General features: G+C 63.1%; 75 protein-coding genes and 6 pseudogenes. 45 read left to right on the top strand and 36 right to left on the bottom strand.

Annotated features, from left to right (window positions below; all coding sequences use genetic code 11):
- Positions 1-290 precede the first annotated feature (290 nt).
- The 5 genes from AB4136_RS29930 to AB4136_RS29910 all read left to right on the top strand — a co-directional run bounded on the left by AB4136_RS29930 (position 291) and on the right by AB4136_RS29910 (position 5,230).
- Complete coding sequence (locus tag AB4136_RS29930; RefSeq protein WP_137902121.1) at positions 291-1,235, top strand: DUF1403 family protein; 945 nt, start codon at positions 291-293, stop codon at positions 1,233-1,235.
- A 5-nt stretch (positions 1,236-1,240) separates the two neighbouring features.
- Positions 1,241-1,957 (top strand): SMC-Scp complex subunit ScpB, encoded by a 717-nt coding sequence (gene scpB / locus AB4136_RS29925; RefSeq protein WP_137902122.1) that lies wholly within the window; start codon positions 1,241-1,243, stop codon positions 1,955-1,957.
- Positions 1,958-2,515: 558 nt separating this feature from the next.
- A complete protein-coding gene (locus AB4136_RS29920; RefSeq protein ID WP_441932040.1) occupies positions 2,516-3,178 on the top strand; it encodes a class I SAM-dependent methyltransferase in 663 nt (220 codons plus the stop codon).
- A gap of 68 nt (positions 3,179-3,246) precedes the next feature.
- Positions 3,247-3,981, top strand: a complete 735-nt coding sequence (locus AB4136_RS29915; protein ID WP_137902124.1) for a cytochrome c biogenesis protein CcdA — start codon at positions 3,247-3,249, stop codon at positions 3,979-3,981.
- Between the two features lie 274 nt (positions 3,982-4,255).
- A complete protein-coding gene (locus tag AB4136_RS29910) occupies positions 4,256-5,230 on the top strand; it encodes a L,D-transpeptidase family protein (RefSeq protein WP_137902140.1) in 975 nt (324 codons plus the stop codon).
- 31 nt (positions 5,231-5,261) lie between these two features.
- Here the strand turns inward: AB4136_RS29910 and AB4136_RS29905 are convergent, their stop codons facing one another.
- Together AB4136_RS29905 and AB4136_RS29900 are read right to left on the bottom strand one after the other, a co-directional pair.
- Positions 5,262-5,408, bottom strand: coding sequence for a hypothetical protein (locus AB4136_RS29905; RefSeq protein ID WP_171021056.1), 147 nt, complete (start codon positions 5,406-5,408; stop codon positions 5,262-5,264).
- Positions 5,409-5,507: 99 nt separating this feature from the next.
- Positions 5,508-5,930, bottom strand: a complete 423-nt coding sequence (locus tag AB4136_RS29900) for a MerR family transcriptional regulator (RefSeq protein WP_137902141.1) — start codon at positions 5,928-5,930, stop codon at positions 5,508-5,510.
- A gap of 75 nt (positions 5,931-6,005) precedes the next feature.
- Between AB4136_RS29900 and AB4136_RS29895 the strand changes: the two genes are divergently transcribed.
- The 10 genes from AB4136_RS29895 to AB4136_RS29850 all read left to right on the top strand — a co-directional run bounded on the left by AB4136_RS29895 (position 6,006) and on the right by AB4136_RS29850 (position 18,550).
- On the top strand, positions 6,006-7,367 hold the full coding sequence (locus tag AB4136_RS29895) for a phenylacetate--CoA ligase family protein (protein ID WP_137902125.1): 1,362 nt from the start codon (positions 6,006-6,008) through the stop codon (positions 7,365-7,367).
- A 30-nt stretch (positions 7,368-7,397) separates the two neighbouring features.
- Entirely contained in the window at positions 7,398-7,655 is a 258-nt protein-coding gene (locus tag AB4136_RS29890) for a hypothetical protein (protein WP_137902126.1), read from the top strand.
- Between the two features lie 137 nt (positions 7,656-7,792).
- Positions 7,793-8,998 (top strand): FAD-dependent monooxygenase, encoded by a 1,206-nt coding sequence (locus AB4136_RS29885; protein WP_137902127.1) that lies wholly within the window; start codon positions 7,793-7,795, stop codon positions 8,996-8,998.
- Between the two features lie 20 nt (positions 8,999-9,018).
- Positions 9,019-9,336, top strand: coding sequence for a hypothetical protein (locus AB4136_RS29880; protein ID WP_137902128.1), 318 nt, complete (start codon positions 9,019-9,021; stop codon positions 9,334-9,336).
- Positions 9,337-9,403: 67 nt separating this feature from the next.
- Complete coding sequence (locus AB4136_RS29875; protein ID WP_441932036.1) at positions 9,404-9,940, top strand: MAPEG family protein; 537 nt, start codon at positions 9,404-9,406, stop codon at positions 9,938-9,940.
- A 395-nt stretch (positions 9,941-10,335) separates the two neighbouring features.
- Positions 10,336-11,583 carry a cytochrome P450 gene (locus AB4136_RS29870; protein WP_137902130.1) on the top strand — a complete coding sequence of 416 codons (1,248 nt, stop codon included), beginning with the start codon at positions 10,336-10,338 and terminating at the stop codon, positions 11,581-11,583.
- Positions 11,584-11,806: 223 nt separating this feature from the next.
- A complete protein-coding gene (locus AB4136_RS29865) occupies positions 11,807-14,860 on the top strand; it encodes a heavy metal translocating P-type ATPase (protein ID WP_137902131.1) in 3,054 nt (1,017 codons plus the stop codon).
- Positions 14,861-14,967: 107 nt separating this feature from the next.
- Positions 14,968-15,444 carry a signal peptidase II gene (gene lspA, locus AB4136_RS29860; protein ID WP_441932033.1) on the top strand — a complete coding sequence of 159 codons (477 nt, stop codon included), beginning with the start codon at positions 14,968-14,970 and terminating at the stop codon, positions 15,442-15,444.
- Positions 15,445-15,654: 210 nt separating this feature from the next.
- Complete coding sequence (locus AB4136_RS29855; RefSeq protein ID WP_137902133.1) at positions 15,655-16,290, top strand: cation diffusion facilitator family transporter; 636 nt, start codon at positions 15,655-15,657, stop codon at positions 16,288-16,290.
- A 169-nt stretch (positions 16,291-16,459) separates the two neighbouring features.
- Entirely contained in the window at positions 16,460-18,550 is a 2,091-nt protein-coding gene (locus tag AB4136_RS29850; protein WP_137902134.1) for an NAD(+) synthase, read from the top strand.
- A 228-nt stretch (positions 18,551-18,778) separates the two neighbouring features.
- Here AB4136_RS29850 and AB4136_RS29845 read toward each other — a convergent pair whose 3' ends face one another.
- The 8 genes from AB4136_RS29845 to AB4136_RS29810 form a co-directional block, all read right to left on the bottom strand.
- A complete protein-coding gene (locus tag AB4136_RS29845) occupies positions 18,779-18,946 on the bottom strand; it encodes a hypothetical protein (protein ID WP_441932030.1) in 168 nt (55 codons plus the stop codon).
- Between the two features lie 91 nt (positions 18,947-19,037).
- A complete protein-coding gene (locus AB4136_RS29840; RefSeq protein ID WP_137902135.1) occupies positions 19,038-19,682 on the bottom strand; it encodes an SCO family protein in 645 nt (214 codons plus the stop codon).
- Positions 19,679-20,209 carry a TlpA family protein disulfide reductase gene (locus AB4136_RS29835; protein WP_441932028.1) on the bottom strand — a complete coding sequence of 177 codons (531 nt, stop codon included), beginning with the start codon at positions 20,207-20,209 and terminating at the stop codon, positions 19,679-19,681. The genes AB4136_RS29840 and AB4136_RS29835 overlap by 4 nt, the downstream gene beginning before the upstream one ends.
- A gap of 11 nt (positions 20,210-20,220) precedes the next feature.
- Positions 20,221-20,679 carry a c-type cytochrome gene (locus AB4136_RS29830; protein ID WP_137902137.1) on the bottom strand — a complete coding sequence of 153 codons (459 nt, stop codon included), beginning with the start codon at positions 20,677-20,679 and terminating at the stop codon, positions 20,221-20,223.
- The gene (locus AB4136_RS29825; protein ID WP_171021055.1) at positions 20,676-20,813 is read right to left on the bottom strand and encodes a hypothetical protein; all 138 of its coding nucleotides are present in this window, start codon (positions 20,811-20,813) and stop codon (positions 20,676-20,678) included. Before AB4136_RS29825 ends, AB4136_RS29830 begins: the two co-directional genes overlap by 4 nt.
- A gap of 34 nt (positions 20,814-20,847) precedes the next feature.
- Positions 20,848-21,288, bottom strand: coding sequence for a DUF411 domain-containing protein (locus AB4136_RS29820; RefSeq protein ID WP_137902138.1), 441 nt, complete (start codon positions 21,286-21,288; stop codon positions 20,848-20,850).
- A gap of 27 nt (positions 21,289-21,315) precedes the next feature.
- Positions 21,316-22,794: a multicopper oxidase family protein gene (locus AB4136_RS29815; protein WP_137902139.1), complete on the bottom strand. Its 1,479-nt coding sequence runs from the start codon at positions 22,792-22,794 to the stop codon at positions 21,316-21,318.
- A 91-nt stretch (positions 22,795-22,885) separates the two neighbouring features.
- Positions 22,886-23,224, bottom strand: coding sequence for a hypothetical protein (locus tag AB4136_RS29810; RefSeq protein WP_441932026.1), 339 nt, complete (start codon positions 23,222-23,224; stop codon positions 22,886-22,888).
- A gap of 328 nt (positions 23,225-23,552) precedes the next feature.
- On the opposite strand from AB4136_RS29810, the gene AB4136_RS29805 reads away from it, so the two are divergent.
- The 6 genes from AB4136_RS29805 to AB4136_RS29780 all read left to right on the top strand — a co-directional run bounded on the left by AB4136_RS29805 (position 23,553) and on the right by AB4136_RS29780 (position 28,551).
- Positions 23,553-23,762: a hypothetical protein gene (locus tag AB4136_RS29805; protein WP_441932024.1), complete on the top strand. Its 210-nt coding sequence runs from the start codon at positions 23,553-23,555 to the stop codon at positions 23,760-23,762.
- A 345-nt stretch (positions 23,763-24,107) separates the two neighbouring features.
- Complete coding sequence (phnC, locus tag AB4136_RS29800; protein ID WP_006023687.1) at positions 24,108-24,959, top strand: phosphonate ABC transporter ATP-binding protein; 852 nt, start codon at positions 24,108-24,110, stop codon at positions 24,957-24,959.
- Complete coding sequence (gene phnD, locus AB4136_RS29795) at positions 24,956-25,816, top strand: phosphate/phosphite/phosphonate ABC transporter substrate-binding protein (RefSeq protein ID WP_006023686.1); 861 nt, start codon at positions 24,956-24,958, stop codon at positions 25,814-25,816. The genes phnC and phnD overlap by 4 nt, the downstream gene beginning before the upstream one ends.
- A 7-nt stretch (positions 25,817-25,823) precedes the next feature.
- A complete protein-coding gene (gene phnE, locus AB4136_RS29790; RefSeq protein WP_006023685.1) occupies positions 25,824-26,642 on the top strand; it encodes a phosphonate ABC transporter, permease protein PhnE in 819 nt (272 codons plus the stop codon).
- 12 nt (positions 26,643-26,654) lie between these two features.
- A complete protein-coding gene (locus AB4136_RS29785; protein WP_006023684.1) occupies positions 26,655-27,656 on the top strand; it encodes a phosphonate dehydrogenase in 1,002 nt (333 codons plus the stop codon).
- Positions 27,657-27,663: 7 nt separating this feature from the next.
- Positions 27,664-28,551, top strand: coding sequence for a LysR family transcriptional regulator (locus tag AB4136_RS29780; protein WP_006023683.1), 888 nt, complete (start codon positions 27,664-27,666; stop codon positions 28,549-28,551).
- A 444-nt stretch (positions 28,552-28,995) separates the two neighbouring features.
- On the opposite strand, the gene AB4136_RS29775 is transcribed toward AB4136_RS29780, so the two are convergent.
- The gene (locus AB4136_RS29775) at positions 28,996-29,622 is read right to left on the bottom strand and encodes a recombinase family protein (protein ID WP_024342673.1); all 627 of its coding nucleotides are present in this window, start codon (positions 29,620-29,622) and stop codon (positions 28,996-28,998) included.
- Between the two features lie 135 nt (positions 29,623-29,757).
- Here AB4136_RS29775 and AB4136_RS29770 point away from each other — a divergent pair, with 135 nt between their 5' ends.
- The 9 genes from AB4136_RS29770 (at position 29,758) to AB4136_RS29730 (ending at position 38,997) form a co-directional block, all read left to right on the top strand.
- Entirely contained in the window at positions 29,758-32,730 is a 2,973-nt protein-coding gene (locus tag AB4136_RS29770; protein WP_006023681.1) for a Tn3 family transposase, read from the top strand.
- Positions 32,731-32,826: 96 nt separating this feature from the next.
- The gene (locus AB4136_RS29765) at positions 32,827-33,198 is read left to right on the top strand and encodes a metalloregulator ArsR/SmtB family transcription factor (protein WP_137902099.1); all 372 of its coding nucleotides are present in this window, start codon (positions 32,827-32,829) and stop codon (positions 33,196-33,198) included.
- Positions 33,191-33,718, top strand: coding sequence for an arsenate reductase ArsC (locus AB4136_RS29760; RefSeq protein WP_137902098.1), 528 nt, complete (start codon positions 33,191-33,193; stop codon positions 33,716-33,718). The genes AB4136_RS29765 and AB4136_RS29760 overlap by 8 nt, the downstream gene beginning before the upstream one ends.
- Before the next feature lie 8 nt (positions 33,719-33,726).
- Positions 33,727-34,152, top strand: coding sequence for an arsenate reductase (glutaredoxin) (arsC, locus tag AB4136_RS29755; RefSeq protein WP_137902097.1), 426 nt, complete (start codon positions 33,727-33,729; stop codon positions 34,150-34,152).
- Between the two features lie 9 nt (positions 34,153-34,161).
- The gene (gene arsB, locus AB4136_RS29750) at positions 34,162-35,217 is read left to right on the top strand and encodes an ACR3 family arsenite efflux transporter (RefSeq protein ID WP_137902096.1); all 1,056 of its coding nucleotides are present in this window, start codon (positions 34,162-34,164) and stop codon (positions 35,215-35,217) included.
- Positions 35,217-35,927, top strand: a complete 711-nt coding sequence (gene arsH / locus AB4136_RS29745; RefSeq protein ID WP_137902095.1) for an arsenical resistance protein ArsH — start codon at positions 35,217-35,219, stop codon at positions 35,925-35,927. Before arsB ends, arsH begins: the two co-directional genes overlap by 1 nt.
- A 70-nt stretch (positions 35,928-35,997) precedes the next feature.
- The gene (locus AB4136_RS29740) at positions 35,998-36,318 is read left to right on the top strand and encodes a metalloregulator ArsR/SmtB family transcription factor (protein ID WP_137902094.1); all 321 of its coding nucleotides are present in this window, start codon (positions 35,998-36,000) and stop codon (positions 36,316-36,318) included.
- Positions 36,319-36,361: 43 nt separating this feature from the next.
- On the top strand, positions 36,362-37,756 hold the full coding sequence (locus AB4136_RS29735; RefSeq protein WP_137902093.1) for an NAD(P)-binding protein: 1,395 nt from the start codon (positions 36,362-36,364) through the stop codon (positions 37,754-37,756).
- Positions 37,753-38,997, top strand: coding sequence for an MFS transporter (locus AB4136_RS29730; protein ID WP_441932020.1), 1,245 nt, complete (start codon positions 37,753-37,755; stop codon positions 38,995-38,997). The genes AB4136_RS29735 and AB4136_RS29730 overlap by 4 nt, the downstream gene beginning before the upstream one ends.
- Here AB4136_RS29730 and AB4136_RS29725 read toward each other — a convergent pair.
- The 3 genes and pseudogenes from AB4136_RS29725 to AB4136_RS29715 all read right to left on the bottom strand — a co-directional run bounded on the left by AB4136_RS29725 (position 38,930) and on the right by AB4136_RS29715 (position 42,503).
- Positions 38,930-39,982: a TniQ family protein gene (locus tag AB4136_RS29725; protein ID WP_137902091.1), complete on the bottom strand. Its 1,053-nt coding sequence runs from the start codon at positions 39,980-39,982 to the stop codon at positions 38,930-38,932. The two genes, AB4136_RS29730 and AB4136_RS29725, sit on opposite strands and share 68 nt — an antisense overlap.
- Complete coding sequence (locus AB4136_RS29720) at positions 39,979-40,857, bottom strand: TniB family NTP-binding protein (protein ID WP_137902090.1); 879 nt, start codon at positions 40,855-40,857, stop codon at positions 39,979-39,981. The genes AB4136_RS29725 and AB4136_RS29720 overlap by 4 nt, the downstream gene beginning before the upstream one ends.
- 1 nt (position 40,858) lies before the next feature.
- A pseudogene (locus AB4136_RS29715) lies at positions 40,859-42,503 on the bottom strand (transposase).
- Between the two features lie 95 nt (positions 42,504-42,598).
- On the opposite strand from AB4136_RS29715, the pseudogene AB4136_RS29710 reads away from it, so the two are divergent.
- From AB4136_RS29710 to AB4136_RS29685, 6 genes and pseudogenes are all read left to right on the top strand, one after another.
- Positions 42,599-43,709, top strand: a pseudogene (locus tag AB4136_RS29710) (RHE_PE00001 family protein).
- A 110-nt stretch (positions 43,710-43,819) separates the two neighbouring features.
- Complete coding sequence (locus AB4136_RS29705; protein ID WP_137902089.1) at positions 43,820-44,809, top strand: AAA family ATPase; 990 nt, start codon at positions 43,820-43,822, stop codon at positions 44,807-44,809.
- Between the two features lie 7 nt (positions 44,810-44,816).
- Positions 44,817-47,159 (top strand): S8 family peptidase, encoded by a 2,343-nt coding sequence (locus AB4136_RS29700; RefSeq protein WP_393986291.1) that lies wholly within the window; start codon positions 44,817-44,819, stop codon positions 47,157-47,159.
- Positions 47,160-47,335: 176 nt separating this feature from the next.
- Positions 47,336-47,539: pseudogene (locus AB4136_RS29695) on the top strand (CorA family divalent cation transporter); the annotation flags it as partial.
- A 45-nt stretch (positions 47,540-47,584) separates the two neighbouring features.
- Complete coding sequence (locus AB4136_RS29690; RefSeq protein WP_137902088.1) at positions 47,585-47,806, top strand: helix-turn-helix domain-containing protein; 222 nt, start codon at positions 47,585-47,587, stop codon at positions 47,804-47,806.
- Position 47,807: 1 nt separating this feature from the next.
- Entirely contained in the window at positions 47,808-49,052 is a 1,245-nt protein-coding gene (locus AB4136_RS29685; RefSeq protein WP_298267601.1) for an abortive infection family protein, read from the top strand.
- A 181-nt stretch (positions 49,053-49,233) separates the two neighbouring features.
- Here the strand turns inward: AB4136_RS29685 and AB4136_RS29680 are convergent, their stop codons facing one another.
- Positions 49,234-50,226 (bottom strand): LysR family transcriptional regulator, encoded by a 993-nt coding sequence (locus AB4136_RS29680; RefSeq protein WP_137902087.1) that lies wholly within the window; start codon positions 50,224-50,226, stop codon positions 49,234-49,236.
- An 88-nt stretch (positions 50,227-50,314) separates the two neighbouring features.
- Between AB4136_RS29680 and AB4136_RS29675 the strand changes: the two genes are divergently transcribed.
- The 5 genes and pseudogenes from AB4136_RS29675 to AB4136_RS29655 all read left to right on the top strand — a co-directional run bounded on the left by AB4136_RS29675 (position 50,315) and on the right by AB4136_RS29655 (position 54,083).
- Complete coding sequence (locus tag AB4136_RS29675; protein ID WP_137902102.1) at positions 50,315-51,334, top strand: NADP-dependent oxidoreductase; 1,020 nt, start codon at positions 50,315-50,317, stop codon at positions 51,332-51,334.
- 352 nt (positions 51,335-51,686) lie between these two features.
- Positions 51,687-52,175 carry an Hsp20 family protein gene (locus tag AB4136_RS29670; protein WP_137902086.1) on the top strand — a complete coding sequence of 163 codons (489 nt, stop codon included), beginning with the start codon at positions 51,687-51,689 and terminating at the stop codon, positions 52,173-52,175.
- Between the two features lie 75 nt (positions 52,176-52,250).
- A complete protein-coding gene (locus tag AB4136_RS29665) occupies positions 52,251-52,721 on the top strand; it encodes a hypothetical protein (RefSeq protein ID WP_137902085.1) in 471 nt (156 codons plus the stop codon).
- Positions 52,722-53,278: 557 nt separating this feature from the next.
- A pseudogene (locus AB4136_RS29660) lies at positions 53,279-53,735 on the top strand (thermonuclease family protein).
- Positions 53,736-53,819: 84 nt separating this feature from the next.
- On the top strand, positions 53,820-54,083 hold the full coding sequence (locus tag AB4136_RS29655) for a WGR domain-containing protein (protein ID WP_137902101.1): 264 nt from the start codon (positions 53,820-53,822) through the stop codon (positions 54,081-54,083).
- A 62-nt stretch (positions 54,084-54,145) separates the two neighbouring features.
- Here AB4136_RS29655 and AB4136_RS29650 read toward each other — a convergent pair whose 3' ends face one another.
- The 5 genes from AB4136_RS29650 to AB4136_RS29630 all read right to left on the bottom strand — a co-directional run bounded on the left by AB4136_RS29650 (position 54,146) and on the right by AB4136_RS29630 (position 57,800).
- On the bottom strand, positions 54,146-54,460 hold the full coding sequence (locus AB4136_RS29650) for a DUF736 domain-containing protein (protein ID WP_137902083.1): 315 nt from the start codon (positions 54,458-54,460) through the stop codon (positions 54,146-54,148).
- A gap of 680 nt (positions 54,461-55,140) precedes the next feature.
- Positions 55,141-55,299, bottom strand: coding sequence for a hypothetical protein (locus AB4136_RS29645; RefSeq protein WP_171021051.1), 159 nt, complete (start codon positions 55,297-55,299; stop codon positions 55,141-55,143).
- A gap of 319 nt (positions 55,300-55,618) precedes the next feature.
- A complete protein-coding gene (locus AB4136_RS29640; RefSeq protein WP_137902082.1) occupies positions 55,619-55,804 on the bottom strand; it encodes a hypothetical protein in 186 nt (61 codons plus the stop codon).
- Between the two features lie 391 nt (positions 55,805-56,195).
- Positions 56,196-57,281 (bottom strand): DNA polymerase IV, encoded by a 1,086-nt coding sequence (dinB, locus tag AB4136_RS29635; RefSeq protein ID WP_137902081.1) that lies wholly within the window; start codon positions 57,279-57,281, stop codon positions 56,196-56,198.
- Between the two features lie 12 nt (positions 57,282-57,293).
- Complete coding sequence (locus tag AB4136_RS29630; protein ID WP_137902080.1) at positions 57,294-57,800, bottom strand: SOS response-associated peptidase family protein; 507 nt, start codon at positions 57,798-57,800, stop codon at positions 57,294-57,296.
- Between the two features lie 58 nt (positions 57,801-57,858).
- Between AB4136_RS29630 and AB4136_RS29625 the strand changes: the two genes are divergently transcribed.
- Positions 57,859-58,449 carry an SOS response-associated peptidase family protein gene (locus tag AB4136_RS29625; protein ID WP_137902079.1) on the top strand — a complete coding sequence of 197 codons (591 nt, stop codon included), beginning with the start codon at positions 57,859-57,861 and terminating at the stop codon, positions 58,447-58,449.
- Between the two features lie 7 nt (positions 58,450-58,456).
- Here the strand turns inward: AB4136_RS29625 and xth are convergent.
- From xth to AB4136_RS29545, 16 genes and pseudogenes are all read right to left on the bottom strand, one after another.
- Positions 58,457-59,285, bottom strand: a pseudogene (xth, locus tag AB4136_RS29620) (exodeoxyribonuclease III).
- 3 nt (positions 59,286-59,288) lie between these two features.
- Positions 59,289-61,103, bottom strand: a complete 1,815-nt coding sequence (gene ligD, locus AB4136_RS29615) for a DNA ligase D (RefSeq protein WP_441932014.1) — start codon at positions 61,101-61,103, stop codon at positions 59,289-59,291.
- A gap of 139 nt (positions 61,104-61,242) precedes the next feature.
- Positions 61,243-61,428 carry a DUF3606 domain-containing protein gene (locus tag AB4136_RS29610; protein WP_006023679.1) on the bottom strand — a complete coding sequence of 62 codons (186 nt, stop codon included), beginning with the start codon at positions 61,426-61,428 and terminating at the stop codon, positions 61,243-61,245.
- 127 nt (positions 61,429-61,555) lie between these two features.
- Positions 61,556-64,828 carry an error-prone DNA polymerase gene (locus AB4136_RS29605; RefSeq protein WP_137902077.1) on the bottom strand — a complete coding sequence of 1,091 codons (3,273 nt, stop codon included), beginning with the start codon at positions 64,826-64,828 and terminating at the stop codon, positions 61,556-61,558.
- The gene (locus tag AB4136_RS29600; protein WP_137902076.1) at positions 64,825-66,348 is read right to left on the bottom strand and encodes a Y-family DNA polymerase; all 1,524 of its coding nucleotides are present in this window, start codon (positions 66,346-66,348) and stop codon (positions 64,825-64,827) included. The genes AB4136_RS29605 and AB4136_RS29600 overlap by 4 nt, the downstream gene beginning before the upstream one ends.
- Entirely contained in the window at positions 66,263-67,015 is a 753-nt protein-coding gene (locus AB4136_RS29595) for an ImuA family protein (protein ID WP_137902075.1), read from the bottom strand. Before AB4136_RS29595 ends, AB4136_RS29600 begins: the two co-directional genes overlap by 86 nt.
- A 261-nt stretch (positions 67,016-67,276) precedes the next feature.
- A complete protein-coding gene (locus AB4136_RS29590) occupies positions 67,277-67,570 on the bottom strand; it encodes a type II toxin-antitoxin system RelE/ParE family toxin (protein ID WP_006023691.1) in 294 nt (97 codons plus the stop codon).
- The gene (locus AB4136_RS29585) at positions 67,567-67,872 is read right to left on the bottom strand and encodes a type II toxin-antitoxin system RelB/DinJ family antitoxin (RefSeq protein WP_137902074.1); all 306 of its coding nucleotides are present in this window, start codon (positions 67,870-67,872) and stop codon (positions 67,567-67,569) included. The genes AB4136_RS29590 and AB4136_RS29585 overlap by 4 nt, the downstream gene beginning before the upstream one ends.
- Positions 67,873-67,950: 78 nt before the next feature.
- The gene (locus tag AB4136_RS29580) at positions 67,951-68,877 is read right to left on the bottom strand and encodes an ArdC family protein (RefSeq protein ID WP_137902100.1); all 927 of its coding nucleotides are present in this window, start codon (positions 68,875-68,877) and stop codon (positions 67,951-67,953) included.
- A 338-nt stretch (positions 68,878-69,215) separates the two neighbouring features.
- Complete coding sequence (locus AB4136_RS29575; protein ID WP_137902073.1) at positions 69,216-69,803, bottom strand: hypothetical protein; 588 nt, start codon at positions 69,801-69,803, stop codon at positions 69,216-69,218.
- A gap of 386 nt (positions 69,804-70,189) precedes the next feature.
- The gene (locus AB4136_RS29570) at positions 70,190-70,600 is read right to left on the bottom strand and encodes a hypothetical protein (protein WP_137902072.1); all 411 of its coding nucleotides are present in this window, start codon (positions 70,598-70,600) and stop codon (positions 70,190-70,192) included.
- Positions 70,597-71,487 carry a DUF7007 domain-containing protein gene (locus AB4136_RS29565; RefSeq protein WP_137902071.1) on the bottom strand — a complete coding sequence of 297 codons (891 nt, stop codon included), beginning with the start codon at positions 71,485-71,487 and terminating at the stop codon, positions 70,597-70,599. The genes AB4136_RS29570 and AB4136_RS29565 overlap by 4 nt, the downstream gene beginning before the upstream one ends.
- Complete coding sequence (locus AB4136_RS29560) at positions 71,484-71,960, bottom strand: hypothetical protein (protein WP_137902070.1); 477 nt, start codon at positions 71,958-71,960, stop codon at positions 71,484-71,486. Before AB4136_RS29560 ends, AB4136_RS29565 begins: the two co-directional genes overlap by 4 nt.
- A gap of 87 nt (positions 71,961-72,047) precedes the next feature.
- A complete protein-coding gene (locus AB4136_RS29555) occupies positions 72,048-73,721 on the bottom strand; it encodes a ParB/RepB/Spo0J family partition protein (protein WP_137902069.1) in 1,674 nt (557 codons plus the stop codon).
- Between the two features lie 248 nt (positions 73,722-73,969).
- Positions 73,970-79,066, bottom strand: coding sequence for a DEAD/DEAH box helicase family protein (locus AB4136_RS29550; RefSeq protein WP_137902068.1), 5,097 nt, complete (start codon positions 79,064-79,066; stop codon positions 73,970-73,972).
- Positions 79,067-79,236: 170 nt separating this feature from the next.
- Positions 79,237-79,683: pseudogene (locus AB4136_RS29545) on the bottom strand (DUF1419 domain-containing protein); the annotation flags it as partial.
- 137 nt (positions 79,684-79,820) lie between these two features.
- Between AB4136_RS29545 and AB4136_RS29540 the strand changes: the two are divergent.
- From AB4136_RS29540 to AB4136_RS29530, 3 genes are read left to right on the top strand one after another with little or no spacing between them, the layout of a single operon-like run.
- Positions 79,821-81,071, top strand: a complete 1,251-nt coding sequence (locus AB4136_RS29540) for a tyrosine-type recombinase/integrase (protein WP_137902232.1) — start codon at positions 79,821-79,823, stop codon at positions 81,069-81,071.
- On the top strand, positions 81,068-82,018 hold the full coding sequence (locus tag AB4136_RS29535; protein WP_137902233.1) for a tyrosine-type recombinase/integrase: 951 nt from the start codon (positions 81,068-81,070) through the stop codon (positions 82,016-82,018). Before AB4136_RS29540 ends, AB4136_RS29535 begins: the two co-directional genes overlap by 4 nt.
- Positions 82,011-83,006, top strand: a complete 996-nt coding sequence (locus AB4136_RS29530) for a tyrosine-type recombinase/integrase (RefSeq protein ID WP_137902234.1) — start codon at positions 82,011-82,013, stop codon at positions 83,004-83,006. Before AB4136_RS29535 ends, AB4136_RS29530 begins: the two co-directional genes overlap by 8 nt.
- Positions 83,007-83,103 lie beyond the last annotated feature (97 nt).

The following is an 83,103-nucleotide window of genomic DNA, read 5'->3' as shown; positions in this document are numbered from 1 at the left end:
GTGACAAACTCGGGCGACGCGCGGCCATCGCCAATAACGATGCTGAATCAATCGCTTAATGCCAGGCCGGTTCAGCGCCGTGCACGTAGTCTCACGAAATCCGATTCAAAAAGGCGGCGAATCTCACGAATTCCGGTCAGCTGACATTTCCGGGGAATTTTGCATGATTTGGGAGCCTATCATTATACGTCCGATAATGGAAGCTTACCGGACATAAACGCCTGTCGACAGGCGCGGCGCTTGTTGCCGGTCCTGATAGCAATATCCGCCGCGTCGTGCTAGGCAGACTCATGGCCAAAACCGCTCGACACCCGCTGCCGCCACCGCCGTCGTTCTCGGCCCTGCCGGCCGTGCTGCGCCCGAAGACCGAGCCCGAAGGCCCGGCCGATGCCGGTTTTCTGGCCGGTTCGGCGCTCGCCTGGCTGCACCCAATCGCCTGCGACGAGCATCCGATCGGCAGCCTCTGGCGGCAGCGCCTGGCGCTCGCCAATGCCGCGGCACTGATGCCGCTCATGGGACGGAGCGAGGACGAGGCGGCGCTGCGCGACGCCGTGGTCCTGACGCGGCCGGGAGACGATCCGGGGCCGGCCGGGCAGGTGTTGCTGGCATGGCGCAGGTTGGCCGAGCGGCAGACCCAGCTCGTCGACGATTGGTGGCTGTCGGCCTCGGCTATGCTGAGGCTCTCGGTCGACGAGCCGATGCGCAACGTCTACCGGGTCGCCGAGCGCCTGGCGCGCGGCGAGGCCAATCCGGTCGCTGCGGCGGCCGAGATCGTCGCGGTCGCGATGAAATTCCGCCCGGACGCCGAACTGCTGGCGCTGTGGCTCGCCGACGCCATGCTCGCCTTCCGGCTGAAATGGCCGCGCCCGGTGCCTTTGCTGGCCCGCGAAGTCCGGCGCAAGGACTTGCGCGCCGCACCCGCGCACCTCGACGGCAACGGCCGCTGGCTGGCGACCTGCGCGCTGGCCTATGCGCGTGCCGCAGCGCGCGCATCGGACCTGCATGTCGATCTTTGCCGCCGCGCACAGCGGCTGGTGGCCGTTGCCCCAAAAATGCGCGCCAGGCACGCCGACGAGGTCATGTTGATCCTGATGCTGGAGGATGTGCAGACCGCGCGGTCGGCGACGGACGCAATGAGCGAGCGCGCCGCGCGGCGGCTGTTCGACCGCCTCGAGATGCTCGGCGCCGTACGCGAACTCACCGGGCGGCCGACGTTTCGCCTTTACGGGCTTTGAAACAGATGGTGGAAGCAACACGCAGACGAGGGAAGGGGCGGCCAGATGACGGTCGATCAGGCGACCGGCGTTCAAATGACCATTTGTTCGATCGCGAGCTGGATCATCTACCGCCGGAAGCGCGCTGGCGCGAATGGATGAACCGCGTCGAGGCGGCGATTTTTGCCGCCAGCGAGCCCGTCGGCCGCGAGACGCTGGCGCGCATTGTCGGCAAGAGCTGCAGCGTCGAGCTTCTGATCGACGACATCCGTGAGGAACTGCGCGGTCGGCCCTACGACCTGGTCGCTGTCGCCGGTGGCTGGAAGCACCTGACGCGCCCGGCCTACGCCGACGCCATCCGTGCGGCGATCGGCGCCAGCGAGCGGGCGGTCGACCTCACCCAGTCCGAGCTGCTGGTGCTGATGTGCGTGGCCTATTTCCAGCCGATCACCCGCGCCGAGCTGTCGTCGTTTTTCGGCAAGGAGATCAGCCGCGACCTGATCGGCAACCTCCGTTCCTTCGGGTTGATTGCATCCGGACCGCGCGCGCCGCAGCCGGGCGCGCCGTATACCTACGTCACCACGCCGACGTTTCTGCTGGAGTTCGGGCTTGAAACCCTTCGTGATCTTCCCGACTTCGAGGCCCTCGAGGACGCTGGGTTGCTGTCGAAAGAGAAACTGCTCGCTGGCAACATCATGCCAGGGTTTGCCGATGTTGGCGCCGGCGCAATCATGGACGAATAGAACAGCTGTGCCACGATCGCTGAGCGGCGAGAGCCCGGTGAGGACCGCCGCGCAGCAGCTCGAGGGATAGGCCGTGCCGTCACCTCGAGCGCGAGGCGCTTACCCGGCCGCCTACACCAAGACCCGCCCGCTACCGGCGCTCGCAGGATTTGCGCATATGGATCGCTTGCTCGCCGGCGTCCTCCTCGGTGCAGCGATGGTCCGCGCAGCGCCGATCAAACGCCGGCATCTACCATGCTGCGGGTGGCCAACTCAGAAGGCTGGCGCGGCGTGGTCGAGTCCTCGCGCGTGCGCGGCATGCAGAGGCGATCGGCCAATGCGTCGAGGCCGCGCGTACGGCCGGCAAGAATCTGCAAGGCACGGTTACGGTGAGGGACGCTATCGGGCGTGGAGTGTTATCTGATTGTGGCGGGAACAGCATCCGGCGCGGACGCAGGATTGCACTCGTGGCCCTCCGGATGTGGCGGCCCTCGTACCACCCGCCTCCGCGATAATCCACGGGGTTGACTCTGTAGCGGCTACAGGATGTACGAGTGCCCGGCAGCAAAGGGAATCTCTGTGCCGTATGACATGACTTACACGCCTGCCGCTGGCCATCACTGGCTCACCCCGCTTTACGACCTTGGGGTCGCCGCGCTCACACGCGAGCACCGATGGAGGAGCGAGCTTGTTTTGCAGCTCAATCCTGTTCCCGGTGATGTGATCGTCGATGTTGGCTGCGGCACCGGATCGCTACTCGAGCGGCTGGGGAAGGCTGCGCCGTCCGCCGAGCTAATAGGGATTGATCCTGACCCCGCGGTGTTGGCGCGTGCGCGAAAGAAAATCGCGATCACAGGCCTCTCGGTCGAGCTGCACATTGGTTTCGCGCGGCAAGCCGCTGAGTTGCTGGAGGGGCGGCGCCCGACAAAGATAGTGTCGAGCCTCGTTTTCCACCAGGTGCCGATGGAAGAGAAGGTGACTGCGCTCGCCGCGATGTATGCCGCGCTCAGGGCTGGCGGCGAAATTCACATTGCGGACTATGGTCTACAGCGCACGCGGCTAATGCGAACCCTCTTCAGAGGGGTCATTCAGAACCTCGACGGACTCTCAAATACTGAGCCAAACGCTCGCGGGGTCCTGCCTGATCTCATGCATGCAGCCGGCTTTCGGAACGTGGAGGAGACGCTGGCAATTCCAACAGTCAGCGGCTCAATCTCGCTCTATCGAGGGATCCGCCGATAGCGGTGCCGTGGCTCTGCTCCAGCGCGGGGTTGACCTTGTAGTGGCTTCAGGGTGAAGGGGTGGACTGAATGGAGCTCGAAATTTCGAATATCGGCATCGTGACGGCGGTCGCGGCGGGAGCGGTTTCGTTCCTGTCCCCCTGCGTGCTGCCGCTCGTGCCCGGCTACGTTTCCTTCGTCGCGGGCAATTCGAACCGTGCAGGGAGTGCATCCGTCGACAAGCTCGGCGTGGTCCTGCTCAGCCTCTGCTTTATCCTCGGCTTCTCGACGGTTTTCGTGGCGCTCGGGGCGAGCGCAACCGTGCTGAGCCGAGTGCTTCGCGCCTACAGCTATGAGGCGGGCATTGTCGGTGGCGCCATCGTCATCTTGTTCGGTGTGTTCATGACCGGGTTCATAAGGCTTACATGGCTGGAGCGCGACGTCCGCTACCACGGCAGCCTGTCGAGTAGCGGACCGATGGGCGCTTATCTCCTCGGTCTTGCCTTCGCCTTCGGCTGGACGCCCTGCATCGGGCCGATCCTTGGGGCGATCCTGACGGTAAGCGCCGTGTCGGCAACTGCGACCGACGGCATCGTGCTGCTCTCGCTCTATTCGCTCGGCCTCGGCATCCCGTTTGTCCTAGCGGCGATCTTCACACAGACGCTGATGGGAAGCCTGCCACGCATGCGCCGTACCGGCCGCATTCTGCAAATTGCAGCGGGAGGCATCATGGTCCTGATGGGACTTGCGATGATCACCGGACAGATGACTTGGTTCGCCTTTTGGTTGCTCGAACGGTTTCCGGCCTTCGGGCGCATCGGATGATCGAAGCGCCTTCCAACAGCAGGTCATTTGATGTTCCTGCTTTTCGCCTTCGCGGATGGCGCTTGTGCTAGCTTAACTTCGTGTCCGAAAAACCGGCAGCAGCCCAATGCAATGGATCAACCCAGTGCATTCGATTGCCGCGCGGGGCCTAACCGAAACGCCACCTTAACCATGATGACGGAACTTCAGGCCAATGATATATGGGCGCACCATTGGCTCGGTTCGTCAGTCTCGTTATCCAGAGGATTGGTATTTTTTGATTGCCTCGTTCAGGATCATCCTTCTACTCGCTCTCGGGACGCTTGCCGCCGGGTGCGTGTCGAGCACCCTTGATATAGGCACCAAGGCCGTGCAGCCAATCCCCGCGAAGCTGATTGGTGAAATGAGCGCGAGGTCAATGAGGCCGCGCGATCCCATCCTCATTCGCATCTTCAAGCAGGAGAGCGAGCTCGAGATCTGGAAACGCGATCGATCAGGACGCTACGCTCTACTCAAAGCTTATCCGATGTGCCGCTGGTCCGGGAAGCTCGGACCGAAGAGGCGCAATGGAGACCGGCAGGCGCCGGAGGGCATCTATCACGTCTCAGCAAACATGCTGAATCCGACCTCGCAGTACCATCTATCATTCAACCTTGGCTATCCAAACCGGCTTGAGGCAGCACTCGGCTACACAGGTGAAGCGCTGATGGTGCATGGCGCCTGCTCATCGTCAGGCTGTTTTGCCATGACGGACGAGGGCGTGGCGGAAATCTACGCCGTGGCGCGGGAAGCGCTCAGGGGCGGCCAGACTTCGTTTCAGGTCCATGCCTTTCCGTTCCGCATGACGCCGGAAAACATGGCGAAGAACCGAAACGACCCGAACTATGCCTTCTGGCAGAATTTGAAACGGGGATATGACGCCTTTGAAGTCACGAAGCGTCCTCCTAGCGTTTCCTATTGTGGCAAGGCGTATGCCTTCAACACGGAACTACTTGCCTCGTCTGACCCGCTCGCCGCCTGTCCGCCTGCGCCCGTCGATCAGCTCGTGGCCGCAAAGCAGCAGGCGGACGAGGCGGCCATCGCATCTCTGCTCGCCAGCGGAACGATTCTCTCCACCCACGCTTATTCGGACGGCGGTATGCACCCGACGTTCAGAAGGCTGCTAGAGCGAAATGGGGCGAAGAAGCTTTCCGAACGCACGTCGCTGACCTCCGTTCCGATCAGTCGACCGGAAGCCGCTCTCGCCGATCCTCATTCGAACGACGAATAGCTGTAGCGCGAGACAGTCAGGGAAAACTCGGTCATCGAAGCAGATGCTCATGGACCGAGTCAATCTGCCGCGGCTGTTGCTGTATGTTGCCGAGGCCGCTTTTCATTTCAAAATCGAGACGCCGCTTGACGCCGTTAATACCGAAGCGGGCGTTTCTCATCACAACGGTGAGCCGCATACGGCTGATCGATGCCTGCCACGGCAAGACAAGATTACGATTCTGTTCCCAAGACCGTCAAGAAATTGCATCAATAGTGTGACGCTACACATCCTGGTCTCAGTGGTCCTTTTGGTCGTTCTGTGAGACGGGAGATTCAGCAAGAACTTCGATGATCCGGCAGTTTGCAACCTCCCCGTTGTCGCATTCTCTGATCATCCGGGTCAGTTCTGTCCTCAGTCCTAGCAGGCGTTGGATCCGGCTCTCGACCGCCGCAAGCTGATCGCCGGCAATGCGGCTGACTTGCTCGCAGGAAGCTTGGGGCATCTCCTGCAGAGCGAACATCGCCTTGATGGCCGCGATATTGAAACCGAGATCTCTGGCGTGTCTGATGAACGTCAGCCGCCGAACATCCTCCGCTCCGTAGAGGCGTCGTCCGCTGTCGGTCCGGGGCGGCGGGGGTATGAGATCGATCCGCTCATAGTAGCGGATTGTTTCGATATTCACATCCGTGCGTTTGGACAAAGTTCCAATGGTGATCATCAAGGGGTTGATCCTGTAGTGGCTACAGGAGGTAGGTATAACGATTGTCCGGAGGTGTGTGAACCGGAGAACGATATGGCCGAGCATGTCATAAGGTTGATCTGGGACGCGTGGCGCACGCGAAAGAAAGGCGCAGGCGCAATCGCGCAACGCCAGCGTAGCCGTCTCGCTGACATGGTCGCCGATGCCCGGGCGAACTCGCCGCTCTATCGCGAGCTATACCGTGACCTACCCGATCGGGTTGAAAGCGCGGAGCAGCTCCCAGTTACCGACAAGAAGATGCTCATGGAGCGCTTCGATGATTGGGGCACCGACCGCGCCGTCACGCTCGAAGCTGCGGAGGCGTTTGTCGAGGATCCTAAACGGATCGGAGAGTTGTTCCTCGATAAATATACGCTGATGACGACGTCCGGGACGACCGGCCGCCGTGGAATCTTTGTGGTCGACAGTCACACGATGGCGGTCGTGACTGCCATGATGCTCCGCTGGATGGGCGACTGGCTCAGCCCGAGCGACTTCCTCAAGATCATCGCCCGCCGTGGGCGGATGGCGATGGTGATGGCGACCGGCGGCCACTTCGCGTCAGCGGTTGCCGCCGCGCGCCTGAAGAAGCGGCGCGGAAAGCAGGTCGAGATACTTTCGGCGCACATGCCAATGACGGAGCTCGTAGCTCGCCTGAACCATTTCCAGCCTGCGCTGCTTGCGCCGTATGCCAGCATGGCCGCGATGCTCGCCGACGAGCAGGAGGCCGGCCGGCTCGACATCCATCCCGTGCTGCTGGCCCTTTCGGCTGAAGGTCTGCCACAGGAGGAGTACGGCCGAATTGCGCGGATGTTCAACGCCAAGGTCGGCAACAGCTACGCCGCCTCGGAATGTATGTTTATGAGCGCCATGTGTGACCAAGGATGGCTGCACGTTAACGCCGACTGGGTGGCGTTCGAGCCGGTCGACGCCGACTATCTCCCGGTCGCTCCAGGCGAGCAGTCGCACACGGTCTTGATCAGCAATCTCGCCAATCGCGTGCAGCCGATCCTGCGATACGATCTCGGCGACAGCGTTCTGCAGCGTCCCGATCCATGCCCCTGCGGCAATCCTTTGCCCGCGATCCGCGTGCAGGGTCGGTCCGCGGACGTTCTCACGTTCCGGACTGCGGGCGGCAATGTCCGGCTGCCTCCGCTGACGCTCAGCCAACCGATCGAGGCTGTCTGCGGAGTCACGCTCTTCCAACTCGCCCACACCGAGCCGGAGAAACTTCAATTGCGTCTGCAAATCTCGTCCGCGGCGAATGCCGACGCCGTCTGGCGCGAGGCCGAAGCAGGTCTGCGGGGCGTGCTTGCCGAGCACGGGCTTGAGCACGTCGTGGTCGAGCGCGGCGGCGAACCGCCGGAACAGGGTCGCGGCGGAAAGTTCCGGGAGGTCATCCCGCTTTCAGCGTGACGAAGTAGCAGCAACCGAAAGGAAAGTCGTATGCCGAACCAAGACCACGCAGTCGGTAGTCCCGGCCGGGCGCTTGGCAGCTCGCGAAACTGGTCCCTCATCATAGGTCGCGTCCTGCTGGTGTGGGCACTGATTGAGGCGGGGCTATCGGGCCTGGTGGACCTGTCGGGCCGTTCTTCCTTGGGTATCGGCCCAGAGCACTTCGCGTTTGACGGAATCATCGCTGCGCTCGCCGGAATCGGCTTCGTCCTCGACGGCTCGGTGCGTCGCCTGGCGAGAGGTGGCTGAATGGCCGGCGACGGGCGGCGGGCACCGCTCAGGAGCAGGAAGATGAGCCAAGCCTCCCATCAGCGTTTCCCGCGGCGCCCCCTTCAAAGCGGTAGAGGTTCCTCCCGCTTACATGAGAGAGGAGCTCAGTTCGTCTTTTGAAAAACAAGAGCATCATGATCTCCGGAGCCGGCATAGCCGGTCCAACGCTCGCCTATTGGCTTAAGCGCCATGGCTTCGAGCCGACGGTGGTGGAGCAAGCGCCGAAGCCTCGCGAAGGCGGATACCTGGTGGATTTCCGCGGCGCTGGGATCGACGTGGCCGAGCGGATGGGCGTCATGGAGGCTGTCCGAGCGAAGCAATATTTCCCGAAGGAGATGCTGTTTGTGGAAGAGTCGAACGCCGTGGCGGCCCGCGTCGATATCGCCCGGCTGTTCCGCGAAACCTTCGATGACTCGAGCCGGGCCCAGACTCAGATATTGCGGACGGACCTGGCGCGGATTCTGTACGACCGGACGAAGGACGACGTGGAGTACGTCTTTGGCGATTCCATTCGAACGATGACCGAGGACGCGAGCGGCATGGATGTACAGTTCGAGAGCGGACGGGAGAGACGGTTCGACCTGGTCGTGGGAGCGGACGGAATCCACTCCAGGGTGCGTTCGCTGGTGTTCGGCGATGAAACCGAAGTGTCGACCTACATGGGCTATTACGTGACTTCGTACTGGATCGACTATCCGATCGCTGCCGGCACCAACCGAGGATACACCGAACCTGATAGATTCATTTCCTTATTCGGCTTTCCGAATAGTCGGGCAATGGTTTACGCCGTCTTTCGGCGGCCCGACAAAATCACTTACGACCCCCGCGATGCAGAGGCCCAGAAGGGCCTGTTCTGTGAGGAATTCGCCATCCTCCGGTGGAAGGAAATGCCGGGAATACTCGAGCAGGCGAAATCGTCAAACGACTTCTTTTTCGACTCAGCGGATCTGGTGCGGATCCCCGCATGGTCCAAGGGGCGCGCAGCCTTGGTTGGCGATGCCGCTTACCCAACACCCCTGACTGCCTGGGGAGTCAGCTTGGCCCTGATCGGCGCCTACGCGCTGGCGGGAGAGCTGAAGACGGCATCGGGCAATCATGACGCGGCCTTTGCCGCCTACGAACAGGGGCTCCGGCTCTTCGTGGAGGAAAAAACGAAGGAGGCGCGCGGCACGGGCCTGCAGCTGGTTCCATCGAGCCCAATGATGATCTGGGTTCGCAACCAGGTCCTGAAGCTCCTTTCGGTTCCGCTCCTCTCCCGCCTGATTGCCCGCTTAACCTACGGACGCATGTTCCGAGAGTCCTTTGTTCTGAGAGACTATTGAAGAGCCAGGGAGCTCCGTCAATGCCAGTGAGAAACACGAACATCCTCATCTCCGGCGCCGACATAGCCGGGCCAGCGCTCGCATTCTGGCTGAATCGCTGCGGCTTCACGACGACTGTAATTGAAAAGTCGCCCAAACCGCGGACGGGCGGGAACGTGTTCGGGCTGGACGGGAAACGTGGCATCGAGGCACTCGAGCAGTTGGGCCTGTGGCCGCGCGTCCAGCAAGAGCGGTTCGAAGGATACCAGTGCACATTTGTCGGCGAGGAGGACAAGCTCATCGGCACGTTCAACGCCGGCGAGCTCACCGCCGAGATCACCGGCAGCCCAATCGCCTAACCGCGGAGACCTGATCGATTGCTTTGAGGTGAAGACAGCTATGACTGGACCCCCGATACCCGCGGACATGGCCGCCGAGCGGCGTGGCGTGTACCGTCAAGCCACGCTCGCATTCCTCTTGTGGTTGCCCGTTCTCGGAGTGGCCGTCTGGTGGCTGCCCCAGTCAGTCGAGTTTCCGGTTGAAACAGGCGAGCGGCTGGCGTTCGCCGCCCGGGCGATCCTGCTCATCCTCTTGTGCCTCTTTATCGCCGTCGGAATCGTTTCGACCCTCCGGCGCTATGCCGAGCCGCGGGATATCACGGGTTCGGCCTATGGACCGCCGAGCGAGCGGCTCAAGGTTCCGATCGCATTCCTGCAGAACACGCACGAGCAGGTGACTATGGCGGCCTTTGCTTTGCTGGCGCTGGCGACGGTTCCGGGCGAGGCTCCGCTCGCCTTCATCATGGCGTCGGTGCCGTTGTTCGCCATCGGGCGCGTCACCTTCTTTCGCGGCTATCCTCATGGCGCAGCTGCCAGAGCGTTCGGTATGGTGACGACGGGAATACCGATCATAGGCGCGTTCGCGTGGGTGATCTACGACATGGTCGCGAGCCTTTTCAACTGAGGCTGGCGGCTTTCAACCTAAGCCGTGCTTCTGCCCGTTCATAATTGACGCCCGATGGGCGCTGGTGCCGGAGGAGAAGCCCGAGGACCGCGGCATCACCATCAAAATGAATGCCGAGAGACATCTAAGAGGAGAAAATCAATGCTTAGATCGGCACCGAGAACGTTTTAAGACCTAAGTCCGAGATCTCCGGGAGATTGCCATGAGCGCGGGAACAGCCCGGCAGCAATCCAAGTTATTGATCAGGTGAGGCGCGATTCCGCTTGTCTGTTGCGCGTGGAAAACGAACGAGCCGGGATAGTTTATCCATGCGTCGGCTATGTCACGCTTCCGGTGCACGTGCCGTGCAAGCGACCGAAACTGAAAGAGCGGACCGACAAGAGGAGTCAGAGCAGGTGCCCCAGATTCCACGAGACCGGAGCTTCGACAGCACCTTCGCGCTGATCAGAGAGCCTTACAGATTTATCTCAAGACGTTGTCAGAACAATGGGTTCGACCTGTTCGAGACACGGCTGTTGCTCCAGAAGGCCATCTGTATCACGGGGCCGGATGCGGCGCGCCTGTTCTACGACCCCAGCCGCTTCGTGCGCCGCGGCGCGATGCTCAAGTCGATCCAGAAGACGTTGCTCGGCGAAGGCGGCGTGCAGGGTCTCGACGATGCCGCACACCGCCACCGCAAGCAGATGTTCATGTCGCTGATGACGCCAGAGCGGATCGAGGAATTGGTTCGGCACACATCGGGAGAGTGGCAAAGCTCTTTTCAAAAATGGGCCTCGATGCACGAGATCGTGCTTTACGACGAGCTTCACGCGCTTCTTACACGCGCCGCTTGCGCCTGGGCCGGCGTTCCGCTGGCTGAGTCGGAGGTCAGCACGCGAACTCGCGAGATTGCTGCGCTGTTCGACCATGCGGGATCGATCGGGTTCAGACATTTGTGGTCGCGGTGGGCACGGAAACGGACCGACCGTTGGATGGAGAATATCGTTGAGAATATCCGTAGCGGCCATGTCCGTCCGCGCGAAGACTCGGCCGCCCACGTCATAGCGTGGCATCGCGACTTGGAGGGCGAATTGCTCGCTCCGCACGTAGCAGCTGTCGAACTGATCAATGTCGTAAGACCGACCGTCGCTGTATCGGTCTACATCATTTTCGTTGCACATGCTCTCCAGGCACACCCCGATCTACGAGAGAAGCTTGCGACTGAGGACGAGGATTTCGCTGAGGCCTTCGTCCAGGAGGTTCGCAGGTACTATCCCTTTTTCCCGGCCGTCGCTGCGCGGGTGTCGCAGGCATTCGAGTGGAACGGATACCGATTTCCACAAGGCCGGCGTGTGATCCTGGACCTCTTTGGGACCAACCATGATCGGCGGACATGGGAAAGACCGGAGGAATTCGAGCCCCAGCGCTTCGGTCGATGGGACGGAAGCCCGTTCAACTTCATTCCGCAAGGCGGCGGCGATCACCAGGCCGGCCATCGGTGCCCCGGCGAATGGATCGCGCTTGCGCTCATGAAGCAGGCTGCGGATTTCCTTTCCCGGCGCATGCGCTACGACGTTCCCAAACAGGATCTGCGGCTCGACTGGTCGCGGCTGCCCCCAGTGCCGCCAAGCCGGTTTGTGATCAGCAACGTCAGGGGACATTAGCGGCGAGAAAACGAGGTTATGGAGGCACCAGAGCTGGTCACTGGTGCGTCGTAGATAAGCCTCCGGCGGGAAGATCACCGACCATTTTTCGTGAGCGCCCGTCGACTTAGGCCCCGATGTAAGATTTGCTCTTGATTCTGTAGTGACTACAGCATGTATGTCTCCCCGGGAAGGTCGCAATTGCGCCGGGCCAGCCCCCTGCGCCTATGACGAGGAGACTAGAATGAGAGCGGAAGCGGCAACCACGAGTGCCCCCATCTCGATGCGCTTCAAGGTCGACGGTCTTGATTGCCAGAACGAAGTCCGCACGCTTCGTGCGGCAGTCGGTCCGCTTGTGGGCGGTGACGACAAGCTGTCCTTCGACACCAAGACCGGTGTCATGGAGGTGCTATCGGCTAACGCTTTGGTCGTCGATGACATTCGGCGCACGGTCGCGACGACCGGCATGCAAGCCCATCTCCTGGAAAATTCCCCGCAGCAGTCGGCACTGCTGTTCCGAGTCGAAGGTCTCGATTGCAAGAACGAAGTCGCAGCGCTCAAGAGCGAGGTCGGCCCGTTGGTCGGCGGCGAGGACTGGCTGACCTTCGACACCGCGAAGGGGCTGATGACCGTTGCGCCCCAACAGGTGGCAACGGCTGATGACATTATCGACCGCGTTGTTCCGACTGGAATGCGCGCTTCACTGGTCGCGGACGGCACGTCGGAGACATTGCTCTACCGGGTCCACGGTCTCGACTGCAAGAACGAGGTCGCGGCTCTGACGCGGGAATTGAGCACGTTGGTCGGCAAGGACAAGCTCGCCTTCGACACCGCGCGCGGTATGATGACGGTTGCTCCTCAAAACCGGTCAGGAGCCGGCGTGATCGAGGAAGCCGTTGCTCGTACCGGCATGCGCGCCGAGCGGTGGTCGCCCCCGGAAGGAGTATCGAGCGCGGCAGAGCCCACAGCGTCGGACGGAGCCGCGTGCGGCTGCGGCGCGGAGGCGCGGGAGGCCCTCAGCCCATCGATCCCGACCCACATGCCCGGTCAAATCGTGTTTCGCATTCACGGCATGGACTGCGCCGACGAGATTGCGGCATTGAAGCGCGAGGTCGGCCCGCTGGTCGGGGAAGACAAGCTCGCCTTCGATCTTCTCAATGGCCGCATGTCGATCGACGCGATGTCGGATGCTACGCTCGAGGCCCGTATCGAGAAAGCGGTGGCTCGTGCCGGTATGCGAGCGGAGTCGTGGAGCGAAGGCAGCGACAGCGCCGCAGCACAGGACGAAGAGCGCCGCAAACGGGTGCAATCGTGGCTGACAATAGCGAGCGGCGCTTTCGCGGCGCTGGGCTTTGCGGTGCACGCCTGGCTTGCCGGCGGTGTTCTTACAGCCTTCGAGGCAGGTGAACACGGCTTGGGCTCGACGCCTTTGCCGAGTATGATCCTCTACACGCTCGCAGTGCTGTGCGCGGTCCGTTATGTCGCCCCCAAGGCCTGGCTCGCTGCCAAGCGGCTGCGACCCGATATGAACTTGCTGATGACGGTTGCGGTTGCGGGCGCGATAGGCATCGGCGCCTGGTTCGAGGCTGCTACTGTTTCGTTCTTTTTCGCGCTGGCGCTCGCGCTCGAGACATGGAGTCTGGGTCGCGCGCGGCGAGCAGTCGCGGCTCTCATGGAACTCGCGCCGCCGACGGCTCGCGTCAGGTTCAAAGACGGCTCGGAGCGCGATGTTCCGGCAGCTGAGGTGCGGGTCGGCTCGCACATCATCATACGGCCGGGAGACAAGATCCCGCTCGACGGCAAGGTTGCCGCCGGCGAGAGCGAGATCAACCAAGCGCCGATCACGGGTGAAAGCGTCCCGGTGTTCAAGGAGGCGGGCGACGAGGTTTTCGCCGGCACTATCAATGGCGAGGGAGCGCTTGACGTCCTCACCACAAAGGCGGCGAGTGACACCACGCTTGCCCAGATCATCCGCATGGTCGGTTCGGCGCAGAGCCGGCGTGCCCCCAGTGAGCAGTGGGTGGAGAAGTTTGCGCGCATCTACACGCCCGTCGTGATGATCCTTGCCGTTGCGATCTTTTTGGTTCCGCCCTTGCTCTTAGGCGGTGCCTGGGACGTCTGGTTCTACCGGGCGCTTGTGCTCCTCGTTATCGCCTGTCCTTGCGCGCTCGTGATCTCGACGCCGGTAACGATTGTGGCGGCCCTCGCCGGAGCGGCGAAACAGGGTGTGCTGGTGAAGGGTGGCATTCACCTCGAAACACCAGCTCGCCTCAGCGCGATTGCCATGGACAAGACGGGCACGCTCACCGAAGGGCGGCCGCAGGTCGTCGAGGTCGTCGCGCTCGGCGGTCGCAGCGAAGCCGAGATTCTGCGTTCCGCAGCGGCCCTGGAGGCGCGCAGCGAGCATCCGATTGCTCGCGCGATCCTGGCAAAAGCGGCCGAGCTGAAGATCGTCGCAGAACCTGCCGAGGCGGTCCAGGCCATCACCGGCCGCGGTGTCATCGGCCGCTTCGCCGGCCGCGAAATGTGGCTCGGTTCGCGTCGCTACGTCGAGGAGCGTGGCGTCAACCCCGACGGCGTGTTGGAGCGGGCCGATGCGCTTTCGAGCGCGGGTCGCACGATGGTGGCGGTGGGCGACGATCAAGAAGTCTGGGGGCTTGTCGCCGTTGCCGATGCTGTCAGGCCTGAAGCCACGGAGATCGTTGCGGCGCTCCATCGTGCCGGCATCAAACACGTTGTGATGCTCACGGGCGACAATCGGGCGACCGCCGAGGCGATTGCGAAGCAGACCGGTATCGATGAGGTCCGGGCGGAACTATTGCCCGGCGACAAGGTCTCGGCCGTTGAAGATCTGGTGCGGCTCTACGGGTCGGTTGCCATGGTTGGTGACGGGGTCAATGATGCTCCCGCGATGGGGAGGGCCACTCTCGGCATCGCCATGGGTGCAATGGGCACAGACGCCGCCATCGAAACCGCCGACGTGGCGCTTATGTCGGACGATCTGTCGAGGCTTCCGTGGTTGGTCCGCCATTCGCGCGCGACGATGGCGGTGATCAGGCAAAATGTCGCCTTCTCGATTGCCGTAAAACTCCTGTTCACGGCGCTTACGGTTTTGGGCCTGGCGTCTCTCTGGGGCGCCATCGCAGCGGATGTCGGCGCGTCGTTGTTGGTCGTTCTCAACGGGCTTCGCCTGCTCAACCGTGGTCAGAACATCGAACACGGGGGGCCGTCTGGCGGCGTCGGAGTGCGGGCCCGCCGGCATCACGCACCCGTGACAGCCGAGACGGCCCCAGCATAGTCCAATTTTCAACCCGCTGGACCTCATGCAGCGCGGAGGTCATGTCCAGGAGAATTTCGTTGGCGTATTTGGCTTTAACTCGACGAGGCGCGCTCGCTGGAAGCGCTTTGGCCGCTGCACTCGCCACTGATTTCGTCACGAAATGGCTGATTCTCAACATCGTGATGGTGCCGCCGCGCACGATCGAGGTCGCGCCATTCTTCAACCTGACGCTTGGGTTCAATACGGGCGTCAGCTTCGGGATGTTTCAAGAGATATTCCTCGATCGCCCGTTGTTGCTCGCCGGAATTAGTATAGCGATCTCAGCCGGGTTTCTCGTATGGGCCATGAGATCGCCAAGGCCGTCGGACACGATCGGTCTTGGCTTGATTGCCGGCGGCGCCATGGGCAACGTGTTGGACCGGATGCGCCAAGGCGCGGTGACCGATTTCCTCGATTTTCACCTGGGCGGCTGGCATTTCCCGGCCTTCAATATGGCGGACACAGTGATAACGATTGGCGCGCTCCTGCTAATCGCAGGATCCCTTTGGTCGCCGGGCTCGACGGCTCCCGCTGAAAAGCGGCCGAGCCGCGCAGCGCAGTAAGGCTGGCATTCCTCAATGGTGTCTGCGCTCAGGTCTGGTGATGGAAAGTCGCGCCGTTTCCTGTCGTCGGACCAGCACTCTTCGGTCGCTAGCAGCACGGTTGGTGCGCTGCTCACTTGGCCTGAAGCATAGCCTGGGCTTTCGTGGCCCGTTGTCTCGAAGTCGTCGCAGCCATCGCAATGAGTTATTAGTGAATACGGGAAACCGCATATGAACGCGAAATCACACCAGGAAGAAGACGAAATCCAGCTGGATGCAAGTAACGCTGCCGAACGCAAGACCTTGCTTTGGGTGCTTGGTATTAACTTCCTCCAAGTAATTCTCGCGGGACTCGTTGGGGTCATCGCAGATTCTACAGGTCTCCTGGGTGCCGCCCTCGACAACTTGGGAGATAGCTTTGTCTATGCAATCAGCATCTATGCCGTTGGTAAGACGATTGTGGCCAAAGCGCGTGTCGCACGCCTGTCCGGCGTCCTTCTGACCATTTTGGGCCTGGCTCTACTCGTGGAAGTCGTCCGACGCTTTTTCGTGGGCGCCGAGCCGATCGGCTTGGCCATGATTGCTACGGCCATTGCAAACGCGGCAACAAATTTGCTTTGCCTGCGGCTGCTGCGGGCGCATCGGCAGGATGGCGTGCACATGAAGGCGTCCTGGATATTCACGACCAATGATATGCTGGCCAATGCCGGCATCGCTGTATCGGGCGCCGCGGTCATGCTCCTGGAATCTCCGCTTCCCGATCTGATCATCGGGCTGGCGGTCGGCGGAATCGTCCTCAAGGGCGGCTGGGACATACTGAGAGAGGCTCGCGAGGCCACATTGAAGAGTTCAGTCGAAGAGGATTGACGGTAACATCTTTGCAGCTGCCGTGCGTTCTCCAGTCCGGGGCCAAACTGCCGCCGAGCCGCGATCGCTGCCTGCGCACCTGATCTGCTGGAAGCCCTCGATGGTTGTTGCATCCGGCTCAGTCTATTATCCGTGATGCAGATGGCGACCTTCGGAAGGCGAACAGCACATGGCTGAGCAACAAGTCAGCTTCTTCTCCCCATATCGACATGACTTTGTGCGTCTTGCGGCGTGCGTGCCACGCATCGATGTCGCTAATCCCAGCTTCAATCTCGATCGCACACGTGAACTTTTACAAGAAGGACATCGAGAACGCATCTCGCTTATGCTCTTCCCCGAACTCGGTCTCTCGGCTTATGCAATCGATGATCTTCTGCAGCAGGACGCACTGCTTGACTCCGTGGAAGCAGCAATCGCACGCCTCGTCCAGGAGAGCGCTGATCTCTTCCCCGCCTTTGTCATTGGCGCACCGCTCCGAGCAGACGGCCGCCTCTACAACACGGGGGTCGTCATCCACCGCGGGCGAATCCTGGGTGTCGTTCCCAAGGCCTATCTGCCCAACTACCGGGAATTCTACGAGCGTCGGCATTTCAGCCCTGGCGTCAATGTTCGCGGCAGGAACATCTCTCTTGCAGGTGCAGAGGTTCCCTTCGGGGTCGATCTGCTTTTTCGTTCCGCCGGCACGTGCCTCTTCACCTTCCATGTCGAGATTTGCGAAGACATGTGGGTACCTTACCCGCCAAGCACCGCAGCCGCACTTGCGGGTGCCGAAGTGCTGCTCAATCTGTCCGCCAGCAACGTCACGATCGGCAAGGCCGACGATCGCCGCACACTCTGCGGGTCGCAATCGATGCGTTGCATCGCGGCTTACGCCTATTCGGCAGCCGGGCCTGGCGAATCCACGACCGATCTCGCTTGGGACGGACATGCATCAATTTTTGAGAACGGGCTGAAGCTCGCCGAAACCGAACGGTTTTCTTTAGGCTCGACAATGGCGGTGAGCGACGTCGATTTGGGAAGACTTCGGCAGGAGCGCATGCGTCGTGTGACATTCGGCGATTGCGGGCGCGCCTGGGGGATTGAGCCGGCCGATTTCCGCACGGTCTCCTTTACCCTCGACGCGCCGAGAGAGCCTTTGCCCCTGAAGCGCAGGATCGAGCGCTTTCCTTACGTTCCGTCCGATCCTGCAAAACTGACAGAACATTGCTACGAAGCTTACAACATTCAGGTCCAGGGCCTTGCGAAGCGCCTTGAGGCAACGAAGATAAGCAAGGTCGTGATCGGCGTTTCCGGTGGGCTCGATTCTACACAGGCTCTGCTCGTCTGCAGCCAAGTGATGGACCGCCTCGACCTGCCACGTTCGAACGTCCTGGCGTTCACCATGCCTGGATTTGCAACCGGCGAGACCTCCAAGTCGAATGCGTGGGCATTGATGCGCGCGGTTGGCGCCACCGCGAAGGAGATAGACATCCGTCCTGCGGCGCGGCAGCTCCTGGCCGACCTCGGGCATCCCTTCGCGAGCGGGCAGCCGGTGCACGACGTGACATTCGAGAACGTGCAGGCTGGGCTTCGGACGGACTACCTTTTCCGGCTGGCCAATCATAACAATGCCTTGGTCGTCGGCACGGGCGATCTGTCAGAAATCGGCCTCGGCTGGTCAACCTATGGCGTCGGCGATCACATGTCGCACTATAACGTCAACGCCTCCGTTCCGAAGACTCTAATTCAACACCTGATCCGGTTTGTGGCGGCTTCGGACGACACCGACAAGGCGACGGCCGAACTCCTGCTGGCAATTCTCGCCGCGGAGATCTCGCCGGAGTTGGTTCCAGCAAAAGAAGGCGCAGGTGCGCAATCGACCGAGGCAGCTATCGGACCCTACGCCCTGCAGGATTTCAACCTGTACTATGTCACGCGCTACGGACTCCGGCCCTCGAAGATCGCCTATCTTGCACTGCAGGCTTGGGAAACCGTGGAGCGCGGCGCCTGGCCCGCGAATATGCGGGCACGCGACAGGCGAGCCTACGATCTTTCCACGATCAAGCATTGGCTCCGCCTGTTCCTCTTCCGGTTCTTCACCATCAGCCAGTTCAAGCGCTCGGCAATGCCGAACGGCCCCAAGATTTCATCGGGCGGTTCGCTCTCGCCTAGGGGAGATTGGCGCGCGCCATCCGATTCAACCGCGAGCGTGTGGCTAGATGAGTTGGAAAGTGGCGTACCGGACGATGCGGCACCTAACGCGGGCGGCGATACCGAGTAGGTGGTTAGTGGCTGCGGCTTCATCGCACCCCCGCAAGGGACGCAAGCGGTGTGAATTCAGGCACTTCACGATTTCCTTATGAGGAGGGTGTTATGATGGCGGACAAATGCGCCGAACGCCGACCGGTGCCAGACGGAATCTAAGATTGTGGCTCCGAGGACTCGCTTGCAGGATTGGCGCAGAATATGCGGTAGCAGAATATGCGGTACATGACGCCGATGAATCCCGCTATGCGCTTGTCGGCCAGGCGGTGGTAGACCGCCTTCGATTCCTTGCGCCCCTCGATGAAGCCTGCCTCACGCAGATCTGCTGGGAGAGGCCTGGCTGACGGATCTGGAGCGTGTCTTCGAGATCACGCACGGAACGCTCGCCGTCGACAAGGGCGCAGACGATCATCAGGCGATTGGAGTTCCCGGTCTTCTTCTCCCGGAGTGCATCGACATGACGAAAGGTGTTTCGGCGGCAATCCTGGATCAAAAATAAATGGTCATGGCTGATTCACGCTGTTCGTCAGGCCGTTGACATACATGACCAGGTTTAATGGATCGAACCTGAGGCCATGAAACTTGGCCGCGAAGCGCCCGCCACGGTCGATCACATGGGTGACCACGCCGTGCATCTGCTGGCCGCCTTCGAGCGGATCGAAACGGACGTTGTATTCCTCCGACAGCTTGCGCGTAGCGTCCTCCGCCTGTCCCTCGCGGGTGGTCAGGAACGTCCAGTTGCTCGGGTCCAGCCCGTGCGCCTCGCCGTATGCTTTCATCACCTCGGGCGTGTCTGCCGCCGGATCGGTCGTCACCGTCAGGAACTGCACCAGGTCCTTCATGGGCGTTTCACCGACCATGGCCTGGACTCGGGCGATCAGGTCGGAGTGCAGCGGACATACGTCCGTGCAGCTCGCGAAGACGAAGTTGAGCACGACGACCTTATTCGAGAAATCCGAGAGGCGAACTGGGTTGCCTTCGGCGTCGGCCAGTTCGAATCCCGGCGCTGCGGGAGCGTCGATCGCCTGAAAATACTTCTCCTCGCTGCCCATTAGCCTGTCGAGATCGGCGCCCGGGTGATGGGCATGCGCGGGATGCGCGAGGATCGGCGTCGCAGCCAGGGCGGCGAGAAACGCTCTTCTATTCATTTCCGTTCTCCAGTTTGGTCGAGTTCGCGTTCGATGATCCCTTCGAGGAAGGCGACCATCTCGGGAGTATCCCATTCGGCGGGCCCGGCGAGCCGCGCGAGCTCATTTCCCTGCGGACCGATCAGAAGCGTGGCCGGCAGGCCGAAAAGCCCCAGCGAACGGATCGCCGCCCCGTCCTGGTCGATGAAGACGGCGAGCTTGACCCCGATCTCGTCGAAGAACATCCGGACCGCGCTGGCTCCCGCTCGGTCCACCGAAAGGGCTACGACGGCGAACTCCTCGCCGCCGAGTTGCTGCTGCAGGCGGTCGAGCGTCGGCATCTCGGCCCGGCATGGCGCGCACCACGTCGCCCATACGTTTAGCAGCACGACCTTGCCGCGCCAGTCATCAAGGGATCGCGGCTCTCCCGACTCCTCGGCGAAGACGAGATCGGCCAAGGGCTGCGGCTCCTGATGCAACGACATGGCAGTCGGTGCTTGGGCATCCGCGCTGCTCGCGGCCGCGATGACGGCAATTGCAAGCGCCATCAGGATTGCTCTCACTGCGCCTTCTCCTTTTCCCGGCGGCTCATCTGCGCCTGGTACGCGCGCTCCCGCTCCGGCCATGTGCTCTTGATGAAGGCGAGAACGGCGCGGATCTCGCCGTCGCCCAGCACGTTCCCTAATCCCGGCATGTCACTTTCGTAGCCGTTGCCCACCACGGCGGCAGGGCCTTCCTTGGTGATCCGGAACAGCACCCCGTCTGGGTGGTGCCATGTGTGCCCCGAAGCATCGTGCGGCGGGGCGGGCATGCGTCCTGACGGCAGCGGCCTCTTCCAGTCGGGCTGGCCTTCGAGGTTGGCTCCGTGGCAGGAGGCGCAGTTCGCGGCATAGAGTTGCCGCCCCTGTGCGATCGCCGCCGCATCGCTGGGATTGGCCCCGAAATGCCAGAGCAAGGCGATGGCGGCCAACGCCGAGAGCCCCGCCACGATGCCGAGGGCAACAGCCTTCCTGCTCATTTACGGCCGCTGAAGAACAGGTACTTCACCAAGGCCGCGGCTGCGAGGACAAGCACGACGGCGAGCAGGAGCCAGACCAGTGCCATGCCCGCCATCATGCCGCCCATGCCGTCCATCATTCCACCGTCCATCATTGGCGGCTCCTTCCGTTTTTGGGTTCCGGCGGCACTATTCCCGCGCATAGACCCCGCCCACGGTGCCGGACTTGGTGATCTCCAGCATCTCGAATGGCGCTTCCTTGGTGCCGCTCATCCCCGGCGAGCCCATGGGCATGCCGGGCAGCGTCACGCCCTTGATGTCGGGCCGTTCGGTCAGGAGCTTCTCGACCGTGCTCACGGGGACGTGGCCGCTGACGACGTAGCCGTCCACGAACGACAGGTGGCAGCCCTGGAACTCGTCAGAAATGCCAGCCTCGCGGCTCATCTCCGCCAGGTCGTGCGTCGCCTTGACCGTGACGTCGAAGCCGTTCTCCCGCAGGTAGTCGGCATAGCCTTCGCAGCAGCTGCACTGCGGGTTCTTGTATAGGGTAAGGTCCTTCTCGCCTGCGAGCGCCGGGACGGCAGCCCAGACGAACGAAACGAGGGCGACGGTGTTCATAATGGTACGCATTTCGGTTCTCCTTTTGAAGGGGGGTTGTCAGGCGACGCGGAAGACGCCCATCATCCCGGCGGCCTGGTGTTCGAGGATGTGGCAGTGGAGCATCCAGTCGCCGGGGTTGTCGGCGACGAAGGCGATCTCGACCCGCTCGCGCGGAGACATGAGCACCGTGTCCTGCCATTCGCGGAGGCGCGTCGGCTTGCCGTTCCGGGAAATCACCCGGAACGAATGGCCGTGCAGGTGGATCGGATGGTGCCAGGCCGTCGCGTTGGTCATCGCGATGACATGGCTCTTGTCCCGCGCCAGCGTCAGCATCGGGTCCATGATGTGACCCTCGGCAGCAACCCCGTTGATGAACCAGATGCCGCCGGAATGCATCATGTTCATCATGTCGCCCATCATGCCGCCCATCGCGCCGGCGGAATCCTCGCCCGTGTCGCCCATGCTGCCGCCCATCTCCTGCATGACCATGGCTCCCATCATGCCGCCGTTGAAGGTGACCTCGTGGCGGATGGCCGATGCGAGGTCCGGTTCTGGCAGCGGGTTCGGCGGCAGGAGGGCGGGCCAGTCGAGGGCCGTCTGCCTGAGCGGCTGATCGCCATAGGCGAGATCGACCAGGCGGTATTCGAGGTCCTTGTAGAAGCGATCGATCACGGAAACCCGGCTTCCGGCTTCAGCCGTCATGTCGAAAATGATGTCGGCGCGCATGGCGGGTCCGAGCACGACGAGCCCGCCCTCCGGCGCATGCGGCTCGACGGGCTGCCCGTCCAATGCGATCACGGTGGGTTCGTGATCTCCGAAGTCGAGGCCGAAGATGCGGGCGTTGGCGGCGTTGATCAGGCGCAGGCGGACTCGTTCGCCCTTCCTGACAGGGACGACATCCGGCACCCGGCCGTTGATCGTGACCGTGTTGCCGACGCGGCCATTGTGCATCATGTCGTGGCGGTTGCCGAAGTCCTCCCGCATCTCAGCGGTCTTGGTCAGCCGCCAGTCAGACAGCACCCAGGTTACGTCGCGGTCGACCCGGACCGGATTGGCTTCTTCCACGATCAGCGGCCCGTAGAGGCCTCGGCCGACCTGCTCGAAGCTGCGATGGTGGGGGTGGTACCAGAAGGTGCCCGCATCGACCGCCTCGAACTCGTAGGTGAAGGTGTCGCCGGGCGCGATCGGCACCTGCGTGAGATGCGGCACGCCGTCCATGCCGTTCGGCACGCGCACGCCGTGCCAATGCACGGTCGTCTCTTCGTCCAGCGCGTTCTCGACCGCGATCCGCAGGCGTTCTCCCTGGCGGACGCGGATCTCCGGGCCGGGCAGCTTGCCGTCGTAGCACCATATGGCGGTCTCGCCGTGCGGGTCAGGCGCGATCTGAGCGCGGCCCGGTCCAGCGCGGAGCCGGAATTCCCGAATGCCTGCGGCGCGGGCATGCGATTGCGGCGGAAACATCGCACCCGTCGAGACCGCGGCGGCGGATGCGAGGAAGGCTCGACGCGTCAGCGTCGGCACGCGGAAATCGGACATGGATCAACCATCCTGGAACAGCCTCATATGACGCGCGGACGAAGCCAGCGGGTCGACGGGTCGGCCGCGAGCGGATGCCGCTGCGGCCGCGTCAGCTCAGGAAGGTGGTTCGGGGAGGGTAGGGGTCCGGGGGACCCGTGCGGTCGTCCGACGGTTCCGCGGGCGGCGAAGAAACGATGGCCGCGACATGCGGAAGCTCGGTCACGGCAGGTGGGCAGATCGCAGTCAGCGTGGTCACGCAGAATTGGTCGCACGCCGACGCCAGGCCGTCATCGCGGGGACAGTCCTGGCAATCGGCCATGCCGCCATCGTCCATGGCCGCCATCGACATCTTCAGGGACATGTCGGTCGAAGCCGCCGCGTGCGCCGCCGTGCCCGCGGCGAAGGCCGCGAGGAAGACGACTGCGAGGATGCGGACGAGGTTGCTCATTGACCGGACAGTAGTCCTGCCTCTGCAACGTGTCCAGATTCGGATGGTCGCAGATGATGGGAGCGGCCAGGAAACGAGATTAATGATCGACGCACTGGCGGTGCGGCAGTCCGGACTGATAGACGGAACTGCGCGCTTTGCCCGATCTCATTCTAGGGGAATGTCGGCCGGCAGTCAGCCTTCGCGTGAATGGAAGCAGGCTTGGCGATCACGTCTGGTGAGAGCAAGCTAGCCGTGAGAGGGTCTTCCAAAATCCTCCAGACGACTTCGGTGGCGGGGGTGTCGAACATCGGCCATGGCTGAGCAAAATACGGTCGGGCTGCCATGAGTGGATTTTTTGCAGCGCTGCCTTGGCCTTCCGCTGCTGAAGAAGGAGGGGCAGGCGCATGCCGAAAAAGATCTGACCGTGAGGGTGATACATACCGGTCAGTTTTGTGGCCGTGCGCCACGGCTCAACAATCTTGTCCAATTCGAGTTTAATAATCGTGTCGGTGAGGATCAGCGTATCTGTGCCGCGTTATTGGCCCCTGAACATTAAAGGGGCACAGATATACGGTAGAAAGTTCAGATCACGAACAGCGACGGGCTTCCGCGCCACAGTCGAAGGTCGTAGAAGGGTGGAACTTTGCCGTTCGTCTCGCCCATCGGAACGAGACGCCATTCACAACACAAGCACCTAGGTTTGAACGCGGAAATGAGACATTTGCGGATGTAACAACCTTGCCGCAATGCAGCATCGTCCGCCTTGCACGCGGCGAAGGGTCACTTCACTGACGGATAGAGTCACAAAACCTTCGCGACCTTGACATCGAAGTGTCATCCACGAGCCCTACTGTATTGCGAAACGCAATCTCTGCGTCATTCACATTACAGATGGTGATCCATGAAGCCCAGCGATGCCGAGACCGACCGCAAATACGTGTTGCGGCTCAGAAATGTCGGTGTGACCTATTCAGGCGGAGTGGTGGCGCTCAGATCGACCACCCTCGATTTCTTCCAGCGCGAGTTCTCCGTTTTACTCGGCCTGTCGGGTGCGGGGAAATCGACACTTTTGCGCTCCCTGAACCTCCTTGTTAAACCTACCTCCGGCGAGATTGTCTCATCGGATTTCGGTGTCCTTGGCCCGACCGGCGCACTCCGCCAGCACCGGCGCCGAACGGCACTCATTTTCCAGCACCATCAGCTGATCGAGCGACATACGGCCCTCGCCAACGTCCTCACCGGCCGACTCGGCTATCACAATACCTTGCGCAGTTTCTTCCCGCTGCCCCGCGCGGACCTGGAACTGGCTCTCCACTGCCTCGAGCGCGTCGGTCTGGCCGACAAATCCATGACGCGTGTCGATCAGCTCTCTGGCGGCCAGAAGCAGCGTGTCGGGATTGCCCGCGCGCTGGCGCAGCAGCCCAACATCATTCTGGCCGACGAGCCTGTCGCCAGCCTCGATCCCGCCACCTCGGAGAAGATCCTCGAACTGCTTCGCCAGGTGTGCAAAGAAGACGGCATCACCGCCATCGTGTCGCTGCACCAGCTGGAATACGCGCAGCGCTTTGCAGACCGGATCATTGGCCTTGCCGGTGCACATGTTGTGTTTGACGGCGCTCCTGATGAGCTCAATGACGACAATTTCGCCGCGATATACGCCGGGCACCGCCGTGAGCCAATCGCACCCAGCCGGACGAGTAACCCCGCCTACGCCCAGCCACCGTTTACGCCTGAGATGGAGATGTCCCTATGAACCGCCTGCTGAAATTTGCCATTGCTGCCGCCCTTGCCATGGGGCTGGCAGCGCCAGCCCACGCCGCCAATCCGAATCCAGAGACTTTAAAGGTCGCACTGTTACCGGATGAGAATGCGTCCGAGTTGATCAAGCGCAATCAACCGCTCAAGGACTACCTCGAGAAGGAACTGGGCAAGAAGGTCGATCTGGTTGTGACAACAGACTACTCGTCGATGATCGAGGCAATGCGTTTCGGCCGGATCGACATAGCCTATTTCGGTCCGCTCTCGTACGTGCTTGCCAAGGGCAAAGCCGATATCGAGCCGTTTGCGGCAATGGTCAGCGACGGCAAGCCGACTTACCGCTCTGTCGTCATTGCCAACGCGAATGCCAATGTGAATTCGCTCAGCGACATCAAGGGCAAGAAGGTCGCTTTCGGCGATCGCGCTTCCACCTCCAGCCATCTGATTCCGAAGACGTTGATGGCGGAAGCCGGTGTCGTGAATGATCGCGATTACCAGCAGCACTTCGTCGGCAGCCACGATGCGGTTGCGGTGAATGTCGCCAACGGCAATGCGGAAGTCGGGGGCCTTTCCGAGGTGATCTGGAAAACTCTTCTTGAGAGAAAGCTCGTCGACGCAGGCAAGGTCAAGGTCATCGCCTACAGCAAGGAATATCCCCAATACCCGTGGACGATGCGCTCCGACCTGAAGCCGGAGCTGAAGGACAAGATCCGCACCACTTTCGTGAACCTGAAGGACCCCGCAGTTCTGAAGAACTTCAAGGCGGACGGTTTCGCCCCGATCACGGACAATGATTACGACGTGATCCGCGATATGGGAAAGTTGCTTGGAATCGACTTCGGAGCGATGTGAGGACGTGATGACGACGCTCGGCGCAACCACAATCAACACAACAAACCATTATCTCGATCAGTACAGTCGGGCGTGGATCCGGCAGTCTGCCCAGGTTGCTGCGGTACTCGCTATTGTGCTGGTTGCATTCTGGTATGTTGGTCTTCTGGATTTCGGGACCCTGGCAAACGGGGTTCCGGCCATCTTAACGCTGGCCCGCGAGGCGATGCCGCCGGATTTCACCAATGCGCGCGCGTGGCTCAAGCCGCTGGTGGACACCTTGGCAATGAGTATTGCCGGAACGGCAATAGCGGTGCTTCTGTCATTTCCGCTGGCTTTTCTTGCTGCCCGGAACACGTCGCCGCACACGATCGTATTTCATGTCGCCCGTACCCTGCTAAACGCTCTTCGCTCGGTCCCGGAGCTGATTATGGGCATCATTTTCGTTGCTGCCGTAGGCTTTGGTGCTTTACCCGGCGTTCTGGCATTAGGCCTGCATTCGGTCGGTATGGTCGGCAAGTTTTTTGCGGAAGCAATTGAGCATGTCGATGAGGCCCCCATAGAGGCTGCGCGCGCCGCAGGTGCAACTCCGGTTCAAGTGTTGTTCCACGCCGTCCTGCCACAAGTGTCATCGCAGTTCGCAGACGTATCCGTCTATCGCTGGGAATATAACTTCCGCGCATCCACGATAATGGGAATGGTTGGCGCAGGCGGTATTGGGTTTGAGCTGATGGGATCGCTTCGAATCATGTTGTATCAAGAAGTCAGCGCCATTTTACTCGTCATCCTGATAATGGTGACAATCGTCGATGGCCTGAGCGGCTATTTGCGGAAGAAATTCAAGTAAGGACCGGCCATCGTGAAACCGCGCGTCGTCATCACCCACAAAGTGCATCAGGAAACCTTGGATCTCCTCTGTGACCATTGTGAAGTCACTCCCAATCAAACTATGGAAACCCTGCCCCGCGAAGAGATTCGCCGCCGTGTCGGCACGGCGGATGCAATGATGGCCTTCATGCCGGACTGGGTCGACGCCGATTTCCTGGCAGCTTGCCCGCAGATGAAGGTCATCGGCGCGGCCTTGAAGGGCTACGATAACTTCGATGTCGCGGCCTGTACGGCCCGGGGCATCTGGCTGAGCATCGTGCCTGACCTCCTGACCGTGCCGACGGCTGAGTTGGCCATCGGCCTTACCATCGGCCTCACCCGCAAGATGATCCAGGCCGATGCCAGGGTCCGCTGCGGCAAATTCGCCGGTTGGCGGCCGGAGTTTTTCGGCCTGGGCATCGCGGGGTCCGCCATTGGTATTCTCGGAATGGGGGCGATTGGGCAAGCCATCGCCGAACGGCTGAATGGCTGGGGCGCAACGCTGCTATACAACGACCGGGTGCCGATCCCAGCACCCGGCGGCGAAGCTCGACCTAGTGTTGCTCGGCGCAGCCTGGAGGAGGTATTATCCGAATCCGATATCGTCATCCTGGCCCTGGCGCTGGCCCCAGACACCATCCATCTGATCAACGACAGGACGCTCGCCCTGATGAAACCAGGCGCATACCTCGTGAATCCATGCCGCGGCTCTGTCGTGAGCGAAGCTGCTGTTCTAACTGCGCTCACCAGCGGTCAGCTCGGCGGGTATGCCGCCGACGTGTTCGAGCTGGAGGATTGGGCTCGCGAAGACAGACCGCGGGAGATCGCTCCGGGCTTGCTGGGTCACCCAAACACGATGTTCAGCCCGCATATTGGCTCTGCTGTTAAGAAAGTTCGCTTGGCAATCGAACTGCGCGCTGCAGAAAATATCCTGCAGGCCCTTTCGGGTAAGCCGCCAATGGATGCCGTCAACAATCCGAGACAAGTGGCTTAGATCGGCAATGCTGAATCTAGTATGGGTGCGGACATTTCTGGCCCTGGCGAAGCATAAGAGCTTTCAAGCGTCCGCAGAATATCTTCGGATCGCTCAGCCGACGGCCTCATCACATATCCAGAAGCTTGAGGAGCAGCTGGGTGTCCTGCTATTCCATCGCTCCCGAACGGGGTGCGAGCCGACGCGGGAAGCGATGAACTTTCTGCCTTATGCCCAGAGCATCCTTAGGGTTAACGAGCGTGCACTCGCCGCGGTCTCTGGGGAGCGCACGCGGATCGGTGCCAGTTCCAATATCGGAATCTATCTGCTGCAGCCCTATGTCCGGTCATATCTGGAAGGCCGCGATCCAGCGGCTTTTGATATGGTGATTGACCGCAATCCGTCCATCGTCGAGAAACTGGAGAATGTCGAAATAGATGTGGCCGTGTTGGAATGGTGGGACAACCGCGACGGCTGCCAAGTCGAGCGCTGGAGAAGCGAGCCCGTCGTCGTCATCGTTCCGCCCGATCATCCATTGGCGTCTCAAGACCACATTGATCCGGTTCAGTTATCCGCATTTGAGCTTCTCGGCGGCGAACCTGGCACCGGGACCGGGCGGATGCTTGCGAAATATTTCGGCGATCACGCTCAAATGCCGCGGGTTTCCCTACAGTTGGGTAGCACCGAGGCTGTCAAGCAGGCGGTAAAGGCTGGAGTTGGCATCTCTCTAGTTCTGGCGTCAGCCGTATCGGACGAGGTGCGGGCCGGAAGCCTGCGTGCCTTACCCTTCCCTGACCCGCCGCTACGAAAGGACCTGTTTGTCGCTTGGCGCACCGGCATTTCGGGCATGCCTATACCGGCCTTCGCCCAGCATCTATTGAACGCTCACTGCAATGAGACGGTATCCGCTCGCTGACGTCAGCGCCTCTCGAATCGGCTACATGCGCGTTTTGTTGGTCATGAACGCGTATTTCGCACGGTCTAAGCGGTCGCTCAACCGGTTCGATGATTGAGTGAGGAGCTTAAATGCGACGTCAAAGAGCGTGGGTACAGGCGATCTGTTTTCGCATGCGCTCTGCGGTCAGCTGAAGGCGGCCCAGCTCCATCAACCCATGTCATGGGTTCGTGTTTCTTAGTCGATCTGGCTAGCTTCTCCTGTGGCGAATGTCCGCAAAGTGGCAACCAAGCCGCCCTCGGCAACCAATCGAAAGCGCAGAATTCCACTCCACCGCGACGTTCCTGCCCTCTGCCGGAAAAGGCCGCAGTGGCTCATGGCTTGCCGTACAACTTTCTCGAACCAAGGTCCGAAAGGGGTCCGGGAGCGGCCGGAGAAGGCACGAAGCTGTCCCCCTCGCATACTTCAGGTTTCGCGCTTGCGACGACTGAGCAGCTTTTCACCATCGGCTCTCAACTCGCCTTCTGGCCCGACAAACCGGTAGAGCGTCTGCCGGGTAATTCCGAGTTCGGCACAGAGATCGCGCACCTTGGTTGCCGGTTGTCCCATGGATGCGGCGGCAAGCCGCAGCTTGGCTGGCGTCATCTTGAAGGGGCGGCCGCCGTTGCGCCCTCGGGCGCGGGCTGACGCCAGGCCTGCCTTAGTCCGTTCGACGATCAACTCACGTTCGAACTCAGCCAGCCCGGCGAAGATGGCGAATACCAGTCGGCCGTTGGTAGTGGTGGTGTCGATCGATGCGCCTTCGCCAGCCAATATCTTCAGACCAATGGCGCGTTTGGTTAGATCGCCGACCAGGTTGACCAGATGACGTAGATCACGGCCGAGCCGATCCAGTTTCCAAACCACGAGTGTGTCGCCAACACGCAGCGCCTTCAGGCATGCCTCAAGACCGGGTCGGTCGTCGCGGCGGCCCGAGGCTGCATCCTCATAGATATGGTCAGGCAGAACGCCGGCCCTGATCAGGGCGTCGCGCTGCAGGTCGTGGGCTTGACTGCCATCAGCTTTCGAGACCCGTGCGTATCCGATCAACAATGTCATTTATACGTCCGTTTGTGTGACATTCTTCATTTGGTCGCGCCAAAGTCTGTAGATTGTCACATAACCCGTCTTGCAATGTAAGCTCCATGAACGGTTATCTCCGATCTTTTTGTGACGAACGGAGTACCCATGCCCCGCCGGATGATTTTGACGGATGCCGAACGGCAGAATTTCCTTGCTCTTCCCATTGATGACGACACTCTGATCCGGCATTGGTGCCTCGATGACGATGATCGCCATCTTATCGAAACTCGACGCCATGATGACACTCGGTTGGGATTAGCGCTTCAGCTCTCTGCTCTTCGTTATCCCGGCCGCCTGATTCAGCGGGGGGAAGTCATCCCTTCTGTGGCGCTGTCGTTTCTGGCCGAACAACTCGGGATCGAGCCAGAGGCACTTTCCACTTTTGCACGGAGAGCACCAACCCGCTATGAGCAGCTCGCCATCCTGCGCCAGCACTATGGCTTCACTGAACTGTCACACCCGTTGCGCGCCGATCTGCTTGCATTTGCACGCGGCATTGCGATCGCTTCGACGAAAGACAAATTTGTCGTTGCAACACTGGCTGACGAGATGCGGCGGAGGCGCATCATTATTCCCGGCATTACCGTGCTCGAACGGTTGGCGGGGCAGGCTTGCACTGAAGCCGAGGAGGCGCTGTATACCGATGTCGCCGGAAGATTGACGCCGGACCTTGTTCTTCGGATGGAAACATTGCTCGGCGCGGGACGACGCGCAAAACAGAGCGGCATATCCTGGTTGCGAGAACCTCCCGGTAAAGCCGGGGCAACGGCCATGCGGGGATTGATAGATCGACTGGAGGCCGTGCGTCATGTCGGTGTCCCCAATGATGTGCTTCAAGCGATCCCGGCTCACCGTGTTCGTCGGATGGCACAGGAAGGTCGTCGTCTGACTGCCCAGAATTTTGAGCAGATGCGGCCAGGCCGCCGTCACGCGACATTGGCCGCGTTTTTTCTGGAAATGGAAATAGCACTCACCGACGCGGCGATCAGCATGTTCGAGACGTTGATTGGCAAGAGTTTTCGGCAGGCAGAGGCAGCCCGTGACAAGCAACTCCTCGAAACCGCATCGTCGGCGACATCCGCACTCGATTTCTTCGTCAATTTTGGCGAAGCCATAACCGCCCAACGCGAAGCTGGGCTTTCTCTTGATGAGGCGGTGACCACTGTCGCGAGCTGGGAAGAGCTCATTCAGGCAACAGCTTCGGCGAAGGCAGTGAGAAGGCCTCGCAGCGAGGATGATTTGATCACCTACCTGCCGGCTCAATATGCTCGCATCCGGCGGTTCGCGGCTGCATTTCTGGCCTCGTTCACCTTTGAAGGAAACCGCCGAAACGTACATATCATTGAAGCTATTGTGCAGATGGAAACTGCCTGGAGGAAAGGGGCCAGATCAAACGATCGGCCCTGGATCCGCAAGGCGTTGCTGCTGGCGAATGCGCGATGGCGCAAGGAAATCGTCGGCGCTGATGACGTGATCGACCGGAAGATGCTGGAACTCTTTCTCATCGTCGAGCTGAAAAACAGGATTGCCGCCGGCGACATATGGATCAGGGGTTCCCGCGCCTACCGCGCACTCGACGAGTACATGATCTCGCACCAGACGTTTGCCGTCATCAAAGCCGAGGCCCGCATTCCGGTCGCGATTCCGATCGATGTCGAGACCTATCTCGCCCAGAAGGCCGACGCTCTGGATCAAAAGCTGCGTGAGGCGACACGTCGCCTGGAAACTAGTCGAGGCGATACCCGCATCGGCGCAAAAGGATTGCGGGTCCCAGCGGTCAGAAGCACGGAAACCGAAGCCGCAATCGCGTTCGCAAGGCGGGTGGCGACAGCCATGCCGCCAATCCGGTTGACGGACCTTGTGGCCGATATCGACCGGATGACCGGCTTCAGTTCGTTATTCGAGCACCTCCAGACCGGTCGGTCACCTTCCGATCTGCGGGTGTTCTATGCGGCGCTGATCGCCGAAGCCACAAATCTCGGCTTCTCGAAGATGGCGCATGCCTGTCCCGGCATCACGCGCCGCCAGCTACAGCAGATGGCAATCTGGCATTTTCGCGAGGAGACATTCGCTCTGGCGCTCGCCAAACTGGTTGAGGCTCAACACTCTGCCCCGTTCTCAACAGTGTTCGGCTCGCACGCTGTTTCCTCGTCGGACGGACAACATATCCATCTTGGCGACGGCGGCGAAGTCGCAGGCGGCGTCAATGGCAGGTATGGAAACAACCCGATTATCAAGCTCTACACCGCAATCTCTGGTCGCTACGCGCCCTTTCATACCAAAATCATCGCCGCAACGGCAAGTGAAGCCGTTCACGTGCTTGACGCATTGCTGGAAACCGACGCTGGCCTTAATATTGTCCGACACCACGTCGATGGCGGCGGCGTCAGCGATCTTGTATTCGCCCTCTGTCATGCGCTCGGCTTCGCATTCGTGCCGCGCATCCCCGATCTCGACGGGCGATGCCTCTACGCCTTCGGACTGGCCAAACAATACGGAATTCTTCAGAATGTCATGGGTGACCGGATTGACGCCGATCTGATCCGGACGCATTGGGATGATATCTTGCGCCTGATGACCTCGCTACGCACGCGCACCGTCAGCGCCTCGCTCATGCTGAAGCGATTGTCGGCGACAACGAGGCAAAGCGGTCTTGCCCAGGCGTTGCGCCAGATGGGACGGATTGAACGAACCCTCTTCACCCTCGACTGGATCAACGACGAGCAATTGCGAAAGACAACTACCGCTGAATTGAACAAGGGCGAAAGCCGGAACAGCCTTGTTCGGGCAGTCAATCTTCATCGTCTCGGCCGTTTCCGCGATCGCAGTCAGGAAAACCTGTCGATCCGGGCATCCGCTCTCAATCTGGTTGTCACCGCCATCATTCACTGGAACACAATCTATATCGGCCGCGTCATCGATGCCCTGCGCAGTGCAGGACAGGCTATCCCGGATCATCTGCTGTCCAGCCTGTCGCCTCTCACATGGGAGCATGTGAACCTGACCGGCGATTACCTCTGGGAAGAAAAGCCGGCTCTCGACAAAAACGGGTTCCGAGCCATCCCGTTCAACCCATGATCCGCCTGCCGTATATCTGTGCCCCTTTAATGTTCAGGGGCCGTTATTGTTCGGTGGCCACTGGACTCCTTTCCATATGTCGATTAGTCTCGACATATGGAATCAGAACAAGCCATTCTCGCCTTCGCGGCACTCGCCCAGCCGACACGCCTCGACGTGTTCCGGCTATTGATCGAGCATGAGCCTGATGGATTGCCTGCCGGCTCCATCGCCCGCCACATGGCCGTGCCCCACAACACCATGTCGACACACCTGGCGATCCTGTCCCGCGCCGGGCTGATCGAGGCCGAGCGGCAGAGCCGGTCGATCATCTATCGGGCAAAGCTCGATGCGGTGCGGGAGCTTGCCGGCTATCTCGTCAAGGATTGTTGCGGCGGGCGGCCAGAGATCTGCGCACCGTTGATCGCCGATCTCTCACCCTGCTGCACCCCTCAAATTGGAGCCACCAAGGAGCCCGCCCATGGCTGACCGCATCTATAATGTTCTCTTTCTCTGCACCGGTAATTCGGCACGCTCGATCCTTGCCGAAAGCATTCTCAACAAAGATGGGGGTGGCCGCTTCCGCGCCTTCTCAGCCGGCAGTCAGCCGAAGGGGACCGTCAATCCCTTCGCGCTGAGGGTGCTGAAGAGTTACGAATACCCGGCGGACGGATTCCGCTCGAAGAGCTGGGAGGAATTCGCGGTCGCCGATGCGCTGGTGATGGATTTCGTATTCACCGTCTGCGACAACGCCGCCGGTGAAAGCTGCCCGGTGTGGCCCGGCCAGCCGATGACCGCGCATTGGGGCATCGAGGATCCGGCAGCGGTCGAAGGGCCGGATATCCAGAAGGAAGCCGCCTTCGTCGCTGCGTTCCGCTATCTCAAGAACCGAATTTCCGTTTTCACCGCTCTGCCCGTGGCCAGCCTCGACAAATCGTCGCTCCGCGCCAAGCTCGCAGAGATCGGGCAATCGGAAGGTGCATCCTCGCCCCGGAACAGCGCGGCGTGAGCTCAGGCATGGATATTATCATCTATCACAACCCCGATTGCGGCACCTCGCGCAATACGCTGGCGCTGATCCGCAATGCCGGCGCCGAGCCGCACGTCATCGAGTATCTGAAGACACCGCCGTCGCGAGCAATGCTGGTCCAGCTCATCGAGCGCATGGGCATCTCGGCGCGCGACCTGCTGCGGGAGAAGGGCACGCCTTACGCCGAGCTTGGCCTCGGCGATCAGGACCTGACCGATGACCAATTGCTCGACGCGATGATGGCCCATCCGATCCTGATCGATCGCCCGATCATCGTCAGCCCCAAGGGCGTAAAGCTCTGCCGTCCGTCCGAAGAAGTGCTCGACTTGCTGCCCCCGCAACGGGGCGAGTTCGTCAAGGAAGACGGCGAGCGCGTCATCGACGAGCACGGCCGCCGCGTCGCGACGGCGTGAGGAAGAATCATGTCGACATTTGAACGCTATCTCACCCTCTGGGTCGCCTTGTGCATTGTTGCCGGTATTGCGCTCGGGCACGTCATGCCGGGCGCATTTCAGGCGATCGGCGCGGCCGAGATCGCCAAGGTCAACCTGCCGGTTGCCGCACTGATCTGGCTGATGGTCATCCCGATGCTGCTCAAGATCGACTTCGCAGCGCTCGGCGAGGTTGGCCGGCACTGGCGCGGCATCGGCGTGACCCTCTTCATCAACTGGGCGATCAAGCCGTTCTCGATGGCGCTGCTCGGGTGGCTCTTCATCGGCTGGCTGTTCCGGCCGCACCTGCCGGCCGAACAGATCGACAGCTACATCGCCGGCCTGATCATCCTCGCTGCCGCGCCCTGCACGGCAATGGTGTTCGTGTGGTCGAACCTGACCAAGGGCGAGCCGCATTTCACGCTGAGCCAGGTGGCGCTCAACGACGCGATCATGGTCGTGGCGTTCGCGCCGATCGTCGGCCTGCTGCTCGGGCTCTCCGCGATCACCGTGCCTTGGGGCACGCTGGTCCTGTCGGTCGTGCTCTACATCGTCATTCCGGTGATCATCGCGCAGCTCATCCGCCGCCGGCTGCTGGCGACCGGAGGACAGGCGGCGCTCGACCGGCTGCTTTCCAGCCTCGGCCCGGTCTCGCTCGCAGCATTGCTGGCGACTTTGGTGCTGCTGTTCGGCTTCCAGGGCGAGCAGATCATCGCGCAGCCCTTCATCATCGGCCTCCTCGCCGTTCCGATTCTGATCCAGGTATATTTCAATGCCGGCCTCGCCTACGTCCTCAACCGCCTGGCCGGCGAGCAGCATTGCGTCGCCGGGCCATCGGCGCTGATCGGCGCCTCCAACTTCTTCGAGCTGGCGGTCGCCGCCGCGATCAGCCTGTTCGGCTTCCACTCAGGCGCTGCGCTCGCGACCGTCGTCGGCGTGCTGATCGAAGTCCCGGTGATGCTCACCGTTGTCTGGATCGTGAATCGATCGAAGGGCTGGTACGAGCGCGGCGACAAGGTCGTGGCGATTGCCGAGGCCCACCGTTGATGACGGATGATCTGCCCAACGTCGCCGCCGACAGCCTCGATCTGCCAACCATCGACCAACTTAGGGCATCGCCCTCGACGCATCCGCCGCGTATCCTGTTGCTTTACGGATCGCTGCGCGAACGCTCTTACAGCCGGTTCCTGACGCTGGAGGCGGAACGTCTGCTCAAGCACTTCGGCGCGGAAACCCGCATCTTCGATCCTCACGGCCTGCCGCTACCGGACGGCGCCGCCATCGACCATCCGAAGGTGCAGGAACTGCGCGACCTATCCTTGTGGTCCGAGGGCCAGGTCTGGACCAGCCCGGAGCGGCACGGCGCGATGAGTGCGGTGATGAAGGCGCAGATCGACTGGATTCCGCTCTCTGTCGGCGCGGTCCGGCCGACGCAGGGCCGGACACTTGCTGTCATGCAGGTCTCCGGCGGCTCTCAGAGCTTCAATGCCGTCAATCAGCTTCGCGTGCTCGGCCGCTGGATGCGCATGGTGACAATCCCCAACCAATCGTCCGTCGCGAAGGCCTATCAGGAGTTCGACGAGGCGGGGCGGATGAAGCCGTCCTCCTATTACGATCGCGTGGTCGACGTGATGGAGGAACTGGTCAAGTTCACGCTATTGACCCGCGATGTCTCCCATTATCTCATCGACCGCTATAGCGAGCGCAAGGAAGCAGCCGAGAAGCTGTCCAAGCGCGTGAAGGTCTCTGCAATCTGACGCAACGACTATTTCGACGATTGCCGAAATAGCCGTTGACCATTCGCCGCAAAGACGATAGCTTATTTCCATGAACATCGAACAAGCAGCAAAGCAGCTCGAGGCGCTCGGCAGCCCGACGCGGCTTCAGGTCTATCGAATGCTCGTGCGGGCCGGCGATGACGGATTGCCGGTCGGCAGCCTGCAGGAGAAGCTCGGAATCGCGGCCTCGACGCTGTCGCATCATCTGCACCGATTGATCTTGACCGGCCTGGTGACGCAGGAGCGTCAGGCGACCACCTTGATCTGCCGCGCCAACTATCCGGCCATGGACAACCTTGTCGGCTTCCTCGTGGATGAATGCTGTGTCGATGCGCCCTGTGCCGTGAGCGAGGGAGAGGCTGCCGCCTGAGCTCTTTTTGCCTTTTATTTCGATAATCCCGGAAGGATGGAATATGACAAATCAAGCTCTGGAATCCCTCCCGATAGCCGTGATAGGCGGCGGACCCGTTGGTCTGGCCGCTGCAGCGCATCTCGTCACGCGGGGTCTTCCCGTCAAAGTCTATGAAGCCGGGGGTGCCGTCGGCGCCAATATGCGCGACTGGGGCCATGTCAGGGTTTTCACGCCCTGGCGATACTGTGTCGACCCCGCAGCAACAAAATTGCTCGAACGCCAGAATTGGCGCCTGCCGGAACCCGATGTCTTCCCGACCGGCGGCGAGATCGTCGCCAAGTACCTCGAACCGCTGGCCGCGACGCCTGAGCTCGCCGGCCTGATCGAGACCGGCGCTCGCGTCGTTGCGATCTCCCGGCTCGGTCTCGACAAGGTGGTCAGCCGCGGACGCGCGGAAAAGCCTTTCGTCCTGTCAATCAAGACGGCGGCGGGATCTCGCCGCGATCTCGCCCGCGCCGTCATCGACGCATCCGGTACGTGGGCGAATCCCAACCCTCTCGGCGCCAGCGGTTTGCCGGCCGATGGAGAGGCCGGGTTCGGCGACTGGATCGCCTACGGCACTCCAGACGTCCTCGGGCGGCATCGGGACATTTACGCCGGCCGCACCACGCTGGTGGTCGGTGCAGGCCACTCGGCCGCCAACGCTTTGCTCGATCTCACGCGCCTGGCGGAGACGGACTCTGCGACGACAGCCATATGGGCAACCCGCGGCACCAATCTCATCCGCATCTATGGTGGCGGCGACGCCGATCAATTGCCGGCGCGCGGCGAACTTGGCGCAGAAACGAGGGAAATGGTCGAAAGCGGTCGCGTGCCGCTCGTTTCAGGTTTCGCGATCCTTGCTTTGCGGGAAGAAGACGGTCGGATCATCGTCGAAGGCGAAACGGCCGAAGGAGCGAAGACGATTGGGCCTATAGACCGGATCGTGGCGGCCACCGGCCAGCGGCCCGACCTTTCCATGACACGCGAATTGCGACTCGATCTCGATCCGTGGCTCGAAAGCACCAAGGCGCTCGGGCCGCTGATCGATCCGAATGAACATTCCTGCGGCTCGGTGCCACCGCATGGCCATCGCGAACTCGCTCATCTTGAGCCTGGCTTCTATACCGTCGGCATCAAGAGTTATGGCCGCGCGCCAACCTTCCTGCTGCTGACGGGCTATGAACAAGTGCGCTCGATCGCCGCCGCCCTCGCCGGCGATATGGCGGCGGCCGACAATGTTCAGCTCGTCCTTCCGGAGACCGGCGTCTGCACCACGACATTCTCCGTCGAAGGGAGCGAAGCAGCGGGATGCTGCGGCGGCCCGGCACCAGCCAAGGTCGATGCCTGCTGCGCAGCCGACGCCATGGCGAATGACGAAGGCAAGAAGGGATGCGGCTGCGGAGTTGCCGCGTGAGCGTCGCGACCAGCGACGCAACGCCTTCGCACTACGAGCCGCCGCGCCTCCTCTTCGTCATTCCGGTTCTCGGCGTCACGCAGATCCTTGCGTGGGGCTCGTCCTACTATCTGCTGGCCGTTCTCGCGCAGCCGACCGCCACCGATACTGGCTGGCCGCTGGCATGGATCGTCGGCGGCCTCTCCCTTGGTCTGCTGGTCGCCGGCATCGTCTCGCCGCGTGTCGGAGATAGCATTCAGAGGCTCGGCGGGCGTCTCGTGCTTGCGACCAGCGCCGTATTCCTGGCGCTGGGGCTCGCAGGCCTCGCCCTGTCGCCCAACCTGCCGCTCTACGTCATCTCCTGGCTGGTGCTCGGAGTCGGTATGGGAGCCGGCCTCTATGACGCGGCTTTCGCTACGCTCGGGAGGCTCTATGGCCAGCGGGCTCGCACGGCGATTGCGACGCTCACCCTGTTCGGCGGTTTTGCAAGCACCGTTTGCTGGCCGCTCTCGGCGCTGCTTGTGTCAGAGTTCGGCTGGCGCAACGCCTGCCTGATCTACGCGGCCATCCACGTTGCCGTGCTGTTGCCGCTCTATGTCTTCGCGCTGCCAACCGAGCCGAAGCGAGACCTCCGCGCCGCCTTGATCCCCGCAAGCCATGCAGGTGATGCGGCGACGCCAGTGGCAGTGGCCACCTCCAAGCTGATCTTCGGACTGGTCGCGCTGGTCATCACCATCAGCTCGATAATCTCAGCGATGCTGTCCGTACATCTGCTGACGATCCTCCAGGCGCGCGAGATCGCGCTTGCGGCCGCCGTCGCGCTCGGTGCGATCGTGGGACCGTCGCAGGTCGGCGCCAGAGCGATCGAGATGCTGATCAGTCGGTTCCATCATCCGATCTGGACGAAGTTTGCTTCCACGGTGTTCGTGGCGATCGGCGTCGGGCTGCTGTGGATCGGTTTCCCGGTCATCGCCGCCGCGCTGATCTTCTACGGCGCCGGTATCGGCATCGAGTCGATCGCGCGCGGCACTCTGCCGCTGGCCGTCTTCGGTGAAGATCGCTACGCGTCGATCATGGGTCGCATCGCCATGCCGAGCCTGATCATGCAGGCGGCAGCGCCATCCCTCGGCGCGTTGCTGATCGACGTATACGGGGCTCATGCTGCGCTTGCCGCGTTGCTCTCCCTCGCTCTCATCAATGTCCTGCTGGTGTTGGTACTCTACCTGATTCTGCTGAAGGGCGGGCGTCTCCAGCCTGCATGACGCGTAAGTAGGCCTCGAATAGCGCGGATCGATCGGCGCCCGCTGGAGGGGAGTGCTTCGGTCGTGGTTGGCCCTGGTGCCGGTCCAGGAAGTCCGCGAAGCGAGCGATCAACTTATCGTGGCTGCCTGCCGCCAGGATCATAAAGCGCCGATATGCGGCTCCGGCGTCCGTGCCAGAAATCAGCCGATCATGAGGCTCGGATGCGAGCCGCTCGAAGCAGCGAATGCGCGCCGAGGTCGACAGGCTTGTGAGAGACTTCGCCCCTGTATCGCCGGCGGCGACCGGCGCGCGCAACAAGCGCGGGATCAGATCCCTGGTTGCCGGCGAGCCCTTGGCCGATTCCACCCGCCACATATCCGCGATCGCACGCTCCAGCCGCTGGGCCGATGCCTTGACGGAGGCCTTCACGGCATTGCGCAAATCGAAGCCGCATCGCACGCAGAAATGCTGTGGGACAAGTTCGCCAAGGTCGAAGGACGCGATCCCACTGCGGCAGGCGGGGCATCGATCCCGTAAGCCGCAACCATGCACGAAGCAGGAAATACGCGACGCCAGCCGCCATTCTTTTCGAAAATACGGCGCATCGTCATTAGCAAGGCACAGAGGACAATATTGCATCCAGGTCGAACGATTGCGTCGTGCGTTCTCGCGCAGCGGCAACAGCAGCGGCGTACACGCGTCATCGGTCAACGTCATCGCTGAGATCGCTTCATGCGCAATGCCTGTCTGACTGGCGAGCAGGACGGCGACGTCGCGCGGAAGCCTAACATCGAGACGCGGCGTCCACATCCCGTCGCGCGACCCAAGGACGCCGGCGAACGACCGCGGCGCGATCCCGTTTGCAAATGCGAGGCGGTGGACCCAACTCGACAACAACTCGTCCGGAAGCGGATCGACGGAGACCGGCCATTGATCGCGGACGACCTCGCCATATCGCTCGCGGACCTCGACGGCGAAATCCGCATTGGTCCCTTGGCCGTTCACAGCAGGCCGTCGCGCGCCGGTGCCCGGCGACGCTTCGAGACCGGAATGTAGCGCAACTGCTCAAGCTCGGATTTCGTGATCCGCTCCGCACCGGACCTCGCCGCCGCCGTGGCCGCGGCGGAGACGATCGCCACGATCTCGCCGATCAATCCCTCGGAAAGCTGGAAGATCGTTCGGGCCAGAGGTTCGTCTGAAAGATCGGAAGCGCGGGCAAGAGGTAGCGCGCCTTCGAGGCTGTCGAGCAGCGTGAGGAATTCCTCGCCATACTGCCATCGCGGCACCGCGTGGAGGTCGAACCGGCTCGCCATCTCGCTGGTGTCGTTGATGAAGTCGTAGACGGCGACTTCGCCGATCAGAACCGGAGAGATGTCGAACTGGCGGCCAATCCGCCGGAGGAACGCCAGAACGGCCTCGACGTCCCGGGCTCGGCCGCGCAGAGCGTTGTGGAATTCGTCGAAGATCAGGATCCTGGGCTTCAGGCTGTCGAGCAGATGATCGATCTGTTCGGCCTTGCGGCCGACATCCCGGCTTCTGCCAATCGGAGCGCGCAGCGCCTGCAGGATGCTTCCATAGAAATGGGTAAGACCGGCCCCCTCGCGCGTCTGCACCACCCACACGCGCTGCGACACGGCGGTCCTGAGATGCTCGACGGCAAATCGTTCCGCGATCATCGTCTTGCCGTTGGCATAGGGTCCGACCAGCATCAGGCCTCGGGTCCGCAGCGCCGGCGGACGCGCCAGCAGGTCGGCCAGTCGTTCATGCGCTTGCATCGCGATCTGATGCCCGATCCATCGCGGCGCCTGGATGTAGGCGATCCGGGTTTCGGTGCTGCGGTCGAGAAACGGACGAACATGGTCGAGAAGATGCTCCGACATGTCACCAGTCCTCGACCGGCAGCCGGCTTCCGACGCACGGGATGATCGGTTGGCGCCGGCGTTGGCGGGCACATGGCGTCATGGGGTTTGGCTGCCTCTGCCGCGTGTGCTCGACGCACGGCATTGCGCAGCTCGACTTTCGATAGCTTTTGGCTGCCGGCGATTTCCGCGATCCGTCGACGGAGCGTCACCTTCTCGACATCCGTTCGCGCATTCGTGGCGCGTCGTTGCACGCGGTCGGCTTCGTGCTCCCACAATGTGATTGGCGCAAGCAATCCGTCGCGCCGCTCCACAGGTCGAAACTCCCTGGTCTCAGGATCGCGGACATAGATGTGGCTGATGTCGCGCGGGTCGTAGCGCACCTCGAGTTTGTCCAGCCGATCTCTCCGCGGAACAAGCCCGCCCAGCCAGGGCGAGTAGTAATCCAGAGCGAACATGCTGACGCCCTGCGGCGAGATCCGCCTTTCCGTTCCGGGCAGGAATGCCAGTAGGACCCGCATAGGGTCATCGTCGCAGAGCGAAAGTTCGTGCCGGTGCCACTCTGTCGCCGGCACCTTCAGTGTCCTCGCGTTTTCCTGAAGATTGTGGTCGATCACCGCGAACGCGACGCATCGCTCGAGATCGGCGAAGGTGAGGCGCGCTCGCCGCTCTGCGGGATATTCGTCACGATCCCCTACCGATCGCCCCGTCGAGCCGGGCTGCGTCGCCAGAACAGCATTGAGCTTCCCGAGCAACCTTTCGACCACGCCACCCTGATGGACCCGGCCGCGGTCCCGGTAGCGGATGCGAATCCCATAGTCCTCGCACCCACGCTGGAAGGCGTGCCCTTTGAACTCCTTGGCGGAATCGGTGACGAGCAGTCGCGGCCGCCCGTATATCGGCCAGCCATGCTCGATACCGCGCGCGGCCAACCATACCTCCTTTGGACACATGGTTTGCGCAAGGCAGAGCGCGACCGACAGTGCCGACGGCTTTTCAAGGGTTAGGCAGAAGCCGAGAATGCAACGCGTCGCCACATCGGTGACGATCGTGATAAATGCTCGGCCGACAAAGGTTCCGGCGCCCTCGACGACCTCGACGAAGTTGATGTCGGTCGGTGTGTGATCAATCTGGCAGACGTCCAGCGGTCGCGCCGCATGGATGTAACCCGGCCGCGGCTTGAGCCGGTGAAGATGCTTCGGGTTGGCGGATCGCTTCTTCGCGATCTCCTCCGGGTTGAACAGCGCAGGGATGCGACGTGCCACCGTGAGATAGGACGGAGGAGCCAGGCCTGCCTCCTCGCAGCGGGCGCGGATCTCGGCCACAACAGGGGCAAGTGGCGGTGCCTCCAGCACCAGCCACTGCTCCCGCAGTGTCCCCGCGATGATAACCTCGACGGCCTCTTGAAGACGCTTCTTCCTAGTCCGATCCCCATCGGGCAAGAGCGACGTCACCGTCCGATCGGTGCGATAGCGCGCCAGCAGATTGTAGACCTGGCGGGTCGAGAGGCGCAGCTCGGCCGCCGCGCGTTCGATTGCCGCCCGGCGCGGTCCCGGACCGTCGAGAATTCTGTCAAGCTCGTGAGCGACACGGCGCGTCGCCAACCAGGTTTCGTCGGAGCGCGATGACGCAGGAGCAGCTTTTCGGTTGTGCAATCGGTTCGACAAATTCAACGGCCAGTGAAATCGTTAGCGAAAAATCGGGCCTGTCGTAGCGCCCAAACCTAAACAGCACATGACTCTCCCGCGATTGAAATCGGGAAGTGAAAGCGACACCGCTCGCGGCGGCCGAAGACGCGCTGGCCCGCCTCGACGAGCGGCTGGCCAGGAGCCCGGTCCGCGACGGCTGGATCGCCCGGACCCACTTCTCAGACGCCGCTGCCGCCCTGTGGCTGGAAGGCGAGCTCGTCCATCTCGACGATCTCGTCCTCCACGACGCCGGCATGGACGTCCGCGCCGACCCACGAGCTCACGCGCGCCCACGCCGTTCTGCGAACGCGACGGCGCATCGCCGACGCCAAGCCCGACTGGGCGCTGTCGGTGGCCGGCCTGGCCGGGCTGCGGGGCAGGGGAGAGCAGGGCGACCGGGAGGAGGAACGCGGCAACCGGAATGAGGAAGAGGATGAGGTGCGCGATCGCGAAGACGAAGACAGTGAGGCGGATGCGCCCGAGCGGTTTCGCGTGGCCCCAGCCGACGACCGGATGGCCGACATCTTCGCGGCCGTCGACGCCGCGATCGCCCAAGCCGACCGCACGCTGGCCGGCGAGACAACCGATCGGCGCCCGAAGCGACCCGAGCGAGACCCGCTGGTCTACGATCTCGACTGGGACGAAGATGAACGTCTCGACGCATGGCGAGCGGTCGTGGACCAGACACGCAACCTGCCGCCGGCGCTGGCGACGGCGATCGCCGCCGACGCGTGGCACGCGCTGGAACCGCTACAGCACGCGCCATGGCTCGGCCGGCTGCTCGCCGCCGCGCTGCTGCGGGCGCGGGGAAAGGCGCGCTCGCACCTGCCTTGCCTCCATGACGGCCTCAAAGCGATCCCGCGCGAGCGGCGGCGGCCACGCGACGCGGCCTCCCGCCTCGCCGTTCAGTTGGAGGCGATCGCGGCCGCGGCCGAGGCCGGTCTCAAGGATCACGACCGTTGGCAGACTGCCCGCACCCTGCTGGCCCGCAAGCTCGCCGGCCGCCGCTCCACCTCCCGGCTGCCGGCGCTGATCGACTATGTGTTGGCCCGGCCGATCGTCTCGGCCGGCATGATCGCGCAGGAGCTGAGGATCACGCCACGCGCCGCCCAGGACCTGGTCGGGGAGCTCGGTCTGCGGGAGGCGACCGGCAGAGACAGGTATCGGGCGTGGGGGGTGCTTTAGATGTCGCCCGACGATGGTGATTTGCGTTGTTTAAATCGGGCAGTAACCCCATCGTGAAACGCTGCATTTGCGGTTATGATTCGCCCAACAGGAGAAAGTAAAGCAGAGCCATGGCCCGCGGGGAGTTGATGAAAAAATTGCTGGCCAGCTACGGTCGGGACGATGAGTTCCGGGCCGTAGCGGAGCAAATCATCGGCGAAGAGGAAAAGAAGAACAACCGCGTGCTGGCGCGCAGCCTGCGCAAGACCCTTGAGGCCGGCCCAAGCCGGCCGAGCGGTCCGAAGGCGCTTGCGCCCCTGCTTCCGTTCCCCGAAGCAGCCGCCGACTTCATCGAGCGGATTGAACCGCAGCACACGCACAATGATATCGTGCTCGGGGCGACGAACGTGCGGGTGCTGCTCGGCCTCGTCAAAGAGTTTCGCCGCGCCGACGAGATCCGGCGTCACGGCCTCAAGGTCCGATCCAAGCTTCTGTTCTGCGGCCCGCCGGGATGCGGCAAGACGCTGTGCGCGGAGATTTTTGCAGCCGAGCTCGGTCTGCCGCTGTTCCTCGTCAAGCTCGATAGGCTGATCTCGTCCTACCTGGGCGAGACGGCTGGCAATGTCCGCAAGATTTTCGAGTTCGCCCGGAAACAGCCCTGCGTGCTGTTCTTTGACGAGTTCGACGCGCTGGCGCGCTCGCGCGATGACTCGAGCGAGCACAATGAGCTGCGCCGTGTCGTCAACAGCCTTCTGTTGTTCATCGATCATATTCAGCCGAAGGGCTTTCTGATCGCCGCGACCAACCTTGATCAATCCCTCGATCCGGCGGTTTGGCGGCGCTTCGACGAGGTCGTCTGGTTCGACAAGCCGGATCGCGCGATGATCGCCCGCTTCCTGCGGCTCAAGTTCAAGAACATCGCGACCGCGTTCGATCCGCTGCAGCATGCGGCCGCGCTGGAGGGCTATTCCTACGCCGAGATCGAGCGCGTCTGCACCCAGGCGGTCAAGACGATGATCATCGATCGCCGTAAGCAGGTGCAGGCCCGCGACTTCAATCGCGCCTTGGAGGACGAGGCGCGCCGCCGGGCAGGACAGTCTCGCCTCGCGTCGCCGAGCTAGGCGCGCCGTGGCCCGATACGATCACCTCGAACTCGTCCGGCTTCCCGAGCAATTCGAGCGGCGCAAGCACGGCGGCGGCGGACCGCCGCCACCGCGCGATCGCGGCCAACACACGACGAAGCTGCGCGAGGAGCTCGACACCGCGACCCAGGAACAAAGACGCCGGCGCAAGCCCGAATTTGTCGACCCGTCTCTGATCCTGCGCGTGCAGATGACGGGCGCCCTGCTCGAGGAGGAGTGGGAACGGCTCGGGCTCACGGTTTTGTCCAGCGACGCGGACCGCACGCTCGTGCTGTTCGCATCGAGTGAAGACATGCGGGATTTCCGCGCGCGGCTTGACGCCTATCAGGGCGGCCCGCCCCCTGGCCAGAAGCACGCCCCCTACGTCAACTTCGTCTCCGGGATCGAAAGCATTGGATCGGTCGAGCCGCGTGATCGGATCGGACCACGCTTGCGGGAAGAAGGTTTCGCTGATGTCGAGGATTTCGTCGCGCAGACATCCTATCTGGTGGACATCGAGCTTTGGGATCTGGGCGAACGTCGCCTCCGCGAGCGCAAGCTTGAGGATGTCATCCGCTACGTCGAGGCACGAGGTGGCGATGTCTTTGATCGCTATGTCGGCCCCTCGATCAGCATGTTTCGCGCGCGTCTGACGGGCGAGCTGCTGCGCACGTTGCTGACGGTCGAGGAAATCGCGGCGATCGATCTGCCGCCAGCCCCGGACGTGACCACGGCAGAGGCGCTCGACATGGTCATGGCGGATGCGCCGCCATTGAATGCCGTGGCCGATGACGCACCGCTGATCGGCATCATCGACAGCGGCGTCAACGATCACCCATTCCTGGCGGATATTCTTGTCGGTTCGATCGGCGTACCGGCCGATCTCGGCACCGCGGACGTCTGGGGTCATGGCACTCGCGTGGCCGGTGTGGCCGTGTTCGGCGATCTTCGTGCGCAACTCGACGCCGGCGCATTGCAACGCGGCGCGCGGCTTTGTGCGGCGAAAGTGGTGAACGACCAAGGTGGCTTTGACGACAGGCGCCTCGTGCCCTCGCAGATGCGCGAGGCGATCGCGACCCTGTACCAGCGCTTTGGCTGTCGGGTCTTCGTGATCGCGCTTGCCGACCGCCGGCGCGTCTTCGACGGCGGCAAGGTCGGCACATGGGCCGCCACGCTCGACGAATTGGCGCGCGAGCTCGACGTCGTCATCGTCGTCTCGTCCGGAAATCGCAGCCCGCGCGGCGGCAATCGTCTCGAACAGGCCGTGACCGAATATCCGCGCTATCTTCTGGAGGATGCCAACCGGCTGTTCGAGCCGGCCGGCGCCTTGAACGTCATCACCGTCGGCGCACTCGCGCACGGTGAGGGTCTCGATCCCGATCGCGCCGACGACGTCCGCGTCCGCGCCATCACACGCCTGCATGAGCCGGCGCCGTTCTCGAGGATCGGGCCGGGACCAGGCGGGGCAACCAAACCCGACGTCGTTGAGATTGGCGGCACGCTGATTTTCGATGCCGTCGTCGCGCGGCTGCGGGGAGGGGAGGACGTCGGCAGCGCCGGTGTTCTGACGCTGCATCACAGCTATCTCGATCAGCTCTTCACGGCGGGATCAGGCACGTCCTATGCCGCGCCGCGCGTTGCCTTCAGCGCCGCGCAGATCATGACGCGCTTCCCGCAGGCCTCAGCTAATCTCGTGCGGGCGCTGATTGTGGGATCTGCGGAAATCCCGCCGCCCGCCAGCGAGCGGCTTCAACTGCTTGGTGCAGATGCGACGCGGGCGATTGTCGGTCACGGTCTGGTGGATCTCGAACGCGCCGCATTCTCGGACAACGCGCGCGTCACGCTTTACGCCGAGGATGAGATCGCCCTCGATCATTTTGCCGTCTATCGGATTCCGATCCCGGAAGCGTTTCAGGCTGGGGGAAACGGTGAGCGCTGCATTCGCGTGACGCTGGCATTCGATCCACCGGTGCGTCACACCCGAAATGATTATGCAGGCGTTGGCATGAGCTTTCGGTTGGTTCGCGGATGCCAGCCTGACTTGATCTTCGATCATTATCGCAAGCGTGACAAGGACGACGGTCCGTTCCCTGAACTTGCACCGCGATACAATTGCAATCTCGTTCCCGGACCGCAATTGCGCGAGAAAGGCACCGTTCAGTGTGCAACTGTCACGTTCAAACGCGGTGTCGAAGAATACGGCGACAGCTACTATCTCGTCGTGCGCTGCGAAAGCGGCTGGGCGACCCATGTCGATCGGCAGCAATTCGCAATCGTGGTCGAGCTTCTGCAAAAGGCAGACGTCCAACTCTATGAAAGAGTGCGCCAGCGGATTCGCGTCCAAGCTTAGCACCGACACGCCGACCTTTGAATACAGTCGATCGAGGTGGGCGACAGGCGTCGGAGCTATCGTTCCTGCATAATCGCCAAGGGAATGTTGAACTCGCAATTCAAGCCATCTGGCTCAAATCTGAGCCGAGCTTCACCTGACAATTGACCGGGGAGCGCCTCTTCGATCATAGTTCGATCGACCAGAACGACTTGTTCAAAGTCCTGACTATCGTTTCGGTTGTCGGCGTGCCGCCGACGCTATTGGCGGGTATTTGGGGGATGAACTTTTAGAACATGCCGGAGTTGAGCTCGACATGGGGATACCCTTTGTCCTGGCTTGCCATCGTGCTTAGCCCCATTCTGCCCCTCATCTGGTTCAAGCGCCGTGGCTGGTTTTAGTCGCTGCGTGCTCGAACGATCGAAAGATATGAGGCGAGCCGCGCTATGTCAGCGATCCAGCTTTCCGCCACGCCGAAAGGCAATGGCTATCAGGCGACCGTGACATTTCCGGATGGCGTCTCGATGAACTCGGCGGAGACTTATCCGACGATCGCCGGAGCGATTGCCGCCGCGGCGCGAAAGCTGTTGGACATGACGGACCGCTTAGAAGCGCTGGAGCGGGAGGCGACCGGGAGAGACAGATATCGGGCGTGGGGGGTCCTTTAGTATGCCGACCATACGCCAGCCGACACCAGCGCCGATGCCCGTCGCTATCCCACCCGCCATGATCAAGGAGCTTCGCCACCTGCTGGCGTCGGCGATCTCTGACGCCAAAGCCTATGACGTACCGGGCTTGTGCCGTCGGTTGAATCTGGCGGACGGCGAGGAACAGGAGGCGTTCGCCAGCAAATACAAATATGCCCAGAAGCGGCTTGCGGATGTATCGGCCGAACAGGTCGTCGTCTCCGCTCGCGAGCTTGCCGCTGAAGAGCAGCGCTTCGAGCTCAGTGAGCAATTGGCCAAGATTGACGAGCTAAACGGCCCGGCGGTCACCACGCTCACGCGTCGACGTCTGATCGCGCTGTTCGAAGGCCGCCCGCTGGCGCGCGAGATCGAGGACATCGAGCTTATTCGCGGCCTTTGGCCGATCGGTTCTCTTCGCGCACCTCATCCCAGCGATGAGGCAACGCTCGAGGACTATCTCCATCGCCATACTATCCGCAACGACGACCTGACCCAGCGCGATGTGCTGGAGACGCTCGGGCTGCTAACGTGCTCACGCGCGCAGCTATTTAAATTCCTTGCCGCCGTCACGGCGCCAGATGCGTTCTCGGGGAGCGAGCAAATCGAGCTGGCCGAGAAGATCGACGGCCTACTGCGGCACGACGGCTATACGTTAGCCTTGGCGGGACGAATTTCTGGAAGTCCATTTTACGCCGTGAGAGTCGCACCAACCGGATCGCCAGCAGATGCCAGCATCTCCGCGACGCTGGCCGCCTTTGACCCGACGCAGGTGCACGCGCGTTGGACCATGGCCATGGAGCGGCGCGGCTCGGAACCGGCAGGCGCAATTACATTGGCCCGCACCCTGCTCGAAGACGTCTGCAAATGGATCCTCGAGGAGGCGGGTGAGACCTGGCAAGAAGCTGACGATCTGCCGGCCCTCTACCGCAAGCTCTCCAAAGTCCTGAAGCTCGCGCCCGACGACCATACGGAGCAGGTCTTCAAGCAGATTCTCGGAAGCTGCCAGTCTGTTGTCGAATCCTTGGGCGCCCTGCGCAACAAGCTCAGTGATGCGCACAGCCCTGGGCCGAAGCGCGCGCGCCCACAGCCAAGGCACGCGGAGCTGGCAGTCAATCTCGCTGGCGCGATGGCCACCTTTCTGGTCGCGACCTGGGAGGCGCGCAAAGAGGCGCGTGGCGGATCGTCATCGGAGGCTGCGCACGGCATAGGCCGGAAACCGCGGGGATGATGACAACGGCGGTCACAAGCGCAACGAACCTGCCGATGTCAGTCGACCTATCGATGGCGGAGGGCCGCTAGCGCGGTTTGCGGAACCGACCTGAGTGCCGAAGAATACTATGAGCACAACGGACTATGCGGCTATCACGCGCATATCGCGTCGAAGGACGACGCAACCCGGGATTAGAATGTCAACTCGGGAATCCTTGAGTGGTCTGGTTTCTGGCTCCGGCAACGTGGCGCCCTTCCTCCGACAGGCTCGCCGTGGCCGTCAGTCGCTCCTGAAAGACGTCCTGCAATAGGGTCAGAAAGGCACGCACGGCAGGGTTCGCGCGGCGGCTTTCGGGCCATACTGCAGTAATATTGTGCCGCTCTACCGCAAAGGCGGAAAGCACTGGGACGAGGTCGCCGCGCGTGACGTAAGGCGCCGCAATGAAGGAGGCGCTGATCCCGATGCCGCCACCGGCCGCGAGCGTCACGAGTACCGCATCGCTTACGTCGACGACGATGCTCGCGGTGGGTACCAGCTCGATCTCGTGACCGGCAATCTGAAAGGGCCAGCGAAAGCTTTGACCTGTGCTCTGATAACGAAGGTTGACGAGGTCGTGCCCCGCCAGATCGTCGGGGTGCAGCGGCGCGCCGCGCGCCGCAAGGTAAGCGGGTGACGCAAAGCAGCAGAGTCGATAAGGGGCAAGGCTCCGCGACAACAGGCGCGAATCCGCCAGATCGCCAATGCGTATTGCGACGTCGATGCCTTCCTCGATGATGTCCACCATCCGGTCAGTCAGTCTGAGATCGACCGTCACTTTGGGATGACTCTTTCGGAACGCAGGCAGAGCGGGCGCGATCACATGCAGTCCGATCGGCAGCGACGCCGCCACCCGCAAGTTGCCCGACGGCTCTGAGCGCGCGCTCATCGCCGCCTGCTCGATCGCTTCCGCCTCGCGCAGCAGACGCAGCGCGCGCTCGTGAAGATCGCGACCCTCTGGCGTGAGTGTCAGCGACCGGGTCGTGCGGGTGAAGAGTGGAACCCCCAGATGCCGCTCAAGGCGCTGGATGCTCTTGCTGACGGCTGAGGGTGAGACCGATAAGGAGCGAGCAGCGGCTGTGAAGCTACCCATCGAGCCAGCACGCGCAAACGCGATCAGGCCGGTCAACCGCTCCAAAAGCATTTGTTCCTTCATGGCACTATTGAAGCGCCATTGGAGCAGATTATCAATGCCGGGACCGGTGTTATATCGGTGTCTGAGCACCGAACGGCGAAAGGAGATCATGATGAGCGATACAATGAAGGCGATCCGGCAGCACGCGTTCGGCGGTCCCGAGGTGCTGGTCTATGAGGATGCCCCGAAGCCTGAGGTGAAGCCAGGCGAAGTGCTGGTCCGGGTTCACGCCGTCGGCCTCAATCCACCCGACTGGTATCTGCGTGAGGGCTACAAGATGCTTCCGCCCGAATGGCAGCCGCGGGTGTCGTTCCCGCTCATCCTCGGGACCGACATCTCCGGCGTCGTCGAGGCCGTGGCCGGCGATGTCGAAGGTTTCTCCGTGGGTGACGAGGTCTATTCGATGGTCCGATTTCCCTCGGGCCTCGCTGGCGACAGCAGGGCTTACGCCGAGTATGTCAGCGTGCCGGCTTCCGAAGTCGCGATCAAGCCGGCCGGGATCGACCATGCGCACGCCGCGGGGGCGCCAATGTCGCTGCTCACCGCGTGGCAGTTTCTGGTCGATCTGGGGCACGACGCGCCCAACCCGTTACAACCGTATCCGCATGTGCCGGTACCGTTGGAAGGCAAGACCGTTCTCGTCAATGGAGCGGCTGGCGGCGTCGGACATTTCGCGGTGCAGATCGCCAAGCTGAAAGGCGCCCATGTCATCGCCGTGGCGTCGGGCAAGCACGAGGCGCTTCTGCGCGATCTCGGCGCCGACGCGTTCATCGACTACACCAAGACGCCTCCCGAGGACGTGGCGCATGACGTCGATCTTGTGGTCGACGCCGTGGGCGGACCCGGCACCGGACGGTTTTTGCGCACGCTGAAGCCGGGCGGCGCACTGTTTCCTGTCTTTCCTCTTGGGTTCACCGGCGCGGAGGATGCGAAAAAGCTGGGCGTCACGGTCTCGGCGACTCAGGTCCGGTCGAGTGGCGCGCAGCTGGCGGAGATTGGAAGCTTGCTTGCTGCAGGCACGATCCGGGTCGTCCTCGACAGCACCTATGCCCTTGCCGACGCGCGGCTTGCGCACGAGCGAGCTGCCAAGGGGCACATTCAAGGCAAGATCGTCCTGGCGGTAAAATGACGTCAATCCCAAAGCCGCGCCTTGGGACGGCGCCTGGTTCGAGATGGTCGGCGCTTTGATGAGCGAAGCGGCAAGGCCGTCCGGGCTGCCGGCGGGGCTGAGTGTGTCGTTTGTCGAGCCCATTCGGACGGCGGCTCGCCGTCGGAGGTGTAGTTTACGGCATCCGCTCCGACGTCATCGATCCGGCTGCTTGAACGTAAACATCGTTCAAAAAAATCTCGGTTTGCTCTCTTGAACTGAGTTTTTGGTTCTCCCAAATCCTTCTGCGTCGGGGCTTCGGCCCGACCAATAGGCGTCGCAGAGACGCTGTGACGCTGCTTGTAATCCATGTTGCTTTACGGAGGATATGGCTATGAGAAGCTTCGATTATAGGCCCCTTTACCGCTCGACGGTGGGCTTCGATCGCCTTCTCGACATGCTCGATACCAGCGTGCGCTCAGACTGGCCGCCTTACAACATCGAGAAGAAGAGCGACAACGACTACCGCATCACCATGGCGATCGCCGGCTTCAGCCCGGATGAGGTGGAGCTCACCCAGGACGGTCCTGAGCTCATCGTGACGGGACAGAAAAGGCCGAGCCAGGAGAATAGGCAGATTCTTCACCAAGGGTTGGCGATCGGCGATTTCAAACAGGCGTTCAAGCTTGCCGACCACGTCAAGGTCGCCAATGCTACGTTGGAGAATGGCCTGCTGTCGGTCGATCTGGTGCGGGAGATTCCCGAGGAGTTGAAGCCTCGCCGGATCGCCATCGGTTCGACGCGCAACGCCCCATCGGCGGGAGACAACGGCAAGACGAAGCAGATCAGCCAAAATACGGAGCCGCAGCGCAAAGCTGCCTGAGCCCGTCGACCAAACCTAAACCCTGCGATTTGCCTCCCGATCTATCCGGGTGTCACGAATTGCGGAGAAACGGAGATGACTGAATATAGCAGCTTTTCAAACATTGATCGCCATAAAGCACGCCGCAGCGCTGGACATCCGATATTCCAGCAGCCTGATGACGTTATAAATGATCCGGAGATGAGCCGTGCTGAGAAGCGGGCCCTGTTAGCCTCCTGGGCGTCTGACGCCCGCGCAGTTCCGGGCTCTCCATCGCTGCGTCAGCTAGAGGATGGCTCTATTGTCGAGGTGGACGAGATTCTGCGCGCTTTGAAGGCGCTGGACACATTCGACAGCCTCACGCTTTCGACGAACCCATCCTTTGGGCTGGGGCATATGCCGCCGGAGCGGCGGCGCCGCTCCGCGCTGAGAAAATGGTCTCGCATCGTATCCCGCCGCCGGCGCGATGACGACGACGATCCGCCGCCTTGTCCCGCTCTGGCCACCATACCGCCAAGAATCGGCGGGGGTGGAGCTTTTGTTCATCCCGAACCTGCGCTGGCATGAGCCAGCGCAGTGGCGATTTTGACCAACCTACCGGCCGCTTAAGGCACGTGCCGCATCCGTCGGTGTCTTGGCGATCCAACGCTGGCGATCGTCGCTGACTTGTCTGGGAAGGCCCCGCCTCACGGCGGGACCTTCTACGTGGCGTCTCAGTCGCGGTTCGGACGAGAGCAGATGACCGAATGGCTGTCCGGCATTCCACCTCGAATCAACGTAGCCCTTCTCGGGCGGCGGGCATCGCGACCCCGATGGGTGCGTACTTGATCGGAGGCGATCGCGCCGTAAGGCCGCCGAAAAGGGGCATCGGCTTGACCTCGGCTTAAATGGTCTCGCGAGAGGATCGTCACCGGACCCGGCGGAGACCGCCTGCGGGCTCCGTGAGCGAAGCGAATAGAGCCGTCCGCCGCAGGCGGCTCGCCAAAATCTTGATCGCCCAAGCCAAGCGCAAAGGCGAATGCCTCCAGGGTCTGACCTGCATGATCGACATTCCAGCAAGGATCCGAGACTAGAGGAGATCGCCGGCTTCGATCGATCAAGGGAGAAGTTTCATAAAGACCGAGATGATGCTGGCCGCGGGAATGCTGCTGGTTGCGGCGACGACGCTCGCCTCGGATCCACCCTTTCAGGCCAGTCCAACACAACGGCCGTTGCCAGCTTCCTATCCGGACAGCCTTGCGGCGACGTTCTCGATTTGCGGCGAAGCGCGGCGCGTGAACTGCGTCGTCGACGGCGACACCTTCTGGCATCTGCGGGTCAAGCATAGCGGATATCGATGTTCCCGAACTGAGTCCGCCGCACTGCGAGACAGAGCGGATGAAGGGAGAGGCGGCCAGACGCAGACTCCTCGATTTACTCAATGCCGGTGCGTTCTCTCTCGTCGCCGCAGACCGGGACGAAGACCGTTTCGGCCGCAAGCTGCGCGTGGTAAGGCGGGCCGGCCACTCCCTTGGCGCGACATTGATCGCCGAAGGGCTCGCTCGCCCTTGGGGCGGCCCGCGTCGAAACTGGTGTGACTGACTGATCAGGCTGATGAATCGGTCAGCGCAGATTGATTCATGAAAGGCGTTGGACGCCGCTTCTAAAGGAAGCGAGACTTACTTCATGGCCAACGAGGTTCCTGAACAGCTCCATCTGCATCGCGTCGAGCCGGCCCGAAACATGCGGCGCTTCTACGCGCTCGCGCTTCAACCGACGCTGTTCGGCGGCGCGTCGGTCATCCGGAACTGGGGGCGCATCGGAACCAACGGCCAGTCGATGATGGAGACCTTCGACCAGCCCGAGGAAGCCTCCGTCGCTCTAGGCCGGCTTGAGCGTGCAAAAAGGCGGCGTGGCTATCGCGATGTTGGCGCTGCAGAACGTAACTAGCGGCTGCCAGGCGCGACATGGCGAAGGCCCCGCCTCACGGCGGGGCCCGCTCGTCGCCCGGGTCAGTCGCGGTTCGGCCGAGACCAGATCAGCTGCAGGCCTTCCTCGCCTTCGACCTCGACCAGGGTCGCGTAGATCGGGGCGGGGAAGCTCGGATCGTCGAGCTTGACCGAGAGGTAGTCGCGGTCCGTCTGGTCGGAGTGCTTCTGCCAAGCGGCGCCGAGCTCGGCATTCGCTGCGGCGAAGATGCGGAAGTGCGGGCCCTTGTCGGAGGGGTTTTCGACGCGGACCAGCCGAGCTTTGACGTTCAAGGTCAGGGTGCGGATGGTGCCCGTGAAGCCGTTGCCGTTCGAGGTGAAGGTGCCGATGTTAGCCATTGTCTCGTTCCCTTGTTTCAGGGCCGCGCCCATCGCGACCCGATGGCGGTCGTGAGGCCGGAGGCGATCGACCCGCACCCGAAGGGCTGCAACGCAGTGGAAGGCGGCCGGAGACGGCTTTTTTGTCTCGCGATGCAAAGCCGAAGGCGGCGGAAAAAAGTCGTCGCAGGACGTTGCGGGGACAAGATCGAGAGGACGCTTGCGTGCTCGTCCTTCGGTCAGACCAGGCCAATCGGGCTCGTGTTGGGGGTGGCTTTCGCAAACACCTCGGGAATGATGACAGGCTCACATATCGACACCGTTATCGCATTCGACGGCAACATCACGGTGCACTTGCCCCTTCAGGCCGGCGTCGATCGCGCCGACCGCAACCGTCTCCGGCAAGGGATCCGCGACCACCCGCCTTCGCGCGAATATCGTGGCACCGCGGCCGCCCGGCGCGCGAGGTCCGGTTCGCACGATTTCTCGGCCGTCCCACTCGACAATCCAGACTCCACACCCACAACACCTGACATGCTGGCCGGATGGCGAAGGCTGGCTCCTGCGTGTCGCTCTGACCCGCCACCTCTACACTTAATCGACGACGGGTCCGCCGAGAGGCGGGGCCTTCACCCGAGGGACGCAAGCGCTTCCTTCCGGATGCGGCGACACTCGGTGGCAGCGCCGACACAAAAAGGGGCCTAAGCCACCTCCGCCTCGCGCTGCCGATGGTCGGCTTCGGTGAGCGCCTGAACAAGACGCAGCTGCGTTTCGCGGCGCTCCCTGCGCGTCAGGATGCAGTGCGCAAGCTCAGCGCGGAGTTCTGCGATTTCGGCGTAGATGTCACGAATGTCTTCCATATGAACCTCCTTCGTCTCGATGACGGAGGCACGCACCAGGTGTTGGAGGGACGGGTCAGGGATCGCGAGGCGACCGGCAGAGCCGGCGCGTGGGGGTGCCGAGTTTCTGACGGCGCCCAACGGGCGGCGGCGGAAAATTGGGGGCAACCGCGCGTCCTTGACGCGGCCCGACTGCCGGTATGATCGGCCATCAATGAGAGAGAGATGGCCGTGGCTCGACGTTATGGCTGGCCCATCCTTTCTTGCTTCTGCAGCGCGCTGCGGGATCGGCTCTGCCGATAGTCGAGGCGCCGCGTTGCTCGGCGCCAGCGCAACTGGCTCAGTGAGCCGGGCCGCGCTCGTAGGGGTCGAATTCGTGGATCAGTTCGAGATCGTCGGCGTCTTCGAGCTCCTCGGAGGGGAGGGCGCCATAGGCATCGCCGGATTTGAAGAGCGTCACCGGGACCATGAGGGTGCGGGCAAGCTGGAACGCGTGATTCTGGGCAAGGGAAAGATCGTGCGACATCTCGAAGGCTCCATCCGGAGCGGGCCAATTCCCGCTCGATGGCTCCTCGATGGACCGCCTTCGGTCGCGATCACCGCGAAGGCGCAGCCGCAGCGGCGGCAGCTTGCTAGCCGACCCCTTGTGGGTTGATCGTGGAAGATCCGGAGGAGGGCCCAGGACGCCATCGCTGAAGAGCGGGATTGGTTCGCGGCGGGCGAGACGACCTGTGTGCTACGTCCTTTTCCCTCGCCGGAAGCTGCTGGGAACGCCGCGGCTTCCCGCGATGGGCCGCCGTCCATACTCCGCAGCAATCACCGATCCAAATCGTCCCCGGCCAGCAGGCGGGCTGCCGATCCCAACCGGGCCGCGCGCGGCCAACGCGTTTCAGCCGGCGCTTTCGCGCCTTCGCACTTTAGAGCAGCGCGAGTTGCCCCTCAAAGATTCCGACCGCGTCTTCGAGCGAGGAGACCGTGACGCCGACGAGCCGGATGCCCTTCTCGACCGGAAACAATGGATCGAGCAACGCCCGCGACAGCTCGTCGACTTGCGCCGCGGTCTGAAACGGTTGCGAGACGGTACGGCTTCGCGTTATCCGCTGGAAGTCGGCGTACTTCACCTTCAGCGTCACCGTGCGCGCCCGCAGTTGCTTCGCTTCGCAGAGACGCCAAACCTTCGCGACAAGAGCGCTGATTTCAGAATACACGCTCTCACTGTCGAACAGGTCGGTCTCAAAAGTGTCTTCCGCGCCGATCGACTTGCGCGGCCGATCGGGCTCGACAGGCCGATTGTCGATTCCACGGGCAATTCGATAGTACCAGCCTCCCGCTTTTCCGAAGTGTTGCTGCAGGAAGGCGAGCGGTTTCGCCTTGAGATCAGCGCCGGTGAGAATGCCAAGCCGCTCCATCTTCTCCGCCGTCGCAGGCCCAACGCCGTGGAATCTCTTCACCGGGAGCGCCTCGACGAAAGATGGGCCTTTGCTGGGTGTGATGACGGCCTGGCCGTTCGGCTTGTTGAGGTCGCTCGCCATCTTCGCAAGGAATTTGCAATATGAAATGCCGGCGGAGGCATTGAGGCCCGTGACCTCCTTGATGCGCGCGCGGATGATGGTCGCGATCTCGCTCGCGATCTCAATGCCGTGCTTGTTCTCCGACACGTCCAGATAGGCTTCGTCGAGTGAGAGCGGCTCGATCAGATCGGTATGTTCGGCGAAGATCTCGCGGATCTGTGCCGACACCGCGCGGTACACATCGAATCTTGGTGGCACGAAGATGAGGTCGGGACAACGGCGCTTGGCCGTGATCGACGCCATCGCCGAGCGAACACCGAAAGCACGCGCTTCGTAGCTCGCTGCCGCGACGACGCCACGCGCCTCCGACCCGCCGACGGCAACGGGTCGTCCGCGCAAGTGTGGATCGTCACGCTGTTCGACCGACGCATAAAAGGCATCCATGTCCACATGGATGATCTTGCGCGGGATGATGTCCGACTCCGTTGCCACGGCACAACGTCGTCAAAGCGCGAGCATGGATTGGTCGCGGGCGTGGTGAAAACGAGAGACACGAAAGCTTCCGGCCGGCAGGGGACACAAGATGTCCGTCTCGGGTCGCATAGCATCGAGCCAGCCCATGCGCTCATTTCGACGTAGCACCGCCATCTGGCGGTCTTGATAGGGCGCGATATCGCCGTTCGATTCGATGGTGATGATCGCATAGGCCTCGGGCCAGTCGCGCGTCGCCGGCCGCCAAATTCCGGCAAAATAAAACCAGTCGCCATTCGCAAGCCTGAAGCTGTAGTCCTTACCGTTGCTACGATGGCGAAACTCGGTTGCCGGGACGAGGCAGCGATGATTGGGAAAGGTTCGTCCCTCGCCGTGTACGACGGTGCAGGGGCGTGCGCCGGTCTCGCCCGGCTTCAGGCCCCACGGCAGTTCGACCATCTCGACCTCGTCGCCGGAGCGTCGAACGATGACGCGGCGTTCGTCGAGTGGTGCATCAGAATTGAAGGCCTTCACGGTCATGGCATTTTAGAACATAATAGGAACGCCACTCCAGTGCAATGCCAGGAAAGGGGGAGCGATGTGCAATGACTATCGGCTGATGGTGGATGTCGCCTCGATCGTCGAGGACTTCGCCGATCTCAAGATCAAAATCCGCTTCAGCGAAGGCTCGCCGAACATCGAGGCTCGCGAAGATATCAAGATCACCGACATGGGTCCGATCATCCGCCCGGTCGAAGGCGCGAGCGACGAAGCCGACCTGGTGCAGCGCCGGTGGAGCTGGCCCGGCCAGAACAAGAGACCGGTCTATAATTTTCGCTCGGATGGTCGCGAGTTCACCAGCAACCGCTGTCTCATCGTTGCGGATGGGTTCTACGAGTTCACTGATCCGGCGGAAAAGGGAAAGAAGAAGAAGGACAAATGGCTGTTCACGAAGCGCGACGAGCCGATCTTCTGCATCGCTGGAATCTGGCGTGACGCCAAGGATGTCGGCGAGGCCTACACGATGCTGACGATGGAGCCGGGGCCTGATATCAAGCCCTACCACGATCGGCAGATCGTCATTCTTGAGCGCTCCGCGTGGGCTGACTGGCTCAATCCCGCGATCTCGGCGAAGTCGCTGATCAAGCCGCTGCCTGCCGGGACGTTGTCTGTCGCACAGGTTGGTTGACGGCGCCTCAAGCGCGGACGGGCGTCACGCGCCGACGGGGCGCTGCGCGCCTCGCGGATGTGGTCGCATCCGCAAGCTCGATCCAGACGGGGGCGTGATCGCTGCTCTTTTCCCATCCGCGCACTACAACGTCGACCTGAGCGTCGACGAGGCGTTCGGCAAGCGGCGGGCTAAGCAGCAGATGATCGATGCGCAGCCCGGCATTCCGTGCAAACGCATTTCGAAAATAGTCCCAGAAGGTGTAGATGGCCTCGTCGGGATGGAGCGTACGGAGCGCGTCGGTCCAACCTTGTTCGAGTAGCCGGAAATAGGCTGCGCGCTTCGGGAGCGAAGAGAGCGTCGTCGAGCCAGCGCTCGGGCTTGTAGACGTCGAGATCGGTCGGCATCACGTTGAAGTCGCCTGCGAGCATCACCGGCTGGCCGGTGGCGAGAAGTTCGCCGGCATGCGCGATCAACCGGTCGAACCAGCGAAGTTTGTAGTCGAATTTCGGACCGGGCTTTGGATTGCCATTCGGCAAATAGAGTCCGCCGATCAGGATGCCGTTGACGGCAGCCTCGATATAGCGGCTGTGGCTATCGTCCGGATCGCCGGGAAGACCGCGGCGGGTTTCGTGGATCTGTCCGACGCGGCTGAGAATGGCGACGCCATTCCAGCTCTTCTGCCCCTGCCAGATCGCGTCGTAGCCGAGATCGCGGATCGGTTTGTCCGGAAATTTCTCCTGCGGCGCCTTCAGCTCTTGGAGGCAGACGATATCGGGTTGCGATTCTGCGAGCCATCGCAGGAGAACGGGGAGGCGGCCATTGATGCCATTGACGTTGTAGGTCGCGATTTTCATGGATTAGATATCGGGCAAAACTTGTTCGGCACGGCCCCAGCTTGCCAGGGTTTTGGAGCTCGTGCGGCGCACCAGCTCCGGTGCATCGCCGATGTGAAAATGCGCCGGCGAGTCGATGGTCTTCATCTCGCCCCAGCTTATCGGCGCGGCAACCGAGGCGCCGGCGCGCGTGCGGGCGCTATAGGGCATGACCGCTGTCGCGCCGCGCTGGTTGCGCAGATAGTCGACGAAGATGCGGCCCTTGCGCCGGGCCTTTGCAAGCGCCGCAGTGAAATGCTTCGGATCGTTCTGCGCGACCGCCTGCGCGAGGCGATAGGCGAAGTCCTTGACCTGCGGCCACTCGGCTTTCGGCGTGAGCGGCGCGATGACATGCACGCCCTTGCCGCCGGTCACCATTGGAAAAGTCTCGAGGCCCATCGATTTCAAGATGTCGCGGAATTGGAAGGCAGCCTCGCGAACCGCCTCGAAATCGAGCCCTTCATCGGGGTCGAGATCGAAGATCAGCCGATCCGCCTTCTCGACATCTTCGATACGCGCGCCCCAGCCATGGAATTCGATCGTTCCCATCTGCACGCAGGTCATGAGCCCATCGGCATCGTCGATATAGAGATAGGGCTCTTCGTGGCCATCCTTCTCGACAATCCCGATGTGGTGAACCGCCTCGCCGAAGCTTCCGGCATCGTGCTTCTGGAAGAAACATTGCTTTGCGCGGCCCTGTGGGCAGCGGACAAGGCTGATCGGCCGGCTGCCGATCCAGGGCAGCATGATCTCGGCGACCGCCGCATAGTGGTCGGCGAGCTGGCCTTTGGTGATATTGGCTTCCGGATAAATGACGCGGTCGCGGCTTGTGATGACGACCGTGCTTGTCGCCGGCGCCGGCCGTTCAGCGGCGTGATGCTCAGTCTCGAGCACGACGGCCTCGGGCTTCTTGTCCTCGCGCAGCCCGAGATAGCTGGGGTGACGAAGCGTTCCCTCGTTGGTCATCTCGGTATAGGCGATCTCGGCCACGAGCCTCGGCCGCAGCCAATGCGCGCCGCGGACCTCGGCGCGTGGTGCCTCGACCGTCGCTGCCTTCTGTTCGAGTGGCGCCATGATCTTCATCAGGCGCGCGAGTTCGGCCGCATCGAAGCCGGTGCCGACCTTTCCGGCGTAGCGCAGCGTGCCGCCGTCATGGACGGCGAGAATGAGCGACCGGAAGGCGCGGCTCTTGTCGGACGGCGTCCAGCCGGCGATTACGAATTCTTGCCGCTTGATGCATTTGGTTTTCACCCAGTTGCCGGCGCGTGCGCCGACATATCGCGAGTTGGCGAGCTTAGAGACGACACCCTCGAGCCCGGCCGCACAAAAGCTCTTGAGCAGCTTCTCGCCGTTTCCCTGGATATGATCCGAGTAGCGAATGTGGGTGCCCTTCGCGGGAAGAATTCCCTTGAGCTTGGTTTTTCGCTCGAGAAGGGGAAGGCTGGTCAGATCATCCCCATTGAGTTCGAGCAGATCGAACGCGAAATAGTCGATGCTCGCCGGAGCGCCCTTCAGCGCGCCCTGCAGCTTCTGGAAGTTCGAGCGCCCCTCGGGATCGAGCACGACCGCCTCGCCGTCGATCAGGGCGGATTGGACCTTGAGTTGACGCGCATCGGCGAGAATCGAGGGAAAGCGGCCGGACCAGTCGAGGCCCGAACGGGTATAGGCACGCGCCTCGCCCCCACCGACGGCGACGAGCGTGCGATAGCCGTCATATTTCATCTCGTGAATCCAGCGGTCGCCGGCCGGAACCGCGTCGACCAGCGTAGCGAGCTGAACGGGACGGAATGCCGGCGCCACCGCGGATGTTCGCGCCGACGAAGACTTCGTCTCGCGTGCGGTCGATCTTGCTTTTGTTTTGGGCGCCGTCGCCATGATCGAACGACCTGTCCTTTGATCGCGCAACTGTCCTGGATGAACAGCCTTAGCCGCGCTGCGTTTATTTCTTCAGCTTTTCGGCGGCTGCGTTGAGTTTGTTGCGATCATTGCCGATCCGCTTGATCAGGCCCTCGGCTTGGTCCTTCGTGATGCCGTGCTTTTTAGCGAAATAACTGACTTCGTAGCCTTCGCCGCCGGCGACGCGCCGACGGTCGGCATTGCCTCGTTTCGATTTGTCGTCGGCCATTTGCATCTCCCTGGGGCTTGATCGGTCCGTCGAGTTGATTTCCGATCCTTATGGTAATTGCAGCGGTATTGTTGATCGGCCTTCGAATGCTTTCAACTGTGAAACGGGTTTAGTTTCGCGGCCGCCGCTAGTGGAAATTCCGCGTTTTCACCTTGATGGTGTCGATATGGAGGTCTGGCACATAGATGTCGCGCGTTCGCACCGCCCTCGGCGGCTGCTCGCGTGGATCGGGGGCCGAACCGCCTTTGCGGACCTGATCGCCGCGACCGTAAAGCAGCGGAAAGCTGGCCTCGCGCTCGCCGACGCTGGCCAGCTCTCCCGACAGGTCGACGATCCGCTGCGCGACCAGATGAACCACCTCGCCCTCGCGTTGGATGCGGCCGTGCACGGCGATCATGCTCGCCGCCATGATGGCGCGGCGATTGGTTTCGAAGACCTTCGGCCAGACGACGAGGTTGGCAATGCCTGTCTCGTCCTCCAATGTGATGAACATCACGCCCTTCGCTGACCCGGGCCGCTGGCGGACCAGGACGATGCCGGCTGCTTCGAGCCGGCGGCCGTCGCGCGATTCCATCGCCTCCGCGCAGGAGACGATGCGCCGACGATGCAGGTCGCTGCGAAGAAACGAGACCGGGTGACTGCGCAATGACAAGCCGACATGCCGGTAGTCTTCGACGACTTCGCCGCCCGTTTTCATCGATCGCAGCGCCACCGCGGGTTCGTTGAGCTCGGCGCTCGGTCCGTGATCGCGCGCCGCGGCGGCCACGAATAACGGCAAAGGTTCGTCCCTGAGAGCCTTGATCGCCCACAGCGCCTCGCGCCGGGCGAGACCGAGGGCCGGCCGAAACGCATCCGCCTCGGCCAGGAGAACGAGTGCGGCTTGCGGCACGTCGGAGCGGCGCCAGAGGTCGTCGACCGAGGCGAAGGGTTGATCGGCGCGGGCCGCAAGGATCCGGGCGGCGTGGCCATTGGCGAGACCGCGAACCATCCGCAGGCCGAGCCTGACCGCAAAGCGGCTTTCGTCGCGGGTTGGCTCCAGCGTGCAATCCCAGCGCGAGGCCGTGACGCAGACCGGGCGCACCTCAATGCTGTGCTCGATCGCGTCTCTTACGATTTGCGCCGGCGCATAAAAACCCATGGGCTGGCTGTTGAGCAAAGCAGCGCAGAAGACATCCGGATGCCAGCATTTAAGCCAAGCGCTGGCGTAGGCGATCAGGGCGAACGACGCGGCATGGCTTTCCGGGAATCCATACGAGCCAAACCCCTCCAATTGCCGAAACGTCTGCGCGGCGAAATCGCGCTCGTATCCGTTGGCGACCATGCCGTCTATCAATTTGGTCTTGAACGATGAGACCCCGCCCGTGAACTTGAACGTGGCCATCGATTTGCGCAGCATATCGGCTTCGCCGGGCGTGAAGCCCGCGCAGGTGATCGCCACCCGCATCGCTTGCTCTTGAAACAGGGGCACGCCCAAGGTTTTTCCGAGCACCTGCTCGAGCTCGGGCTTGGGGTAATGGACGGGCTCGCGTCCTTCGCGGCGGCGAAGATAGGGATGGACCATGTCGCCCTGGATCGGGCCAGGCCGAACGATCGCCACCTGGACGACGAGGTCGTAATAGGTCCTGGGCTTGAGACGGGGGAGCATCGACATCTGCGCGCGGCTTTCGATCTGAAACGTCCCGAGCGTATCGGCCTTCCTGATCATGGCGTAGGTACGAGGATCCTCGGCAGGAATCGTCGCAAGGTCGAGCTCGACGCCCTTGTGCTGCGCGAGCAGATCGAGACCCTTCTTCATGCAGGTGAGCATGCCCAAGGCGAGGACGTCGACCTTCATAAATCGCAACGCGTCGATATCGTCCTTGTCCCACTCGATGACCTGCCGGTCCTTCATGCTCGCCGGTTCGATCGGCACGAGATCGTCGAGCCGATCGTGGGTCAAGACAAAGCCGCCGGGGTGCTGTGAGAGATGTCGTGGCGCGCCCATGAGCTGGCGCGCGAGATCGAGCGTCAATCGCAGCCGTCGATCGGCCAGATTGAGATTGAGCTCCTCGACATGGCGATTTTCAACGCCTTCCTCGGACCAGCCCCAGACCTGGCCCGAGAGCGACGAAATCAGATCTTCGGGCAGGCCGAGCGCCTTGCCGACATCGCGCAATGCGCCTTTCGCGCGATAACGGATCACGGTCGAGCACAGAGCGGCATGATCGCGGCCGTAGGTCTCGAACACCCACTGCATGACGATCTCTCGCCTTTCGTGCTCAAAATCGACGTCGATGTCGGGCGGCTCGCGGCGCTCTTCGCTGACGAAGCGCTCGAACAACAGGTCGTTGCGTCCGGGATCGATCGAGGTGATGCCGAGAACGTAGCAGACGGCGGAATTCGCGGCCGAGCCGCGTCCCTGGCACAGGATGTCGCGTGAGCGCGCGAACCTGACGATGCTGTTGACCGTCAGGAAATACGGCGCGTAGTCGAGTTTGTTGATGAGGCGCAGCTCGTGCTGGAGGACAGCGCGCACCTCGTCGGGCAGCCCTTCGGGATAGCGCGTCGCCGCGCCCTCCCAGGTGAGCTTTCCAAGCGTCTCCTGCGGCGATAGCGAAGGATCGTCGCGTTCCTCCGGATATTGATAGGCGAGCTCGTCGAGCGAGAAACGGCAGCGATCGGCGATTTCAAGCGTGCGCGCCAAAGCGTCGGAGTAACGCGTGAAGAGGCGATGCATCTCCTCGGGCGGCTTGAGAAAGCGATCGGCATGACGCTCGCGCCGATCGCCGAGCGCGTCGATCGTGACGTTGTGCCGGATGCATGTGACGACGTCCTGCAGGATCCGGCGATCGGGCGCGTGGAAGAGGACGTCATTGGTCACGACGGTTCGGACCTTCGCGGCCGCAGCGGCGTTCGAGAGTGCGTGAAGCCGCAGTTGATCGTTCGGCCGGCGCCGGAGCGTGAGCGCCATATAGGCGCGATCGGCGAATGCGTCGTGCAGCTGGCGCAGGTGCAATCGGCAATCATCATCGGCCGTGTCCGGCACGAGCACCGCGATGAGGCCCTCGCCGTAAGCAACGACATCGGCCCATCCGAGGCTGCACTTGCCCTTGCCGGCGCGTCGCTTGCCTAGCGAGAGCAATCGGCAGAGCCGCGAATAAGCGGACCGGTCGCTCGGATAGACCAGGAGCGACATGCCGTCGGAGAGATCGAGGCGGCAGCCGACGATCAGGCGCACGCCGGTTGCCTTCGAAGCTTCGTGTGCGCGCACGATGCCGGCGAGGCTGTTGCGGTCGACGATCGCGAGCGCCTCGATGCCCTGCACCGCCGCCTGGGCGAAGAGCTCGTCGGCCGAGGAGGCTCCGCGCAGGAAGCTGAAGTGCGATGTCGTTTGCAACTCGACATAGCGATGGGTGCTCATCCGAACACCCCGTGCATGAACCAGCGATGCGATCCGGTCGCAGCGTCTTCGCCGTCGCCGGCGCGATACACCCAATATCGCTCGCCGGCCTCGTCCTCGAGCCGGAAATAGTCGCGCACCGCGACGAGTTCGGCATCACGCTTCCACCATTCGCCGAACACGCGCTCGGGCCCGTCGGCCCGTCGCACACGGCGGCGGATACCGCGCCAGGTAAAAGTGACCGGCGGATGGTCGGGCAAGAGCGCGACAGTCTCAATCGGCTCGGGGCGCGGCAGCAGGCGGGCCGGTCGCGGCCAATGGCCCGGCCAGGTGGCGCCGGTATCGGGCGCCATCGCAGGAATTCGAGCGACGGCCCGCTCGGGCACGTCGCTCGATAGCGGCGCCGCGCGGTAGACGGCGCGCTCACCGACGCGGTTGGCCAGCGTGTCGATCAGGTCGGACACATCGGGGATGGCCTCTTCGATGAGCGCGCTGACGGTCTGCTTGCGGACCAATGGTTCGGCGATGCTTGCGACGAGGGTCAGGACTTCAATGCCGAAGCCGGGATCGATCGTCTCGATCCTGTCGCACAAGAGGCGGGTGAGGCGCTTCGCGTCGCGAACGGGCACAGCCATGCCGACGCGGATTGCCTGGCGCTGGTTGTCGACGCGCCGCAGATGAAGATCTAGCCGTCGCGCACCGAGGTCCATTTCCTCAAGGCGTTCGCACAGCGCGACGACGAGCTTGCCGATGTAACGCGCGATGGTCTCGGCGGCGCCGATCGGTTCGGCAAAACTGCGCCGGACCTCGATGAGATCGGCCGGCCGAACCGGATCGATCGGCTCCGCCGCCGCGCCGATCGCCTGATCGAGCCGCCGCCCGAGCTCGGGACCGAAACGAAGCGTCAGCGGCGCACGCGGCTGCAATAGGAGGTCCCCGATCCACTCGAAGCCGAGCACACGCAGATCGTGGGTCGTGGCGGCGGGCAGGCGCAGCGCTTCCAGCGGCAATGGCGAGACCGTCGCCGGCCCATGCCCGGGTGCTGCCACGAAAGCTGGCTGCGCGAGATAGCGGGCGAAGGCGTGCGCAGCGCCCCAGCTGTCGGCGACGGCGGCGCGCGCGGAGATGCCGGACATGGCAAGGCGCCCGATCAGCGCATCGAGCATCGCCTCCTCACCGCCATGGAGATGGTCGGCGCCCGTGGTGTCGATCACGATGCCGTCGTCGCCATCCACCGCGACGATGGGGGCAAAACGTTGCAGCACCCATAAGGCGAGGCGCTCGAGCGCCTCGAAATCTGCGACCGGATCGGCATCCTGGATGAGCAGGTCCCGTACGAGGACCTGCGCCTTCGCGACCGCCATGCCAGGCCGCAGGCCGGCCGCTCGCGCGGCGGCATCCGCTGACACCACCACGCGCCGGCTTCCTTCCCGGCCGATCAGGATGAGCGGGGCCTCAAGCGGAGGCGCCGCGTCGCCGCCCTTCCGCCGCAGCCGGTCGGTCGACCAGCTCGGCAGGAAGAGCGAGACAACCCGTGTCATCGCAAGCCTCCAACTCGAAATCTGCACTCTCGCCCGCGCGGGCGCGGATCAATTCGACGAGCCATCGATGACGGCCCACACCGGGAACCGGAAGCGGCGACGAGGGCAACACCGAAATTCTCCAGCGCGTCACGGCTGCGGTCGGTTGCCCGAAATCGGCTGCCTCGGTCTGGCGCCGCCAGCGCCGGAGCGCGATACCGATCGTACCGGCTCCTTCAGCGGCGAGTTGGAGTCGCCGTGACGCAGTCATCGAGAGACGCGCGACCTCGCCAACGACGGCGCCCAGTCCGCCATGACGAAGACCCTCCTCCATGCAGGCGAGAAGCGACTTGTCGTCACCCGCCTCGACGTAGATCACCCTGTCGGGCGGCAAACCTGCCTGGGCAAGTGCGGGCGCGAAAAGGTCTGGGCGCGTGATGCACCACAGGACCTTGCCTTTCGTCCGCGCTGCGACGCCGCCGGCGAAGAGGGCTGCGGCCGCGCCGTCAACGGCGCCGAATCCGCCGCCCGCCACCTCGTGCAGAGCGCCGAGTGCCAGCCCTCCGCCGGGAAGTCGTGAGTCCACCTCGGCGATTCCGAATGGAAGCACCGATTTCGCGCGCGGGGTTCGACCCTCGATCTTCTCGATTTGCGCGCGCAACGACTCTATGGCGGGCTGCGGCCGCACGTTGATCCTTGACCTCCTGCGATGGCTCTTGCATCATGTTCTCTATTTGTTCTGTGTTGTTGGTGCGAGAGTCAAGAGCGGTTGAGCGAATCGCGTCTGAGGTGAGGCGATCGGGACGCGAGAAGGGCTTTGCCTTTGCGGGCGGGGCTGAGAAAATTGCCGGTGTTCGTTCATCCAGAAGCGTGATGCCGCCGCGGTTGCCCTACGATCTGCCTCGCAGCCTCCAACTGCCACCCCAGAAAAAGGGGTGATGATGCCGGCTCAGCCTTGCGGCAGCTCATCCGGCCATCTTTGGGCGCCGTGCAGGACGCGCAGAATTCGGATCGTCTCAGCGGTCACGGCGTAGGCTGCCACATAGGGCGTGCCGGTGATGACGAGCTCGCGCGTACCGGCGACGCGGCCGGGACGGCCGCTCTCCGGAAAGTCGACCAAGCGGCGCGCTGCGGTGGCGATCCGCTCGTCGACGGCGATCGCCGCGCGCGGATTGTCCGCTTCGATATGGGTGAAGATGCCGTCGCGATCGGCGAGCGCGAACGCCGACCAGACGAGTTTCACGATCCGCCGGCGGCCTTGCGCCGGGCGTCCGCGCGGCGAGCGGCGAAATGCGTCTCGGCCTGCTCGTCAGGCACGTCGGGGCGCGTATCCTGCAGCGCCTCCTGCACCTTCGTCCGGAACCAGGCGTCATGCGCCTCGCTGTTGGTGACGAGTTCCAGCGGAAGCGCGCCTTCATTGGCGGTTCGGGTGAGCAGGATGCGCACGGCGTCCGACACCGTGAGCCCTATGCCCTCGAGCACGGCGGACGCGCGGTCCCGTACGTCAGCGTCGATTCGGGTCTGGACAAGCGCATTTGTGGCCATGATCGCCTCCTTTCCAAGGAAATGTAATGCAATTGAATGACGAATGCCAGCCCCAGTCAAAGGCCGGAGCGGAGAGCATCAGGCCGCCTCCGGCACAGTCTCCGCCTGCGGCTGCAGACCATGCAGATAGGCGCAGGCCCGCTGCGCGTGCGCGGCGGCCGAGAAGATGAAGCGCTTGTCGTTGGCGAGGACCGCGAGCCAGGATGCGAGGTAGCTCGCATGGTCGGCGCGCGGCTCGAGCTCGGGGACGATTCCTAGATCGGCGCTGACGAAACAAGCGCCCAGATCGGCGATCAGCTCCTCGCGGGCGCGTTCGCTGCGATCGCTGTGATAGCGCGAGAGATCGCGGTTGAGCCGATGCTCCGCGCCAGCCCAATGCACGGTCTCATGCGCCAGCGTGGCGTAATAGCTCTCCGGGTCGCGGAACGACTCGAAGGGCGGCATCTGAATGAGATCGAGCAACGGCGCGAAGAACGCCTTGTCGCCGCCGTGCCGGATGACGGCGCCGGTGTTGGCAAAGAATGCGTCGGCATGGGCGATGCGCTGCGCCGCCGCTGCGGGCGCCGCCGGCCGGGCGTATAAGTGCTCCGGCAAGCCGTCGATCTGGTCGACGCAGAAGACCGAATAGGCGCGCAGGAACGGAATCGCGCGCTCCACCTCGTCGCCATGCTCGTCGGTCTCCGTTCTCGTGAGCCGATTGGCATAGACGACGGTCGTGCCGGTCTCACCCTTGCGGACATTGCCGCCGAGCTCAAGGGCCTGCTTGAACGTCATCCAGATCGGCGAGGCGAAGCCCCGCGCCACGGCCTCCGACCAGAGCAGCACGACATTGATGCCCTGATAGGGCAGGCCGTTGTGGCGCAGGGGCCGCGTGATGCGTCCGGCACCATTCGCAGCGCTCCACGGCTGTATCCACGGGCGAACACCGCGTTCCAGGTCGGCGACGATGCGATCTGTGATCCGCGCATAGATGTCGACGCGGGACTTTGTTTGCTTACCAGTCATGATCCGAACCTCCGTTGGAGGCCGCGCCGATCGCGGCCCGTCACGGCGGTCCGCCGCGGAGGCCCGCACGGCCGCGCATCCGGTTGAGGTTCATGAGCGAGATGACTGGCGACGCGCCGGACCGGAACGTCAGTGGAGGACGGCCACGCCGTTGCGCTGCCGCGCAGGCCGGAGCATGGACCGAAAGCCGAGACGGGCGGCGATCGCCGCCCGCATCTCTCCTTCTCCTGCCTTCTTTTCGCGTCCGCGCTGCGCGACATGAAAAAGGCCGGTCCCGAAGGACCGGCCGGAATTGGTCGGAGAGGAAGAAAGGCGGGGCCGAAGCCCCGCCGGCGGCATCACTCGAAGGCCGCCATCTGGACCTCGGCCGCCTTGCGGCTGACGGTCTCGCCGGGATGCTCGGGCTGACGCTCGAACGGCTTCCAGCTCTCGCCGACGACGTGCTCGTAAGCGGCGATCGCGCCTTCGGCCGCCATGCGCAGGGCGTGCGCCTGCACCCCGACTTCGGCGGCGAACTCGCGCTTGCGCTGGGCCGCGGAGTCGAAGCCGACGGGTCCGTCGAGGTCCTCGTCGCGGGCGTCGTTGGCCAATCGCGCCGTCGCCTCGCGGGCGTCGGTCACGGCCCGGCTGTAGAACTGCCCGGCGCCGTGGGCGGAGCCGACATAGGAGCCGACGATGCGCTGCAGGTGGATCTGCATGGCGCGTTCGCTGAGGCCCTCGCCGAGCGCGTCCGCAGTCTCGGTGATGAGCCGCTGATGCAGATCGCGGATGCCGTCGCTGTCGAGGATGGTGAGACCGAAGCTCTCGGCGATGCGGGTGGCTTGCGCGGCGTCGGGGCAGACGAGCCGGATCATTTCGACCGTGGTGCCGCGGCGAAGCTGGACAACGCGGGCGCTGGTGCGGGGTGCGCGAGCGGTCTTGGTCATGGGAGTGTCCTTTCCTGGTTGCACCGTCGGGGTCGATCCGGCCCCTGCCGGACCCCCTTCGGGTGCGGTCGCCCGGCGCCGCCGGCACGAGGGCCGCTTCAAGACCCGGGGGCCGCCAGGCGAGCGAGGTCCGGTTGCGGACAAGCGGGGCTAAAGCCCTGCGCAGGCCGCGGCCGGGCCTTGCCGAGATCGGCGGGCTCCGGCCGCTTGCGGCTTGGTCTTGAAGCGGACCGCCGGGGGCGCAGACCGCAGCAAACCCGAGGGGAGGGCCGACAGGGTGCGGGCCGGGTTGGCGATGCCGGAAAGGACGGACCTGGGCACACCGATCACCACGCTCACGCCACGCTCCGCCGTCCGCATGCGCCTGGCGGCGACGCTCGATGCGGCTAGATCAGACCGCCGCGCTGCTCTCCCGGTCGACAAGCGCGCCTGCCATCCTCGACAGCGGCGGCGTCTGCCGGCTGTGCCGGCCTTAACCCGCATGGCCCGGCGCCGCAGCGTTCGCGCAATGCCTCGATCGCCGCATCCTGCCGGGCGAGCTTACGCGACAGGGCGTCGATCTCCGGCTGGCGCTCGGCCGTGATGGCCGCGAGGTTCGAGCGGTAGCGCTCGAGGAACGCGCTCGGATCGGCGGGCTTGCCGCGGCGATATCCGACACGCTTGCGACCTAGCTGTGGAATCAGCGCCGTCATGCGACGGATGATCTGCCGGTCGATCATGTCGAGCTGGCGCTGCGTCTGGCGGCGCGCCTCCTCCATGCGCGAAAGCTGCGCGATGCGTTGCGGGGAAGGTGTCATCGCGCCCTCCCCTGCCAGCCGATGAAGCTGGACGGGCCGGAATAGTCCCGATGACGCGCCTCATCGACGACGAAGCCGAAGCGTCCGACCTGGTACTCGCCGGACGGCACGAGGAAGCGCCGTTCCTCGGTGCCTGCGCCGCGGCGTCCGCCGGGCGTGGCGACGACTTCGACGGAGCCCGGCTGCTGATCCGATGTGATCGCCGACACGACGATCCAGTCGTCGACGTGCCGCCGCTCGAAGGCGCGGCGATCTTTTTCAAGGGACTCACCGGGCTGGAGGATCGTGCCGAAGATCGCTTCCCAGGCGTCCGGCCAGCTATCCTTGATCGTGCGCTCGGCGCAGCGCCGCTCAAAACTGGTGAAGAGATGCGGGAAGGTGAGCGCGACGATCGCCCAGCCTGCATCTTCCTCGTACCAGCCGCCGCGCGACCGCAGCATAGAATGGACCTTGCGATTACGCTCGGCCGAGAGGTGGAAACCGCCGTGGCCGGCCGTCGAATGACAGACCAGGCCCTCGGCATAGACGGTCGCGCCCTGCGAGGCGCCCCACGGCGTGTTCGCCGTGGAGCCGATCTCGCGGCGGCCGAGCGCGCGCTTCTCGCGCTGATGCTCCGCGTTTTCCGCGACCTTGGCGCGGAAGGCCGCCTCGTCGGCGAGCTCGCCGGCATGACCGTAGAAGTCGGAGCGCTTCCATTCGGCCATCGGCCGGCCGATGCGCCAGCCGGTGGTGAGATAGTGCCGGCCGTCGCGCGCCGGCAGCATCGCGAAGGCCGTGTCGGCGACACGGGCGACCAGAATGCCGTCTGCCGTGCGACCGAACGCGATCGGCGGAAATGCGGCCGCAGAATCCGCGATCATCGTGGTGGAGGGTGCGGTCGTGCTCATGCGGCCGTCCTCCCCTCCACGACGGCGGCGGCGACCTCGTCGGCCGAGATCTCGCGCAGGACGGCGTTCGGATAACCATGCCGCGTCAGCCATTCCTGCGCGTCGGCGCGATGGCTGGCGAGATAGACCAGCTCGCCGTCGTCGCCCGGCCGGTCGAGCACCTGGACCGAACCGACCTTCGGTCGTTCGGTCACGACGAACGTCAGGCTGCTGTCGACCGAAAACGTCCGGTGGACGCGGAGCACCACGACGCCGGCGCTGCCATAGTCGCCGGCATGCAAGGTGATGCTTGCGCCAATGACGGTATTGCCGACGCGGCGCTCGGCCTGCTTGCGGATGAGGCGACCGCCGCTGTTGCTGTTCTCCCAGGCGGAGAGCTTCCTGCGATGGCGTTCCGGCGGGCGCGGCGCACCGTCGGAGAAGCGAATGATCGAGCCAAGCAGCGCGAGGTCATAGATCAACTGTGCGGACATGATGTCCTCCTTTGCGGATGGTGGAAATAAAGCCGCCGCCGGCATGGGCCGGCGGCGGCGGTCGTTCGGGAGAGGAGAAGGCCGGCGCTATTCCGCGGCTTCGCGGAAGGCCTCGTCGTCAGCGGCTTCGCCGCCATCCTCGCTGTCGTCGATCGGCTCGTCGGACTCGTCGTCTTCGGCGACGGCGTTCGATGCGATCCAGCTCAGGAGCGCGGTCTTGTCCGGCGCGAACAACGCGGCCGGATGGACGAAGCGGCCGTCCTTGAAGTGCTCGACCAAGGCAGCCCGCGTGTCCTTCACCTTCTGGCGCGGCAGGACCGGCGTATCCTTGCACGAGCCCTCCAGAGCGCCGCGCGACAGGCACGACAGGAAGTCGTCACTGCCCATGTTCGGCAGGAAGTTGTCGGCGCCGACGACATCGCCGGCGACGCGCGCGACGATGCCGCTGTCAGTACGGTTCTCCCGGCACGACAGCACCTCGGCGAGGATCGACCGTGCCGCGACGCGGAGCGTATCCATGTCGAGGACGAGCTGGCCGTCCTGATCGAACAGGTTCACCGCATGGCGAGCGATCCGGCGATTGCCGTAATAGGCCCCGCTGGCGGCGGACGCGACGGAGACGTTCTGACCGGCAAAGGCGAGGATCAGCAGCGCCATCAGCGCGTCATCCTCGATCGGCGCACGGGCGAGCGCCTCGTGCAGCGCGTCGGTGCGGAAGTCGCCGACCATCTCGACGCCCTTGCGCGTCACGTCGGGACGCGGCTTGGAGATCGCGCCGGTCTCATCTGCCGCATCATTGGCGGCGGACGCGCCCTTGCCCTTCGGCTTCTTTGCCGCGGGCATGCGGTAATGCACCGTCTGCACCCGGCCGTCACGGTCGAGATACATGGCCGTGCAATCGCTCTTCGACGGCTTGCCATAGACCCGCTCCGCCTTCGGCGGCAGCTTGACCTCGCCATAGTTCGTCGCTTCGGCGATGATGCCCTTCTTGGGCAGGTTCGCCGCCATCCACTCCTGCTGGGCGCCGAGGAAGGCCTCGACGTCCGTGGTGTAGCGGCTGTCCTCGTCGGCCGGCGCGAACAAGTCCTCGACCCACTGGATGCCGTAGGCCTGCGCCAGGTCGTCGCCGAAGCTCGCATGACGTGCGTACATGCGGGCCTTGGTCAGCGCCTGCGCGACGCTCCACCACGACACCTGCGGATCGGCCTTGGACGGCTTGTGCTTCTTCCAGACCTCCTTCTGCTCGTCGGGCGAGGCCGACGCGATCGTGCGGAGCTGGCGCTCGTCGGGCATGTCGCCCTTGGCCATATGATCGAGCATCGCTGGCAGCACATTTGCGAGCAGGCGGAGCTTCCTGACCTGTCGCACCGGCAGCGTAAGGGCGACGCCGATCGCCTCTTCCGTCCAGCCGAGCGCGACAAGGCGTTCGATGGCGCGCCACTGATCGACCGGGTTCAGCGGCTCGCGCGCGATGTTCTCGACAAAAGAGCGCATGGCGCCGTTGTCGTTCGCGGCATCGTCGACGAGCACGTCGATTTCCTCGAGGCCCGCGGCGATGGCGAGGCGCACGCGGCGCCGGCCGGCGTTGATGAGGAAGCCGTTGCCGCCATCGGCCTGCTGCGACACGACGGGCGGCTGCACGATGCCGACGGCCTTGATCGACGCCAGCAACAGCGCGTCGGCCTGCGGCGTCGACTTGGTCTGGCGCGAATGGTCGGGATTCTCGACGAGCGCGCGCGGATCGACTTTCAAGAGATACATGGGATGCTCCTTTTCGGGGTTGGCGGACCGCGCCTCGCGGCCCTTCCTCGTCTTCTTTCCGAAGACACCCCCCGGCCCGCGGAGCGGTCGGGCCGGCACAACTGCGGCCGAGCAGCCCTGCACGGCCGGACGAGCGGGGCTAACAGCCCTGCGAAGGACGACGGGCCGGGCTCGCGCAGGCGGCGGTTGAGCTCAAGCGTTGCCGGCCTGGCCGATCTGCGAGCGGGCCTTTCTCATCATCCTTTTCCTCACGCCGCGGCGGCCTGCTCGCCGCCACCCTCGACATCACTTGCCAAGGCTTCTTCCACCTCCGCCAATTGCCGGCGCTTTTCCGCCAGCTCACCGGCGAAGGCGAAATTGCCGTTGTCGCGCGACTGGTAAGAGGCGAGCCGGCGGCGGGCATCGGCGAGGCGCTGGCGGTAGCGCTCGCGCTCGCCTTCGAAATCGTCGAGCGCGTGCTCGAGACGCGAGATCGCGCCGAGCGGCGTGACCGTGACGGGCAGCTCGATCTCGTATTCCGATCCGGTGCGGAGCAGCATGGTGCTATAGCGATAGCCGTCGCGGCCGAAGCGCTCGCCGGAATATTCGAGGTCGAAGCCGCCGATCGACGCGATGATGCTCTCGCCCTCCTGCTGAAGCTGGACGAGGGTCAGGATTTCCTTCATCAGCGCGCGGCCGGCGTCCTTGCGCTCGACATGGCGCTTGCCGGCGATCGTCGCCGCGAAGGCCTCGCCGCTCGTCGGTGTGAGGCGCTCAATATCCTCGCCGATCTCGGCGATGCGACGGGTGCAGAATTCGATGTCGCGCTCGGCGTCGCGGAGCTGGCGGCGCACCGCATGCTGATCGTCGATATGCGCGGCGCGGAGCCGTTCGAGCCGCGCGATGTCGGCTTCGAGCCCGGCTTTGAGCATCAGACGCTGGTCGCCCGATGCGATCGCCTTCGCCATCGCGAACTGGTTGGCCTGGCCTTCGCCGAGGTCCTCCAGACGGCGGATCGAGGTGTCGCCCGAAAGCGCGGCCGCGATGAAGCGTGCCTTGCGCTCATTGTTCTGCCACATCGTGGCGTCGAGTGAGCCTTCGGTCGCATAGGCGAAGACGTCGATGACGTCGTGCTGATTGCCCTGGCGCTCGATCCGCCCCTCGCGCTGGGCGATCTGCGAGGGGAGCCAGGGCACGTCGAGGTGATGCAGCGCCTTCAGGCGGAGCTGCGCGTTGACGCCGGTGCCCATCGTATCGGAGGAGCCGATCAGGAAGCGAACCTTGCCGGCGCGCACGTCGCCGAACAGGCGCTGCTTCGCCTCCGACTTCTTGTAGTCCTGCATGAAGGCGATCTCGGACGCCGGCACGCCCATGCGGATCAGCTCGTCCCTGATCCAGCGATAGGCCGAGAAGCCGCGGCTCTTCTCCACGGAAATGGTCCCGAGATCGGAGAAGATCATCTGCGCGGCGCCGGGCAGCTCATAGGGCTTGCCGTCGGCACGCACATAGGCGTTGTCGGCCGTTTCCCGCCAGATGCGCAGCGCATTGCCGATCATCAGGTTCAGCTTGTTGTCCGCCTCGTCGTCATTGTCCGGATCGACAAGGCGAAGGTCGATCGCGGCATGGCGGCCGTCGGTGATGACGGAGAGCAGGATGTCGTCGCCTGGCTCCGGCGGACGGTCGCGCATCTCGATCGCCTTGATGCGCGCATCGAGCTGGACCTGGTAACGCTTGAAGGCGGCCGTCGGCTTCGCCGTCATGATCTGGCGCTTGCCGGTCGAGATCGCCGGAATCTTCACGTATCGGCGCAGGTCCTCCGCCATGACCACGTCGGCGAAGGACCGGAACATGGCGATCAGCTCGGGGACATTGACGAAGGTCGCGAAGCGCGTGACCGGCTTGTATCTGCCGGAGGGCTGAAGCTCGAGCTCGGTCGAGACGTCGCCGAAGGTTGAGGCCCAGGCGTCGAACTCGTGCAAGCCCCGCTCGCGGAGGGCGGCGTAGCCGAGATAGCGCTGCACCGAATACATCTCGCCGAGCGTGTTGGTGATCGGCGTGCCAGACGCCAGCACGAGCGCGCGGCCGGGATTCTTCGTTTCGATGAATCGGGACTTCACATAGAGGTCCCAGGCACGCTGCGAGCCGTTGGGATCGACGCCCTTCAGCGTCGACATATTCGTGGCGAAGGACAGCTTGCGGAATTCCTGCGCCTCGTCGACGATGATCTGGTCGACGCCGATCTCCGAGATGGTGAGGAGATCATCCTTGCGCGTGGCGAGCGACTCCAGGCGCTCTTTCAGACCCTCCTTCAGCCGTTCGAGGCGCTTGCGCGAGACGCGATCGTCGCTTTCGACCTTGGTCAACAGCGTCTCGTAGAGCTCCAGCTCGTCCTGGATCATCTGCTGCTCGAAAGCCGACGGCACGCCGATGAAGCGGAAGGCCGAGTGCGTGATGATGATCGCGTCCCAGGTCGCGGTCGCCGCCCGCGATAAGAAGCGCTGCCGCTTGTCCTTGCTGAAGTTGGTCTCGTCGGCGACGAGGATGCGGGCGTTCGGATAGAGCGCCAGAAATTCGCGCGCGGCCTGCGCCAGGCAATGACCGGGCACCACAAGCATCGCCTTGGCGATCAGGCCAAGCCGGCGCTGCTCCATGATGGCGGCCGCCATCGTCATGGTTTTGCCGGCGCCGACGGCGTGGGCGAGGTAGGTCGCGCCCGCGGCGATGATGCGCCAGATGCCGCGCTTCTGGTGATCGTAGAGCACGAAGGCGCCGGATGCGCCCGGCAGCTTCAGATGCGAGCCGTCGAAGGCGCGCGGCACGATGTTGTTGAAGCGGTCGTTATAGACCCGCGCCAGCCGATCGGTGCGATCGGGGTCGGTCCAGATCCAGGTCTGGAACGCGGTCTTGATCTTCTGCAGCTTCTCTTTCGCCGCCTCGGTGTCGACGACGTTGAGGACGCGGCGCTCGCTGTCGCCGTCTTTGATCGTGTCGAAGATCTGCGGCACGGACGAATTGAGCGCGTCGGAGAGAAGCTGGCCGGCGTGCCGCCGCTCGGTGCCCCATTCCGACGTGCCGGCGGCGATCCAGCCGAGCTGGCGGGCCTCGACCGTCCACGAGGCCAGTTCCGGCATGTGGTGGATCTTGATGTCCGCGCCCATCGTCTCCTTGACGAAGGCGATGATGTCGTCGGCCGGAATCCACGGCGCGCCGAGCCGCGCCGTGATGTCCGAGGGCCTGAGATCGGCGGGCTGCACATCGCGCAGCGCCGCGACATTGCGCTCGTAGGCTGGATCGAGAGCTACCGCGGCCTCGGCCGCGACGAGCTTTGAGCGGACCGCGCCGGAGAGATAGGCGTCGGCGCTCTGCCAGGAGCCGTCCGACGGATCGCGGAAGATGGCGCTGCCGAGCTCGGCGATCACGTCCTCGACATCGCGATGCAGCAGCTCCGCGATGTGGTCGGGATCGACATGGCCGCGCTCGTTGAGCACGACGGCCAGCGCGTCGACCGCGCTGGTGATGACGGGCGGCGCCGGCGGCGCGATCACGCGCTCGGTGAAGATCGGGCCGGGACGCGCTGTGTCGGATTCGAGGTCGTAATCCTCGATCGAGGCCACGAGCCAGCAATCGGGATCGTCGAGGAAGGGCTGTAGATTCGGACGGCGATGCGTCTCCCGCACCTCGCCGGCTTCCGGGTCCTCGATCGTGGAGACGACGGTCGTGTTGATCGGACCGAAGCTGCGCACGAAATTCGACCAGGCGATCCGCAGCCTGACCTGCGCGTCCTTCCACGGCCGGTCGAGCTCCTGGCATTTCAGGACCTCGCGCACGGCCTCGCGGATCGGGATCAGCTTCTGGATGATCCGGACGTGCTTTTCCGGAATCCCGTCGGCGCTGCGGCCCTTGCGGATGGTGACGGCGACGGGACTGCCGTCGAGGACCTGCATCAGGCCGTGGCGGGTATCGAGGAGGTAGCTCCCCTCCCGCGCCGTATGGCTTCCGCCGCCGGCCGCCTGCGCTGAGGGCGCCTCGTCCTCCGCATCGAAGTCGACCGGCTCCGGCTCGCCGTCATAGTGGTCATCCGGAAGAGAAGTGATCGCAGCGGCGAGCGCGGATTCGAGATCCGCGCCGGCATTGGGTAGGCAAGTGTAGGTCTCGCCGAACGGACCGGAGGTCAGCGCGTGTGCGCCGAGCACCATGTCGGTATGGCGGGCGAACCAGCGATTGACGCGGATGGCGCCCTCGTCCGCGGTCGCGGCGCGCACCTCATCGAGATCGAGCCAGGAGAGGTCGCCCTCCGCTTCGCCATGCTTGCGCCGGCGGAAGAACAGCACGTCGACCACGACGTCGGTGCCGGCGTCGGCGCGGAAGCTGCCCTCGGGCAGGCGGATCGCGCCGATGAGATCGGCGTGCTTCGCGATCTCCTCGCGCGCGCCGCTATCGGCCTTGTCCATCGTGCCGTGCGAGGTGACGAAGGCCGCGAGCGCGCCCGGCTTCAGCAGCCGGATAGCCTTGACGATGAAATAGTCGTGGAGGCGCAGGCCGAGGGAGCGCAGCGCGCGATCCGAGCGCACGGTGCGATCGGAGAACGGCGGGTTGCCGACGACAAGATCGAACCGCGCCGGCAGCTCCGTGCGCGCGAAGTCGCCGGTGACGATCCGCGCGCGCGGCTGCAGAAGTCGGGCGATACGCGCGGTGACGGGATCGAGCTCAACGCCGGTGACATGGCTGAGGTCACGCAGCTCCTCCGGCATGAGCGCGGGAAACAGGCCGGTGCCGATGCCAGGCTCGAGCACGCGGCCGCCACGCCAGCCGAACCGCTGCACGCCCGCCCAGATGGCGCGGACGATGAACTCCGGCGTGAAATGGGCATACTGCGTGCAGCGCGCCAGCGAGGCGTAGTCGGCATCGTCGACGGCATCCTGCAGCTCGGCGCCGATCTCGTCCCAGCCTTTCGCGAAGGCGGTCTCGCCCGGGTGGCGGAAGACGCCATTGGCGAGCTCGGAGGCGCCGAAGCCGGTGAAGCGGATCAGCCGCTCCTGCTCATCGCGGGTGGCGGGCCGTTCAGCGGCCTCGATCTCTGCGGCGAGGCGCACCGCCACGATGCTGTCGCGGGCGCGCTGCTTCCAGCCCCTCGCGAGGCCGCGGTCGCCGGCGAGATGAAAATTGGCGCCCCGATTGCGTGAACCGGATCGAGCGGGCCGCGCCGGTGCGGCCGCCGGCGCCGCAGGGGACAGCGGCGGCGGATCGTCGTCGGGATCGTCATCGCCGGTGATGTCGGCGGCGAAGGCGGTGACGCCGAGGCCGAGGCCCGACGACAGCGCCGTGTTTCCGAAGAGGTCGAGGGTGAAGGGGTCGTCCTGCGCCATTGGGAAAGTCCTTTTGCTGGGCGCGCGCGACCGCGCCGCCGACGCGGAGCGCGGCGGACGGGGCGGCGTTGCGGGATTGACGGGAGGGGCCGGCGCGAGCGGCCGGCTGCGGAAATGCGGAGCCCGGCGCGCGGCCGGGCTGTTCGCAGGTCGAGGGTGGCGGCGCGGGGCTAAGCCGCGATCGTCCCGGGCAGATGCCGGAGCTGAACCGGCAGCTTCGCCGCGATCTCGGCGTCGCTGAGCTCGTCGAGCAGCTTCAGCACGGTGCCGTGCCGGCCGGCATAGACGAGCATGGTGCGGCGGCCGCGCATGGCGGCGGGCCAGCGTTCGCCGGCATAGCCGCGATAGTCGTCATGCGTGCTCGACCAGATGTGCTCGAGCCGTTCTTCGCGCGTCATGGCGCGGACCGGCCGCGACTCGCGCTCGATGATCGCGGCCTTCATCCGGTCGGGCGACGCGCGGTCGGAGAGGTCGCAATAGCCGTGAAACCAGCGAAGGCGACCGTCGATGACAAGCGCGAAGAAGATGCTGGTCACGCTGTCCGTCATGAACTCGCGCAGCGCGAACAGATCGGCGCGCATGAACAGCGGCGGCAGGATCTCGAGCATGTTCGAATATGTTGCATAGACGGTTATGTTGCGGCCAAGCCTATAGATCAGTTCAATCGCCTTTTCGGGTCGCATATAGGCAACATAATTTTCATCGGTGCGCCCTGCCTGCATGGTTGCGTCTCCAACATCAAGGAGACGTACAAATGTTCGATGAACTCTTCCTGCTTGAGCGAACTGCGTCAAAGCACCGTTCGGCGCCCTTCGCAGAAGAGCGGGTTAGCTATCTCCGGCATCTCAAACAAATGGGTACGAGCCGGCGCACACTTCTCATACGAGTCAATGATCTGCTGAATGTTGTTCGGCTTTTGGACCTTGTTCCCGGTGATAAGGTCAGCTTAGAGCGGATCAAGGCAGCGGCGGCGGCATGGTCGCAACCAGGCGGCCGCAGATGGAAGCGAGCTGCATCGCCAAAGTCGCGACAGCGATTCATTTTCTGCGCAACCCAATGGCTAGCATTTCTCGGCTGGTTTGATGAACATCGTAAAATTCGCCATCCCTACGGGTATGCCGTAGACGACTATGCTGTTTGGCTAGGTTCGGTCCGAGGGCTGGCAGGGTCGACAATCGAACGTCACCGCAGATTAGCCGATAATTTTCTCAGGTGGCTTGCCACAACCGGTGTTCTCTTCCGTGAGTTGAGTAGCACCGATATCGATAACTACTTCGCTTCCCCGGAGGTATGCGCCACCTGCAGCCGCATGACGATCCATGCCGTGGCGCGAAGTTTGCGTGTCTTCTTTCGCTTTGGCGGAGACAACGATCTGTGTCCGCGAGCGCTGTGGGCTGGCATCCTGCCACACCGATTTACGCCCAACGAGACAATCCCCAGGGGTCTAAAGCGGCAAGACGTGATCCGTTTGCTGGCCACGACAGAAGGCAATGGCCGATCTGACAAGCGGGACCGTGCAATACTGATGCTGCTCATCGCTTATGGTCTACGAGCCGGCGAGGTCGCTCAACTCCAACTCGACGATTTTGACTGGGACAACGAACTGCTGCGGGTCCATCGCCCAAAAACAGGCCGTACGCAGTTCTATCCGCTTTCACAGAGCGTGGGCCAAGCCGTTATTCGATACATTCGAGACGTACGGCCCTCGGGATTTGGAAGATCTCTATTTTTCACCCTGGTTGCGCCAGTTCGGCCGATCCGGCGAGGTTCGCTCGGTTCCATCGTTAAACATCGCCTCAGCTGCGTTGGCATTTCCTCGGGTCACCGGGGGACACATGCGTTGCGGCACGCCGCTGCACAACATCTTTTGGATCAGGGCCTCGCTATGAAGGTGATCGGAGATTTTCTGGGTCATCGCAATGCAACCAGCACTGCCATCTACGCCAAGATTGACCTCAATTCCCTTCGCGAGGTCGGCAACTTCAACTTGGGGGAACTCGCATGATGCTCCGCGACGTGGTCGAACGATACATTACATGGCGGCGGGCGCATGGTGCAAAATTCATAACCGGGGGCCGGCTGCTGCGTCTTTTCCTCAAAAGCGTTGACGGGAACGCTCCTTGTGATGCCGTCAGCCGAGTTCAGGTTCTCGCATTTCTGGCAGGCAGGGGCCTACTGACGCGCCACCGCCAGAACAAGTACTGCACGCTCAACGGCTTCTACCGCTATGCAATCAGCCGCGGCCATGCCAGCAGCTCGCCATTGCCCGATGACGAACCGCGACCGCCTAAGTCCGCTCTGCCGCACATCTATTCTCGCGAAGAACTGAAGCGGCTTTTCGATCCCAGAACCATGAAGTTGACCAAGCGTAGGAGGGGACACCTGGATGCCGTGACATTCCGCACATTGCTCTTCCTGCTCTACGGAGCGGGTTTGCGCCTTGGCGAGGCATCACGGCTGGCGACGTCAGATGTAGATTTGGCGCAGGGCATTTTGACTATACGGGACGCCAAATCCTACAAGAGCCGGCTCGTCCCGATCGGTCCAGATTTACGCCGCATCCTGAAGAAGTACACGTCGATCCGGACGACGTTCTCCATCGAACAGAGGAGAAGCGCGTTCTTCCTGACAACCAGGGCGGGAGCTCCTCTTGCCCCCAGCACCGTCCAGGCGGCGTTTGATCAATTGCGCCTTTCGGTCGGCATTGATGGCAGAAGCACTGCGATGCGCAAACCACGCCTCCATGATCTGCGCCACACCTTCGCCGTGCATCGGCTTACCGACTGGTATCGTCGAGGAGAAGATGTCCAGCGGCTGTTGCCCGTGCTCTCCACTTATCTCGGCCATACCGACCTGGAGGGCACGAAGGTCTATCTACCAATGACACCAGAGTTGCTGCAGCAGGCATCATCCCTCTTCGCAGGCTATGCGATGGGAGGCGGCAATGCGTGATCTTACATCGTTAGGACCTTGGCTTCGCCGCTTTCTCTGCGAGTACATCGTCACCGAGCGCAACCTCGCTCGAAACACCCAGGCGAGCTATCGAGATACGTTCCGGCTGTTGCTACCCTTTGTCAGCCGGAAGTTGCGTAAGCCGGTTGATCGCTTGGCGGTAACCGATCTGACATCCAAGCACGTGCTGGAATTCCTCGCCCACCTCGAAGATTATCGTGGTTGCTCACCGCAGACACGCAATCAGCGCCTAGCCGCTGTCCGGTCCTTTGCCCGCTTCGTCGCCAGTCGAGATCCAGCGCATGTTGAATGGTGTGGTCATATCCGGGCGATTGTGTCGAAGAAAGCAACGGCGCAACCGGTAGGGTGGCTCACCCAAGCGGAAATGGATGCATTGCTCAGAGTTCCCGACCGAAAGACTCGTCAGGGCCAGACGGAGCATGCCCTGCTACTCTTCCTCTACAACACCGGAGCCCGTGTTTCCGAGGCAATACAAATGAAGGTCCGTGATCTTCAGATCGATCGATCGGTTCATGACCATGCGCTCGTCACCCTTCGTGGAAAGGGCGGCAAGGTCCGCCAGTGCCCCCTATGGCCGGAAACCAAGCGCGCATTGGCTGCAGTAGCTACCGGACGAGCTGCGGATGACATCGTCTTCCTAAGTAGGCTCCGACAACCATTCACGCGCTTTGGCGTCTACTGGCTGGTGGAGCGGTGCGCAGCCCAAGTAACCGGGTTGCCGGAACGAAAGGTTACTCCCCATGTGATCAGGCACACGACCGCTTGTCATCTGGTTCACGCTGGCGTCGATATAAACACCGTCCGCGCCTGGCTTGGCCACGTCTCGATCAACACGACCAATATATACGCCGAGATCGATCTCAAGCTGAAAGCAAAGGCCTTGGCACTCTGCGATATTGGCGGCGTACCAACACATCGCCCTTGGCGAGAGGACAAGAATTTGATGGCTTTCCTGAACGCCCTTTAGCCAGAAAATTAGGTTGCGGCGCTGGGTGAACTTTAGCTGATCAGCCAAGCTACGATCACGTCGCCGCAACATAACCGTCTACGCAACATATTCGAAC

The organism is Mesorhizobium sp. 2RAF21 (assembly GCF_052115345.1).
In the GTDB taxonomy this organism is placed as follows: Bacteria; Pseudomonadota; Alphaproteobacteria; order Rhizobiales; family Rhizobiaceae; genus Mesorhizobium; species Mesorhizobium terrae.
Note: the sequence above shows the minus strand (reverse complement) of the source record. Positions and strands in the feature narration are given on the sequence as shown.

Coding starts and splice junctions, on each gene's coding strand:
- AB4136_RS29895 (WP_137902125.1), top strand. CDS start 6,006: ATGGCCGAGCATGTCATAAGGTTGATCTGGGACGCGTGGCGCACGCGA.
- arsC (WP_137902097.1), top strand. CDS start 33,727: ATGGATATTATCATCTATCACAACCCCGATTGCGGCACCTCGCGCAAT.
- AB4136_RS29770 (WP_006023681.1), top strand. CDS start 29,758: ATGCCCCGCCGGATGATTTTGACGGATGCCGAACGGCAGAATTTCCTT.
- AB4136_RS29625 (WP_137902079.1), top strand. CDS start 57,859: ATGTGCAATGACTATCGGCTGATGGTGGATGTCGCCTCGATCGTCGAG.
- AB4136_RS29855 (WP_137902133.1), top strand. CDS start 15,655: ATGAACGCGAAATCACACCAGGAAGAAGACGAAATCCAGCTGGATGCA.
- AB4136_RS29685 (WP_298267601.1), top strand. CDS start 47,808: ATGCCGACCATACGCCAGCCGACACCAGCGCCGATGCCCGTCGCTATC.
- AB4136_RS29835 (WP_441932028.1), bottom strand. CDS start 20,209: ATGGCGCTTGCAATTGCCGTCATCGCGGCCGCGAGCAGCGCGGATGCC.
- AB4136_RS29655 (WP_137902101.1), top strand. CDS start 53,820: ATGGCCAACGAGGTTCCTGAACAGCTCCATCTGCATCGCGTCGAGCCG.
- AB4136_RS29680 (WP_137902087.1), bottom strand. CDS start 50,226: ATGAAGGAACAAATGCTTTTGGAGCGGTTGACCGGCCTGATCGCGTTT.
- AB4136_RS29735 (WP_137902093.1), top strand. CDS start 36,362: ATGACAAATCAAGCTCTGGAATCCCTCCCGATAGCCGTGATAGGCGGC.
- AB4136_RS29690 (WP_137902088.1), top strand. CDS start 47,585: ATGTCAGCGATCCAGCTTTCCGCCACGCCGAAAGGCAATGGCTATCAG.
- AB4136_RS29905 (WP_171021056.1), bottom strand. CDS start 5,408: ATGCGGCTCACCGTTGTGATGAGAAACGCCCGCTTCGGTATTAACGGC.
- AB4136_RS29880 (WP_137902128.1), top strand. CDS start 9,019: ATGCCAGTGAGAAACACGAACATCCTCATCTCCGGCGCCGACATAGCC.
- phnC (WP_006023687.1), top strand. CDS start 24,108: ATGAAGCCCAGCGATGCCGAGACCGACCGCAAATACGTGTTGCGGCTC.
- AB4136_RS29530 (WP_137902234.1), top strand. CDS start 82,011: ATGCGTGATCTTACATCGTTAGGACCTTGGCTTCGCCGCTTTCTCTGC.
- AB4136_RS29630 (WP_137902080.1), bottom strand. CDS start 57,800: ATGACCGTGAAGGCCTTCAATTCTGATGCACCACTCGACGAACGCCGC.
- arsH (WP_137902095.1), top strand. CDS start 35,217: ATGACGGATGATCTGCCCAACGTCGCCGCCGACAGCCTCGATCTGCCA.
- AB4136_RS29900 (WP_137902141.1), bottom strand. CDS start 5,930: ATGATCACCATTGGAACTTTGTCCAAACGCACGGATGTGAATATCGAA.
- AB4136_RS29720 (WP_137902090.1), bottom strand. CDS start 40,857: ATGTCGGAGCATCTTCTCGACCATGTTCGTCCGTTTCTCGACCGCAGC.
- AB4136_RS29535 (WP_137902233.1), top strand. CDS start 81,068: ATGATGCTCCGCGACGTGGTCGAACGATACATTACATGGCGGCGGGCG.
- AB4136_RS29560 (WP_137902070.1), bottom strand. CDS start 71,960: ATGTCCGCACAGTTGATCTATGACCTCGCGCTGCTTGGCTCGATCATT.
- AB4136_RS29580 (WP_137902100.1), bottom strand. CDS start 68,877: ATGACTGGTAAGCAAACAAAGTCCCGCGTCGACATCTATGCGCGGATC.
- AB4136_RS29740 (WP_137902094.1), top strand. CDS start 35,998: ATGAACATCGAACAAGCAGCAAAGCAGCTCGAGGCGCTCGGCAGCCCG.
- AB4136_RS29665 (WP_137902085.1), top strand. CDS start 52,251: ATGACTGAATATAGCAGCTTTTCAAACATTGATCGCCATAAAGCACGC.
- AB4136_RS29650 (WP_137902083.1), bottom strand. CDS start 54,460: ATGGCTAACATCGGCACCTTCACCTCGAACGGCAACGGCTTCACGGGC.
- AB4136_RS29840 (WP_137902135.1), bottom strand. CDS start 19,682: ATGAATAGAAGAGCGTTTCTCGCCGCCCTGGCTGCGACGCCGATCCTC.
- AB4136_RS29605 (WP_137902077.1), bottom strand. CDS start 64,828: ATGAGCACCCATCGCTATGTCGAGTTGCAAACGACATCGCACTTCAGC.
- AB4136_RS29760 (WP_137902098.1), top strand. CDS start 33,191: ATGGCTGACCGCATCTATAATGTTCTCTTTCTCTGCACCGGTAATTCG.
- AB4136_RS29915 (WP_137902124.1), top strand. CDS start 3,247: ATGGAGCTCGAAATTTCGAATATCGGCATCGTGACGGCGGTCGCGGCG.
- AB4136_RS29875 (WP_441932036.1), top strand. CDS start 9,404: ATGGCCGCCGAGCGGCGTGGCGTGTACCGTCAAGCCACGCTCGCATTC.
- AB4136_RS29890 (WP_137902126.1), top strand. CDS start 7,398: ATGCCGAACCAAGACCACGCAGTCGGTAGTCCCGGCCGGGCGCTTGGC.
- AB4136_RS29705 (WP_137902089.1), top strand. CDS start 43,820: ATGGCCCGCGGGGAGTTGATGAAAAAATTGCTGGCCAGCTACGGTCGG.
- AB4136_RS29850 (WP_137902134.1), top strand. CDS start 16,460: ATGGCTGAGCAACAAGTCAGCTTCTTCTCCCCATATCGACATGACTTT.
- AB4136_RS29570 (WP_137902072.1), bottom strand. CDS start 70,600: ATGACACCTTCCCCGCAACGCATCGCGCAGCTTTCGCGCATGGAGGAG.
- AB4136_RS29765 (WP_137902099.1), top strand. CDS start 32,827: ATGGAATCAGAACAAGCCATTCTCGCCTTCGCGGCACTCGCCCAGCCG.
- AB4136_RS29675 (WP_137902102.1), top strand. CDS start 50,315: ATGATGAGCGATACAATGAAGGCGATCCGGCAGCACGCGTTCGGCGGT.
- phnD (WP_006023686.1), top strand. CDS start 24,956: ATGAACCGCCTGCTGAAATTTGCCATTGCTGCCGCCCTTGCCATGGGG.
- AB4136_RS29865 (WP_137902131.1), top strand. CDS start 11,807: ATGAGAGCGGAAGCGGCAACCACGAGTGCCCCCATCTCGATGCGCTTC.
- AB4136_RS29585 (WP_137902074.1), bottom strand. CDS start 67,872: ATGGCCACAAATGCGCTTGTCCAGACCCGAATCGACGCTGACGTACGG.
- AB4136_RS29575 (WP_137902073.1), bottom strand. CDS start 69,803: ATGACCAAGACCGCTCGCGCACCCCGCACCAGCGCCCGCGTTGTCCAG.
- AB4136_RS29645 (WP_171021051.1), bottom strand. CDS start 55,299: ATGGAAGACATTCGTGACATCTACGCCGAAATCGCAGAACTCCGCGCT.
- AB4136_RS29640 (WP_137902082.1), bottom strand. CDS start 55,804: ATGTCGCACGATCTTTCCCTTGCCCAGAATCACGCGTTCCAGCTTGCC.
- AB4136_RS29930 (WP_137902121.1), top strand. CDS start 291: ATGGCCAAAACCGCTCGACACCCGCTGCCGCCACCGCCGTCGTTCTCG.
- AB4136_RS29600 (WP_137902076.1), bottom strand. CDS start 66,348: ATGACACGGGTTGTCTCGCTCTTCCTGCCGAGCTGGTCGACCGACCGG.
- AB4136_RS29565 (WP_137902071.1), bottom strand. CDS start 71,487: ATGAGCACGACCGCACCCTCCACCACGATGATCGCGGATTCTGCGGCC.
- phnE (WP_006023685.1), top strand. CDS start 25,824: ATGACGACGCTCGGCGCAACCACAATCAACACAACAAACCATTATCTC.
- AB4136_RS29845 (WP_441932030.1), bottom strand. CDS start 18,946: ATGATCGTCTGCGCCCTTGTCGACGGCGAGCGTTCCGTGCGTGATCTC.
- AB4136_RS29550 (WP_137902068.1), bottom strand. CDS start 79,066: ATGGCGCAGGACGACCCCTTCACCCTCGACCTCTTCGGAAACACGGCG.
- scpB (WP_137902122.1), top strand. CDS start 1,241: ATGGTGGAAGCAACACGCAGACGAGGGAAGGGGCGGCCAGATGACGGT.
- AB4136_RS29820 (WP_137902138.1), bottom strand. CDS start 21,288: ATGCGTACCATTATGAACACCGTCGCCCTCGTTTCGTTCGTCTGGGCT.
- AB4136_RS29780 (WP_006023683.1), top strand. CDS start 27,664: ATGCTGAATCTAGTATGGGTGCGGACATTTCTGGCCCTGGCGAAGCAT.
- AB4136_RS29830 (WP_137902137.1), bottom strand. CDS start 20,679: ATGAGCAGGAAGGCTGTTGCCCTCGGCATCGTGGCGGGGCTCTCGGCG.
- AB4136_RS29610 (WP_006023679.1), bottom strand. CDS start 61,428: ATGGCCGACGACAAATCGAAACGAGGCAATGCCGACCGTCGGCGCGTC.
- AB4136_RS29555 (WP_137902069.1), bottom strand. CDS start 73,721: ATGTATCTCTTGAAAGTCGATCCGCGCGCGCTCGTCGAGAATCCCGAC.
- AB4136_RS29670 (WP_137902086.1), top strand. CDS start 51,687: ATGAGAAGCTTCGATTATAGGCCCCTTTACCGCTCGACGGTGGGCTTC.
- AB4136_RS29540 (WP_137902232.1), top strand. CDS start 79,821: ATGTTCGATGAACTCTTCCTGCTTGAGCGAACTGCGTCAAAGCACCGT.
- AB4136_RS29825 (WP_171021055.1), bottom strand. CDS start 20,813: ATGATGGACGGTGGAATGATGGACGGCATGGGCGGCATGATGGCGGGC.
- AB4136_RS29815 (WP_137902139.1), bottom strand. CDS start 22,794: ATGTCCGATTTCCGCGTGCCGACGCTGACGCGTCGAGCCTTCCTCGCA.
- arsB (WP_137902096.1), top strand. CDS start 34,162: ATGTCGACATTTGAACGCTATCTCACCCTCTGGGTCGCCTTGTGCATT.
- AB4136_RS29810 (WP_441932026.1), bottom strand. CDS start 23,224: ATGAGCAACCTCGTCCGCATCCTCGCAGTCGTCTTCCTCGCGGCCTTC.